105 protein-coding genes and 1 tRNA gene (1 of these 106 running past the window's edge) are annotated in these 115,343 nt (G+C 54.0%); 47 read left to right on the forward strand and 59 right to left on the reverse strand.

The genetic code is table 11. The features are described from left to right. Positions 1–126 precede the first annotated feature (126 nt). The 8 genes from TH19_RS15720 to TH19_RS15755 form a co-directional block, all read right to left on the reverse strand. Positions 127–399 carry an HU family DNA-binding protein gene (locus tag TH19_RS15720; RefSeq protein WP_114097348.1) on the reverse strand — a complete coding sequence of 91 codons (273 nt, stop codon included), beginning with the start codon at positions 397–399 and terminating at the stop codon, positions 127–129. A gap of 263 nt (positions 400–662) precedes the next feature. Then, positions 663–3,074, reverse strand: coding sequence for an endopeptidase La (gene lon / locus TH19_RS15725; RefSeq protein ID WP_114103319.1), 2,412 nt, complete (start codon positions 3,072–3,074; stop codon positions 663–665). A gap of 129 nt (positions 3,075–3,203) precedes the next feature. Then, entirely contained in the window at positions 3,204–4,469 is a 1,266-nt protein-coding gene (gene clpX, locus TH19_RS15730; protein WP_114103320.1) for an ATP-dependent Clp protease ATP-binding subunit ClpX, read from the reverse strand. Between the two features lie 300 nt (positions 4,470–4,769). Continuing rightward, complete coding sequence (gene clpP / locus TH19_RS15735) at positions 4,770–5,399, reverse strand: ATP-dependent Clp endopeptidase proteolytic subunit ClpP (protein WP_114097345.1); 630 nt, start codon at positions 5,397–5,399, stop codon at positions 4,770–4,772. Between the two features lie 57 nt (positions 5,400–5,456). After that, positions 5,457–6,902: a trigger factor gene (gene tig, locus TH19_RS15740; protein ID WP_114103321.1), complete on the reverse strand. Its 1,446-nt coding sequence runs from the start codon at positions 6,900–6,902 to the stop codon at positions 5,457–5,459. Between the two features lie 114 nt (positions 6,903–7,016). Next, positions 7,017–7,101, reverse strand: a tRNA-Leu gene (locus TH19_RS15745). Positions 7,102–7,270: 169 nt separating this feature from the next. Then, the gene (locus TH19_RS15750) at positions 7,271–8,662 is read right to left on the reverse strand and encodes a malonyl-CoA decarboxylase domain-containing protein (protein ID WP_114103436.1); all 1,392 of its coding nucleotides are present in this window, start codon (positions 8,660–8,662) and stop codon (positions 7,271–7,273) included. 131 nt (positions 8,663–8,793) lie between these two features. Further along, positions 8,794–10,275, reverse strand: coding sequence for an NAD(P)H-hydrate dehydratase (locus tag TH19_RS15755; protein WP_258547988.1), 1,482 nt, complete (start codon positions 10,273–10,275; stop codon positions 8,794–8,796). Between the two features lie 210 nt (positions 10,276–10,485). Between TH19_RS15755 and TH19_RS15760 the strand changes: the two genes are divergently transcribed. Both TH19_RS15760 and TH19_RS15765 read left to right on the forward strand, forming a co-directional pair. Then, positions 10,486–11,751 (forward strand): D-amino acid dehydrogenase, encoded by a 1,266-nt coding sequence (locus TH19_RS15760; protein ID WP_114103322.1) that lies wholly within the window; start codon positions 10,486–10,488, stop codon positions 11,749–11,751. Between the two features lie 20 nt (positions 11,752–11,771). Further along, on the forward strand, positions 11,772–12,884 hold the full coding sequence (locus TH19_RS15765) for a sensor histidine kinase (RefSeq protein WP_114103438.1): 1,113 nt from the start codon (positions 11,772–11,774) through the stop codon (positions 12,882–12,884). A gap of 84 nt (positions 12,885–12,968) precedes the next feature. Here the strand turns inward: TH19_RS15765 and TH19_RS15770 are convergent, their stop codons facing one another. The 5 genes from TH19_RS15770 to bfr (TH19_RS15790) all read right to left on the reverse strand — a co-directional run bounded on the left by TH19_RS15770 (position 12,969) and on the right by bfr (TH19_RS15790) (position 17,564). Beyond that, the gene (locus TH19_RS15770; protein ID WP_258547989.1) at positions 12,969–13,451 is read right to left on the reverse strand and encodes a c-type cytochrome; all 483 of its coding nucleotides are present in this window, start codon (positions 13,449–13,451) and stop codon (positions 12,969–12,971) included. 36 nt (positions 13,452–13,487) lie between these two features. Further along, complete coding sequence (gene cueR / locus TH19_RS15775; RefSeq protein ID WP_114103324.1) at positions 13,488–13,871, reverse strand: Cu(I)-responsive transcriptional regulator; 384 nt, start codon at positions 13,869–13,871, stop codon at positions 13,488–13,490. A 24-nt stretch (positions 13,872–13,895) separates the two neighbouring features. After that, a complete protein-coding gene (locus TH19_RS15780; RefSeq protein ID WP_114103325.1) occupies positions 13,896–16,361 on the reverse strand; it encodes a heavy metal translocating P-type ATPase in 2,466 nt (821 codons plus the stop codon). A 213-nt stretch (positions 16,362–16,574) separates the two neighbouring features. Further along, a complete protein-coding gene (bfr, locus tag TH19_RS15785; RefSeq protein ID WP_114103326.1) occupies positions 16,575–17,066 on the reverse strand; it encodes a bacterioferritin in 492 nt (163 codons plus the stop codon). A gap of 21 nt (positions 17,067–17,087) precedes the next feature. Continuing rightward, positions 17,088–17,564 (reverse strand): bacterioferritin, encoded by a 477-nt coding sequence (gene bfr / locus TH19_RS15790; RefSeq protein WP_114103439.1) that lies wholly within the window; start codon positions 17,562–17,564, stop codon positions 17,088–17,090. Between the two features lie 265 nt (positions 17,565–17,829). On the opposite strand from bfr (TH19_RS15790), the gene TH19_RS15795 reads away from it, so the two are divergent. Beyond that, the gene (locus TH19_RS15795; protein WP_114103327.1) at positions 17,830–19,404 is read left to right on the forward strand and encodes a cryptochrome/photolyase family protein; all 1,575 of its coding nucleotides are present in this window, start codon (positions 17,830–17,832) and stop codon (positions 19,402–19,404) included. An 89-nt stretch (positions 19,405–19,493) separates the two neighbouring features. Here TH19_RS15795 and TH19_RS15800 read toward each other — a convergent pair whose 3' ends face one another. Beyond that, complete coding sequence (locus tag TH19_RS15800; RefSeq protein WP_114097336.1) at positions 19,494–19,658, reverse strand: DUF1127 domain-containing protein; 165 nt, start codon at positions 19,656–19,658, stop codon at positions 19,494–19,496. 681 nt (positions 19,659–20,339) lie between these two features. Here TH19_RS15800 and TH19_RS15805 point away from each other — a divergent pair. The 5 genes from TH19_RS15805 to TH19_RS15825 all read left to right on the forward strand — a co-directional run bounded on the left by TH19_RS15805 (position 20,340) and on the right by TH19_RS15825 (position 27,696). After that, positions 20,340–21,602: an ABC transporter substrate-binding protein gene (locus tag TH19_RS15805; RefSeq protein WP_114103328.1), complete on the forward strand. Its 1,263-nt coding sequence runs from the start codon at positions 20,340–20,342 to the stop codon at positions 21,600–21,602. Positions 21,603–21,701: 99 nt separating this feature from the next. Beyond that, positions 21,702–22,610, forward strand: coding sequence for a carbohydrate ABC transporter permease (locus tag TH19_RS15810; RefSeq protein WP_114103329.1), 909 nt, complete (start codon positions 21,702–21,704; stop codon positions 22,608–22,610). After that, positions 22,603–23,490: a carbohydrate ABC transporter permease gene (locus tag TH19_RS15815; RefSeq protein WP_114103330.1), complete on the forward strand. Its 888-nt coding sequence runs from the start codon at positions 22,603–22,605 to the stop codon at positions 23,488–23,490. The genes TH19_RS15810 and TH19_RS15815 overlap by 8 nt, the downstream gene beginning before the upstream one ends. A 4-nt stretch (positions 23,491–23,494) precedes the next feature. Then, positions 23,495–24,607 (forward strand): ABC transporter ATP-binding protein, encoded by a 1,113-nt coding sequence (locus TH19_RS15820; RefSeq protein ID WP_114103331.1) that lies wholly within the window; start codon positions 23,495–23,497, stop codon positions 24,605–24,607. Between the two features lie 206 nt (positions 24,608–24,813). Beyond that, positions 24,814–27,696 (forward strand): methyl-accepting chemotaxis protein, encoded by a 2,883-nt coding sequence (locus tag TH19_RS15825; RefSeq protein ID WP_114103332.1) that lies wholly within the window; start codon positions 24,814–24,816, stop codon positions 27,694–27,696. Positions 27,697–27,743: 47 nt separating this feature from the next. On the opposite strand, the gene TH19_RS15830 is transcribed toward TH19_RS15825, so the two are convergent. From TH19_RS15830 to TH19_RS15840, 3 genes are all read right to left on the reverse strand, one after another. Next, positions 27,744–29,261, reverse strand: a complete 1,518-nt coding sequence (locus TH19_RS15830) for a sensor histidine kinase (protein WP_114103333.1) — start codon at positions 29,259–29,261, stop codon at positions 27,744–27,746. Positions 29,262–29,270: 9 nt separating this feature from the next. Continuing rightward, the gene (locus TH19_RS15835; protein WP_114103334.1) at positions 29,271–30,005 is read right to left on the reverse strand and encodes a response regulator; all 735 of its coding nucleotides are present in this window, start codon (positions 30,003–30,005) and stop codon (positions 29,271–29,273) included. A gap of 164 nt (positions 30,006–30,169) precedes the next feature. Further along, positions 30,170–31,765, reverse strand: a complete 1,596-nt coding sequence (locus TH19_RS15840; RefSeq protein ID WP_114103335.1) for a choice-of-anchor I family protein — start codon at positions 31,763–31,765, stop codon at positions 30,170–30,172. A 184-nt stretch (positions 31,766–31,949) separates the two neighbouring features. On the opposite strand from TH19_RS15840, the gene TH19_RS15845 reads away from it, so the two are divergent. The 3 genes from TH19_RS15845 to TH19_RS15855 are packed head-to-tail and all read left to right on the forward strand — an operon-like array spanning position 31,950 to position 33,454. Beyond that, on the forward strand, positions 31,950–32,957 hold the full coding sequence (locus TH19_RS15845) for an NAD(P)/FAD-dependent oxidoreductase (RefSeq protein WP_114103336.1): 1,008 nt from the start codon (positions 31,950–31,952) through the stop codon (positions 32,955–32,957). A gap of 21 nt (positions 32,958–32,978) precedes the next feature. Continuing rightward, positions 32,979–33,173 carry a DUF2256 domain-containing protein gene (locus tag TH19_RS15850; protein WP_114103337.1) on the forward strand — a complete coding sequence of 65 codons (195 nt, stop codon included), beginning with the start codon at positions 32,979–32,981 and terminating at the stop codon, positions 33,171–33,173. Then, the gene (locus tag TH19_RS15855; protein ID WP_181846440.1) at positions 33,170–33,454 is read left to right on the forward strand and encodes a DUF3253 domain-containing protein; all 285 of its coding nucleotides are present in this window, start codon (positions 33,170–33,172) and stop codon (positions 33,452–33,454) included. Before TH19_RS15850 ends, TH19_RS15855 begins: the two co-directional genes overlap by 4 nt. Positions 33,455–33,457: 3 nt before the next feature. Here TH19_RS15855 and pgi read toward each other — a convergent pair whose 3' ends face one another. The 7 genes from pgi to TH19_RS15890 form a co-directional block, all read right to left on the reverse strand. After that, on the reverse strand, positions 33,458–35,104 hold the full coding sequence (gene pgi / locus TH19_RS15860) for a glucose-6-phosphate isomerase (protein ID WP_114103339.1): 1,647 nt from the start codon (positions 35,102–35,104) through the stop codon (positions 33,458–33,460). 146 nt (positions 35,105–35,250) lie between these two features. Next, on the reverse strand, positions 35,251–36,210 hold the full coding sequence (locus tag TH19_RS15865) for a PfkB family carbohydrate kinase (protein WP_114103340.1): 960 nt from the start codon (positions 36,208–36,210) through the stop codon (positions 35,251–35,253). 140 nt (positions 36,211–36,350) lie between these two features. Next, positions 36,351–36,956, reverse strand: coding sequence for a tyrosine phosphatase family protein (locus tag TH19_RS15870; protein WP_114103440.1), 606 nt, complete (start codon positions 36,954–36,956; stop codon positions 36,351–36,353). A gap of 420 nt (positions 36,957–37,376) precedes the next feature. Then, the gene (speB, locus tag TH19_RS15875) at positions 37,377–38,348 is read right to left on the reverse strand and encodes an agmatinase (RefSeq protein WP_114103341.1); all 972 of its coding nucleotides are present in this window, start codon (positions 38,346–38,348) and stop codon (positions 37,377–37,379) included. Positions 38,349–38,417: 69 nt separating this feature from the next. Beyond that, positions 38,418–39,923, reverse strand: coding sequence for an aldehyde dehydrogenase (locus TH19_RS15880; RefSeq protein WP_114103342.1), 1,506 nt, complete (start codon positions 39,921–39,923; stop codon positions 38,418–38,420). An 85-nt stretch (positions 39,924–40,008) separates the two neighbouring features. Continuing rightward, positions 40,009–40,557, reverse strand: coding sequence for a cupin domain-containing protein (locus tag TH19_RS15885; RefSeq protein WP_114103343.1), 549 nt, complete (start codon positions 40,555–40,557; stop codon positions 40,009–40,011). A 38-nt stretch (positions 40,558–40,595) separates the two neighbouring features. Next, entirely contained in the window at positions 40,596–41,978 is a 1,383-nt protein-coding gene (locus TH19_RS15890; RefSeq protein ID WP_114103344.1) for a glutamine synthetase family protein, read from the reverse strand. 317 nt (positions 41,979–42,295) lie between these two features. On the opposite strand from TH19_RS15890, the gene TH19_RS15895 reads away from it, so the two are divergent. From TH19_RS15895 to TH19_RS15915, 5 genes are all read left to right on the forward strand, one after another. Then, complete coding sequence (locus tag TH19_RS15895; protein WP_114103345.1) at positions 42,296–43,666, forward strand: aspartate aminotransferase family protein; 1,371 nt, start codon at positions 42,296–42,298, stop codon at positions 43,664–43,666. Between the two features lie 151 nt (positions 43,667–43,817). Continuing rightward, on the forward strand, positions 43,818–45,167 hold the full coding sequence (locus TH19_RS15900; protein WP_114103346.1) for an NAD(P)/FAD-dependent oxidoreductase: 1,350 nt from the start codon (positions 43,818–43,820) through the stop codon (positions 45,165–45,167). Positions 45,168–45,257: 90 nt separating this feature from the next. Beyond that, complete coding sequence (locus TH19_RS15905; protein WP_114103347.1) at positions 45,258–45,740, forward strand: group III truncated hemoglobin; 483 nt, start codon at positions 45,258–45,260, stop codon at positions 45,738–45,740. Between the two features lie 190 nt (positions 45,741–45,930). Further along, positions 45,931–46,425, forward strand: a complete 495-nt coding sequence (locus TH19_RS15910) for a MarR family winged helix-turn-helix transcriptional regulator (protein WP_114103348.1) — start codon at positions 45,931–45,933, stop codon at positions 46,423–46,425. Positions 46,426–46,427: 2 nt separating this feature from the next. Next, positions 46,428–47,126 (forward strand): cysteine hydrolase family protein, encoded by a 699-nt coding sequence (locus tag TH19_RS15915; protein ID WP_114103349.1) that lies wholly within the window; start codon positions 46,428–46,430, stop codon positions 47,124–47,126. 13 nt (positions 47,127–47,139) lie between these two features. On the opposite strand, the gene TH19_RS15920 is transcribed toward TH19_RS15915, so the two are convergent. The 4 genes from TH19_RS15920 to TH19_RS15935 all read right to left on the reverse strand — a co-directional run bounded on the left by TH19_RS15920 (position 47,140) and on the right by TH19_RS15935 (position 51,839). Beyond that, on the reverse strand, positions 47,140–48,456 hold the full coding sequence (locus TH19_RS15920) for an NAD(P)/FAD-dependent oxidoreductase (RefSeq protein WP_114103350.1): 1,317 nt from the start codon (positions 48,454–48,456) through the stop codon (positions 47,140–47,142). Between the two features lie 228 nt (positions 48,457–48,684). Continuing rightward, the gene (locus TH19_RS15925; protein WP_114103351.1) at positions 48,685–50,277 is read right to left on the reverse strand and encodes an L-serine ammonia-lyase, iron-sulfur-dependent, subunit alpha; all 1,593 of its coding nucleotides are present in this window, start codon (positions 50,275–50,277) and stop codon (positions 48,685–48,687) included. Between the two features lie 220 nt (positions 50,278–50,497). Then, positions 50,498–50,749, reverse strand: coding sequence for a molybdopterin converting factor subunit 1 (gene moaD / locus TH19_RS15930; RefSeq protein WP_114103352.1), 252 nt, complete (start codon positions 50,747–50,749; stop codon positions 50,498–50,500). Between the two features lie 91 nt (positions 50,750–50,840). Next, a complete protein-coding gene (locus tag TH19_RS15935) occupies positions 50,841–51,839 on the reverse strand; it encodes a LysR family transcriptional regulator (protein WP_258547990.1) in 999 nt (332 codons plus the stop codon). Positions 51,840–51,953: 114 nt separating this feature from the next. On the opposite strand from TH19_RS15935, the gene TH19_RS15940 reads away from it, so the two are divergent. The 10 genes from TH19_RS15940 to TH19_RS15985 all read left to right on the forward strand — a co-directional run bounded on the left by TH19_RS15940 (position 51,954) and on the right by TH19_RS15985 (position 62,473). Then, positions 51,954–52,826 (forward strand): ABC transporter permease, encoded by an 873-nt coding sequence (locus TH19_RS15940; RefSeq protein ID WP_114103353.1) that lies wholly within the window; start codon positions 51,954–51,956, stop codon positions 52,824–52,826. A gap of 15 nt (positions 52,827–52,841) precedes the next feature. Then, positions 52,842–53,657: an ABC transporter permease gene (locus TH19_RS15945; protein WP_114103354.1), complete on the forward strand. Its 816-nt coding sequence runs from the start codon at positions 52,842–52,844 to the stop codon at positions 53,655–53,657. Positions 53,658–53,779: 122 nt separating this feature from the next. Further along, on the forward strand, positions 53,780–54,934 hold the full coding sequence (locus tag TH19_RS15950) for an ABC transporter substrate-binding protein (protein WP_114103355.1): 1,155 nt from the start codon (positions 53,780–53,782) through the stop codon (positions 54,932–54,934). Positions 54,935–55,041: 107 nt separating this feature from the next. After that, positions 55,042–56,139: an ABC transporter ATP-binding protein gene (locus tag TH19_RS15955; protein ID WP_114103356.1), complete on the forward strand. Its 1,098-nt coding sequence runs from the start codon at positions 55,042–55,044 to the stop codon at positions 56,137–56,139. A gap of 35 nt (positions 56,140–56,174) precedes the next feature. Then, on the forward strand, positions 56,175–57,548 hold the full coding sequence (locus TH19_RS15960) for an aminotransferase family protein (RefSeq protein ID WP_114103357.1): 1,374 nt from the start codon (positions 56,175–56,177) through the stop codon (positions 57,546–57,548). Beyond that, entirely contained in the window at positions 57,548–58,477 is a 930-nt protein-coding gene (gene kce, locus TH19_RS15965; protein ID WP_114103358.1) for a 3,5-dioxohexanoate:acetyl-CoA acetone transferase, read from the forward strand. The genes TH19_RS15960 and kce overlap by 1 nt, the downstream gene beginning before the upstream one ends. Positions 58,478–58,544: 67 nt before the next feature. Next, positions 58,545–59,603 (forward strand): histone deacetylase family protein, encoded by a 1,059-nt coding sequence (locus TH19_RS15970; protein WP_114103359.1) that lies wholly within the window; start codon positions 58,545–58,547, stop codon positions 59,601–59,603. Next, on the forward strand, positions 59,600–60,745 hold the full coding sequence (locus TH19_RS15975; protein ID WP_114103360.1) for an NAD(P)/FAD-dependent oxidoreductase: 1,146 nt from the start codon (positions 59,600–59,602) through the stop codon (positions 60,743–60,745). The genes TH19_RS15970 and TH19_RS15975 overlap by 4 nt, the downstream gene beginning before the upstream one ends. A 51-nt stretch (positions 60,746–60,796) precedes the next feature. Then, positions 60,797–62,083 (forward strand): M20 family metallopeptidase, encoded by a 1,287-nt coding sequence (locus tag TH19_RS15980; RefSeq protein ID WP_114103361.1) that lies wholly within the window; start codon positions 60,797–60,799, stop codon positions 62,081–62,083. Positions 62,084–62,125: 42 nt separating this feature from the next. Continuing rightward, positions 62,126–62,473 carry a RidA family protein gene (locus TH19_RS15985; protein ID WP_114103362.1) on the forward strand — a complete coding sequence of 116 codons (348 nt, stop codon included), beginning with the start codon at positions 62,126–62,128 and terminating at the stop codon, positions 62,471–62,473. 64 nt (positions 62,474–62,537) lie between these two features. Here TH19_RS15985 and TH19_RS15990 read toward each other — a convergent pair whose 3' ends face one another. Continuing rightward, a complete protein-coding gene (locus TH19_RS15990; RefSeq protein WP_114103442.1) occupies positions 62,538–63,770 on the reverse strand; it encodes a bifunctional alpha/beta hydrolase/OsmC family protein in 1,233 nt (410 codons plus the stop codon). Between the two features lie 100 nt (positions 63,771–63,870). Between TH19_RS15990 and TH19_RS15995 the strand changes: the two genes are divergently transcribed. After that, entirely contained in the window at positions 63,871–64,383 is a 513-nt protein-coding gene (locus tag TH19_RS15995) for a GNAT family N-acetyltransferase (protein WP_114103363.1), read from the forward strand. A 58-nt stretch (positions 64,384–64,441) separates the two neighbouring features. On the opposite strand, the gene TH19_RS16000 is transcribed toward TH19_RS15995, so the two are convergent. The 3 genes from TH19_RS16000 to TH19_RS16010 form a co-directional block, all read right to left on the reverse strand. Continuing rightward, positions 64,442–64,939 (reverse strand): thioesterase family protein, encoded by a 498-nt coding sequence (locus TH19_RS16000; protein ID WP_114103364.1) that lies wholly within the window; start codon positions 64,937–64,939, stop codon positions 64,442–64,444. After that, positions 64,936–65,877, reverse strand: a complete 942-nt coding sequence (lhpI, locus tag TH19_RS16005; RefSeq protein ID WP_114103365.1) for a bifunctional Delta(1)-pyrroline-2-carboxylate/Delta(1)-piperideine-2-carboxylate reductase — start codon at positions 65,875–65,877, stop codon at positions 64,936–64,938. Before lhpI ends, TH19_RS16000 begins: the two co-directional genes overlap by 4 nt. Positions 65,878–66,005: 128 nt before the next feature. Then, entirely contained in the window at positions 66,006–66,857 is an 852-nt protein-coding gene (locus TH19_RS16010; RefSeq protein ID WP_114103443.1) for an alpha/beta hydrolase, read from the reverse strand. 197 nt (positions 66,858–67,054) lie between these two features. Between TH19_RS16010 and TH19_RS16015 the strand changes: the two genes are divergently transcribed. Continuing rightward, positions 67,055–67,546, forward strand: a complete 492-nt coding sequence (locus TH19_RS16015) for a hypothetical protein (protein WP_114103366.1) — start codon at positions 67,055–67,057, stop codon at positions 67,544–67,546. 33 nt (positions 67,547–67,579) lie between these two features. On the opposite strand, the gene TH19_RS16020 is transcribed toward TH19_RS16015, so the two are convergent. The 5 genes from TH19_RS16020 to TH19_RS16040 all read right to left on the reverse strand — a co-directional run bounded on the left by TH19_RS16020 (position 67,580) and on the right by TH19_RS16040 (position 73,216). Beyond that, positions 67,580–68,650 carry a D-TA family PLP-dependent enzyme gene (locus TH19_RS16020; protein WP_114103367.1) on the reverse strand — a complete coding sequence of 357 codons (1,071 nt, stop codon included), beginning with the start codon at positions 68,648–68,650 and terminating at the stop codon, positions 67,580–67,582. A 57-nt stretch (positions 68,651–68,707) separates the two neighbouring features. Continuing rightward, positions 68,708–70,177, reverse strand: coding sequence for a M81 family metallopeptidase (locus tag TH19_RS16025; protein WP_114103368.1), 1,470 nt, complete (start codon positions 70,175–70,177; stop codon positions 68,708–68,710). Positions 70,178–70,263: 86 nt separating this feature from the next. Then, complete coding sequence (locus TH19_RS16030; protein ID WP_114103369.1) at positions 70,264–71,319, reverse strand: TRAP transporter substrate-binding protein; 1,056 nt, start codon at positions 71,317–71,319, stop codon at positions 70,264–70,266. Positions 71,320–71,417: 98 nt separating this feature from the next. Further along, positions 71,418–72,698, reverse strand: coding sequence for a TRAP transporter large permease (locus TH19_RS16035; protein ID WP_114103370.1), 1,281 nt, complete (start codon positions 72,696–72,698; stop codon positions 71,418–71,420). Then, entirely contained in the window at positions 72,695–73,216 is a 522-nt protein-coding gene (locus TH19_RS16040; RefSeq protein WP_114103371.1) for a TRAP transporter small permease, read from the reverse strand. The genes TH19_RS16035 and TH19_RS16040 overlap by 4 nt, the downstream gene beginning before the upstream one ends. Positions 73,217–73,421: 205 nt before the next feature. On the opposite strand from TH19_RS16040, the gene TH19_RS16045 reads away from it, so the two are divergent. The 3 genes from TH19_RS16045 to TH19_RS16055 all read left to right on the forward strand — a co-directional run bounded on the left by TH19_RS16045 (position 73,422) and on the right by TH19_RS16055 (position 75,775). Continuing rightward, complete coding sequence (locus TH19_RS16045) at positions 73,422–73,811, forward strand: RidA family protein (protein WP_114103372.1); 390 nt, start codon at positions 73,422–73,424, stop codon at positions 73,809–73,811. An 80-nt stretch (positions 73,812–73,891) separates the two neighbouring features. Beyond that, positions 73,892–74,776, forward strand: coding sequence for a MurR/RpiR family transcriptional regulator (locus tag TH19_RS16050; protein ID WP_114103373.1), 885 nt, complete (start codon positions 73,892–73,894; stop codon positions 74,774–74,776). A gap of 48 nt (positions 74,777–74,824) precedes the next feature. Next, on the forward strand, positions 74,825–75,775 hold the full coding sequence (locus tag TH19_RS16055; protein ID WP_114103374.1) for a sugar kinase: 951 nt from the start codon (positions 74,825–74,827) through the stop codon (positions 75,773–75,775). Positions 75,776–75,782: 7 nt separating this feature from the next. On the opposite strand, the gene TH19_RS16060 is transcribed toward TH19_RS16055, so the two are convergent. Next, positions 75,783–80,177 (reverse strand): translocation/assembly module TamB domain-containing protein, encoded by a 4,395-nt coding sequence (locus TH19_RS16060; RefSeq protein WP_258547991.1) that lies wholly within the window; start codon positions 80,175–80,177, stop codon positions 75,783–75,785. Between the two features lie 38 nt (positions 80,178–80,215). Beyond that, positions 80,216–82,228 (reverse strand): autotransporter assembly complex protein TamA, encoded by a 2,013-nt coding sequence (locus tag TH19_RS16065; RefSeq protein WP_258547992.1) that lies wholly within the window; start codon positions 82,226–82,228, stop codon positions 80,216–80,218. A 303-nt stretch (positions 82,229–82,531) separates the two neighbouring features. Here TH19_RS16065 and TH19_RS16070 point away from each other — a divergent pair, with 303 nt between their 5' ends. Continuing rightward, entirely contained in the window at positions 82,532–84,502 is a 1,971-nt protein-coding gene (locus TH19_RS16070; RefSeq protein ID WP_258547993.1) for a GNAT family N-acetyltransferase, read from the forward strand. A 32-nt stretch (positions 84,503–84,534) separates the two neighbouring features. Here the strand turns inward: TH19_RS16070 and TH19_RS16075 are convergent, their stop codons facing one another. The 3 genes from TH19_RS16075 to TH19_RS16085 form a co-directional block, all read right to left on the reverse strand. Beyond that, the gene (locus TH19_RS16075; protein ID WP_181846441.1) at positions 84,535–85,668 is read right to left on the reverse strand and encodes a peptidase C39 family protein; all 1,134 of its coding nucleotides are present in this window, start codon (positions 85,666–85,668) and stop codon (positions 84,535–84,537) included. Positions 85,669–85,826: 158 nt separating this feature from the next. Beyond that, a complete protein-coding gene (locus TH19_RS16080) occupies positions 85,827–86,240 on the reverse strand; it encodes a protein tyrosine phosphatase family protein (RefSeq protein ID WP_114103445.1) in 414 nt (137 codons plus the stop codon). Positions 86,241–86,395: 155 nt separating this feature from the next. Then, positions 86,396–86,617 carry a YgaP family membrane protein gene (locus TH19_RS16085; RefSeq protein WP_114103378.1) on the reverse strand — a complete coding sequence of 74 codons (222 nt, stop codon included), beginning with the start codon at positions 86,615–86,617 and terminating at the stop codon, positions 86,396–86,398. Positions 86,618–86,800: 183 nt separating this feature from the next. Between TH19_RS16085 and TH19_RS16090 the strand changes: the two genes are divergently transcribed. Together TH19_RS16090 and TH19_RS16095 are read left to right on the forward strand one after the other, a co-directional pair. Then, a complete protein-coding gene (locus TH19_RS16090; protein WP_114103379.1) occupies positions 86,801–87,526 on the forward strand; it encodes a TenA family protein in 726 nt (241 codons plus the stop codon). Continuing rightward, the gene (locus tag TH19_RS16095; protein WP_114103380.1) at positions 87,523–88,005 is read left to right on the forward strand and encodes a GNAT family N-acetyltransferase; all 483 of its coding nucleotides are present in this window, start codon (positions 87,523–87,525) and stop codon (positions 88,003–88,005) included. Before TH19_RS16090 ends, TH19_RS16095 begins: the two co-directional genes overlap by 4 nt. Positions 88,006–88,049: 44 nt before the next feature. On the opposite strand, the gene TH19_RS16100 is transcribed toward TH19_RS16095, so the two are convergent. From TH19_RS16100 to pcaD, 8 genes are all read right to left on the reverse strand, one after another. Next, positions 88,050–89,387 carry a 3-carboxy-cis,cis-muconate cycloisomerase gene (locus TH19_RS16100; RefSeq protein WP_114103381.1) on the reverse strand — a complete coding sequence of 446 codons (1,338 nt, stop codon included), beginning with the start codon at positions 89,385–89,387 and terminating at the stop codon, positions 88,050–88,052. 148 nt (positions 89,388–89,535) lie between these two features. Further along, complete coding sequence (gene pcaF, locus TH19_RS16105) at positions 89,536–90,741, reverse strand: 3-oxoadipyl-CoA thiolase (protein WP_114103382.1); 1,206 nt, start codon at positions 90,739–90,741, stop codon at positions 89,536–89,538. Positions 90,742–90,764: 23 nt separating this feature from the next. Next, positions 90,765–91,538, reverse strand: a complete 774-nt coding sequence (locus tag TH19_RS16110) for a CoA-transferase subunit beta (protein WP_114103383.1) — start codon at positions 91,536–91,538, stop codon at positions 90,765–90,767. A gap of 14 nt (positions 91,539–91,552) precedes the next feature. Beyond that, complete coding sequence (locus TH19_RS16115) at positions 91,553–92,407, reverse strand: CoA transferase subunit A (protein ID WP_114103384.1); 855 nt, start codon at positions 92,405–92,407, stop codon at positions 91,553–91,555. A gap of 135 nt (positions 92,408–92,542) precedes the next feature. Then, positions 92,543–93,130, reverse strand: coding sequence for a protocatechuate 3,4-dioxygenase subunit alpha (gene pcaG, locus TH19_RS16120; protein WP_114103385.1), 588 nt, complete (start codon positions 93,128–93,130; stop codon positions 92,543–92,545). A 3-nt stretch (positions 93,131–93,133) separates the two neighbouring features. Beyond that, positions 93,134–93,835 (reverse strand): protocatechuate 3,4-dioxygenase subunit beta, encoded by a 702-nt coding sequence (gene pcaH / locus TH19_RS16125; RefSeq protein ID WP_114103386.1) that lies wholly within the window; start codon positions 93,833–93,835, stop codon positions 93,134–93,136. Positions 93,836–93,840: 5 nt separating this feature from the next. Continuing rightward, a complete protein-coding gene (gene pcaC / locus TH19_RS16130) occupies positions 93,841–94,233 on the reverse strand; it encodes a 4-carboxymuconolactone decarboxylase (RefSeq protein WP_114103387.1) in 393 nt (130 codons plus the stop codon). Continuing rightward, entirely contained in the window at positions 94,226–95,026 is an 801-nt protein-coding gene (gene pcaD, locus TH19_RS16135) for a 3-oxoadipate enol-lactonase (protein ID WP_114103446.1), read from the reverse strand. Before pcaD ends, pcaC begins: the two co-directional genes overlap by 8 nt. A gap of 141 nt (positions 95,027–95,167) precedes the next feature. Here pcaD and pcaQ point away from each other — a divergent pair, with 141 nt between their 5' ends. The 6 genes from pcaQ (at position 95,168) to TH19_RS16165 (ending at position 101,192) form a co-directional block, all read left to right on the forward strand. Then, on the forward strand, positions 95,168–96,109 hold the full coding sequence (gene pcaQ / locus TH19_RS16140) for a pca operon transcription factor PcaQ (RefSeq protein ID WP_114103388.1): 942 nt from the start codon (positions 95,168–95,170) through the stop codon (positions 96,107–96,109). 228 nt (positions 96,110–96,337) lie between these two features. Continuing rightward, positions 96,338–97,372: a TRAP transporter substrate-binding protein gene (locus TH19_RS16145; protein ID WP_114103447.1), complete on the forward strand. Its 1,035-nt coding sequence runs from the start codon at positions 96,338–96,340 to the stop codon at positions 97,370–97,372. Positions 97,373–97,455: 83 nt separating this feature from the next. Further along, positions 97,456–97,953 (forward strand): TRAP transporter small permease, encoded by a 498-nt coding sequence (locus tag TH19_RS16150; RefSeq protein WP_114103389.1) that lies wholly within the window; start codon positions 97,456–97,458, stop codon positions 97,951–97,953. Further along, positions 97,946–99,337: a TRAP transporter large permease gene (locus TH19_RS16155; RefSeq protein ID WP_114103390.1), complete on the forward strand. Its 1,392-nt coding sequence runs from the start codon at positions 97,946–97,948 to the stop codon at positions 99,335–99,337. Before TH19_RS16150 ends, TH19_RS16155 begins: the two co-directional genes overlap by 8 nt. Before the next feature lie 135 nt (positions 99,338–99,472). Then, on the forward strand, positions 99,473–100,138 hold the full coding sequence (locus TH19_RS16160) for a hypothetical protein (RefSeq protein WP_114103391.1): 666 nt from the start codon (positions 99,473–99,475) through the stop codon (positions 100,136–100,138). A gap of 97 nt (positions 100,139–100,235) precedes the next feature. Continuing rightward, positions 100,236–101,192: a helix-turn-helix domain-containing protein gene (locus TH19_RS16165; RefSeq protein ID WP_114103392.1), complete on the forward strand. Its 957-nt coding sequence runs from the start codon at positions 100,236–100,238 to the stop codon at positions 101,190–101,192. Positions 101,193–101,238: 46 nt separating this feature from the next. Here the strand turns inward: TH19_RS16165 and TH19_RS16170 are convergent, their stop codons facing one another. From TH19_RS16170 to TH19_RS22775, 4 genes are all read right to left on the reverse strand, one after another. Next, positions 101,239–102,057 carry an ABC transporter permease gene (locus TH19_RS16170; protein ID WP_114103393.1) on the reverse strand — a complete coding sequence of 273 codons (819 nt, stop codon included), beginning with the start codon at positions 102,055–102,057 and terminating at the stop codon, positions 101,239–101,241. After that, on the reverse strand, positions 102,047–102,820 hold the full coding sequence (locus TH19_RS16175; protein WP_114103448.1) for an ABC transporter ATP-binding protein: 774 nt from the start codon (positions 102,818–102,820) through the stop codon (positions 102,047–102,049). The genes TH19_RS16170 and TH19_RS16175 overlap by 11 nt, the downstream gene beginning before the upstream one ends. Positions 102,821–102,934: 114 nt before the next feature. Next, positions 102,935–104,011, reverse strand: a complete 1,077-nt coding sequence (locus TH19_RS16180; RefSeq protein WP_114103394.1) for an ABC transporter substrate-binding protein — start codon at positions 104,009–104,011, stop codon at positions 102,935–102,937. A 112-nt stretch (positions 104,012–104,123) separates the two neighbouring features. Beyond that, on the reverse strand, positions 104,124–104,300 hold the full coding sequence (locus TH19_RS22775; protein WP_181846442.1) for a hypothetical protein: 177 nt from the start codon (positions 104,298–104,300) through the stop codon (positions 104,124–104,126). Between the two features lie 11 nt (positions 104,301–104,311). Here TH19_RS22775 and TH19_RS16190 point away from each other — a divergent pair, with 11 nt between their 5' ends. From TH19_RS16190 to TH19_RS16200, 3 genes are all read left to right on the forward strand, one after another. Further along, on the forward strand, positions 104,312–105,526 hold the full coding sequence (locus TH19_RS16190; protein ID WP_114103396.1) for a TIGR03862 family flavoprotein: 1,215 nt from the start codon (positions 104,312–104,314) through the stop codon (positions 105,524–105,526). Positions 105,527–105,711: 185 nt separating this feature from the next. Continuing rightward, positions 105,712–107,274 (forward strand): MORN repeat-containing protein, encoded by a 1,563-nt coding sequence (locus TH19_RS16195; protein ID WP_114103397.1) that lies wholly within the window; start codon positions 105,712–105,714, stop codon positions 107,272–107,274. Between the two features lie 97 nt (positions 107,275–107,371). After that, positions 107,372–108,034 (forward strand): hypothetical protein, encoded by a 663-nt coding sequence (locus TH19_RS16200; protein WP_147250779.1) that lies wholly within the window; start codon positions 107,372–107,374, stop codon positions 108,032–108,034. A 144-nt stretch (positions 108,035–108,178) separates the two neighbouring features. On the opposite strand, the gene TH19_RS16205 is transcribed toward TH19_RS16200, so the two are convergent. Continuing rightward, positions 108,179–108,370 carry a hypothetical protein gene (locus TH19_RS16205; RefSeq protein ID WP_114103399.1) on the reverse strand — a complete coding sequence of 64 codons (192 nt, stop codon included), beginning with the start codon at positions 108,368–108,370 and terminating at the stop codon, positions 108,179–108,181. Between the two features lie 283 nt (positions 108,371–108,653). Between TH19_RS16205 and TH19_RS16210 the strand changes: the two genes are divergently transcribed. Genes TH19_RS16210 through TH19_RS16220 form a run of 3 tightly spaced genes read left to right on the forward strand, consistent with a single transcriptional unit; the run spans position 108,654 to position 111,327 of the window. Next, complete coding sequence (locus TH19_RS16210; protein WP_114103400.1) at positions 108,654–110,051, forward strand: MFS transporter; 1,398 nt, start codon at positions 108,654–108,656, stop codon at positions 110,049–110,051. Positions 110,052–110,075: 24 nt separating this feature from the next. Then, on the forward strand, positions 110,076–110,525 hold the full coding sequence (locus tag TH19_RS16215) for a MarR family winged helix-turn-helix transcriptional regulator (protein WP_114103401.1): 450 nt from the start codon (positions 110,076–110,078) through the stop codon (positions 110,523–110,525). Positions 110,526–110,541: 16 nt separating this feature from the next. Further along, positions 110,542–111,327: a siderophore-interacting protein gene (locus tag TH19_RS16220; RefSeq protein ID WP_114103402.1), complete on the forward strand. Its 786-nt coding sequence runs from the start codon at positions 110,542–110,544 to the stop codon at positions 111,325–111,327. Between the two features lie 84 nt (positions 111,328–111,411). On the opposite strand, the gene TH19_RS16225 is transcribed toward TH19_RS16220, so the two are convergent. Continuing rightward, positions 111,412–111,630, reverse strand: coding sequence for a DUF3126 family protein (locus TH19_RS16225; protein ID WP_114103403.1), 219 nt, complete (start codon positions 111,628–111,630; stop codon positions 111,412–111,414). Between the two features lie 272 nt (positions 111,631–111,902). Here TH19_RS16225 and TH19_RS16230 point away from each other — a divergent pair, with 272 nt between their 5' ends. After that, entirely contained in the window at positions 111,903–112,643 is a 741-nt protein-coding gene (locus TH19_RS16230; RefSeq protein ID WP_258547994.1) for a glutathione S-transferase, read from the forward strand. A gap of 30 nt (positions 112,644–112,673) precedes the next feature. Here TH19_RS16230 and TH19_RS16235 read toward each other — a convergent pair whose 3' ends face one another. The 3 genes in view from TH19_RS16235 to TH19_RS16245 are tightly spaced (at most 2 nt apart) and all read right to left on the reverse strand, a layout consistent with a single transcriptional unit that may run on beyond the window. Further along, positions 112,674–112,988 carry an AtuA-related protein gene (locus TH19_RS16235; RefSeq protein ID WP_114103404.1) on the reverse strand — a complete coding sequence of 105 codons (315 nt, stop codon included), beginning with the start codon at positions 112,986–112,988 and terminating at the stop codon, positions 112,674–112,676. 2 nt (positions 112,989–112,990) lie between these two features. Continuing rightward, positions 112,991–114,328, reverse strand: a complete 1,338-nt coding sequence (locus TH19_RS16240; RefSeq protein WP_114103405.1) for an acyclic terpene utilization AtuA family protein — start codon at positions 114,326–114,328, stop codon at positions 112,991–112,993. Then, a protein-coding gene (locus TH19_RS16245) for a TRAP transporter permease (RefSeq protein WP_114103406.1) crosses the window boundary here: on the reverse strand, positions 114,325–115,343 show its 3' portion. The gene runs 850 nt beyond the window's last position; only the last 1,019 of its 1,869 coding nucleotides appear in the window; the start codon falls outside the window, past its right edge; it ends in the stop codon at positions 114,325–114,327. The genes TH19_RS16240 and TH19_RS16245 overlap by 4 nt, the downstream gene beginning before the upstream one ends.

The raw sequence follows: 115,343 nt of genomic DNA on the forward strand, positions 1-115,343 counted from the left end.
AGCTAATCACCCGTTGCTTGTCCGCGCTGTTCTCTGCGGAAGCGGGGCGGAACATAACACGGTTTTTGCAAAAAGCAATGCCGGTGACGTGTGTCACCGGCATTTTTTCGCAGAACTTCGTCAAACTTAGTTGACGGCGTCCTTAAGGCCTTTGCCAGCCTTGAATTTCGGCTGTTTCGATGCCGGAATGTCGATTTCTTCACCGGTGCGCGGGTTGCGACCTTTTGAAGCAGCGCGAGCAGCGACAGCGAAGGTACCGAAACCAACCAGACGAACTTCGTCGCCGGATTTCAAAGATTCGGTGATGGAATCGAAAACAGCGTCAACCGCTTTAGCAGCGTCAGCTTTGGACAGATCAGCTTTAGCAGCTACACTTCCAACGAGATCGTTTTTATTCACTTCCTGGCCCCCTTGTTTGGACGTTCGGAGTTATGAGGAAATTTGGTTTGCCCCAAACCTGTTGCATGGGCAGTGTAAGCAGGTAGCAAACATCTCGTCAATGCGAGAGACGCAGTTTTCTGCGGTTTTTGACGTTTTTTTCCGTTTTTAGCGCTTTACACCAATCCCGACATGTTTCTGCGCCGATTCTTGGCCAAAGTTATCCACAGAAAAAGGGGAGCAACATGGTTGCTCCCCTTGATTTCTGCCGGTTCCAACGCCGTTTAGTGCGTTGTCACACCGCCGATTTCCGATTCTTCGCCGTCCTTGGATTTGACGGCGACATCATCTTCGGGCTCTTCCCACTCGATCGGAACGAGCGGATTGACCAAAGCGTGGCTCAGAACTTCGTCAACATGGGACACCGGAATGATTTCCATGCCGCGTTTGACGTTGTCCGGAATCTCTTCTAGATCCTTTTCGTTCTCCTGCGGGATCAGAACGGTTTTCACCCCTCCCCGCAAAGCAGCCAAAAGCTTTTCTTTCAAACCACCAATCGCAAGTACACGGCCACGCAGCGTCACTTCGCCGGTCATTGCCACATCTTTGCGAACCGGGTTGCCCGTCAGAACCGAAACAACCGAGGTCACCATACCAACACCGGCCGACGGACCGTCTTTTGGCGTTGCGCCTTCGGGAACGTGAACGTGAATATCGCGTTTCTGGAACAGGGTCGGCTTGATACCAAACTCTGTGGCCCGCGATCGCACGAACGACGTTGCAGCCTGGATCGATTCCGTCATGACCTCACCGAGTTTACCGGTGGTTTTCATGTTGCCCTTGCCCGGAACAGTCACAGATTCGATCTGCAACAGATCGCCACCGAACTCGGTATAGGCAAGACCGGTAACAACACCGACCTGATCTTCACCCTCGGTTTCGCCATAGCGGAACTTGCGGATGCCGGCATATTTGCCAAGCGTGCGCGGCGTCACACGTACATTCTTAATATTTTCAAGCATGATACGCTTGGTTGCCTTACGCGCCAGACGGGCCAGTTCGCGTTCAAGGTTACGGACACCGGCTTCACGGGTATAGAACCGGATCAGATCACGAAGCGCTTCGTCAGAAATGCTCCATTCACCGCGACGCAGACCATTATCCTTGATCTGTTTCGGGATCAGGTGACGCTTGGCGATTTCGACCTTTTCGTCTTCGGTGTAACCGGAAATACGAATGATCTCCATACGGTCAAGCAGCGGCTGCTGCATACGAAGCGAGTTGGCCGTCGTCACGAACATCACATCCGAAAGATCGTAATCGACTTCAAGATAGTGGTCGTTAAAGGTCGAGTTCTGTTCCGGATCAAGCACCTCGAGCAATGCCGACGCCGGATCACCACGGAAATCCGAACCCATTTTTTCAATCTCGTCGAGAAGGAACAACGGGTTGGAATATTTCGCCTTTTTCATGCCTTGGACAATCTTGCCCGGCATGGAACCGATATAGGTCCGGCGATGACCGCGGATTTCGGATTCGTCACGAACCCCGCCAAGCGACATACGCACAAAGCTCCGCCCGGTCGCATTGGCCATCGATTTGCCAAGCGAGGTTTTACCAACACCGGGAGGACCAACAAGGCAAAGGATCGGGCCTTTGACTTTTTTGGTACGTGCCTGAACGGCTAAATATTCAAGGATGCGTTCCTTGACCTTCTCAAGACCGTAATGTTCCTTGTCGAGAACCTTCTTGGCCTTTTTCAGGTCATGGGAAACACGGGAACGCTTGTTCCACGGAATCGACACCATCCAGTCAAGATAGTTGCGCACCACGGTGGCTTCTGCCGACATCGGGCTCATATTGCGCAGTTTCTTGAGTTCTGCCTGGGCCTTTTCCTTTGCCTCTTTGGGCATTTTGGCCTTGTTCAGCTTCTCTTCGATTTCAGAAGCTTCGTCCTTGCCGTCTTCACCCTCGCCCAGCTCTTTCTGAATGGCTTTAAGCTGCTCATTCAAATAATACTCGCGCTGGGTTTTCTCCATCTGGCGTTTGACGCGGTTGCGAATCTTCTTCTCAACCTGCAAGACGCCGATTTCAGATTCCATAAAGCCGAAAATACGTTCAAGGCGGTCACCAACAAGTTTGGTTTCCAGCAATTCCTGCTTTTCGGAAATCTTGAGCGACAGATGGGATGCCACCGTATCGGCAAGCTTGGCCGGTTCTTCGATCTGATTGACCGAGACCAGAACTTCGGGCGGAATCTTTTTGTTGAGTTTGATGTACTGTTCGAACTGCGTCACGACCGAACGAGCCAGCGCTTCAAGCTCGCTGTCATCTTCGTCCTTGTCTTCACGCACAGCACCATAAGCCTGGAAGAATTCCGGGTTATCAACATAGCCGGTAATTTCGGCACGTTTCCCGCCTTCAACCAATACCTTGACGGTTCCGTCCGGCAGTTTCAGAAGCTGCAAGACAGTTGCGACAGTACCAACTTCATAGAGATCTTCGACAGCCGGATCATCAAGACCGGCGTCTTTCTGCGTAACCAGCAGAATCTGCTTGTCTTCGCGCATCACATCTTCGAGCGCCCGCACCGATTTCTCACGTCCGACAAACAGCGGAACAATCATGTGCGGGAACACGACAATGTCGCGCAACGGCAGCACCGGGTATATTTCGCCACGCGCCAATTCGACCATTATGTTCTATTCCCTACTCTGAGCCAAAACGTTGCTGGGGTCCTGCCATAGGCCCCGCCAGCAACGCGAACACTTCTTAGATAAGCTGAAATTCCCGCACCGCAATGGATGCCGGTGCGGGATTTGATATCAGGCGCTGTTTTCGACACCTTCACGACGCTCCGAATGGATCAGCAACGGTTTTGCCTTTCCTTCGACAACATCATTATTGATGACGATTTCCTCGACGCTTTCCATGGTCGGAAGATCGAACATGGTATCAAGCAGGATGCCTTCCATGATCGAGCGCAGACCACGCGCACCGGTTTTGCGTTCAATCGCCTTGTCCGCAATTCCCTTAAGGGCATCCGGCTGGAAGGTGAGTTTCACATCTTCCATGTCAAACAGGCGCTGATACTGCTTGATCAGTGCGTTTTTCGGCTCGGTCAGGATCTTGACCAGAGCTTCGTTATCAAGGTCTTCAAGCGTTGCCAGAACCGGCAGACGACCGATGAATTCCGGGATAAGACCGAATTTCAGAAGGTCTTCCGGCTCGACTTCCCGCAGGACTTCGCCGGTGCGGCGATCATCGGGGCTACGCACGTCAGCACCAAAGCCGATTGCACTGCCCTTGCCGCGCTGTGAAATCACGCGATCAAGGCCCGCGAACGCGCCACCAACGATGAACAGGATGTTGGTGGTGTCGACCTGCAGGAATTCCTGTTGCGGGTGCTTACGACCGCCCTGCGGCGGTACAGAGGCAACAGTGCCTTCCATGATCTTGAGCAATGCCTGCTGGACGCCCTCGCCCGAGACATCGCGCGTGATCGACGGATTGTCGGATTTACGCGAAATCTTGTCGACCTCGTCAATGTAGACGATGCCGCGCTGGGCGCGCTCGACATTGTAATCAGCTGCCTGCAACAGCTTGAGAATAATGTTCTCGACGTCTTCACCCACGTAACCGGCTTCGGTCAGGGTGGTGGCATCCGCCATGGTGAAGGGAACATCAAGAATGCGGGCCAAGGTCTGGGCCAGAAGCGTTTTACCGCAACCGGTCGGACCAACCAGCATGATGTTGGATTTCGCCAGTTCGATGTCTTCATTCTTGCTGGCGTGATGCAGGCGCTTGTAATGGTTGTGAACCGCGACCGAGAGAACTTTTTTCGCATGGCCCTGACCGATGACATAGTCATCAAGGACCTTGCAAATCTCTTGCGGAGAAGGCACCCCGTCTGCCGATTTGACGAGATGGGTTTTATGCTCTTCGCGGATGATGTCCATGCAAAGCTCTACGCATTCATCACAGATGAATACGGTTGGACCGGCGATGAGCTTGCGAACCTCGTGCTGGCTCTTTCCACAGAAAGAGCAGTACAGAGTATTCTTGGAGTCCCCGCTATTCGATTTGCTCATACAAACCCCAATTACGTTTGACGTTATCTTTTATCGCCATGTTAGCCGGTAAACGATACCGATCTCAACGTTTAATCTGCGCTTTTCGACGTTATGGCGTCTTGTTTGATATGGGTTCGCCATCGTGGTTGCGAAACCCCTTGCATTAATCACCCAAACGTTCGGGCGACCGGCAAGTTCCAGACAATATGCCAAAGCCAGCACATATACCTGTCTATGACTTAAAACTGCCATGAGGCAAGACATAAAAAAACGCCCCGGTCATTGTCCGGGGCGTTTTCGCAGATCGTATTGGAACGATCAGTCTTTCTTGCCATCGCTTTCCGGCTTCGGACGCGATGTTACCACCTCGTCAATCAAACCAAATTCCTTGGCCTGATCCGGGGTAAGGAAGTTGTCACGCTCCATCGCATCTTCAATGGTCTTGAGATCGCGGCCGGTATGTTCGACATAGATCTCGTTAAGACGCTGACGCAGTGCCAGGATTTCACGGGCATGGATTTCGATATCCGATGCCTGGCCCTGGAAACCGCCGGACGGCTGGTGGATCATGACACGTGCATTCGGCAGGCAGTAACGCTTGCCCTTCGCACCGGCCATCAACAGAAGTGATCCCATGGAAGCCGCCTGCCCCATGCACACCGTCGAGACATCACAACGGATGTACTGCATGGTGTCATAGATGGCGAGACCAGAGGTCACAACACCGCCCGGAGAATTGATGTAAAGCGAAATGTCCTTGTCCGGATTTTCCGATTCGAGATGCAGGAGCTGCGCACAGATCAATGACGACATTCCGTCATGGACCTGACCGTTGATGAAAACGATACGCTCCTTGAGCAAACGCGAAAAGATGTCATAGGCACGCTCGCCCCGGCTGGTCTGTTCGACCACCATCGGTACAAGCGAATTCATCTGTTCTCTAATCATCAACTGCAACTCCCTGCATTATTCAAAACCGTGTCCGGCAGGATTACATCCGTCAGATTAGTCTTCTGCTTTTTTCTTAGCAGCCGGCTTCTTGGCAGCAGCTTTCTTGGCCGGAGCCTTTTTCTCTGCGTCCTTTTTCGCCGGTGCTTTCTTAGCAGCCGATTTCTTCTTCGGAGCTTCGTCTTCCTCTTCCGGCTTCAGAAGGTCTTCGACCGAAACGGTCTTTTCTTCTACCTTGGCGAGTTCGACGATGTAATCCACGACCTTGTCTTCATATACAGGGCCCTGAAGCGCCTGCAAGGCCTGCGGGTTATTTTTATAGAATTCAATAACCTGCTGTTCCTGACCCGGGTACTTCTGAGCTTCGGCTACGAGAACCTTGTTCACGTCTTCCTGGGTAACCTGGATTTCGTTTTTACGACCAACTTCGGCCAGCAGAAGACCAAGAAGAACGCGGCGTTCTGCGATTTCGCGGAACTCTTCGGTCAGCTCTTCTTCGGACTTGCCTTTGGTTTCGTCGTCTTCCTGACCAGCTTCACGAGCCTGCTTGATCTGGGCGATGATGCCCTGCAGTTCGTTTTCGACCAGCGATGCCGGCAGTTCGAAGCTGTGGTTTTCAGCAAGCGCGTCAAGCAGTGCACGTTTCAGTTTCTGACGGGAAACCGATTCGTATTCACGGCCGTAATCCTTGCGGATGGCTTCTTTAAGAGCTTCGAACGATTCCTGACCGAGTTTCTTGGCCAGTTCGTCATCGAGAGCAGCCGGTTTCTTTTCTTTGATTTCTTTGACGGTAACGTCGAACTCGGCATCTTTGCCAGCGAGTTCAGCAGCACCGTAAGCTTCCGGGAATTTCACTTTGACGACAACTTCGTCACCAGCATTAACACCGGTCAGCTGATCTTCGAAACCATCGATGAAGGAGCCCGAACCGAGTTCGAGTTCGTAATCTTCGGCTTTACCACCGTCGAATGCGACACCGTCGATTTTGCCCAGGAAGTCGATAACGACAACGTCACCGGCTTTCGACTTGCGCTTGCGTGCGAGCGGCTCGGTCGTGCCCTGTGCGCTTGCGATGCGCTCGAGGGTTTCGGTGATTTTGGCTTCGTCAACTTCGACAACTTCGCGGGTCAGCGAAAGTTTTTTGAAGTCCATAGCTTCGATTGCCGGGATGACTTCAACAGCAATGTCGAACTCAAGGTCGCCGCCTTCATCGAATTTGGTGACTTCGATTTTCGGCTGAACTGCCGGACGAAGATCGTTGTCGGAAAGAACTTTGCCGGTGTTTTCGTTCACAGCAGCTTCAAGAACTTCACCCATGACGGCCTGGCCATAACGCTGACGCAGGAGTTTCGCCGGGATTTTGCCCGGACGGAAGCCCGGCAGGCGAACCTGGTCTTTGATCTCGTCAAGCTTGGCGACGACTTTTTCTTCGATTTGTGCGGCGGGCACGACGACTTTGAACTCGCGCGCCAGGCCTTCGTTTTTGGTTTCAGTAACCTGCATAGATAACTCTTTTGCTTGGTTCGAATAATGTCCGTTACGCGACGCAGTCCGGACGTCAGAAAGTCAATATGACTAAACGAATATATAACCTGATCTATTTTTAAAGCCTGCAAGTGGTACGGGCGAAGGGACTCGAACCCCCACGAATTGCTTCACTGGAACCTAAATCCAGCGCGTCTACCAGTTCCGCCACGCCCGCACACAAGCACGCAAATCACGCCGGTAAGACCGGAATGAGTGCGCCTTAATACAAACTTCGATCACCTCATGCAAGCATCGCCTTTTCGACAAATGCAATCTTGTCGAAAATAACTGGCCCACAAGCCTGTTATCCACCGGGTTTCAAGGGTTTCAGGCGATTTGATAAACTAGCGCAAAAGACGCTTTACCACACTTGATGCAGCGATTTTGCCCTGCCCGACATAGTTTTCGTGATTTTTTTCGATCATCGACAGGTCATAAAGATAGTTCACCATCACCCCGAATGACTGCATCCAGCCATTGCTGTTTCCGTTGCCATTCCAGTTCAGGCGCTCGATGCGTGAACCATTGGTCAAATGGAAATGGGCAACCGGATCAAATGCCGATCCGGTTTCGATGCGCTTGGCATTCAACAGATACCAAGCAGCAAGATATTCGATATTGGCACGCGTTCGTTCGCTGACCTCGTTCGGTTGACGTGCCACGGGCTTTGGACCCATCAAATCATCGCAGTCATGCAAGGCCGCTTCGATTGCCTTTGGCAGACCTGTTTCGTGCTTTTGGGTCATTGCATCAAGTTGCTTGTCCATCCAGCCCCGCAATGCCGGAATGGGCGACAATGTGCTGAATTGTTTAAGTTCAGGCAGGTCACGTTGCAGTTCCCCCACCACCCGCTTGATCAGGAAATCACCAAAGCTGATCCCGGCAAGCCCAGCCTGTGCATTCGATATCGAATAGAAAATGGCTGTGTCGGCAACCACCGCTTCGTCGTCGTCCTGATCGGATTCATCGCTTTGGATCAGGGCGTCAACACTTCCTGCGATCCCGCTGACCAAGGCGACCTCGACGAAAATAAGGGGTTCATCGGGCATTCCGGGGTGGAAAAACGCAAAACATCGCCGGTCCGGTGCAAGACGCCGTTTCAAATCGTCCCAGCTTTGAATGGCGTGAACGGCTTCATAGGCAATCAGTTTTTCCAAAAGGGCCGCCGGTGAATTCCAGGTGATGCGTTGCAGTTCAAGAAATCCGATATCAAACCAGCTTGCCAAAAGCTCTTTCAGATCGCGTTCCAGAATCGCAAGGCCGGGCGCCTCCTTGCGCCAGCGCAAAAGATCGGCACGAAGATCAACAAGAAACTTCACGCCTTGCGGTAATGAATTGAATTCTTTCAGTATTGTGCGAAATGGTGGCACCAGTTCGGATCTAAGTTCTGTTTCAAGCAGGGCTTGCTCGGCCAGATCATCGGCCATGTTCCAGTCCGCCATGATCGCGCCAACACGGTCCCGATCAACGCCAAATTCGTTGACCAGAAGATGCAGAAATTCCCGTTTGCCGCCATCATCAAGACGCAAGAAGTCATGACCAAGCGCCGCCGCACGCGACCGCGCCGAAACTGCCCCACCCCGCCGTGCCAGACAATCTGCAATCTGGCGTCGCCACCGATCCTGGCGATTCTGGCTTTCATCCAGACCAAGGCTGCGCACAACCGAACTGTCGCGAAGTTCGCGCCAAGCGAATCTCAGATTATCGATGGTTCGGTCAAGAAAGGTCTGGGACATCCCGGTCTCCTTGCATCCAGCGATTTGCTGTTCGGCCTTGAAGACATTTATATCGGGTGACAGTTCGCAAACATCCAGCACCCGCCAGTCTTTGTCACAAAACTGGCGCGATAAACGGCAATCATTCCCACCTACCCGTGTGATTTTTTGCGCGATGCCAGCCACAGTTCCCGCAAGATAGCGGGAAGGTGATCGGGAATATCTTCGGCAATCAATCCGGGACCAATATCAACACCGCTGCGTGCATGAAGCCAGACAGCCATGCAGCTGGCATCAAACATTTCCATACCCTGCGCCATCAGCCCGCCAATAATCCCGGCCAGAACATCCCCCGACCCGGCCGTCGCAAGCCACGGCGCCTCAAACCCGCTTATCGCAGCTCGTCCGTCGGGGGCGGCAATAACGGTATCGGCCCCTTTAATCAGAACTGTTGCCCCGCTTCGTTTGGCCGCAGCACGGGCACGCGTCAGTTTATCGCCGGTGATATCGGGAAACAGTCGGGAAAATTCCCCTTCATGCGGGGTCAGGACCGTCGGGCCCTGCACCGCAAAACACAGGGTGGATGGATCATCGCTGAAGCTGGTCAGGGCATCGGCATCCAGAACCGTCGAACGACAGAGATGCAGCAATTTCAACACCAGACTTCTTGTATCATCCCCAACCCCGAAGCCGGGTCCGATGACAAAGGCGTTGTGACGACAATCGTTTAAAAGCGGTTCAAGCTGCGTAATCGGGGCCGTCATATTGCCTGGCATATCGGCGGCATAAACCGGCAAAGCCGCCGGATCGGCAACAATGGTCAAAAGCCCGACACCGGACCGCCGTGCCGCGCGTGCGACCAAACGCGTCGCCCCGGTCATCAAAGTCCCGCCAAAGGCCAGTAAATGCCCGCGATGATATTTGTGCCCGTCAATCCCTGGCCAATGAATGCCTGCGCGCCATAGTACCGGGTCATTGCGCCAGCATCCCGGGCGAATTTCAAAGATCGTCTGATCGGAAATGCCGATATCACGGATCGCAAGTTCGCCGCACATCAAACGGCCGGGCAAAAGATAATGGCCGGGCTTGGCCCGTGCAAAGGTCACCGTCAGATCGGCCTTGACCCCGCATCCCCAAATCGCCCCGCTATTGCCATCCACGCCCGATGGCACATCAACCGACACAACCGAGGCCGTGCTTGAATTGATTGTCGTGATCAGATCGGCAAGCTCGCCGGTAATGTCGCGGGCAAGCCCCGCACCAAAGATACAATCAACCAGCAAATCGGTGCCAACCACAAGGGCCGGTGATAACCGTTCCACCGCCCCTTCCCATCTTTTTGCATGAAGGGCAGCATCGCCCTTAAGCAACGCGACATCCCCCATAAGGCCCAACCGCACCGACCAACCGGCATCGCGCAGCAATCTGGCAATCACAAAACCGTCGCCACCGTTATTGCCCGGACCACACAGAACCGAAACCGATCTTGGCGACCAATGGCGAATGATTTCCTCAAACACGGCACGACCGGCATTTTCCATCAGCTGATCGCCGGAAATGCCGCCTTCGATGGTGCGGCGGTCTGCCTCATACATCTGGTCGGTTGTCAGGATTTCAAACATTTTACCCCGCATGTATCGCCCGGCATCAGGTCCGGGTCATTCTTTGCATTTTGTCGGTGCATTCTGTCGGCGTTTATCAGCAAAACCCGACAAGTCGTCGGTAGCTACTTGTTTTATCGCCCAGTATATTGCAAACAAACGCGCACGTAAGTCTGTTGGCACATCGGGCCATCAGGTTTACCAGCCACAATAACGCACTTTCTGCAACAAGGCTTTGCCCACATGCATGTTGTCGTAATGGGTGCTGGCGTCATCGGGACGACAGCGGCCTGGTATCTTTTGCAAAATGGTCATCAGGTTACGGTTATTGACCGTCAACATGCCAGTGCACAGGAAACCAGCTTTGCCAATGGCGGACAAATTTCCACCTGCCATGCGACACCCTGGGCCAATGCAGGCACACCCAAACAAATTCTGAAATGGCTTGGTCGCGAAGAAGCACCACTTCTGGTCCGGATGCGCTTTGACCCGCAGCTTTTTGGCTGGGGATTACGCTTTCTGGCCAATTGCAGCGATGAACGTGCGCGGATCAATATGGAAAAAGCCCTGCGGGTTGCGATCTATAGCCGCGATTGCCTGCGCGCCCTGCGCACCGAGCTTAGCCTGCATTATGATCACAGCGAACGCGGCATCCTTCATGTCTGTCGTGATGACGGCGAAATGGCCGCAGTTGCCCGCGCAACAAAACAGATGCGTGAACTGGGGCTTTCGCGCAGAACGGTAACGCCCGAAGAATGCTACGAGATCGAACCGGCATTGCGGCAAAGCACTGCCCCGATTGTCGGTGGCAGCTATACCCCCGATGATGAAAGTGGCGATGCCCGCAAATTCACCGAAAGCCTGACCGAACATTGCATCGCCAAGGGTGCGCATTTTCTATTTAACACCCGGATCGAACGCCTGATCCATGATCAGGGGCGCGTCACTGCCGTTCAAACCGATCAGGGTAATATTACCGCCGATGCGTTTCTGGTCTGTCTTGGCAGTTACAGCCCGTTTCTGGTCAAGCCGCTTGGCATCAATCTGCCGATTTATCCCTGCAAGGGATATTCGATCAGCGTCGATACGACCGGCTATGACGGTGCGCCGCAAACTGCCCTGATCGATGACAGCGTCAAGATGGTGTATTCGCGCCTTGGAAACCAACTCAGAGTAGCAGGAACCGCCGAACTTGACGGTTATAATCTGCGAATGTCGCGCCGCAGAAATCAACTTATTGTCGATAAGGCATTAGAATTATTTCCAAATTGCGGAAACCCGGAAACCATCACCCATTGGTCGGGATTGCGCCCGGTAACGCCGGATTCTGCCCCTATTCTTGGCGGTACAAAATATGGTAATCTGTTCCTTAATACGGGGCATGGGACGCTGGGTTGGACAATGAGTTGTGGATCAGCAAAGGCAATCGCCGACGTGATAAGCAACCGCGCACCTGACATCCCACTTAGAGGGCTGGGTATCGAGCGTTTTAAACGAGCGTTACTTTAACCATGGGACCTGGGGCAGATATGACCAGCAATACACCGATTGGCGCAACGACTGTGCCATTGGCAGATCAGGTTGTTCTCAACGCCCTTCCATATGCGGCTGTTATTTGTGATCGCAATGGACTGGTGTTGCAATGTAACGAGGCAATTGCAAAGCTGATCGGGGTTTCCCGCGATCGCATGATGGGGCGCAAGGCAGGTTTCCTGTCCAGGGGTCTGATCAACGATATCGAGAATGTCTTTGCATCGGGCCGCACATGGCGCGGCGATATCGTTCTGGTCGGCGCATCCAAGGAAAGCCACGTTTGCGATCTGTCCATCGCACCGCTTGAATATTTCCAGAACAACGAAACGCGCACCGCCGTCTTGATGACACTTCTGGAAAATGATCGCCAGAAGCAGGCCGAACGTTCCCTGATGGAACAAAACCGCCATCAGGCCGATGCCAATGCGTCAAAATCCGACTTTATTGCCAATATGGGCCATGAACTTCGCACGCCGCTTAACGCGATTATCGGCAACTCAGAACTGATTGCCGAGGCGGTTCTGGGCGATATTCCCGACACCTATCGCGAATGCGGGCGCGACGTTCACGAAGCCGGCAAACACCTTTTGGAACTGGTAAATAACGTCCTTGATGTTTCCAAGCTTTCCGCCGGGTCGATGACGCTTCAGTCCGAGAACGCCGATCTTGGCACCCTGATCAACGAAGCCGCCAAGCTTGTTCACGATGATATTTCACGCCGCAAACACAGTCTTGAGATCAATTTGCCGCGCACGCCGGTTACGCTGCGGTGTGACAAACTCAAACTCAAACAGATTTTGATCAATATCCTGAGCAACGCGGCAAAGTTCACCCCGGATGGCGGTAAAATTCAGGTCGGGCTGTCGATGACGCTTGATGATGTCACGATTTCGATTGCCGATAACGGCGTCGGTATGAGCCCCAATGACATTCCGCGTGCCCTTGCCCGGTTCTCGCAGCTTCACCCTTCCGGGGTCAAGGAAAGTGCGGGCACCGGTCTTGGCCTGCCATTGGCGAAGCTTCTGGTCGAACTGCATGACGGCCGCATGAGCATCGAAAGCGACCTTGGCAAAGGCACCACTGTTCGCATCTCGATACCGCGCAGCTAAGACAGAAAGTCATTGCCCGTAAACAAAGCCCGCATCGGCATACCAATGCGGGCTTTTGTCTTTCCAGTCGATATCGATCTTGTCTTATTGCTGTTGTGCGGCTGACTGGTTGATCTGATCGTGGCGTTGCCTGATTTCATCTGGCCAGCGGCTTTTGATATAGGACAGGCTGGCAAGGATTTCCTCGTCACTGAGGACACCCTCAAATCCCGGCATTGCCGATTTATATCCGTCCCCGGCCATGACAGCAGGTCCGTATTTGGTCAATGCAAACAACACGGCATCGGGATGATGCCATGTATGGCCGCTTTCATCATGTGGCGGCGCAGGTAACAGACCGTCTTCGCCGCGTTCACGCCAGTTGGCCTCGCCCTCAAAGCGGGCACCGTGACAGGACGCACAATTTGCGTCATAGACCTTCTTGCCAAGTGCCACGAGTTTAAGATCATCCGGCCGCAGTTCGACATTTTGCATTTGCCCGCCACCCGGCCCGAAAAAGGTGACAATTCCATACATGATGGCGGCACCAACAGCCGCCCCCAACACCATTACACCTTTATTTTGCACAGTTTATTCTCTCTCTGATGTTTTGGAGTTGCTGTTTTATCGCGCCAGATCATTGATGATCGGACAATGTGGCCGATCATCACCGTGGCAGGCATGAACCAGTTCCGACAGGGTCTTTTGCAGGCTTTGCAGTTCGGCAATCTTGCGTTCAATTTCTGTCAGATGGGTTTTGGCGATTTCCTTGACATCGGCCGAGGCCCGATTGCGATCTTCGTACAAAGACAACAAAACACGGCAATCCTCGACCGAGAATCCCAAACCACGGGCACGCTGCAAGAACCGCAATTTATGCAGATCGTCGTCGCTGTAATCACGGTATCCATTGCCCAGACGACCGGGCGTCACAAGACCGATATCCTCATAATACCGGATGGTCTTTGGTGGCAAACCGCACTGGGTTGCAGCATCGGAAATATTCATGTTCGTTCTCCTTCCCCATTCGACCTAGCGGCGCACTTTCCAGCGCCGCAAGGTCAGCGAGTTGCCAACAACCGAAACGGAACTCAGCGCCATCGCCGCACCGGCAATTGCCGGGCTGAGTACACCCAAAGCTGCAAGCGGCAGACCAACCACGTTATAGGCAAAGGCCCAAAACAGGTTTTGCGCAATTTTGCGGCGGGTCGCGATGGAAATATCAATCGCGGCCGACACCAATGCCGGATCAGAGCGCATCAGGGTAATGCCCGCCGTTTCCATGGCAACATCCGTACCACCGCCCATCGCAATACCAACATCCGCAGCGGCCAAAGCCGGTGCGTCATTGATCCCGTCACCAACCATCGCAACACGACGCCTCTGCTTGCGCAGTTTTTCAACTTCAAGCGCCTTGTCCTGCGGACGAATACGACCCTCGCCGCGTTCAAGCCCCAATTCACGGGCCACATGGGTTGCGACATCTTGACTGTCACCAGACAGCATGATCGAAGAAATGCCACGTGCCTTCAGATCGGCAATCGCCTGCTTGGCACTTTCACGAATGCGGTCTTCAAGGGTGATGTAGCCCGCGAATGCACCATCAATCGCCACCAGCACAACCGTGCGGCCCTCGCCTTCATGCTTTTTGATCTCGGTCGCGATTGCATCATCAAAGGATGCAATCCCCTGATCGGTCAACAGGGCCTCTGTCCCGATGGCAACCGCATGACCGTCTACCTTGGCAAAAACACCGGCACCGGTTTTACTTTTAAAGTCGGTGATTTCAGGAATAATCAGTTCCTCGTCACGGGCGAGTGACACCATCGCACGCGCCAATGGATGTTCACTTGCCGCCTGCACACCCGCCACCAGACGCAACATGTCATTGCGATCCGTTCCATCCGTCGGACGAACATCACGGACCGTTGGCGTACCTTCGGTCAGCGTCCCGGTTTTATCGAAAATGACGGTATCAACGTTATGGGCCTGCTCAAGCGCCTCGAAATTGCGGATAAGGATACCATTACGTGCTGCACTGCCGGTTCCGGCAACAAGGGCCGTCGGTGTCGCCAGACCAAGCGCGCAAGGACACGCTATCACCAGCACCGACACAGCTGCAACAATCGATGCTTCGGCCCCAAAGCCCATCAACAGCCAAACCGCCAGGGTCACAATGGCAATCGCAACAACGACCGGCACAAAGACCGATGACACCCGATCCACCAGTTTCTGAACCGGGGCCTTGCCCGTTTGGGCCTTTTCGACCAGACGGATGATCCGCGACAGTGTGGTGTCATCGCCAACCGCACGGACCTCGATATCCAGTCGGCCAGTACCGTTAACCGCGCCACCAACAACCGCATCACCGGGCACACGGGCCACCGGACGGGTTTCGCCGGTAATCAGGCTTTCATCGAGTTCACTTTCCCCGGCAACAACGGCACCATCTACCGGAAGACGTTCGCCCGGAAGGACACGCACGATATCCCCAACCGTCAGATCCTCGATGGCGACTTCCTGTTCGCCTTTACCTTCGACCAGTTTGCGCGCACGGCGCGGACGCAGAGCCATCAATTCACGAATGGCGGCTGATGCACCGCGCTTTGCGCGGTCTTCCATAATCTTGCCCGCAAGGATCAGGGTGATGATCGCCGCTGATGCCTCGAAATACAGGTGGATATTACCGGCCTGCCCGAACGCCATATTATAGATACTCAGGAAATAGGCCGACGATGTTCCGAGTGCGACAAGAACATCCATATTCGCACTGCGATGACGCAGGGCCGCCCATGCGCCTTTATAAAAACGCTGCCCGATGATGAACTGAACCGGGGTTGCCAGAACAAGTTCAAGCCAGGCTGGCAGGTGATAGGCCACACCAAGGTTCATCCAGACCATCTGCAAAACAAGCGGTGCGGTCAGCAACGCCGAAATGCCAAGCATCACCAGCGACTTGTCGACCTTGCCCGCGGTATTTGCCTTCCCGGCGCTTTCGGCGTCATCACCTTCGGCAGATTTGTTGCGTGATGTTGCATGATATCCGGCATCTTCGATTGCCTTGATGACGGCCGCGTCATTTACCTTGTCGGAAAATGTTTCGATATCGGCACGCTCAAGCGCGAAATTGACGGTGGCCGATGAAACGCCCGGCATTGCAGACAAGGCCTTTTCGACCCGCAGTGCGCAATTGGCGCACGTCATGCCATCAATATCATAGGACAGTTGCTGTTGCGGGACGCTGTAACCGGCATCCTTAATCTTGTCCGCGATATTGGCCGCATTAAGTTTATCGGCGTCAAAGCGGACATGGGCAAAATTAAGGGCAAGGTTCACGTCAACCTCGGCAACACCGTCAAGCCCGGCAATCGCCTTTTCAACGCGCCCGGCACAATTGGCACAGGTCATGCCTTCGACCGGCAAACTGATTTCGGCTTGATGCGATGGTGCGGCCTTGCTGGCGGCATCACTTTCGCGGGTTTCGATCCGGCTATCCATATCACGTCACCTTGTTCCGGGTTGACGGGGCAGCTCCGCAATCTGAAATCAAAATGCGCAAGCCCCATTTCTGATATGGAGGAAGATAGACCTTCCAGCAACTGGAAGGTCAAGCCGAAAAATTCCTGCCCTGAAAAGTCGGAGTAATTTACTGATAAACAACAAAACCCCGGAACTTGTCCGGGGTTTTGCAGATGTTCACTGAACTGAAAATCAGCCGTGCGGGGTCGGTTCACCAGCAGCACGGAACTGAATATAGTTCTGAAGACCCATCATATCGATCAGGCGGATCTGCTGTTCGATCCAGTATGCGTGATCTTCTTCGCTGTCATCAAGCAGACCAACCAGCATCTGGCGGGTCTGGAAATCCTCCTCTGCCTCGGCAACCTTGATCGCCTTTTTCAGAAGATTGATGACGTGATATTCGTGTTCGAGATCATTTTTCATCATCTCGGGCACGGTTTTACCGATCTTGATCGGTTCACGCGATGCGGTATCGGGCACACCTTCAAGGAACAGAATACGCTCGATCAAACGCTTTGCGTGTTCAAGCTCCTCGTCCTTTTCATGGTGCATCCGCTCATAAAGCGAATGCAGGCCCCAATCGGCATACATTTCTGCATGCGTGTTGTACTGGTCAGCCGCAGACAGCTCGGCAGTCAGCTGCTTGTTCAATGCGGCAATAACCTTTTTACTACCCTTCATGGCGTTACGCTCCTGATCTGGTTAGTCGCCGTCGCCTGAACGGCTTTGGATGTAATTTGCGATACCGACATTTTCGAGTTGCCATTCCTCGGTCTCGAGCCAGTCGACATGTTCTTCCTGTTCTTCAAGGAACGTCACCAGCAGATCGCGGGTGACAAAATCCTCGGCTTTTTCGCAGGCAGTGATTGCTTCGCGCAGCAAAGGCAAGGAGGCCAGTTCGAACTTCATGTCGCAACTGACGATTTCCGGAACATTCTCGCCGATCATAAGTTTATTGAGGTTCTGAAGATTGGGCAGACCTTCAAGGAACAGAATGCGTTCGATGGTATCATCGGCACGTTTCATTTCCTTGATGGAAAGCTTGTATTCATACTCGCCCATCTCTTCGACGCCCCAGTCGCGCAGCATCCTTGCATGCAGGAAATACTGGTTAATCGCAGTCAACTGATTGGTCAGAACGCGATTAAGGTATGTGATGATCTGTGGATCACCTTTCATCATGGCTCTCCTGATGGTTGGGCTACCAAGATATTGGGAACAGCCCCCTCCCGTTTCAAGAGAAAAGCGCGCCTTTGATTACCATTATCAATAATTTAGGCAGTTTTTTTGGAATCGGTCTTTAATCCCGGTTGAGTAAAAATCATTCGCAGATTTTTGGCTGCGAATGACACGCGCTTCGCGAAAAACACAGCCGTCAGCGATCCTTTTTAAAGCCTGTTACGTACGACTCGTAGTCATCGGTAAAACAGGTTTTCGTAATTAAATGACGGCTTTCAGCACCATCCGTTTTGTTCTGGGTGACCAACTATCCCCAAATCTATCAAGCCTTCAGGATGCCAATCCAAAAACGGATTTGATCGTCATGGCCGAACCCTTTGCCGAGGCCACCTATGTCCCTCATCACCGCCAAAAAATTGTTCTGATCCTGTCGGCGATGCGCCATTTCGCTGACGAGCTGCGCAGCAAGGGTTTCAAGATCGACTACTTTGATTACCAAACCCGGCCGACCAAAAGTTTCACGGATGCACTTCATACCGCAATCGACCGACACAAAGTACCAAAGCTGGTGATCACCGAGCCCGGTGAATGGCGGGTTCTTGATGAAATCAACACATGGGCGTCCGAGTTTGGCCTTGATCTGGAAATCCGGCCCGATGATCGCTTTTTTGCCCCCTTGTCGGCCTTTGATAACTTTGCCAAGGATCGCAAGGAACTGCGCATGGAATATTTCTATCGCGGTTTGCGTCGTCAAACCGGGATCCTGATGGAACCGGATGGTAAACCGGTTGGCGGTCAGTGGAATTTTGATCACGACAACCGCAAACGCCTGCCGGATGGCACAAACCCGCCCGCACCAAAAACGTTTCCCCCTGATGCCATCACCCGGACATTGCTTGAACGGGTAACCGATGATTTTCCAGATGCCCTTGGCGCGGTCGCATCATTTGGTTGGGCGGCTACCCGCCAGGACGCGCTTGCCGCGCTGGATCACTTCATCACAACGCGTTTGCCCCACTTTGGGGATTATCAGGACGCGATGACCACCAAAAGCGCCACGGTCTATCATTCCCTGATCAGTCCTTATATCAATATCGGCCTTCTATTGCCTGACGAAGTCTGCCGCGCAGCAGAACGGGCATATTATAACGGCAAAGCCCCCCTGAACGCGGTCGAGGGTTTTATCCGTCAAATCCTGGGCTGGCGGGAATATGTGCGCGGGTTGTACTGGTTCATGGGTCGCGATTACACATCACGCAATCATTTCGATGCCCAACGCCCCCTGCCCGCATTTTTCTGGGATGGCGATGTGTCGCTGAATTGCCTGAAACACGCGATCGGCGAGACACTTGAACATGCCTATGCCCATCATATTCAACGATTGATGGTAATCGGCAACTTCGCACTGCTGACCGGATTGTCGGTCAAGGAAGTTTGCGACTGGTATCTGGCCGTTTACATTGATGCCTTTGAATGGGTTGAACTGCCCAACACACTTGGCATGGCGCTTTATGCCGATGGCGGTATCATGGCATCCAAACCCTATGCCGGAAGCGGCAAATATATTGATCGCATGTCTGATTATTGCGCGGACTGCCAATATAATCCGCGCAAGAACACCGGATCGGACGCCTGCCCGTTCAATGCCCTGTACTGGCATTTTCTGGATCGTAATTTTGACAAGCTTGGCAACAATCCCCGACTGGGCATGCCATATCGCAACTGGGCACGCATGAAAGACAATGACAAGCGTGCCTTGATCGCACAGGCAGAAACATTCCTGTCCAAACTTGATCGCGATGATACTGGCTTTAAAGACCGACAGGGTCAGTTGTTCTGAATTTCTCGGGCCAAAACACAAAAAGCCGGACTGATGTCCGGCTTCCGCATTGGCAATCCCGATGAACGGGTGCCTAAAGTGCGCTGGCGTTATGCAATCGCGTCACGAGCAGCTTTACGAGCAACGTCTTTGATCTGCCAGTGAGAAATACCGACATCGTCAAGATCGCGCTTATCAAGACCGTAAAGTTCATTCGCAACCGAGCGTGCATAGGCCCAACGGCGAACAGCAACAAGAATACTGGACAGGAACATGTTGAACCTCCTTGGGTTACAAATCTCGAATGCTGCCTTGAATGTTACATTCAACTGTCTGGCGCATTCGTCTCAGTGGTTTCGCAATGCAATATGTCGAGTTTCAACCAAAAGCTCAATTATCAAAGTTTGCATATCATCTATTCCATTTTATCACATATAAACACCCTGACAGTGCCCATCGATCACAAAACCCGGACGTTATGCAGGATTTTCATGGCTTTGGGACATCTAAGGCACGCCCCTGTTAACATTGCATCGCAGCGATAATCTGTATTTCATCCCTGTTTTTCACCCTGAATTGGATGAAAACCGGCCTCAAAAGCCGGTTGTTACAAAACATCGGTTTCAAATGACATAAATACGGATCGCACATCAGCGCATCCATTCGCGGCATGCGGGTATCAAACAACCATATTTGTGCCTGAATTCGATGTAAAACGTATCAATGCGCAGACAATGTCCGATATTTGTGACCAACTGTCACAGCTATCATGCAGATAAACGCTCTAATTGCTTTTGCTGCCCTGCAATATAGTTATTTTCCAGCCAATTATTTTTGTAACAGATTGTTTCAGTTCGCATTTTGGAAACGCCCTGTTACAGTTTTATGGATGCATTAAGCCCCCTCTCACAGCATGGTGTCGCTGCAAATGGTTCAACGCCAGGGAGGAAACCTAAATGTATCTGCGCAAAACCATTCTCGCCACCGGTGTGGCGATCTCCGCACTCGCAACAGCAAGCTTTGCCCATGCAGAGCCGACCGCTGAAGTCCTGCACTGGTGGACTTCTGGCGGCGAAGCAAAAGCTGTCGCAGCCCTTAAAGAAGATTTCGAAGCACATGGCGGCAAATGGGTTGATAGCCCGGTTGCTGGTGGCGGCGGTGACGCAGCCATGACCGTTCTGCGTTCGCGCGTTCTGTCGGGTGACGCACCGGCAGCTGTTCAGCTTAAAGGTCCGGCAATTCAGGATTGGGCCGAACAGGGTGCACTTGCAGATCTTAATGACGTAGCCGAAGCAGAAGGTTGGGACAAAGTTATCCCGCCGGCAATTCAGGCCGTTATGAAATACGAAGGCGACTATGTTGCCGTTCCGGTGAACATTCACCGTATTGACTGGATCTGGGCCAACCCGACCCTCCTGGCAAAAGTCGGTGCAACCGACGCGCCGAAATCCTGGGACGAGTTCAATGCCCTTGCTGACAAACTCAAAGCAGCCGGCATTACCCCGCTTGCACATGGCGGTCAGCCTTGGCAGGACGCAACCGTCTTTGAAACCGTCGTTCTTGGCCTTGGCGGTCCGGAATTCTTCCAGAAAGCTCTGGTTGACCTCGACGAAGACGCTCTGAAATCCGACACCATGAAAGCGGTGTTTGACCAGATGCGCAAAATCCGCGGTTATGTCGATGCCGACTTCCCGGGTCGTGACTGGAACCTGGCAACCGCAATGGTCATGAATGGCGAAGCCGCCATGCAGATCATGGGTGACTGGGCAAAAGGCGAATTCCTTGCTGCTGGTAAAGTACCGGGCAAAGACTTCCTCTGCTCGGCAGCACCGTCCGATCACGGTTACCTGTTCAACGTTGACAGCTTTGCAATGTTCAACGTTTCGGGCGACGACAAGGTCGAAGGTCAGAAGCTTCTGGCAGAACTGATCGTTGGCGAGAAGTTCCAGGAAACCTTCAACCTTCTCAAAGGTTCGATCCCGGCACGTCTTGGCGTTCCGCTCGACAAGTTCGACGATTGCGCGAAGAAATCCGAAGCTGACCTTCTGGCAGCCCAGGAAGCTGGTGGCTTCCTGCCGTCCATGGCGCACGGCATGGCCCTTCGTGGTCACCTTTCCGGTGCCATCGTTGACGTTGTCACCGCCCACTTCAACTCCGACATGTCGTCTGACGAAGCCGTCTCGCGTCTGGTCGAAGCAGTTGAACTGGCAAAAGACTAATCTCATCTGATCAGTACAGATTATCTGACTGAATAGTTTGCAGGCCCCGGAGTTTCCGGGGCCTGCGTCCCGCTACATCTAACTTTTGAGGCAAAGGGTATGGGGGCTTCTCAAAGCACCGAAAGCAACCTGACGGCCCGCATCCAGCGTCATCTTTCCAAGATCGTTGTTGCACCGTCCTTTGCTGCGTCCCTGTTTTTCGTTTACGGGTTCATCCTGTGGACGGGCTATATGGCGTTTTCCAAGTCGCGCATGCTTCCTGTATGGGATTGGGCAGGCCTGCGACAGTATGAACGTCTATGGCAGATGGAACGCTGGCATGTTGCCATTGAAAACCTTTTGGTATTTGGCGGTCTGTTTATTGTGACCTGCCTGATCATCGGGTGCCTTCTGGCAGTTCTTCTTGATCAGCGCATTCGCGCCGAAGGCGTACTTCGCACGATCTTTCTTTATCCGATGGCCCTGTCCTTCATCGTGACCGGGACTGTCTGGAAATGGCTTCTTAATCCGGGTCTTGGCCTGGAAAGCATGATGCATGACCTTGGCTGGACGAGCTTCAAATTCGACTGGCTGGTCAATTCGGACATGGCGATCTACACGGTTGTTATCGCTGCTGTCTGGCAGGCATCGGGTTTTGTTATGGCAATGTTCCTTGCGGCATTGCGCGGCGTCGATCAGGACATCATTCGCGCAGCCTATATGGATGGTGCCAGCCTGCCTCGCATCTATTTCGGTATTATCATCCCGTCGATCCGCCCGGTATTCCTGAGTGCGATTGTCGTTCTGGCCCACTTGGCCGTCAAAAGCTTTGACCTGGTCATCGCCCTTACGGGTGGCGGTCCGGGTTATTCATCGGATCTTCCGGCAACCTTCATGTACACGATGGCATTCCAGCGCAACCAGCTTGGTGTTGGCGCAGCCAGTGCAATGATGATGCTGGCAACCGTTATGGCAATCATCGTGCCGTATCTGTATTCCGAACTGCGCGGAGGCAAGAAAAATGGCTGATCTTCAGACCTATAGCCACGACGCGGGCTGGAAAAACACGATCCTGCGCGGCTTGCTCTATCTCGTTTTGATCCTGTTTGCGGCCTATTATCTTTTCCCGCTGATCGTCATGGTTTCGACCTCGCTGAAGTCGCTTGACGAGATCCGTGAAGGGTCGCTGATTTCGCTGCCGCGCGTTGTGACGTTTGATGCATGGAACTATGCATGGAACGAAGCCTGCGTTGGCGTCGAATGCACAGGTATCAAAGTATATTTCTGGAACTCGGTCAAAATGGCGATCCCCGCCGTTCTGATTTCGACCTTCCTTGGTGCGATCAACGGATATGCACTGACCAAATGGCGTTTCAAAGGGGCCAACATCGTTTTTGCCCTGCTGCTGTTCGGTTGCTTCATTCCGTTCCAGGTCGTTCTGTTGCCGATGTCGCAGGTTCTTGGCAAGCTTGGCCTTGCCAGCTCGACCCCGGGCCTTGTCATGGTCCACGTGGTTTACGGCCTGTGCTTCACCACCCTGTTCTTCCGCAACTATTATGTTTCGATCCCGGATGAACTGGTCAAGGCAGCCACCATTGATGGTGCGGGTTTCTTCACCATTTTCTGGCGCATCATTCTGCCGATCTCGACCCCGATCATCGTGGTTTCGGTCATCTGGCAGTTCACCCAGATCTGGAATGACTTCCTCTTCGGTGCTTCGTTTGCCTCTGGTGAAAATGCTCCGATGACAGTCGCACTCAACAATATCGTCAACACCACTACCGGCGTGAAACAGTACAATGTCGACATGGCAGCGGCCCTGCTGACCGGTCTTCCGACATTGCTGGTTTATGTCCTGGCAGGCAAATACTTCGTCCGCGGCCTGACCGCCGGTTCGGTGAAGGGATAAGCAAATGGCATCACTCACCCTCGATAAAGTTCGCAAGGCCTTTGGCCCTGTCGAAGTTCTCAAGGAAATCAATCTGGCGATTGAAGATGGCGAGTTCCTCGTCCTTGTCGGTCCGTCAGGTTGCGGCAAATCGACCCTTCTGAACCTGATTGCAGGTCTGGAAAGCTCGACCGATGGCGAAATCCGCATCGGGGACCGCGTCATCAACGACGTACATCCAAAAGACCGTAACATCGCCATGGTGTTCCAGTCCTATGCGCTGTATCCGAACATGACGGTTCGCAAGAACATCACCTTTGGTCTGGAAATTCGCGGTGTATCGGCACAGGAACGCGACAAGGCGGTTGCCGATGTTGCCAAACTGCTTCAGATCGAGCCACTTCTGGATCGTAAACCGTCGCAGCTTTCGGGTGGTCAGCGCCAGCGTGTTGCCATGGGCCGCGCACTTGTGCGTGATCCGGATATCTTCCTGTTTGACGAACCGCTTTCAAACCTTGATGCCAAGCTGCGCGTTGATATGCGTACTGAAATCAAGAAACTGCATCAGCGTCTTGGGTCAACCATCGTTTACGTGACCCACGACCAGATCGAAGCCATGACTTTGGCATCGCGTATCGCAGTCATGAAAGACGGTATCCTGCAACAGTTCGATACCCCGCAGAACATCTATGAACGCCCCAACAACATGTTTGTTGCAGGCTTCATCGGTTCGCCGTCGATGAACTTCATCAATGCGACCCTGATCGACAATAACGGCAAGCTTGCGGTTTCCATCGAACGTGACGGCAGCCCGATTACCCTGCCCCTGTTCGAAGCACCGGAAAGCTACAAGGCCTATGTCGGCAAGAAAGTCGTCTTTGGCATCCGTCCGGAAGGCCTGACACACAAGCGCACCGGTTCGGACGAACCGGGCAGCCAGTATGTCAACTTTGACAGCAAGGTCGAAGTTATCGAACCGACTGGCGCCGACACCATGACGGTGATTGAAATTGCCGGCAAGGAAATCGTCGCACGTGTCCGTCCGGACCGCGCACCGACACCGGGCGAGAGCATGACCTTCTCGGCCGACATGTCTCAGATCAGTCTGTTTGACCCGGATACCGAGTTGCGGATCTGATCTGATTGGCGGGTGGTTCTGGGGGCCACCCGCCATTCTTCTTTTTGGGACAAGTCCTGCATTGTCCTTGCCCCTACGACTTTCCCTCTCACGCGCTTTTTCAAACCGTTCATAAGCCAAGTTGATCGCACCGGACAAAAGAAGCCGGTCGATGATACGTCCACGTGAAAACAACAAGAAAATCACGTAATTAGGGAGAAAGGTCCATGACGACCAAAACAAAAGCGACCGAAAAACAGGTCACAGAGACCAAGGGGTTCGGCATCCGTTTCAAACTCGGTGCTTCCTTTGGCGCGATTGCCGCAATGACCGCAATCGCCGCCATCGTTGGCATCGTCTCGATCGAACGGATCAGCTCGGCACTTGATACCGTTACCAAAACATCATCTGTCGCACAGGCATTGCGCGCCGCCGAGGAAAGCAGTGCCATCGCGGTTCTTGCATCGGAAATGGCGACCAATCCCAATGCCGACATCAATAACCTGTCGGCAACTGCCAGAAACCGGATGATCAGCCTGAACACGGCGACCCAGAACACACCATTTGCAGACGTCGCGCAAAAACTTGGTCCCGATCTGAATGCATTGATTGATGCATCAACCAGCCGCAAGGAGCTGGATGGTAAAGTCAACACCGCCATCTCCGAACTGCGCGACACCCATGACGGGTTCCTGAAAACCATTGCCGGCAAGGTCACCACGGCCAATCGCGAACTGGTTGATGGCAGCAACGATGTTATCAATGCAGCGGCAGATAACCTTAATACCCTGATTACCGATCAGGTCGGCACATTGCGCACCGCACTGACCTTGCAGGCCGAGGGAAATCTTCTGGTCAGTATCCTGATCGAAGCCGCCAACGCCAATGACGCGGCAACGATTGAGGCCCTTAAGGCACGCTTTGACACCACAAGCGCCACTTTATCCGAACTGGGTACTGCATCCGGCTCGGACGAGCTTGCACAAATCACCGAACGTCTTCTGGGCTTTGGCATCGGTGACAACAACATCTTTTCAATCCGCAGCAACGAATTGACCGCCACCACGCAATCAAGCGAGGTTTTTCGCAAGGCACGTCTTGGACTTGAAGGCCGTCTTCATGATGCGTTTGGCGAACTGATCACACTGATCGATGCCAGCACCCTACCCCAAACCGACATTTTTCAGATGAAATCCATCATCTCGCAATCCTATGCGATGATGGTGTCGGGTATTGCCGCCAATGACATTGAAACAGTCAATCGCATCAAGGATCAGTTCAAGGAGTTCTATAAGAACAACCGCAAAATCCCAGAAACCATCAGTGCGGATTTCAAAAAACCCGCCGGTGACTTTTTCCGTCTGGGCATTACCCGTGGTGCGCTGTTTGATCTGCGCAAACAGGAACTCGAAGCCATCGAACGTGCAACCGAAACATGGTCGCGTCTTGCATCCGAACGCAAGGAACAACTGTTTGCCGCCCATCAGGCATTCCGTGATGCAATCGCCCCCGTGGTCGAAGCCGCAGACAGTGGTTTGCGCGACCGCGCCATTGCCATTCAGGATCAAAGCCGGTCCGCAATCAGCGGCCTGATGGAAAAGGAACTGGCGGCTTTGATTACAATGGTCCGGCTAGAAGCCGCAGGCAACCTTGCCATCGGCTATCAGAACCAGGCAGCCGCGGCAAATGACATTGAAACATTGGGCACGCTTGAAAACCGCCTTGCCGAAGTCAGTAAATCAAGTCGCGAAATTGCCGCCAACGCGCCGGATGCCAACGACATCGCAAAAACGGCCCAGACCCTGACCGGTGTTGCGGTGCTTGGGCCAAAGCGCGAAGCCATCGCTGCCCGTCAATCAGCAACCGATGCCCTTGGTGATGTCCGGGTCGCGGTTGAAGAAATGGGTGTCCAGGGTGTTGCGGGCGCTGCAAGCAAACAGTCCGCCGCCGTCACCGTTGAATCAGCCGAGGCGATCACACAAGGCCGTATCATCCTGATTGCACTTGGGATCGGATCACTGGTTCTGGCAGGTCTTCTGGCCTGGATCTATGTTGGTCGCGGACTTATCAATCGTCTTGAACGTATCCGCTATGCCATGGGCGAAATTGCTGCGGGCAATACGAATGTCGTGATTGACGATAATGGCCGCGACGAATTGACTGAAATGAGCAAGACACTCGAAGTATTCCGGGCCAATGCCGCGGAAATCGTCGAAGCCCAGCAGCGTGAAATTCAACAACGCGAAACCGCTGCACAAGAACGGCAAGATGCCCTTAATGCACTTGCCAGTGATTTCGAAAGCCGGATCAAATCACTGGCCGAGGACATCGCACATGCATCCGAAGACATGCATATGTCGGCACAAACTCTTTCGGAACGCAGCATAACCAGCGCTGACCGTTCCGAAAGTGCGGCCGATGCGACCCAAGCCACGGCACACAGCGTTGAAACAGTTGCCGCCGCCGCAGAACAGCTTGCCGCATCGATTAGCGAAATCCGCCGTCAGATGGAAGATTCCACACGGATATCGCGAACCACATCGGAACGCGCCAGCCAAAGTGCGCAAAGCGTTCAGGCACTTAACAAGCTTGCCGATGAAATTGGCGATGTAGTTACCCTGATTTCCGACATTGCCGAACAAACCAACATGCTTGCCCTAAATGCCACCATCGAAGCAGCCCGTGCCGGGGATGCGGGCAAAGGATTTGCCGTGGTCGCCAACGAGGTCAAACATCTTGCCGATCAAACCGCAAAGGCCACGGCCGATATCGGCGCACGTATCAAGGCCGTTCAAAATGCGACACAGAGTGCCAGTGATGAAATTGGCGCGATCACCTCGTCGATTAACGAGCTTGATGACATCACCACCGCCCTTTCGAGTGCTGTGGAACAACAGGCATCGGCAACGCATGAAATCACCCAGAACGCCCAAGCAGCCAATGACACGACCCGTCGTGCGGCCGATGATGTGTTGGCCGCAAAATCGGTCGTCAATGAAACAGGTGTGATTTCAAACAAGGTGCTTATTTCGGCCCAGGATTTGAGCCATCAGGCCACCAACATCCAGCGAGAAGTCGACAATTTCCTGAGCGACATCCGCAAGGGATAAGTTCCGCAGATTAACGCAAAACGGCCCGCAATTCCGGGCCGTTTTTTTTATTGTCCGTTCCCGCCATTAATGCGCCGCGGAAGCGATATAATCACTTCAAGTCCCTTGTCCGGAAGATTGCGCAGGCTGATCCGACCGTCATGGGCATCAATCACGGTTTTGACAATAGAAAGTCCAAGTCCGCTGCCCCCCGTGCTGCGCGCGCGGGATCCTTCAACACGGTAAAACGGCAGGAATACCTTATCCTGATGCTCGACCGGAATGCCCGGCCCCTCATCGCGGACGGTCACCAGAATATTATCAGCCGTGGCTTCCAGACTGACCTTGGCCCGATACCCGTATTTCAGGGCATTTTCGATCAGATTGGTAAAGGCGCGCTTTAACGTGCCGGGTCGGCAGGTCAGGCGAATGCTGCGTTTGCCATCAAACGAATGGGGTTCGTCGCCACCACCAAACACGGTATGCACGGAACTGAACTGCAAGGGTTGCGGACCATCGAAACTGACGGGGCGGCCAAGATCGGCATAGTCGTCACAGATCGCTTCAAGCACGGAAACGAAATCAACAGTGCGTTCTTCTTCCTTCTGAATCCAGTCGCCAAGAAAATCGAGCGCGTCATTCAAAAGACTGTCCATCTCATCAAGATCGCGCAGCACGGTTTCGCGTAATTCATCATTATCAATGAATTCGGCCCGCAGTCGCAGGCGTGTACTGGGTGTGCGCAAATCGTGCGAAATTGCCGCCAGCATCCGGGTGCGATCCCCCAACATCCGCGATATCCGTTCACGCAGATCGTTATAGGCCGCGGCCATTGATCGGGCCTCGGTCGGGCCGCGTTCCTCGACCGGGGGGCCGTCAACTTCGTCCCCATGGGCGATGATCGCCGCCGTCAGTTTTTTAAACGGTCCGGCCAGCAAATCGGCGAGGGCTGCAAAGACTGCCAGCACCGCAAACACGCCAATCAGGAACATCAAAAACACAAGCGAAGGCGAAGAATAGTTTGCCCATAATTCACCATGACTGACCAGAATACGCTTTCCGGACGGCATCATGATTTCGACTTCAGCTTCGAGCCCCAAACGGGCAAGTTCACGCGACAGTTCGGCAAAAAACAGGCTGGGATTCTCGGCGGCCTCAATAGTGGCGCGCTGTTCGGAACTCAGCCGCCCACGCTGGAAATGCACCTTTACCGATGTCGGCCAGCCGGTATTGGCCAGACGTACTGGCATGGCAATATGTTGGGCCGGTCTGGAAAACAGCAAAAGTGTTCCAAGATCATCGGGCGGCAGGACCCGCCAGATCATGCCGTCGCGTGCGGCAATATCAACGATATTGGCTTCAAATTCCGGGTTGTCGGCAATGCGTGCCAATTCGCGAATGGTAAAGCCCAGAGTATAGGCCCGGCTGATACGTTCATTGCGTTCAATAACGTAATAGGACGCCATCGCACTTAAAACCGCAATGATCACGCCGCCCAACATCATCAACAAAAAGATACGCCCGCCCAAAGTACGGGGTTTGTATCGTCTGAAGTAATCGCTGAACCTTGCGAACATGTCCGCCATTGTGCCGACCTAAAGCATCTGGGTATCAGCGCAGAACTGATAGCCGATGCCCCGAACCGTTTTGATCAGTTTGGGGTTCTTGGCGTCTTTTTCGATTTTGCGACGCAGGCGGCTGATCTGGATATCGATGCTGCGATCAAATGGTAGCGAACTTTGTCCACGCACGATATCAACAAGCTGTTCACGCGACAGCGCGCGCTTGTTGTTTTTCACCAACGCCAAAAGCAATGAAAATTCGCCGGTCGAAAGATGCACGGCCACACTATCGGCATCGCGCAATTCACGTGATCCGATATCAAGCGTCCATTCCCCGAATGTGATCTTTTTTGTCGGTGCGACTTCGTTGTCCGTCGGACCAACCGTACCCGTTTCAAACCGGCGGAATACCGCACGGATACGCGCAAGCAATTCACGCGGGTTAAACGGCTTGGTCAAATAGTCATCAGCACCAAGTTCAAGGCCCAAAATACGGTCTGTGTCCTCGCCAACCGCGGTCAGCATAACAATCGGCACCTTGGATGTGCGCCGAACATCACGGCACAGGGCAAATCCATCTTCACCCGGCAACATGATATCAAGGATCACAAGATCGATCTTCCAGTCGCGCAAGGCCCGATGCATTTCATTACCGTCCGAAACGGTCGTAATACGAAAGCCATGCTGAAGCAGGAATTTCTTTAAAAGCTTCTGGATTTCCTGATCATCGTCAACAACCAGGATATGTGGTTCACGTCGCGTCGTCAGAGCCCCGAACTCCCCTATTTATCAGTCGGTCATGTTCCTGACCGTGGGCGGAGTTTAGTCGATATTGCCTGCGGATTGAACCATTTTACCACTTGTTCTTCATAAAAGGAAAAGCCGGGCAAAACCCGGCTTTTCCATGATCTTTGATACAGCTCGAACCCGATTTATTTCAGGTCGTAAACCTTGGTGCTGCCCGAAACTTCGGACGCAACAACCAGCATCGCATTGCCCGTCGGGCTGTCCTTGGCGTCAACGAACTGCATGCCTTCCGGGGCCAGTTCGCCGGCAGTATCGGCTTCGGGGTTGCCCGAGAAACGGCGATCACTATGATAGGTGACAAATTGCGGGTTGGTCGGATTGGTCAGGTCATAGACCATAAAGCCACCCTGACGTTCCAGGCCGATAAACGCATATGGCGTGCCGTTGACATAACCTGCGGCAATGCCTTCCGGTTCCGGTCCTTTGTCGTCGGAACGGTTATCGCGGCTGTAGTTTTCGGTATCGGACGAATTGAAAACATTGGCATATTTCGATGCCAGAAGCTGCTCGAACGCATCACCGCTGTCAAAGACCATCTCGCCACTTGCATCGAGGACCGAGAATGAACGTGCGCCATAGCTATAGATGACATCAACATCACCATCGCCATCGGTGTCACCCTGTGCGGTCGTGGTTTTCAGACGGCCAAGATTTTCGTCTTTTTGCAGGGTGCCAGCATTCGGGAAGGCAACCGGATCAAGGGTCAGTTTGCCGACCCGGGTTTCTTCGCTGTAACCGTCATAGTCACGGGAATCACCCTCGTTGGCGATCAGGATCCATTCCTTGCCACCGATTTCAATCGCATCGATGGTATCGGGCATATACATACCCATCACCGGCCAAGTGCGGATGTTGATCTTGCCGTCCTTGTCGCTGGCATCAAATGCGTGAACCGAATGATCCTTGAAACCAAGACCGGCAACACGTTTGACCGTTGCGGTTTCGATATCGATGATGGCAACCGCATTGTTTTCCTGCAACGAGACATAGGCCGTCTTGCTGTCACTTGATACGGCGATATATTCGGGCTCGACATCCTGTGCGACGCTCGACGTTCCCGGATTGGCGGTACGCATACCATATGGCAGTTCCGCATCATTCAGGAATTTGAAATCAACCGTGCGCACGTTGGCGGCACTCAGGTTCTGTACGCCACTGGCAATCGAAATGATCGAAACGCTGCCTTCCGGGTCATTGGTAAAGGCGTCATTCGGTTCACCCTCGTTGGCAACAAGAACGTATTTGCCATCGGGCGAGAATTTGATCATGTCGGGCAATGCACCAACCGTCACCGCCGAGATAAAGGTGCCGTCGGTATCAAAGAACACTGCCTGACCGGGTGCCTGCTTGTCGGAGTTTTCAACCGCGACTGCGACCACACCGTTTTTCACTGCAACACTGTTGGCACCCTTGCCCCAGGTCGAAAGTTCCATCGCGCCAAGCTTTGAAAGCTTGTCCGGGTTCGACATATCAAGGATATCAATCGCTTTGTCGGCACCGTTCACAACAAAGATACGCTTGGAAACCGGATCGAATGCCGGGATTTCTGCGGCACCTTCGTCAAGCATACCAGTGCGATATTCACCCATCGGGACGATGGTGATCGGATGCGCGCCCATATTGGCAACGCCGGTTGCCATCATTGATTGATTGTCAGCAGTACCTGCACAGGCACTCAGAAGAACAGAAACAGCGGCAGTTGCCAGCAGTGAAGAACGCATAATTCCCCCTTGGTAAATGGTTCGTCAGTGCAGACAACCTGATCATTTGTTGTAACCGTTTGATGACCCGTGCGTGACAGTTTCATAAATATCTTGTGGCAATGACTGCTCCAATCAGGCGGGCAATCCGTATCAAGTGACAAGCCGTTGAATTGTCGCAAAACAAGATATTCGGGAACGCCACATGACTTCGATCAGAATTGCCATCATTGGCGCAGGCATGGCCGGGCTCAAAGCTGCCAGCACGCTACATAATGCCGGAATGAATGTCTGCGTGTTCGAGAAAAGCCGTGGGCTGGGCGGTCGTCTGGCGTCCCGACGCACCGAATTCGGGCACTTCAATCATGGCGCGCAATATGTCACGGCCCGTCACCCCGGTTTTGCGGCCTATCTTGAACAGGCAACGGCCTTTAATGCCGCACAAAGCTGGAAGCCCAATCTGCATCATGGCGGCACGGAAATCGCGCAAAGCCATGGAAACCTTGCCCTTGATCAATGGTATCAGGGTGCTCCGCAGATGAACAAGCTGATCCGCCCGCTGGTCGAACCGTTCTCTGTCTTGAAGCAGCACCGTATCACCCGCATCGAACAGCTTGATCGGCGAAGCTTCGCCCTGCATGACGATCTGGAAGGGGTATTTGGTCCGTTTGACGGTGTAATCGTAACCGCCCCTGCCCCGCAGACTGCCGAACTTCTGCGCCCGATGTCACCGCGTTTTGATCCGATTGGTGATGTTGTGATGGCACCATGCTGGGCGGTGATGGCGGCGTTTGAACAGCCACTGCCAACCGCGTTTGATGCCATAATCCATCAATCCCCTGCCATAAGCTGGGCCGCACGCAGTTCGCAATCCAGTGACCTGTTTCATCGCCGATGTCCCGACCCGTGGGTTTTACACGCAACACCCCGATGGTCACGCGATCACCTTGAAGAAGACAAGGACCGCATCATTGAAAAGATGCTGGCCGCCCTTCGCGATATCAGCGGTGTAAAACTGCCTGAATTGCACAGCGTCGATGCCCATCGCTGGCGCTTTGCCAGAACCGAAACGCCACTTGGCGCAAGCCATCTGAACGGTATGAACGGACGGGTGATTGCGGCGGGTGACTGGTGCCTGGGTGCCCGGGTCGAAGCCGCATGGCGCAGCGGTCAATCCGCCGCCCATGCCATGATCGAAACCCTGTTTGGATAATCTTTTCACAGGCAATACATCATGCCGCGCAATGCAAACGGCCCGACCAAAAACAAAGCCGACCTGCCGGAAAAGGTCTGTGTAACCTGTAACAGGCCATTCTTGTGGCGGCGGAAATGGAAATCCTGCTGGGACACGGTTCGATATTGTTCCGAACGGTGTCGAAATGCGCGGACCCGACCAACATCAGACGGGATGCAAGGCAAATCACCATGATGCTTGATCAATCCGATGAAGACCTTCCGACTTTTGCCATTCTGCGCCAACGGGCCATCAGTCTTGCCCAACAACGCGGATCGGAAAACACCTTTTGCCCGTCCGAAGTGGCCCGATCATTTGGCAGTTACTGGCGCGATTTAATGCCGCGTGTTCATCAGGTTGCCCAACAGCTTTGTTGCGAAGGACAGCTTGAATACAACAAGGGCGGTATCAGCCATGGCCAAAACCGCCCTTCTGGTGCCTATCGGCTGCGTCTTGTCCCCGGTAACGGGAACTAGAATTTATCCGCGCAATGCGTGCAAACGTTTGATCAGTCCCACGGTCGAGGAATCGCGCGAACCGGCATCCTGCTTGCCCTCGACCATCGGAAGCAATTCCTTGGCAAGCTGCTTGCCAAGTTCAACCCCCCACTGGTCATAGGAATTGACGTTCCAGATGATGCCCTGAACAAAGATTTTATGTTCATACATCGCCACCAGTCGACCAAGGGTAAAGGCATCAAGCTGTTTATAAAGGATCATGGTGCTGGGCTTGTTCCCGGCAAACACCTTTTGCGGGGCAAGCACATCAATCTCGGCCGGGGAAAGGTCACTGCCTTCCAGTTCGGCACGTACTTCTTCCTCGGTCTTGCCGCGCATCAATGCTTCGGCCTGTGCCAGACAGTTTGACACCAGCTTGTCGTGATGATTGCCAAGCGGATGAAGCGCATTGGCCGCAACAATGAAATCAACCGGGATCAGTTCGGTTCCCTGATGGATCAACTGATAAAACGCATGCTGCCCGTTGGTGCCCGGCTCGCCCCAGATGATTGGCCCGGTTTCATAGGCAATTGCCTTGCCATCGCGGGTGACGGACTTGCCGTTACTTTCCATATCGGCCTGCTGCAAATAGGCCGGCAGTCGCGACAAATGCTGATCATAAGGCAGGATTGCCTGACTGGATGCGCCCAGAACATTGCGATACCAAACTCCGATCAGGGCAAGGATCATCGGAATGTTGGTTTCAATCGGGGCGGTTTTGAAATGGTTATCCATCGATTGTGCGCCGCGCAGAAGCTCTTCGAACTTCTCGTATCCGACGGCCAGAATGATCGGCAGACCAATTGCCGACCACAGGCTGTATCGTCCGCCGACCCAGTCCCAGAACCCAAATGCATTATCGGTATCAATGCCAAATGCCGCGACCTTATCAAGGGCGGTTGAAACCGCGACGAAATGCTTGGCAACCGCACTTTCATCGCCCAGCGCCTTTACCAGCCAGTCACGGGCCGAATAGGCATTGGTCAGGGTTTCATCGGTCGTGAAAGTCTTGGACGCAATGATGAAAAGGGTCGTTTCCGCATCAAGGTTCTTGAGCGTATCGACAATATGCGCGCCATCAACGTTTGAAACAAAGCGGCAGCGAATACCGTCAATATGGAACGGGCGAAGGGCCTCGTTGACCATCACCGGGCCAAGGTCGGAACCGCCAATACCGATATTGACTACATCGGTAATTTTCTTGCCGGTATGGCCCTTCCATTCACCGGAATGAACACGCGTTGCAAATGCCTTAAGCCTTGCCAGCACTTCCTTGACGGCGGGCATGACGTCTTCGCCGTCAAGCTCGACCGCGCCACCATCAAGATTACGAAGGGCCGTGTGCAGAACAGCGCGGTTTTCGGTGACATTGATCTTGTCACCGGCAAACATCCGGTCACGCCATTCTTCGACATTGGCGGCCTTTGCCAGCTTGCCAAGCGCCGCCATAACATCATCGGTGATCAGGTTTTTGGAATAATCGACAAACAGGTCATTCAGGGCCGCGCTATAGCGTTCAAACCGTGCCGGATCATCGGAAAATGCACGGCGCAGGTTCAGTTTCCCGGAAACCTCCGCGCCAAGTTGATCCAGTTCTTCCCAGTTCGCAGTAAGTTTATCAGCGGACATTTCGACCCTCGGCCCAATTCAATTTTCACACACCAAAACATGCCATCGTACATACGCTAGCACGCAACTCAAACCATGTGTGGGACAGTTTGCAGAATGTCGCGGCGTGATGGTCCTGTCACCGCGACATTCTTATTCCTAGCGCCTTAGCGCGCCGAAAGAAAGTCTTCGACTTCCTTTTCGGTCGGAAGCGCATTGATCGCACCGCGCTTGGTGGCGGTAATTGCCCCAACCGCATTGGCAAAACGGCACGCCGCAGCAAGCTTTTCCTCGGAACCCAAAAGTTCCCGGTCCTTAAGCAACCGCGACAGGAAGCCCGCGGTGCAGCCATCCCCTGCCCCTGTCGCATCGACAGCCGTGATTTCAAAGGACGGCACAAAGCCATCAAATTTCGGCGTGATAAAGCGCGAACCCTTGGGACCATAGGTCACAACAAGCGCCTGCCAACGATCACACCAAAGGTCCTTGATACCGTCTTCAAGGTCTTCCTTGCCCGAAACAAAGATGATCTCCTCGTCCGACATCTTGACGACATCGGCCTGACTGATGGCAAGCCGCAGAATTTCACGCGCCTTTTCCGCACTTGGCCAAAGCGGCAGGCGAAGGTTCGGGTCACACGAAATGATTGCGCCATTTTCACGCGCAATACGGATGGCCTCAAGGGTTGCCGCACGCGGGTCATCATCGATCATGCAAAGGGTTCCGTAATGGAACAGATCGGTTGATTTCAGCATGTCCTGATCAAGATCAGCCGGACACAGCAACATGTCGGCCGACGGGCTGCGATAGAATGAAAATTCCCGTTCGCCATCGGCACGCAAAGAGACAAAGGCAAGCCCGGTCAGTGCTTCCTTGGTCAGGACGATGCCCGATGTATCAACATCATCGGCCTTAAGCGTATCGACAAGAAAATGGCCAAAGGCATCATCGCCAAGTTTGCCGATAAAGCCCGTTTCAATACCAAGGCGCTTCAATCCCACAGCCGCATTGCCCGGTGCGCCCCCTGCTGCCTTGGCAAAGGCAGGCGCATCGGCAAGGCCGGTACCGGTCACAGTCGGAACAAAATCAATCAGCAATTCCCCAAGACAAACAGCTTTGGCTGTCATGACGTTTCTCCGTTCGGAATGCCTGCAAATTCATGCAGGCCCGTTATCAAATTCGATATTGCGATCTGTGGGACCGAAGGCTTTTTAAATCGATTCAATTTGACGTGCAAATCAAAATCTGACCGGGCAACAGCGTATCGTCAGACAGATGCCTTCTGGGGCGAAAGCGCACGGCCAAATTCGATTTCACGCACACGTTCAAGTTCGGTCATCCAGCGTTCAAACATATCGTCCCGTTCAAGCTGAATGGCATAGTGACGATGCAGGGCCGCCGTCAGTCGGCCTTCACGGCCCAGCATTTCATCGGCAATCGCAATCATGACCGAGTTCGGCCAGGCAATCGGGCGCATTTCGCGGATGGTGGTAAAAATGCTGTCTTCGTCGCGATCCGGTTCAACCTGTGCCATCAAGGTGATCATGGCAGCCGTCGAACGCGACACACCCATATGGCAATGCACCAGCAAATGGCCATCACGGCGGTCTTCATGGCTGGCTTTCAATTCTTCGCCAAATGCCAGAATGGCTTCAACATCCTGACGGGTCGGTGCCGGACGTCCTTCCTTGTCATCAATCACGTCATGGAAACGCAGGATGGTGCGTTCATGCGGTGCGTAATCGCCAAAGATGGTTGGATCTTCACGGTCGGGATCAAGCACGGACAGGATATGGGAAACCCCATGATTACGGTGGGTTGGCAATTCATCAATGCCACAAATGGTCAAACGGGTAATCGCAATCGGTTTCATTTTTCGTTTCCTGGCATATTTCATTTCTTATTCGGCCCTATCAGAGCACAAGAAAATGAAAAAACAAGGGCCGACACCCGTTAGAGTCTAGTTCCTCTATTTTGAAGCGATTTTGTTTGTGTTTGGCGTACTGTTTGGCAAGGCACAGCGCGCGGGACGATGCGGCGCATCGTTCAAGCGATGTAACGCCGCGAAACATCGCCAAACGCAAACCCTTCGGGCCTGAATATTCTTCTGCCCCGCCGCGTCAAGGAACTTGACCGTAGCGCCGCTACGCTCTGCGTCCCTTTCCTAACCAGACAGAAGAATATTTCCGGCAAAACGGTTCAAAATAGAGGAACTAGACTCTAAGATGTCAGCCCCCGAATTTTTCCAATGTGACACGCAACTTGCGTCACTTTGTACAGATGATCAGAACCGTTATTTCGCGCGGTTTACCGCATGAATGTTCAGCATTTCCCACGCCATGGTTGCCCCGGCAAGGGAGGTAATGTCAGACACATCGAACGGCGGGGAAACTTCAACCACGTCACTGCCGATCAGGTTCACATGACCAGCCAGACCGCGCAGGATCGAAACCGCCTGATGGCTGGTCAAACCGCCCAGAACCGGCGTGCCAGTCCCCGGCGCATAGCACGGATCAAGACCATCAATGTCAAAGGTGATATAGGCCGGATTGTTACCAACCGTGGCTTTGATCTGTTCGACAATGGCGTCAATCGACATGGACTGAACTTCCGGCCCATAGATGATGTTGTAGCCGTGCGTCGATTCATTGTGGGTACGGATACCGACCTGAATGGATTTCGACGGATTGACGATGCCCTTCTTCGCGGCATGCCAGAACATGGTGCCGTGATCGATACGGTCGCCATCATCTTCCCAGGTATCGGAATGGGCATCAAACTGGATCAGGGAAATGCCATCGCCGTATTTCTCGGCATGTGCCTTAAGGATCGGATAGGTGATGAAGTGATCCCCACCAATCGTCAGCATCTTGGCGCCGGACTGCACGATATCGCGCGCATGGTCTTCGATCATGTCGGGCAGTTTTTCAGGATGGCCCGGATCAATCACCATATCGCCGTAATCAATCACCGCCATCTCGGCAAAGATGTCGCGACCGGACGGGAAATGCGGTGCCCATGCAAGGTTGGTCGAGGCACGACGCACCCCCTGCGGGCCAAGGCGCGTGCCCGGACGGCTGGACGTCGCAAGGTCATAGGGAATACCCGTGACCGCAACATCAATACCGTTCAGATCACGCGAATAGCGGCGACGCATGAATGACAGCGCACCGGAATACATCGGCTCGCTGGTGTTCTGATGCACGGATTTTGCAGTAAAGGCGTTATCGCCGCCCTTGGTGTCAATGACCCCGGTGCTGCTCATGTATCTTGTCCTTCTCACTTCCCGGTATAGTGCCCCGGACCGCCTGCCCTTCAGGGGTCGACGGGGAACTTACGCGTCGCCCAGTGCAATCCAGGTCGACTTGATTTCACAATATTTATCCAGCGCATGCAGAGAACGGTCGCGACCGGTGCCGGACTGTTTGTAACCACCAAACGGCATGGTGATTGATCCACCGTCCCAGCAATTGACCCAGACAAGACCGGAACGCAGTTTCTTTGCGGTCATGTGGGCCTTGTTGATGTCGCGCGTCCAGACTGCTGCTGCCAGACCATATGGCGTATCATTTGCGGTCTGAACAGCCTCTTTCCAATCCTTGACCGAAATAACCGACAGAACCGGGCCAAAGATTTCTTCCTTGGCAATTGTCATGTCGTTTTTGATGCCGTCAAACACGGTCGGTTCGACATAATACCCACCAGACTCGGTACGCGCACGTTTGCCACCAGTACGCAAAACGCCGCCTTCGGCAGAACCTTTTTCGATATAGCCCAGAACGCGGTTCATCTGGCTTTCATCAACAATCGCGCCCATCTGGCTTTTCGGATCAAGCGGATCGCCCGGCTGCATTTTGGCACCTGCGGCAATGACCTTTTCGATGAATTCGTCCTTGATGCTTTCTTCAACAATCAGGCGCGAACCGGCTGTGCAAACCTCGCCCTGATTATAGAAAATGCCGCCGGCTGCGGCCGATGCCGCCGCATCCATATCCGGGCAATCGGCCAGAACGATGTTCGGGCTTTTGCCACCACATTCAAGCCAGACGCGCTTCATGTTCGACTGACCGGAATATTGCAAGAACAGCTTGCCGACTTCACCCGACCCGGTGAAGGTCACGCAATCGACATCTTCATGAAGGCCAAGCGCCTTGCCCGCCGTCGGACCAAATCCCGGAACAACGTTCAGAACACCTTCGGGAATGCCGGCCTCAACCGCGATTTCCGCCACACGAAGGGCAGTCAGCGGCGATTGTTCAGCCGGTTTCAGAATGATGGAGTTGCCCATTGCCAAGGCCGGGCCAAGCTTCCAGACCGCCATCATCAGCGGGAAGTTCCAGGGCACCACGGCGGCAATCACACCAAGCGGTTCACGCGTGATCATGCCAATTTCATTGGTGCCGGACGGCGAGATTTCGTCATAAATCTTGTCAATCGCCTCGGCATACCAGCGGATGCATTTGTAGGACAACGGAATGTCATCGCGCGCGGCAAGCGTGATCGGCTTGCCCATATCAAGGCTTTCAAGCAAGGCAAGCTCGGCCGCGTTCTTTTCCAGAAGGTCGGCGAAATGAAGCAGGATCGCCTTGCGCTTGGCAGGTGCGGCTTCGGACCAGCTACCTTTTTCAAAGACTGCACGCGCCGATGCCACCGCACGATTGACGTCCTCGACATCGCATTCGGCAACCTTGGTCAGAACCGAACCGTCACGCGGGCTGATGCAATCAAACGTCTTGCCCGATGCCGCATCGACATAGGCACCGTTGATGAACGCCTTGTTGCGGATATCAAGGGCGGCGGCCTGTGCAGTCAGTTGTTCAAAATTCAACGGATTGGTCATCGGAAATCTCCTGACGGATGGCGCTTATGGGGCCTTGTTCAATTTTGGTAATCTGGTCGGGCATTTTGCCCGCATGATCATGTGATCAATATGACGGCGGTGTGGCCGCACTGACAATTTCGCATTCCCCGTCCCCGACATTGCGGAAACGATGCGGAATTTCGGCATTGAAGTAATAGGCATCACCGGGGCCAAGAACCTTGACCCGTTCGCCCACCGTCACTTCAAGTTTGCCACGGACAACGACACCGGCTTCCTCGCCCTTCTGGACAATCAGGTTGTCGCCGGTATCCCCGCCCGCAGGATAAGTTTCATGCAGCACGCGCAATTTGCGATCCTTGCGCGATGCACCGACAAGACGCATGGACATTGTCCCGTCGGAAAGTTCGACAAGGTCTTCTTTTTTAAAGAAAATTTCTTCACCATTGTCGAGATCAATGGTGAAGAAATCAATCAGGCTCATCGGGATGCCTGCCAGCACTTTGGCAAGACTGTCGACAGACGGGCTGACCCGGTTTTGTTCGATGGTTGAAATCGTGCTGTTGGTGACACCGGCGCGACGCGCCAGTTCACGTTGCGACAGCCCATACATGCTGCGCACGGCCTTCAACCGATCCCCTACCTTTTGTGACATTCCCGTCGTTTCCCTATCGATCGTTTTTTTATGTATGGTCAGACCGCGTCAAGGTACCAGCGATATTCAAGCTGGGTCACTTCGGCAAAGAATTCATCATATTCTGCACGGCGGCAGATATCGAAAACCTCGACAAAACGTTCGCCGAGATACTCTTTGACGATATTGCCATCAACAAAGCGGTCGAGTGCCGAAATCATGCTGCGCGGAACAATTCGTCCGCCATGCTGTTCATAGCCGTTGCCAACTGTCGGCTCGCCCGGATCAAGTTTGTTTTTGAGACCGTGATGCATCCCGGCCAGAACACATGCCAGAACCAGATACGGGTTGGCATCGGCACCGGATACACGATGTTCAACACGCGCGGCCTTTGGGCTGCCTGCGGGGATACGAAGGGCCACAGTACGGTTGTTCAAACCCCAGTTCGGCGACATCGGCGCATAGGCCTTGTTCTGGAACCGGCGGAAAGAGTTCGGGTTCGGCGCAAAGATCGCCATGCTTTCAAACATAGCTTCCTGAAGACCGCCAATCGCAAAGCGCAGATTATCCGATACCTCTTCGTCCCCGACCGGTGACAGGACGTTGTTGTCATCCTTGTCGCGCAGCGACACATGAACATGAAGCCCGTTGCCTGCCTGATCGGAATAGGGTTTCGCCATAAAGGTCGCAGTAACCCCGTGATCCCAGGCAATCCCCTTGACCACGCGTTTAAGCTGCATGGCGTGATCTGCGGCCAGCATCGGGTCGGTCACATGACCAAGGTTGATTTCAAACTGACCTGGGCCAGCTTCGGCAACGATGGTATCGGCCGGAATGCCCTGACGGTTCAGTTCGGCAACCGCATCATGGAGAACTTTTTCAAAGTCCTCGATCTGCTGAAGGCCGTAAACTTGCACCCCGTCCGAGGCAATCCCGCCACCAAGCGGCTGCGGCGGAAGCGGTTCGGCGGTCTTTTCATTCTGATCGGCAAGATAGAATTCAAGTTCAAGCGCAACGGTCGGATAAAGACCATCTGCCGCCATGCGATCAACAACGCCCTGCAACACATTGCGCGGATCAGCAAAGAATTTTGTACCGTCAAGGTTATGCAGGCTCATCATCACCTGCGCGAGGGGCAGTTCCCCATACGGGACAAGGCAAAGGGTTCCCGGGATCGGTTTTGCCAGATTGTCCTGGTCACCGCTCGACCAAAGAAGGCCCGTACCTTCGGGGGTATCCCCCGTGATATCCACCAGGCACATGGACCCCGGCAGTGTCACACCTTCGGTAAAACTTTTAAGAAACTTTTGTTTGCTGATTCGCTTGCCGCGAAACACACCATTGACATCGGGAATGAGCAACTCAACAAGTTCAACTTCCGGATTTTCTTCAAAGAATCGTTGGGCTTCCGCCCTACTGTCTTCGACGAACGACTTGTTCATCGTCTTATACTCCCAGAAAAGGCCTTTTATTAAAGCGATTTTGCCTGTTCCCCATGGTGCCGCGCCGAAATGCCCCGGTCAAGCCCCTTCGTTCGATATATCGTGCAAATCATGCAGTGCAAAATAAAACGCCTGCCGGGAACATGCATTTGCCTGTCTTGCCATCACATTGACCGCATTTAGCCAAAACTGACCTTGGATGGCGCAAAAAATTTGTCGAAAAATCCTCTTGCAAAGGTGTTCAAAAAAACGAACACTCAATTCAGATGTTCAACATATCGCACAAAATCGGAACAGCATCGCTGTCAGGAGACGTTATGAATAATTTCGACAAAACCGCCTATTGGCAGGACATTGACCAGGCACACCACATTCATCCGTTCACCGATACGGCGGATCTGAATAATCGTGGCACCCGGGTTATTACCCGCGCCGAAGGTGTCTTTATCGAAGATTCCAACGGCAAACGATATCTTGATGGTATGGCCGGCCTGTGGTGCGTCAATGTCGGCTATGGCCGCAAGGAACTGGCCGAAGTCGCCTATAAGCAGATGCTTGAACTGCCCTATTACAACAACTTTTTCCAGTGTGCGAACACCCCGGCGATCGAGCTTTCCAAAGTTCTTGCCGAAATCACGCCCGATGGTCTGAACCACGTGTTTTATGCCAATTCCGGCTCGGAAGCGAATGACACGGTCGTTCGCATGGTGCGCCAGTACTGGAAACTCAAAGGTCAGCCGGAACGCAGCTATATCATCAGCCGCAAGAACGCCTATCACGGCTCCACCGTTGCAGGTGCATCGCTTGGCGGAATGTCGGGCATGCACGCACAGGGCGGCCCGATGCTGCCCGATATTGCCCATATCGATCAGCCATACTGGTATGGCGAAGGCGGCGATCACACCCCCGAGGAATTCGGTCTGATTGCGGCCCGCAAGCTCGAAGAAAAGATCGAGGAACTGGGTGCTGATCGGGTTGGTGCGTTCATCGGCGAACCGATCCAGGGTGCGGGTGGCGTGATCATTCCGCCGTCGACCTATTGGCCGGAAATTCAGCGTATCTGTGATAAATACGACATCCTTCTGATTGCCGATGAAGTTATTTGCGGCTTTGGCCGTACCGGCGCATGGTTCGGTTCTGACACCTTTGGCATCAAGCCGGACCTTATGCCGATGGCAAAGGGCATGTCGTCGGGTTACCTTCCGATTTCGGCCGTCATGGTTGGTGAACGGGTTGCTGATGTTCTGATCAATGAATGCGGCGAATTCACCCATGGCTTCACCTATTCCGGTCATCCGGCATGTGCAGCCGTGGCACTTGAAAACATCCGCATCCTGCGCGAAGAAAAAATGGTTGAGCGCGTCAAGAACGATATCGGCCCCTATTTCGCAAATGCCCTTAAGGCCCTTGCAGACCATCCGCTGGTCGGTGCGGTTGAAACCGTTGGTCTGATTGCCGGTATGCCGCTGGTCGATGACAAGAAAACCCGCAAAGGCTTTGACAAGCCCGGTACTGTCGGCACGATCTGCCGTGATGCCTGTGTGGCCAATGGTGTGATCATGCGCGCTTGTGGCGACCGTATGGTTCTTTCGCCGCCGCTTTGCATCACCAAGGAAGAAATTGACGAGCTGGTCAAACGCGCTCTTGCCGCCTTTGACGAGACGGCAAAGAAAATCGGCAAAATGTAAAAACCGGTTTGATCTGAATTGAGTAAATGACACAAACACCCGGCGGTATCATGATCGCCGGGTGTTTTTTTTGTTTATGCCCGCTTGCCTTGCCCAAACCTCTACCCCGTTCCAAGCCCTATTCCGCCCCTATTCCCTAGCAGAGTACGACATGCTCAAACGTCTTTATCAACCGCTTGCCTATCAGACCCAAACCATGCCCGACAGCTATTGGGCGGCAAGTGCCGGCCCTTTGCCCGAATGCGAAATGCTTTCTGCCGAAGGCACATTTAAGACCGGTGTCGCGATTATTGGCGGTGGCTATACCGGGCTTTCGACCGCGCTGGAGCTTGCCGAAAACGGGGTCGAGGTTGCGGTTTTCGATGCTGGCCGCAGCGGCTGGGGCGCATCGGGCCGTAATGGCGGTTTTTGCTGCATCGGGGGCAGCCCGCTGAGTTATGCCGAATTGGGCCTGCGCTTTGGCGAGGATGAAACGCGCCACTATGCCCGCCTTCAACGTCAATCCATCGATCTGGTTGCATCGCGTCTTGATAACTGGGGCATTGATGCCGATCGCCATTCCGATGGCGAAGTTGTTCTGGCGCACAAGCCAAACCGGATCGCCGAACTTCATGAAGAAGATGCACAGCACGCCCATTTTTCCGATATTGACTGCCAATTCCTGACCCGCGAACAATTACATGAACGCGGCCTTGTCGCGGCCGACACCTATGGCGGTTTACATGTTAAGATCGGCTTCGGATTGCATCCGCTTAAATATCTTGCCGGTCTGCATCAGCAATGCCTTGCCAAGGGTGTTCGGATATTTGAACAGGCCATGATCGAAGACCTGAAAGACACCGGCAAAGGTTATGAACTTCGATCCGCGAATACCCGGATTTCGGCACAAAAGGTTGTCATCGCGACCAACGGCTACAGCGCGGAAAACCTCCCGGACTGGATTGGCGGCCGATTGATGCCGGTCTTTTCCGGCATTCTGGTCACCCGCCCGCTTTCAGATGATGAATTGGCCGAACAGGGCTGGACCAGTGATCTGATGGCCTATGACAGCCGCATCCTTTTGCACTATTTCCGCAAGCTGCCCGATAACCGTTTCATGTTTGGTGGCCGTGGCGGCATCACCGCGACACAATCGGCCTTTGATGCTGGCAAAAGGGATCTGTTGCATCATTTCAACCGCATATTCCCTGCATGGAGAGATGTTGAAATCACCCATCACTGGAACGGGCTTGCCTGCCTGTCACAATCCTTCCGACCCTATATCGGCCGTGTCCCCGGTCATCGTGACGTCTGGACCGGGCTTGGCTGGCATGGCAATGGCGTTGCCCTTGGCAGTCTGGCCGGGCAGATGCTGGGCAAACAAATCCTTGGCACCGGGAAACCGTCCGATATCGGGACCATTCTTGGTACTCCGCCCGACCGCTTCCCGCTGTCGCGGTTCCGCCGAATTGGGCGCAGCCTTGCCTATCGCTATTACGGATTGCGCGACAGATTTGCGTAATGGATCAAACTGACCTATGTCATGTCGCGGTGATATGCTTTCGGGCTATTGCCGTGATCACATCGCAACCCGGAACGAGCCCGCATTCAGATGTCAGACCAACCGACCCTTGCCGAAATCAAGGAACGCCGTGAAATCGCCACCCGCCGTATCAAGGAAGATACCGGGATTGACGAAGACATGATCAAAAACATCGTTCACGGCTTTTATGCCAAGGTGCGTGATGATGCCATGCTGGGTCCGGTCTTTGATGAAAAGGTCGAAAACTGGGATCATCATCTGGGTCGTATGGTGATGTTCTGGTCATCGGTCGCACTTGCGACTGGCAATTACGATGGCCGCCCGATGCAAAAGCACCTGCCGCTTAAAATCACCCGTCATCACTTTGATCGCTGGCTGCAACTGTTTGCCCAGACGCTTTCGGAATATTGCCAGGAACCAGCCGCCCGGCATTTCATGGAACGGGCGCTGCGCATTGCGTCAAGTTTCGAGATCGGCATCGCCGCCCATAACGGCGTGATCCTTGGCAAGGGTGAACGCTATGATCCGGTTTCAAGCTGGGATCCGAAGTAACGCCTTGCGGCTTTCCGGCAAAAGGCGTGCAAGTGCGCTTGATAACCAAACCACATCTTTTTGATCTGAAACACTTTCTGACAACAGCAAACTAACCCCATCACTGCGCATTTGAACGCGGTGACATCTTTCACAAATCCACAATGTCAACTGAGTTGACAAATATCATCGAATATTGTTTGCTTCGGGCATGAAAACACATGAACCCTCATCAACCGAAAAACTTTATCGCGCCATTCAGCTGACCCGTCCGCTGTTGCGCAATATTGCCGCCTATGTGGAACAGGAACTCGGCAACAGCGGGGTGACTGTTGGCCAGCGCGCTGTTCTGGAAGTTCTACATGATGGCGGGGCCATGACTGCCCCGCAATTAACCGATCGCCTTGAACTCAAACGTCAGTTCGTCGCCCGGATGCTGGCGGAAACGACCGAGCTTGGCCTGACGACACAGCAAATCAATCCCGATCATGTACGTGCGCATTTCCATGTTCTGACCGATAATGGACGGGCGGAAATCCGTGCCATTCGCGATCATGAAATGGATATGCTTCGGGAACTTGAAGGCCTGTTTACCGTTGAAGAGATAGACACACATTTTCGGCTTCAACAAAGCATGAACCGCTGGTTTGCAGACCGGGCGTCTGCACCAAAGAACGCGAACCCCAAAGAAACACGGAGAAAGTGACGATGTGGTCTGCGCTCCTGATTATTCCGATCGTGATTGTTGCCCTGATTGCCTACACAATTTACGGGCATCATCGCCACCTGGCTGCCAGCACCGGCGCGCCAATTGAAACCGCGCTGCGCCCGAACACCGCCCTTTTGATCGTTGATCTGCAAGAAGATTTCACGTCCGACACCGCAAAGAACGCCTATCCGGCAGACAGGCTGCAAAATGCGTTTGTCGCGATCAATGATCTTGTTGAAACCGCGAATGCCACCGACATCCCGGTGATTTCCATTCGTCAGAAATTTGACGGATTTTATATCAACCTTCTGGTCAAATTGCTTAATGAAGGTCGCGGTGGCGCATCATCGGACGGGCTTGCGCTTGATGACAGGATTGATGGCGATGTTGACCACGATATTGTCAAATCACGCGCCGATGCCTTTCACGAACCGGAACTGGACCGGGTTCTGGCGCGCCATAATATCGGCAAGCTGATCATTGTCGGGCTTGATGGCGATTATTGTGTCAACGCAACCATTCAGGGGGCGCTTAATCGTGGATATGACGTTTCGATAAGCGACGCGACCACCTTGGCCCTTAATCCCGAAAGCTGGCTTAAAACAAAATCCCGCCTGATCGCCGCGGGCGTTCATGACGGGATTGCAAAGCACAGCGCACCAAAAGCAGATCAGGCCAAAATTCTTGATCCGGCCTGATCATGCGTGATGATTACAGCTTGTCGCGGATCGAATACCACAACATCGCCGCGACAAGCATCGGGAACCGGAATGCTTTTCCGCCCGGGAAAACCGGGATTTTGATGTTTGACATCACATCAAACCGCTCCATGGTCCCCGCAACCGCTTCTGCCATGATCTGCCCGGCAAGTGTCGCCATCGCAACGCCATGCCCGGAATAACCCGATGCAGTAAAGGTGTTGTCGTCAATCTTGCGGAAGAACGGCATGCGGTTCATCGTAATTGCCAATGTCCCGCCCCAGCCATAATCGATTTTGACGTCTTTAAGCTGCGGATAGACTTCCAGCATGTGGGGCGACACAAACGATTTGATGTCATTGGGGAAGGTATAGCCATAGGTCTCACCGCCCCCAAACAACATGCGTTTATCGGCACTTAGTCGGTAATAGTTAATCACGAACTTTGAATCCGCCACCGCAACATCATCGCGGATCAATTCGCGCGCAAGATCATCGCCCAGCGGCTCGGTCGCGATGATGAAATTGTTGATCGGCATGACGCGCCTTGCCACCCGATCATCAAGCGCATCAAGATAACCATTACAGCCAAGGATCAATTTGTTGGCGCGCACAACTGCGCCATCGCGGGTTTTGACCATGACCTTGCCCGCCTGATTTTCATAGGACGTCACAACCGCCCCTTCGAAAATGCGTGCCCCTGCATCGCGTGCCGCATCAGCAATCCCCAATGCGAAATTCAGTGGATGGATATGTCCCGCCCCCATATCAAGCGATCCGCCGTGATAAAATTCGGACCCAAGCATTTCGTGCATCTCATCGCGATCCACGGTCCGGATCTGGTCATAGCCATATTCGGATTGAAGCTTGTGGGCATATTCATGGGTTTCCGGAACAAAGCGCGCCCGATGATCGGCATGCAAGATACCCGGTTTCCAGTCACATTTGATATCGTGTTTGGTGATCAGGGATTTGACGATATCCTTGGACTGTTCGGCGATATCCCAAAGCTTTCGGGCATCTTCGCGCCCAACCATCTTTTCAAGATCGTCCTGTTCGCGCCGCTGGCCCGAACCGACCTGCCCGCCATTGCGGCCCGAAGCGCCCCAGCCAACCCGATGGGCTTCAAGCAGGATGACATCAAATCCGCGCTCGGCCAGATGCAGGGCCGATGACAATCCGGTAAAGCCCCCGCCGATCACAACAATGTCGCAGGTTTGATCCCCTTCAAGCTTGGCAAATGGTGCCGTCGCATTGGCAGTCGCCGCATAATAGGATGCGGGATATGCGCCGGCCTTGTCATTGGCGGTCAGCAAATTCGGGGTAAACACGAGGAAGCCTCATTTTCGTTGTTTCTTGTCATTCTATCCTGACCAAACAGGAACAGCTATCAAGGGAAAACTGCCCGCTTCAGGATGCTTTGCCTGCATTTCGCGGATTATGCCAAAACCGGCAAGTCTGAGGATAAAGGATTGCGCAAACCCTCGTCCGCAGGACGATAAATGCGCGACATTTTTCCAGATGCGTCGCCATTTCCGACCACGATGGCGGGTGGATTCCTAGCCGCCCTGAGTCACGGCTTCGACCATGCGCAAGGCGGTCTTGGTCGCGGCACAGCCACCACGCGCCGTACAACGCAAATCAGGATGCATCATCGCCCCGATCTTGACGGTCTGATCAACCAGTTCATCATATCCAAGAACCGCATCAAACCCGGCCAGAACCGCCATCGCCGACGAATATGCGTGGGAGACACCGGCCACATTGCGCGCATGGCACGGGATTTCGACATCCCCGCCAACAGGATCGCAGACCAAACCAAGGGTATTCATCAAACACATACTTGCGGCGTCAAAGCACTGCTTGGCCGATCCGCCATAGGCCTGCGTCACACCGGCCGCGGCCATTGCCGCCGATGCGCCGGTTTCAACCGAACAGCCGCCGCATTCCGCGGCAAAGGTTCCGCGTGCGGCAAACACCGCCCCGATCAGCGCCATGACCTGAAGGGCGTCGGTCGCACCTTCGATATCAATGCCATGACGGATCAAACCATACAGCGTTCCGGGCACGACACCGGCACTGCCAGCGGTCGGTGCTGCACAAACCAGCCCCCGATTGCTGTCACGTTCCATCGCCGACAGCGCACCCGCAATCGCATCCTGCAACACCGGCCCGCCAAGACCGCCGGGCAGATTGGCATCACGGACCTTGCGCGCACGCAGTGTCAGGAACCGCATCACGTTATCTTCGGGTTTGGCATCAAATCCCTCGGCGACAACGCGCAACATCAATTCACAGCGTTCGCGAAACAGTTCACGGGTGGCTTCACGCGAAAGACCAAGACGCTTGGCTTCAAGGGCAAGGGCCGCATCGGCAATGGATCCGCCTTCTTCCTGATCAGCAACCGCAATCACCGCATCACTGGTCGAAAACAGGTCATCCATCGCGCAGACCGGATATTGCGAAGCATCGGCAAAGCGCAGATCAGATATCCCTTCGCGGTTAGACACCTGCCCCAGAATGTCCGCTGTCGGCACCGATTGAAGGGAAATTTCAACGCGGTTGTGCTTCTGATCAACCGCCACGCCAAGCAACATATTCCCGCCAGCAGACAGCATTTCGGCAATCGTATCGGCATCCCTGACAGCCGCTTCACCCCAGACGAACACGGTTGCGGTTTTGCCGGTCAGAAACAGGGCCTCGCCATTCATGCTATCGATGTAATACATCCCGCCGCCAACCGACGCCCCGGTATAAAGATCGGTGCGCGATACCCCGTCCGGGGATTGCAGGGTCAGTTCAAGATCAACCCGGTTGGGATGGTTGTTGTTATCAAGTTCTGTGATCTCTATTGCGAAATGAAACCCTTCGCCGCGTTCCACACGCCCCAGAATGTCGCGATAATCCGCATCGGTCAGCTTGGCGCCATAAAGACCGGCTGCAAAGTTTTCATCGGAACTTTGTGATTTGTAACAGGGCGCGAATGATCCCCTTGGATCAAACCGCACCACCGCCTTTTGCAAGGTTTCACCGTTCGAACATGACAGTTCACGCACAAGCTTTGCCATCATATAGGGCGCTGCACAGTGCGAACTCGACGGGCCGCGCATAACCGGGCCGATCACGGAATTAAGCAGACTGATTTCTTGCATGGCGGTTCATCTTGATTGGCGTTGTATGTCGGGTTTTGCGGGATGATTGCATACAATATGCCATGATCATCACCCGCCTTTGATGCGAATGCAATCATCCAAAACAAAATCCCGGACAGTGATCACCACCATCCGGGATGCGAAATCTGATATCGTCAAATGGTCTGATGATTTCCCGCTTCATCACATGCGGCAATTCCATTCATCAGACGATTGGTTCCTAGCCCCCGGTCACCGGCGGGAACAAGGCAATTTCACTGGCCTTGGTGACGTCGGCATCCGGTGTTGAATATTCCTGATCGACCGCGACCCGGATAATTGCCGGATCGGCAAGTGCATCGGCAAAGTTCGCACCGCGTCCCGGAAGCCAGGCAAGAAGGTCAGCGACCGTATTCACATGCCCAGGAAGATCAATATCTTCCTCGCCAAAGCCGATGCGGTCTTTAACCCACGAAAAATAGACCAGTTTCATATGCAATCCTGATGGCTGATTTGAATTTGGCCCATGCTTGCGCAATCACCGCCAAGACGCAAGTCCCGAAGACGTGAACAGTCCCATCCACCTAGGGATAAACAAAATAGCCATCCGGTGCATGGGACAGCCGCGCAGTCAGGTTATCGATGAAAAATCGTTCAGCGCGGCTTAGTGACATGCGCGGGTTGGTGACAAGGTAGATGTCAATCGCGGGTGGTGCGTCATAGGGCGGCAAACGCCAGAGCTGCCCGCGCTCGGTAGCGTTTTGCACCACGTGGATCGGCAGTGGCCCGATGCCCAAACCCGCGTTGATCAAACGACGGACTTCTTCAAGATGCGGGCTGACCGCAACCACCTTGCCGCGCATCCCTTCCTGCGCGCGCAAGATGGCAACCGGGGCCAGCGCATCGGAAAGCTGGTCGGTGGAGAAAGATACAAACGCCTCGCTGCGCAAATCGGCAAGGGTCAGGTTTTCCTTGCCAAACAGATGATGACTGGGTCCACAGAAAAAGCCGAAATGTTCGCGGTAAAGTTTGCGATATTCAAGACGCGGATGCTGTTCCTTGACCAGACAAATGCCAAAACTTGCCTGTTGTGAAAGAACCTGATCAATCACGTGTTTGGATGTCGCAACATTGATTTCATAGGTCACTTCGGGATGGGAATGGTTGAAATCAAACAGTGCGTCATCAAGGGGCGGAAACACCACGTGACTGGCCAGCCACAAGTGCAAATGCCCGGTCAACTGACTGCCACTGTCTGACATCACATCGGACAATCGCCCGATAGCCCCGCAGATTTCCCGACATTCGTGATAAAGCGCCAAACCCTGTTCGGTGACTTCAAACCGGCCACGTTCACGGTCAATCAGGCGCGATCCGATCTGGTCTTCAAGCCGTTTCAATGCGTTACTAACACTTGGCTGGCGCAGTAACAGCCGGTTGGCGGCCCCGGTAATGGAACGTTCTTCGACGATCACGGTAAAGGTATGCAAAAGGTTCCAGTCAAACTGGCGCCGCATCAGGTCTTTCATGTTTTCCACCCCCGCATATTGACCATGCCCATAGCCATTGGCTATGTGATCCATTATACTTATCTATTTGCGCTATGCGCAAGTCTGAGGTGGAATAGCCACACAAAACATTTCAACGGCCAAATAACCGCGCACGGCATCGCCGGAGCAAAATAACGGGAGGCATAAATGGCCGCAGATATCACCGGGACGCGTCGCGCGCCTTGGATGCTGTTATCGCCATCATTGGCAACAGTCGGGCTGCTTTTGATCATCCCGATGCTGTTTATCGTCGTCTATTCATTCTGGTTGCGCACAGCAACCGGCGCGGATCAGGTCGGCTTTTATCTTGATAACTGGATCGAGGTCCTTGGCGACCGGTTCTATCGCGATATTCTGTTTCAAACCTTTGCCATTGCCTTTTACACCACGGTGATCTGTGCGCTGGTCGGTTATATCCCGGCTTATTTCGTCGCCAATACACCGGTGAAATCCAAGGCGTTTCTTCTTTTGATGCTGATGCTGCCCTTTTGGATCAGCTATATCATCCGTACAATGTCTTGGATCAACATTCTGGGCACATCGGGCGCACTTAATACGGTGATGCTGTCGCTTGGCATCATCGATGGACCGATCCAGATGTTATATAACCAGACCACGGTTGTTCTGGGTCTGGTGCATTATCTGCTGCCCTTCATGATCCTGAACGTTTATGTCAGCCTTGATGGTATCGACAAGAACCTGACCGAAGCGGCCCAAAGCCTTGGCTGCACAGGTTTTCAGGCCTTCCGCGAAGTTACCTTGCCGCTTTCCCTGCCCGGTCTGGCCGCGGGTTCGTTGCTATGCTTTGTGCTGGCGGCGGGCACCTATATCACCCCGATTGTTCTGGGCGGTCCGCGTGATGCGATGTTTGCCAACCTGGTATTTGAAGCCATCGTAACCCAGTTGAACTGGCCGCTTGGATCGGCACTTTCACTCGTCCTGCTGGCCCTTCTGGGCGCGCTGGTCGTCATTTACACCCGCTATCTCGGCATCGACCAGATCGCCAAGAGCTTCGAGTAAGGGAGGTATATGACAATGTCCGGCTGGTCGATGATCCGAATTGCCACGATCCTTGTTTATCTGTTCCTGTTTGCGCCCGTTGCCGTGGTGATCCTTCTGGCATTCAACGCCAATCAGTTTGGCGGATTTCCCATCGAAGGGTTTTCACTGCGCTGGTTCGAAGCACTTTGGCACAATGATGCCATTGTCAGGGCGTTCAAAACGTCCCTGTTGCTGGGCTTTCTGACCAGCATGGTATCAACAACGCTTGGCACTATGGCGGCCCTTGCCATGGTGCGCTATGACTTCCCCGGAAAACGGACGATTTCGACCCTTCTGGTCGCGCCGATCCTGATCCCCGAAGTCGTTCTTGCCGTCGCGTTGCTTTTGTTCCTTCAGGCACTTTCAATGCCCAAAAGCTTTGGCCTGCTTCTGATGGGGCATGTTGTCTTTACCCTGCCCTTTGTGGTGCTTGTGGTTCAGGCGCGCCTGGTATCGATCCGCCGCGACGTTGAAGAAGCCGCCATGAGCCTCGGCGCAACCCCGGTTCAGACTTTCTTTGAAATCACTCTGCCGCTGATGCTGCCGGCCGTGATGGCAGGGATGCTGTTCTCCTTCACGATTTCCTTTGATGACATCACCGGCACCCTGTTCTGGAAACCGGGTGGTGTGGAAACAGTCCCGACCCAGATTTTTGCCATGCTGCGCAATTCCATCAGCCCGGAAATCAATGCGCTTGGCGCGGTCATGGTGATCTTTACCATCGCCCTTCCGCTGATTGCGGCATCGATTGCACGCGTGATGGCGATGCGAAAACTGCGCGCATCAAACCGCAAGACCCAGGCGGCCTAAACCCCGCCTGGACCAAGTTTTGAATATCGCGGGCAACCGCCAAAACCAACAACAAGACCAAAAGACCAACGACCAAGAATAAAACCGAAAACAAAATAACTTGTTTTATCAGGAGGCCTTAAATGGACGATACGAAACGCTATGAACGCCTGCTTAATCGTTACCGTGATGGCGATATCAGCCGCCGCACATTCCTGACCGCCCTTGGCGCGGCCGGCGTTGTTGCCGGTGTCACCGGCGGCCCGATGGGCATGCTTGCCAAAACGGCGCGTGCAGCAACCCCGGAACAGGTCCGCTTTGACGGTTGGGGCGGCGTGGTTTCCGAGGCATTTGAAAAATATGCCTTCGCGCCCTATACCAAGAAAACCGGCATCAAGGTCATTTCCGGCACCTTTGGCGGCGCTGATGAATATATCGCACGCGTCAAGGCAGGCCAGCCGGGCGAGTTCAACCTTGCCCACCTTTCGGGTGTGTTTGACTATGCCCGTTACCACGGCCTTGAACTGACTTCGGAATTGAACGAAGCCAATATCCCGAACCTGCAAAACGTGATTCCAAGCCTGATTGAACCGCTGCGTAAAATCAGCGGCGGCACGCTTTCAGCTGTTCCATATGATTACGGCACCACGGGCATTGCCTATAACCGCAAATATATCAGCGACGATGAAGCCAAGGCCAAAGGTGCCAAGCTGATGATCGACGAGGCCTATAAAGGCAAGATCGGCGGTTGGGGCGAATGGAAAACCCGTGTCTGGTACGGCGCCCTTCAGTCCGATCAGGACCCGAACAATATCAAGGATATCGATGCAGTTTGGGACATGATCCGTTCGCACCGTGATCTGGCCCTTAAATACTGGAGTTCGGGCGCGGAATTGATGAGCCTTCTGGCCGAAGAAGAAATCTATGTCACCGAAGGCTGGTCCGGCCGCATCAAGGCGCTTCAGGATCAGGGGCATGACATCGGTTATCTTGATCCGGCTGGTGGTCTTGGCTGGCAGGAATGTCTGTTTGTTCTGCGCGGCAGCCCGATGGCCGCCTGTGAAGAACTTCTGAACTTCATGCTTGAACCCGAAGTCGCGATTGCAGTTGCCGAAGGTCAGAGCTACCCGCCAGCCCTTGACCCGAACAAGGTTGAGCTTGGCAAAATCATCCCGACCCTGCCGGCGTTTGATCCGAAAGGCACGCTTGCATCGCTTAGCTTCTTTGATCCAGCATACTGGAACGAAAACGAAGCTGACTGGTCGAAGACCTTCTCTCGTGTGCAGCGCGGCTATTAAGGCCTGATTGCACACCTGATCCTGTGTCCTGGCCCTTGCACAACCGGCCAGGACACATCTGCCCCCGCAAAGGCGCAGGCACATTTATTCTGACAGGGTATCTAACAATGGCAGACACAACCAACGCTGTTGAACTGCAAAATGTCGTGAAACGTTACGGGGAATTCACCGCGGTCAAACGCATGGATTTGACCGTACCTGATAACAGCTTTGTCACCTTCCTTGGCCCGTCGGGCTGTGGCAAGACGACAACCTTGCGCATGATTGCAGGTCTGACCGACGTTACCGAGGGTGATTTGTTGATCCGGGGCAAACGGGTCAATAATCTTCCAATCCACAAGCGCAATCTTGGCCTTGTGTTTCAGAACTACGCCCTGTTCCCGCACAAGACCATTTTCGATAATATCGCCTTTGGCCTGAAATACCGCAAAGTTGCCAAGGCCGACATTGCCAAAAAAGTTACCGACGCGCTTGAACTGGTTCAGCTTCCCCATGTGGCAGATCGTTATCCCAACCAGCTTTCCGGTGGCCAGCAACAGCGTATTGCCCTGGCGCGTGCGATTGTGATCGAGCCCGATGTTTTGTTGCTAGATGAACCACTTTCTGCCCTTGATGCAAACTTGCGCGAAGAAATGCGGGTCGAGCTTAAACGCATTCAGCGCGAACTGGGCATTGCAACTGTCTTTGTCACCCATGACCAGTCCGAGGCCCTTGCCATGTCAGACAAGCTGGTGGTGATGAATAACGGCATCGTCGAACAGGAAGGCGCACCGGAGGATGTTTATAACAATCCGGCATCTGCATTCGTTGCCGACTTCCTTGGCCATTCCAACATTATTGCGGCAAACCTTGGCAGCCCGAATGCGGCCTTTACCAGCGTTAATCTGCAAAGTGGTGAAACACTTTTGACCACGGATGAGCAGACAGCCAAGACCAAGGGGTCCACGGATGTGCGCGCCGTAGTGCGTGCAGAAAAAATTCAACTGTCTGATCAAAGCGATACGGGCGAAGGCGTGATTGCCATTCCCGGCAAGATCAAAACAGTCGATTATCTTGGCCAGCAGGCCCGATATTTCGTTACGGCCAATGGCCGCGACTGGCAGGTGATCAATCCGATTGATGCCCGCCCCCATAAGGAAGGTGCCGATATCTTTATGCATATCGCGGCACGTAATTGTGTGTTGTTGCCCGGTCATCAGGACTAAGGATCGCTGATACCGGTTCAGGAGAGCCACCATAAATGACGCATGATATGAAAAATCCGGTCGGTCATAACCGGGAATCCCGCCTGTTTTATCAAAGCCGGTCGCGCCGCCCGCTGATTGACCGCGCCGAAGGCGTTTACATGTGGGACGTCGATGGCAAACGCTATATCGATGCTTCCAGCGGTGCGATGGTCAGCAATATCGGCCATAGTGACCCGCGCGTGATTGCCGCGATGAATGCACAGCTTGAAAAGGCAAGTTTCGCCTATCGCCTGCATTTTGAAAATGACGCGGCCGAAAACCTTGCCTGGCGGCTGGCCGAACGCGCACCGGGCGATCTTGAACGGGTGTTCTTTGTGTCCGGTGGCTCCGAAGCAGTTGAAAGCTGCATCAAGCTTGCCCGCCAATATGCCCTGGCCAAGGGTGAACCCCAGCGCACCAAAGTCATTTCACGGTTCCCAAGCTATCATGGCTCCACACTCGGCGCGCTTGCCCTGACCGGCTATACGCCAATGCACGCGCCCTTTGCCCCGATGATGGTCGATCAGCCGAAAATCTCTGCCCCGACCTGTTATCTGGATCGTGATGATCTGTCCGATCATGATCGCGGCATCAAATATGCCAATATGCTGGAAGCCGAGATTATCAAACAGGGCCCGGAAACCGTTCTTGGTTTCATCATGGAACCTGTGGGTGGTGCGGCTACCGGGGCACTGGTTGCCCCTGATAGTTACTATGGCCGCATCCGCGAGATTTGCGACCAATACGGCATTCTTCTGATCTATGACGAGGTCATGACGGGTGCGGGTCGTACCGGCAAATATTTTGCCTGCGAACATTGGGGCATCACGCCCGATATCCTTGCCGTTTCCAAGGGACTGGCCGCGGGATATGCGCCACTTGGTGCAATGATTGCGCCAGATCGTATCGTCGGCCCGGTTCTTGATCATGGCGGATTTATCCATGGCTATACCTATGCTGGCAATCCGCTTGCCTGTGCGGCAGGGAATGCGGTTCTTGATGTGATTGATGAAGATGGCCTTCTTGAAAATACGGCAACAAGTGGTGCTGCCCTTAAGGCCGAACTTTCCAAACTGTCAGATGAATTCGACATGATCGGTGACGTTCGCGGCAAGGGATTGTTGCTTGCGGTCGAACTGGTCAAGGATCGCACGTCAATGGAACCGATTGACCCCAAACATATGGCGGCCGCCCGTCTGGTCGATATCGCCTATGACAAGGGGTTGATCATTTACTGGCGCCGGACACGCGGCGGATATCGCGGTGATCACGTAATGGTCTGCCCGCCCATGACAATCAAACCCGAACAGTTCGACGATATTCTGGTGCCGTTGCGCGCCGCCCTTGCCGAACTTCACGACGAACTTCAAACTGCCGGAGCGTTCTGATGAGCCGGAAAGTTATCATTACCTGTGCGGTTACCGGATCGGTTCATACCCCGTCCATGAGCCCGCATTTGCCGATCACCCCGGACGAAATCGCCAAGCAGGCCATTGATGCGGCCAATGCCGGTGCATCGATCCTGCATCTGCATGCCCGTGATCCCAAGACAGGCTTTCCAAGCCCTGAACCCGATCTGTTCATGGACTTCCTGCCCAAGATCAAGGCGGAAACCGATGCGGTAATCAATATTTCGACCGGCGGCGGCATGACCATGACGGTCAAGGACCGTATCCGTGCCGCAAGCCACGCGTCACCGGAAATGGCGTCGCTGAATATGGGCACGATGAATTTCGGTCTGTTCCCTGCCCTTGCGGGACGGAGCGAATGGAAACATGACTGGGAACCGGAATTTCTTGAAAGCAGCCGCGACTTTGTTTTCAAAAATACGTTTTCCGATATCGAAACCATTCTGGCAGACCTTGGCGAAGCCAACGGCACGCGGTTTGAATTCGAATGCTATGACGTCGGCCATCTTTATACCCTTGCCCATTTCGTTGACCGCGGCCTGATCAAGGGCCCGATCTTTATCCAGTTTGTACTGGGCGTTCTGGGCGGCATCGGGGCCGATCCCGACAACCTAGCCCATCTGAAACGCACCGCCGACAAGCTGTTTGGCGATCAATACCAGTTCTCGGTTCTGGGGGCTGGTCGTCATCAGATGCCACTTGCCAGTATGGCGGCCGCGATGGGCGGTAATGTCCGGGTCGGGCTTGAAGACAATCTTTATCTGCGCAAGGGCGAACTTGCGCCTGACAACGCATCACAGGTTCGCAAAATCCGCGAAATCCTGGACGGGTTGTCACTTGAAATCGCAACACCGGACGAGGCGCGTGCGATTTTGGGGCTTAAAGGGGCTGACAAGGTCGCCTTCTAGCCCAGCCGAAAATTGAACCAACAGAAACGACCACCGTTTATCCACGTAATAGTGAAAGGCGGCAGCGATGATGCGTGCCTATTTCTCAGACGATCAGTTACGCCACCACGGCAAGACATTCATTGTCGCGGGCGAAAAAAAGCCGATCCCCGAAGTCCCCGAACGCGCCGAAATCCTGCGCACGGCGATTGCGCGACTGGGTCTTGAGGTTTGCACCCCGTCTGATGCGGGCATCGCCCCGATTGCCGCCATTCATGACACCCGATATCTGGATTTCCTGCAAACCATTTACCCGGAATGGATTGCCGCAGGCGGATCGGAACTGGTGATCCCGAACATTCATCCTTTTGATCGTAATGGCCCCTACCCGCGCCACCATGTAGGCAAGGCCGGTTTTCATCTGGGCGACACGTCCTGTCCGATATCGGAAACCACATGGCAGTCGGCCTATGCCAGTGCGCAAACTGCCATTTCAGCCGCCCGCCATGTGCGCGATGGTGGTGCGCAATCGGCCTATGCGCTGTGTCGTCCACCCGGACATCACGCCAGTTCCAACCTTGCCGGTGGTTTTTGTTATCTGAATAACAGTGCGATTGCCGCACAGGAATTGCGCGAAAAATATGACCGGGTGGCGATCCTTGATGTCGATCTGCATCATGGCAACGGCACCCAGCATATTTTCTATGAACGGCCCGATGTGCTGACCCTGTCGATCCATGCCGATCCGATGGATTTTTATCCGTTCTTCTGGGGCAATGCCGAAGAAATCGGGGCAAAGGACGGGATTGGTTTTAATAAAAACTATCCCCTGGCATTGGGCAGCGGAGATGCGGAATTTCTGGCTGCCCTTGATCGGGCGATGACCGCGATTGAGGATTTCGGAGCGGATGCAGTGGTCGTTGCATTGGGTCTTGATGCATCACGCGATGATCCGTTTGGCGGCCTTACTGTCAGCCCGGATGGTTTTTCCAAAATCGGTGAAAAAATTGGCACCCTTAGCTGCCCAACCGTGATAGTGCAGGAAGGTGGTTATGTCAGCGTCACACTGGCAGAAAACCTGTATCAGTTTCTAAGCGCCTTTGGCGTCACCAACAAAAACACCACGTTATCAGAAGGCCCCAAATGACCCATTCAGACATCCTTATTATTGGCGGCGGCATTGCCGGTATGTCGGCTGCATATTTTCTGGCCAAGGCGGGAAAATCCGTCACGGTTCTCGAACGCGAAGATCAGCCGGGCTATCACAGCACCGGACGGTCCGCCGCCCTGTATAGCGAGACCTATGGCCCGAAAATCATCCGCAAGATGTCGACGGCAAGCCGCAATTTCTTTTTGAACCCGCCAGCCGGTTTCACCGAAAACCCGATCCTGACCCCGCGCGGGATCATCATGTATGCCGCACCGGGTCATGAGGCCGAACTCGATGCCCTGATATCCGAGGGGCGCGCAAATGGCGCGAACTTTACCGAGCTGACCCCGGACGCGCTTAAGGAAATCGTACCGATCCTTAATACAGATCTGATCGCCAAGGGCGCCCATGAACCCGATGCGATGGACATTGATGTTCACGCCCTTCACTGGGGCTTTATCCGTCAGTTCAAGGCCGTTGGTGGCAACCTTGTCGTCAAGGCCGATGTCAGCGCAATTGCCAAAACCGACGGCAACTGGCAGGTCACTCTTGCCAATGGCGACGTTCATAGTGGCGCAATCCTTGTTAATGCCGCCGGTGCATGGGCCGATGACATCGCCAGCAAGGCCGGTGTCAAGCCGCTTGGCATTGTACCGAAACGCAGAACCGCTGTGATGGTTGATGCCCCGGCCGGAATGGATATTCACGGCCTGCCGATGGTCGCAGCCCTTGATGAAACCCTTTACTTCAAGGAAGACGCAGGCAGGTTGCTGGTATCCCCCGCAGACAAAACCCCGACCGAGGCCCATGACGTTCAGCCCGAAGAACTTGATATCGCCATTGCAATTGATCGATTGATGACCGCAACAAGCGTTGAAGTCCGTCGCCCCGGTGAATCCTGGGCGGGACTACGCAGCTTCTTTGCCGATGGCGATCCGGTTTCAAGCTTTGATCCGCAAGACAACAGCTTCTATTGGCTGGCAGGCCAGGGTGGCTATGGCATTCAGACAGCACCTGCGATGGGTGAATATGCCGCAAGCCTGATCTGTGGCAACGGCATTCCGGCCCATATGGAAAAGCTTGGCGTGACCGAAGATGCCCTGTCGGCAAGCCGCCCGACACTTGCATCCGGCAAATGATCAAATACCGGCAGGGATGCCAAAGCGTCCCTGCCCGATGGAGAAAACAGCATGACCGGTTTTGATCGCGCAGCCCTTCGCAAGGCGGTTGCCAATCGCACATCACAGGCGATTGACGATCTTTGCGCACTGGTGCGTCATGACAGTCTTTTGGGCAACGAAGCATCGGCGCAAAACTGGATCGCCGAACAGTTTGCCAAAATGGGACTGGATGTTGAACGTGTGACGATTGACATCGACGCATTACGCGATCAGCCGGGCTTTTCCCCGCCGGTTATTGACAGTTATGACGGACGCGAAAATGTTGTCGGCTTGCACCGTCCGACAAACCCGACCGGGCGCAGCCTGATCCTGAATGGCCATATGGATGTTGTGCCGACCGGCCCGGTTGAACAATGGCGTCGCGGTCCGTTTGATGCCTATGTCGACGGGGATTGGCTTTATGGACGCGGTGCCGGTGATATGAAGGCCGGAATCATTGCCTATTGCCATGCCCTTCAGGCCCTGCACGATATCGGGCTTGAACCCGCCGCCCCGGTTACCCTGCAATCCGTGATCGAGGAAGAATGCACCGGAAATGGTGCACTTGCCTGTCTTCATGCAGGGTACCGTGCCGATTGCGCGATCATCCCCGAACCGTTTAACCAGACCCTTATGACCGCTCAGCTTGGCGTGATGTGGTTCCAGATCCATGTTTCGGGAAGCCCGGCGCACGTTCTTGATACCTCGGCTGGAAGCAACGCGATTGAAGCGGCCTTTGGTTTCTTTGAAGTCCTGAAAGAAGTCGAAGATATCTGGAACCATCCGACGGATCGGCATTGTGCATACGGGGCGCATGTTCACCCTGTGAACTTCAACCTTGGCAAGATCGAAGGGGGCGAATGGGCATCGACCGTCCCGCCGGTTTGCAGTGCCGATATCCGTGTCGGTTTCTATCCGGGGATGGAGCTTGAAAAAGTGCGCGAAACAATCGAGATGGTCAGGCAAAGCGCGCTTGATAATCATCCTGCATGCAAGGGCGCAAAGATCGAGATCACCTATCACGGTTTTCAGGCCGAAGGATGCGAGATGGATATCAATCATCCGATGATGGCAATGATTGGCGACATCCATCAGGAAGTTACAGGAAACGCGATCAAAAACTATGCCTCGACCGCGACGACGGATGCCCGTTTCTTCCAGATTTACGGCAAGATCCCGGCCACCTGTTATGGCCCCAAAGCCGAACGAATTCACGGCATTGATGAACGGGTTTCCATCGCATCCATGATGGAAGTCACCGAAGTCCTTGCCCTGTTCATTGCAGACTGGTGCGGCGTCCAAAAGCGTGGTAGCTAAACCCGAATAAATTATTCAATTTTGTCACCAAAGGAGAGCTTCATGAGCGTTCAACGTTTCCACACCGGCCCGCGTATGAGCCAAGCCGTTGTTCATGGCAACACCATCTATCTTGCAGGCCAGGTTGGCGAACCGGGTAGCGACGTTACCAACCAGACCAAAGAATGCCTGGCAAAAGTTGACGCGCTTCTGGCCGAATGCGGTGCAAGCAAGGAAAACATCCTGTCGACCACTATCTGGCTGGCTGACATGAAAGATTTCGGCGCAATGAACGAAATCTGGGATGCATGGGTTCCGCAGGGCCACACCCCGGCACGTGCATGCGGCGAAGCAAAGCTTGCGACCCCGGACTTCCTTGTCGAGTTCATCGTGGTTGCGGCAAAACCGTAATCTGATCGATCCCAACACAAAAGCCCGGCATATCACCATATGCCGGGCTTTTTGTTTGCCCTGCTTATGCCGGTTGTTCCTGTGTCACGATGACGGAACTGGCTTCAAGCGTACGATGGACCGGGCATTTATCGGCAATTTCAAGAAGTCTTGCGCGGACGTCATCGGTGAAATCGCCATGCAGGGTAATCAGGCGTTCAAACCGATCAATTTTGCCGGATTTCGGCACGGGTTTTCCGGCACATTCGGCGCAATCGTTGGCATGGACTTTGGCATGCCGGACTTCAACCCGGATGGCATCGAGCGGAATCTGTTTCTGATCGGCATAAAGGCGCAATGTCATCACCGTACAGGCGCCAAGCGCCGATGACAGGAAGTCATAGGGCGACGGGCCGCTATCAAAGCCACCGACATTTTCCGGTTCATCGGCAATCATGCGATGCTGTCCGGCAACCACCATCGACTGAAACTTGCCCAAACCCGTTTCGCGCACCACCACGCCTTCGGCCGGTTCGGGGACACTTTCGTCGTTTTGCGGAATATACCGTGTCGCCCATGCCGCAATTACGGTTGCCACATATTCGGCGTCATCGGGATTGCGCAGCAAATGATCGGCATCATCAAGGGACACAAAGCTTTTGGGATGTTTGGCCGCGTCATAAATCCGCCCGGCATTTTCGATCCCGACGGTCTGATCCATCGGCGCATGTAGAACAAGCAACGCCTTGTGCAGTTTGGCCAGCGATTTTTCGATACTGTGATTGCGCAGGTCATCGACAAATTGCCGTTTGATCACAAAGGGACGCCCGCCAAGCGATACTTCCGCCTGCCCGTCGCGGTCGATATCGGCAAGATAATCCGCAAAATTATGTGTGACATGTTCAACATCGGCCGGTGCGCCGATGGTGGCAATTGCGGTTGCCTCGGGCACGCTATCAGCCACGGCCAGAACCGCTGCCCCGCCAAGAGAATGACCGATCAAAAGTTTGGGCGCGGCAAATTCATGACGCAAAAAATCGGCTGCACGACGCAGGTCTTCAAGGTTCGATGTAAAGTTGGTCGACGAGAAATCCCCGCCCGATCCGCCAAGCCCGGTAAAATCAAATCGTAAAACGCCGATACCTTGCAGGGTCAGCGACTGGGCGATTTTGCGCGCCGCCGTCAAATCCTTGCTGCATGTAAAGCAATGGGCAAAAAGCGCATAGGCGCGCACCGGCCCGACCGGCAAATCCAGCCTTGCGGCCAGTTCCGCCCCGTGGGCACCTTCGAATGTCAGTTTGATGGGCTTGACCGGCATTGATGTCTCCGTGTCTGCAAACCGAAAAACGGCTTTGATTACATGGAATTCACGGTAAAGTTTCGAACGTCTTTTTCCACCATAACAAGCGCCCCACATCATGACCATTCTTGAAACACCGCGCACGATCCTGCGCGAAGCCACTCATGACGACGCCCCGTTCATCCTGCAACTTCTGAATGAACCGGGATGGATCCGGTTTATCGGCGATCGCAACATCCACGATCTTCAGGCTGCGCGGGATTATATCGATCTGCGCTTTCGCGAGAATTACGAAAAGCTTGGCTTCGGGATGTGTGTTGCCGTCCAAAAGGATACGCAAAGCCCGATTGGACTGATCGGTTTTGTCAAACGCGATACACTTGATGCACCTGATATCGGCTATGCCGTGACCGAGGCCCATCAGGGCAAGGGATATGCCTATGAAGTTTGTTCCGCTCTGCTTGATCACGGCTGGAACGTCTATGGCTTTGACAAGGTTTATGGGTATTGCCTGCCTGATAATGGCCCGTCTGTTCACATGCTTGAAAAACTTGGCCTGACATTTCTGCGCGAACAGGATGTTAATCTGTCGGGCGAGATGTGCCGACTTTATATGGCTCCCCGTCCCTAGGCCAAGATACCCTGCGCAAAACAAAACCCCGCATTCGATGGATGCGGGGTTTGTCATTTTATTTCCGGCGAATGCCGATCTTCCGTCCGACGCCTGATGGAATCGGAAGATCAGCATGGGCTTCCCTGATTTTGGTAAGTGTCTCCATGATATCGTCGGGGAACGGTGCTGAACGGCGTTCCGTCATGTTGATATGCATGGTGATGATTTCGTTGGTTGATGCCAGCCAACCCTCGGTGCCGTGGCGCATTTCGTGATACATGTGAATGCGTTTCTGATCACAATCCAGCACCCTTGTATGGATGACAAACGGGTCATCCTGATGAATTTCCCGATCATAGGTCACATGCATTTCAAGTCCGAACGTCGATCCGTTGCGCGTTTCGGGATAAGTCAGTCCCATCCCCACCGCATTCAGAAACGCCATCGATCCCAGATCAAACGCGACCACGTAATAACCGACATTCATATGCCCGTTAAAATCAATCCATTCCGGTTTGATTGTTCCCCGAAAGGCTTCCAGCGGTTCCTTGGCAAACAGATCGGTGCTGATCATTTTTCAACCGCCTTCACGACGGCCACAGCGGCAAAGAAATCTTCAAGCGAATGACCGACCGATTTGAAGACCGTGCATTCACCATCGCTTTGACGCCCTGAAACGTCACCCCGGGTCAGGCCAAACAGATCGCCCAGAATATCGGTTTTGGCAATCGCGCCGCTGGCAATGGCCTGCACCACGTCGCCACCCTCGGCACTTGCACCTTCGAAACTGTCAACAAAGATGCGGCATTTCGCCATCACGGCATCATCGGTTTCGCGCATTGTCGGTTTGAAGGCACCAACCAGATCAACGTGGGTCCCTTCGCGCAGCCAGTCGCCGCGTACAAGCGGTTCAGTCGAAAGCGTCGCACACGAAATCAGGTCCGCCGACTTGCAGGCAGTTTCAAGATCATCGGTGCCCGACGCATTGAAACCAAGTTCGGCAACTTCGGCGGCAAGCTTGGTCGCCTTGTCCGCATTGCGGTTCCAGATGGTGACATTTTTGATCGGACGTACCGATGCATGGGCCTTGATCAATTGCGGGGCCATCGCGCCCGATCCGACCATGACCATATCGGTCGCATCCTTGCGCGCCAGATAATCTGCCGCCAGGGCAGATGCCGCCGCAGTGCGGCGTGTGGTCAGTTTGGTGCCATCAATCACGGCGGACGGCTGTCCGGTCACCGCATCAAGAAGAACATAAGTCCCCGAAACCGCCGGAAGATTACGCGCCGAGTTCCCCGGCACAACAGCAGCGATTTTAACACCCGCTGCCCCGTCTTTTTGCCAGGCCGGCATGATCAGGAAAGTCGCATCATCCTCGTTACTACGTTCCATGTTGAAATGGCTGCGCAACGGGGCTTCGCACCCTTGCGCAAACCCGTCACGAAGGGCTTCAACCAGATCACGGGGCGATACAAATTTGTCGATATCTTCGGCAGTAACGAAACGCATGGACCTTCCTGTAGATTTATTTTGGGTTTCAGTGTGGTAGCGGTGTTTTCTTATACCACGACACGACCATCCCGTCACAGGAAGACCAACAGTTTTTTATGCTGTTTTTCGCCGGATTTTACGCAGAATTATGGCTGCAAAAACCGTTTGAGATGCCCGAACAGTGAACCCGTTCCCAAGAACACTTCTTCAAGAACGGTAAAGTGGTTCGCACCCCACGCCTTATAGACCGGAACCTTGTGCCCGGCACTGCCGCAATAGGCGGCATAGGCATCGCTTTGGCGCACGAATTCCGGGCTTTCATTGCCGCCAACGATAACCATCATCCGCACATCCATCGGCACGACATCAAGCATCGGGGAATTGTCCGCCGCCGATGCCGCATCAAGGCGGATGTCTTCGTTCAGCGTCGTATGACGGATCGGTTCAAGATCAAACACACCGGAAATCGGTATCACGGCAGCGAACGGTGTCGCATCGCCAAGGGATTCTTCCCAGTCATGGGTGGCAAGACGCGCAACAATCTGCCCGCCGGCCGAATGACCGGAAATCGAGATATTGTCACGATCGCCGTTAAATTCTTCGACATTGCGATAAACATATTCGATGCACCGGACGGCTTGATCGGTGATATCGGCAACCGTGACATCCGGGCAAAGATCGTAATTCGGGCAGATCACGGTAAATCCGGCTGCCACCAGATCGCGGGCAACAAAGGCATAATCCTTTTTGTCCTGACTGCGCCAATAGCCGCCATGGAAAAACACATGAACCGGCGCGCCGGGATCAGATGCCATAAAGACATCCATGGTTTCCTTTGGCCCGTCACCAAACCGGACATCAATTTTGCCGCCCAGTTGTGCACGGGTTTCATCGGACAGTTTCACAAACCGTTCGAAATGCGTCATGAAGTCCGGCACGGTTTCGCGCGGATTATATTGCCATTCAAGTTCAGCAGATGTGAAACCACCCCAAGCCATCGGCACCTCGGATTTGCGGGTCTGATCTTTGTACGATCTGGTATGTCTTTCCGATCTTTCTTCAATTTTTCCCTGTTTGCAATCACTTCGCATGGTCCTTGCGTATTTTTACGCGTTTTTCCCTTCTGTGATTGAACCCGATTGTCGGGAATGCGAAAATGGGTGAAATCAATTTTATATCAAATGGATAGATAGACATGCACCGCTGCGATCAAAGCCCGTTCCCGCCATCTGATACAGATCGCAATCAAATCTGGGAAATGCTGGTTCCGCGCGATATTGCGGCCTTTGTTGCTGCCGACTGGTCGATGGTCGAGGGTGATTTCAAGGCCGATGGCTTTTACGCGATTGATGCCTGCAAATCCGATAATCCCGACGACTGGAAAATGATGTTTCCCGATCTTGGTGCCTATCGCGATGAATGGCTGCGACAGGCAATCGACGCCCAAAAGATCGAATTCGCCGAAGACCTTTATGCCGGTGTGTTCCGGTCAACCCGCCTTGAAAAGATCGACATCACCGGCAATCGCGCATTGGTCCGCAAACACTTTAACGGGCGCATAAAAAAAGCAGACGGCACCGAAGACCGTCTGCTTTGGAAAACCCATTATTACTGCGAAAAGCAGGCCGATGGAAAATGGCTGATCACCGGATTTACCGGCTATTTGCCAAATCACGACCCGGCATGAATGCCGGGTCTTTCCCGTATATTTAGCCTGTAATTACAGAACCTTACCGCGCGCAGCGACATCAACAGTTTTGATGTCGTTCCCGCGCACCAGATGCACCTGATCAAGCATATTGCTGACCACGCAGACATGGTTGGGGATGATTTCGATGCGTTCACCGATTTCAAACGGGCTTAGCGCAGCATCGAAATGCAAAATGCCGTGTTCTTCGGAAAGCCCGACAACCGCGACTTCGGGATGGCCGACAACACAACCATATCCATCAAGCCCCAAAAGATCCGATGTCAGAACCTTGGACCCGGCATCAATGATCGCGCGTCCCGGTGCAGGCAATGACACGACTTCGGCCAGAACCCGAAGGGCACAATCAACTTCGCCACACACCCCGCGCGCCATCAGCGACCGGTCGTTATAGACATAAGTACCAATACGGTGTTCGGTCACATTGGCAACTTCGTGTGCCTTCCACATATCGGGTGTACCGCCCGAACTTCTGATCGGGCAGGCAATGCCAACGCCATCAAGTGCCGCCATCGCATCACCAAAGAACGTGGCAACCTTGTCACCGCCGCCTGCCGCCGGATAGGTCATCAAACCGGCAAAGGTAATCCCCGGAAGCGACTGGATTTTCTGTGCAAGTTCGAGAGCTGCCTGCGGACTTTGGACACCGCAGCGCCCGCCACCCGTGTCGCATTCAATCAGGATTTCAAGCGGCTTGGCACTATCAGCAAAGGCACGCGACAGACCTTTGACCACCGGCAGGTTATCGGCCACAACGCGAAGGGTTTTGACCCGGTCAAACAGGGCACGCAAACGGGCAAGCTTGCGATCACCAAGCACGTTATAGGTCAGAAGAATGTCATCGATCCCGGCATCGGCCATGACTTCGGCCTCGCCAATTTTCTGACAGGTAATCCCCTTGGCCCCGGCATCAAGTTGCTGTTGGGCGAATGCCGGAATTTTATGCGTTTTGATATGGGGGCGAAGCGCAATCCCGTGCTTGTCGCAATACGCCTGATAGGCATCAATATTGCGATCAACAGTATCAAGATTGATCACCGCGCAAGGTGTATCAAGTTCGGGATATTGCGGTGAGCGTGTCATGGAACAAACGTCCTTTGCTTTTCGGTGGTGACGCAAAGCGTGCAGTGGCAATTCAGATCAGCTTGCCTGTTTGGCAAACGGATCATCAACAATCGGCCAAAGCGGACGTTTGACGTGACGATATCCATTGGTTTTCGGATCCGACGGATAAGGACCATGCACATCAACATAAATGATCTCGCCCGCGATTTTGGCGAACGCATCGTAGAAGTGATTGGTCGATTTGATAAACAGATATTTTTTTGATTTCGGATCAATGCCCATATTCGCAAACAGGCTTGGATCGAAACTTTGTGAACGATTGGTATTAAGGATCACTTCCCCGCCGTCCGGCAGCACAATTACCGCACAATCGCCAAGCGGCACAATGCTTTGCCCGAAATACTGCCAGGAGTTGCGTTCAAGCTTCTTGACCGTCACCTGTGCATCAATCGGGGCACCGGCATGGGCACCGGTTTTCCCGCCAAAGCGCAGTGGCAATGTCGCCCCCTCGCCGGCCGAGAAACAGGTCCGAACCGCCATTGGATCCCAAAGCGTGCCAAAGGCATAATTGGCAAGTCCGCGTTCCATCACCGCACGCAGCAAAATCGTGCTGTCGCCCGGAACCCCACCGCCCGGGTTGTCCCAGACATCGGTCAGAACAATCGGCTGTGCATCGGATGCTAATGCCTGATCAAGGGCGGCTTCGGGTTTAAGGAATGTCGGGCGGGTGGCCCCACGGAAACCAAACAACTCAACCCCCAGGTCTCGTGCAATCTGCTTGGCTTCCGCAGGGTTATTGTTGGTGGTGACAACGACCTTGGCACCAAGATCGGGCACGTCACCAGCCATAAAGCCATGAATGAACGACACCGAAAGGATATCGCCCGTTCCTTCCATATCCTTTGCCCGGTCAATAAAGGACCGCATCGGTTCGCGTGATGTCGGCAGAACCTCGATCATGTGGCAGTCAAACACCGCCTTGGTCGGTTTGATTTCAGCACGCAACGTGCGCAGGACAAGATCAACAACTGCCCGGCCGGTTTCGACAAAATCGGTATGCGGGAATTCCTTGAAGGCAACAATGATGTCGGCATTATCGACCCGAAGGGCCGTCAAATGGCTATGCGGATCAAAGCTTGTGCCAATCACCACATCTGGCCCGACAAGCGCACGGATACGCGAAATAAGATCACCTTCGCAATCAAGATAGTCCTGCGCAACCATCGCGCCGTGCAGACCAAGGATCACGCCATCAACCGGCATGGCTGCACGCAGTTGGCCCAGAACTTCGTCGCGCAATTGTTCATATGTCTCGCGGCTGACCAACCCGCCCGGCTCGGCCCAGGTTGCGGTTCCTTCGATCAGGTCCCAGCCTTCCTTGGCGGCGCGAAGGCGGCCTTCGGTAAAGACGGCACTGCACAGGGTCGGCGTAACCGGATGCTGTCCCGGTGGTGCATAAAAGCTTTCCTGAAAATCGGAAAAATCAGTTCTTAAAGGGGAAAAAGTATTGGTCTCGGTTGCAATCGAGGCGCAAAAAATCCGCATGACCCGTGCCTTTGTTATTGGTCTTATGAAATTGAATAATGGGATCCGAAGGGGCAGAACCCCGCCCCTTCGGCAAGTGGAATGGCTTATTCCATGTAACGGCTGGCGTTGGCTTTCTCGACTTCTTCCTTGAACAGGTTCAGAAGTTTTACGCCTTCATCGCCAAGGCTTTCCTGAACGTGTTTGACCACGACCGGCTGGGTTGCCTCTTTGAACTTTTCACGGTCTTCAGCCGACAGAGCGGTGATTTCCATTTTGTCTTTCAGACCGGCAAGACCACGATCAGATGCCTCGATCACACGCGAAACGCCACGGCTTGCGACAACGCAAGACTGTGCTGCGTAACGGATGATTTTCTGCTGATCCGGGGTCAGGTCATCCCAGAATGCCTTGGACAGCATCATGGTGTAAGGCGAGAACAGGTGGTTGGTCAGGGTCAGGTAGCCCTGAACTTCGTTGAACTTGGCAAAGGTCACGGTCGGAACCGGGTTCATCTGACCATCGATCACGCCCGTCTGAAGACCGGCATACACTTCACCCCAGGCCATCGGATATGCTTCGGCGCCAAGTGCCTGCATGATTTTCTGATGGGACGGCAGCGACATGGTACGAACACGAATGCCTTTGAAATCTTCAAGGGTGGCAATTGCGTGCTTGGAGTTGGTCACAGCAAAGAACCCGCCGGTATCCGGGAAGCCGAGAACCTTAACATCACCCAGCGTACCTTCGATGTCGGATGCAAGGGCGGTGCCGAACGGGCCGTCAAACACGTCATAGGTCGACGCGTTGCTGTCGAATGCGAATGCAAGGTTCAGAACGTCGATACGCGGATAGTAGGATGCCAGCGCACCGGTCGAGGTCAGGGTGCCCTGGATCAGACCATCACGCACCATCTGGACATGCTCGGCAGCCGAGCCAAGCTGGTTGGACGGATAAACCTCAACCTTGATTTCACCATTGGTGTCGGCTTCGACAATGTTGGCGAAAACCGCGGTGCAGGCATGTGCCGGGTTTTCGAACGGGTCCATTTTGTTATCGTGTGCGAATTTCAGGACTTTGGCCTCGGCAAACGCCATTGACGTGCTGCCCATCAGCATCGCAGTTGCCAGGGCGGCGGCGCCCAAACGCTTAACGGTTTTCATGATTACCTCTCCTTGATGAAACGACTTTATGGTGTCCGGCATTTATTTTGATGCGTGCCCCGGCCCGGACTGACCGGGGCTGTCTTAAACCCGCTGGCCTAGCGGAAACCAAGCAATCTCGGTATCGCCAGCGCAAGATCGGACCAGAAGGCAAACAGGAACAGCACGCCCAGTTCGGCCAACAGGAACGGCCAAAGTTGTGCTGCAATTTTTTCAAGTTTCTCGCCTGTCACCGATGACAGCACGAACAGACAAGCCCCGACAGGCGGCGTCATCAGCGAGATATTGAGTGCAAGAACAAAGATGATCCCCGCATGGATAGGGTCCATCCCGATCTGAACGGTCAGCGGCACCAGAACCGGGGCCAGAATGATCAGGATGGCGTTGATATCCATCACCATACCGATCATCAAAAGCAGACCGACGATCATGAAAATCACGATATAGGGGTTCTCGGACACGCCCAGAACAAGGCTTGCGACTTCTTGCGGGATACGGTTGAAACTCAGCCACCAGCCAAGGATCGACGCAAAGGCAATGATCACAAAGATCACGCCGGTCACACGTGCCGTCCGCACCAGCATTTTAAAGAAATCGGCAAAGCTGAGTGCGCGATAGATGAACACACCGATAAACAGCGCATAGCCAACGGCAACCGATGCTGCCTCGGTCGGGGTGACAATCCCGCCCAGGATGCCGCCCAGAATGATCAGGGGCATGATAAGGGCCGTGATCGATGATTTGAAAATCTGCCAGATTTCCAGAAGCGACGCCCGGCGTTCATTTTTCGGCAGGTTCTTGGACCGCGCGGTAACCGCAATCACCGTCATGCAGATCAGACAGATCATAAGGCCAGGCAAGATGCCCGCGGCAAACAGACCGCCAATCGAAACCCCCATCAGCGATCCATAAACCACCATCAAACCCGACGGCGGAATGGTCGGGCCGATGATCGATCCGGCCGCCGTCACCGCACAGGCATAGTCACGGCGATATCCGCGCTCGACCATCGCAGGAACAAGGGTTTTGCCGAATGCGGCCGCATCAGCCGTCGCCGCCCCGGTCAATCCGGCAAAGAACACCGATGCCAGCATATTGGTGTGCGCAAGACCGCCGCGCATATGGCCAACAAGGGCCTGGGCGAATTTGACCAGTCGGCTGGTAATGCCGATATGGTTCATGATTTCGCCCGCCAGAATAAAGAACGGCATGGCAAGGAACGGGAAAACGTTCAGGCCGTTAAACACCTTGCTTGGGCCCTGGGACAGGAACATCCCCCCACCCATGTCAAACAGTCCAACGACACCTGCCACGCCAAGGGCGAAGCCGATCGGCATCCCCAAAACCATCAGAACAACAAAGATAATGGCGACGATCATTCTGCGCCCTCCGCAAGATCAACCGGGATGAAACGGCCCTGATCACGCAAGGCAACAAGAAGAAGCTGGATGGCGGCCAAAAGTGCCGAAACCGGCACCGCGGCATAGGGAAGTGCGAGTGACATGCCAAAAATCATGGCCTGTCGGCGCATCCCGCCTTCGGCAAAGTCAAATCCGTAAATCGCCAGATACAGGAACGCGGCAAGGGCGATCAGATCGACCAGAAACAGAATGGTGCGCTGGATCGGCATCGGCAGACTCAGAACAAACATGCCAATCCCGATATGTTCACGCCGCGCAATCCCGGCCGAAATCGCAAGCAACGCCGACCAGATCATCAGATAGCGGGCAAGTTCTTCGGGCCAGGGCAATTGCCAATGGAAAATGTATCGATCAACAACCCCAAGCCACACGTCCAGAACCAGAACAAGCATCAGAACCGCAATAACGCGTTCGACACCCCAGTTCAGGCCAAAGCTTAATTTCGCTGCAATGGTTTCAATACGGCGTAGTGCCATCGTCGCCAAATTCTCCGCTGATGAATCTTTTGTGTAATTTTTCTACATCCTGAGTTCTATTTTGTAGCTTGTCTACATATTTTTCACATGGTTTTGACATTTTTTCGGCTATTGACCTAATAATGAAACTCATTTAGGTAGTTAAACTACATTTTCAAATGGATGTATTTTGATCTGAACTACAAACCAAAACAGGGAGTTTTCCATGTCGATCAAACATTTTGGCAACGAACGCAGCGGTGCTGGCGGACAGAAATTGCCGTTTTCTCCGGCCGTTCGCGCAGGCGACTACGTCTATATTTCCGGTCAGGTTGCCATGAAGGAAAATGGTGAAATCGCCTATGGCGGCATCGAAGACCAGACCCGTCTGACCATGGAAAATGTCAAAGCGGCCCTGGCCCTTGCCGACTGCACGCTTGACGATGTTTTCAAAATCAATGTCTGGCTGGCCGACACCCGCGACTTCTGGACCTTTAACCGTGTCTATGCCGAATTCTTCCCGAACGAGCGCCCTGCACGTTCCACGGTACAGTCCCAGATGATGGTTGACGCCAAGATTGAAATTGAAGCTATCGCCTACAAGCCGGAAAAGTGATACTTCCCAAAGGGGTGCCATTTGCGGCGAACGTATGTGGCCCCCCTGCCCGTCCTTGAAAACAGAACCGGACCAGTGTGATGCAACCGACCGCCGACATCATCAGCCTGCTGCGCAGCCAGTCGGGAAGCTTTCCCAACCGGGAACAGCTGGTGGCCGATTATGTCAGCGAAAATCTGGAAGCGGTCACCACCATTGCCCTTTCCGATCTGGCCAACAATGTCGGGGTCAGTGAACCAACCGTCATCCGGTTTTGCCGGACACTGGGATGTGACGGGTTTCGTGATTTCAAAATGCGTCTGGCGCAAAACCTTGCGGTCAGTATGCAGTATCTGACATCCGAGGATATCTCGGATGACACGACTGCCGCGGACGTACTTTCAAGTCACGTTCTTGGTGTGATCATTGAGAACCTGCGCCTGCTGCGTGATCAGATTTCATCGCAACAGATTGATCAGGCCGCGGATATTCTGGTCAAGGCCCGACAAATTGCGTTTTTTGGCGTCGGGGGTGGATCAACCACTGTGGCCTTTGATGCCGCCAACCGTTTCTTCCGGCTTGGCATTCCCGCACAATCGCAAAGTGACGGCTATTTGCAGCGTATGCTGTCATCAACCCTTGGCCCGGAAGACGTGGTTTTCGCCATTTCAACCAGCGGCCGCCCGGTTGAGCTGATCCATTCCGCCGCCATTGCGCGCCAATATGGCGCCAAGGTCATATCATTGACCAACCCCGACAGCCCGCTTGCTGCGGAAAGTGATCTGGTGATCGGAATTGAAATGCCCGAAAACCCGGACATCTACAAACCGACGGCCACCCGCCATGCATTTCTGGCCACCATTGACGTCATTGCAACCGCTGTTGCACGACGGATGCCCCATCAGGCCAAAGAAAAGCTGCGCCGGATCAGATCTTCGCTTATGACTGTCAATTCGCCGACCGGTCGTCAGCCGATTGGCGATTAAGACCCATAACGCCACCCTTCTGATTTCTTCCCCATAAAGGTTACCCCGATGCCCCAGATCGCATTTATCGGCGAATGTATGCTTGAACTTTCCGGTGCCCTGCCCGGACATGTATTTGGTGCTGCAAAGCTTGGCTTTGCCGGGGATACGCTGAATGCGGCGACCTATATGGCCCGAACCACCCGTCTGATTGATCCCGATGCCGGACAAAGCGCATCCTACATCACCGCCCTTGGTACGGATGCCTATAGCAACGCGATGCTGACGGCCTGGCAGGAAGACGGGATCAATACCGTTCTGGTGCGCCAGATCAATGGCGCCTTGCCCGGCCTTTACACCATTCAGACCGATGCCGACGGTGAACGAAGCTTTTCCTATTGGCGCGATCAGGCCGCAGCCAAACAGGTTCTGGGCGGTGATCACGCGGCAAAGATCCGCGCCGCATTCGCGCAGTTTGACGGGTTTTACCTGTCGGGTATCAGTCTTGCAATCCTATCCCCCGAAGACCGTCAGAACATGATCAAACTTGCTGCCGAATATGCAGATCAGGGCGGCAAGGTTTACTTTGATACCAACCATCGTCCGCGCCTGTGGTCCGATGATCAAACCGCCATCGACATCTATCAGGCAATTGCCCCTTATTGCGATACGGTGCTGCCGACCTTTGACGATGACGCGGCCCTGTTTGGCGACAAGACCGCACAGGAAACCGGCCAGCGCTGGCTTGATGCAGGCGTGCGCGAAGTCATCGTCAAATCAGGGGGCGAGCCGACCTATTGGTGCGACAAGGATGGTCAGTCGGGTTTTGTCACCCCGCCCGTAATTACCGACATCGTCGACACCACATCGGCCGGTGATTCGTTTAACGGTGCGTTTCTGGCCGCACGGTCGCATGGCAAACGCGTCGAAGACGCCATTGCCGTTGCCCAGAAAGTCGCAGGCCGGGTCATTTGCCGTCATGGCGCACTTGTCGATATCAGTGACCTAAAACTCGGCTGATACCCGCCTAATAATCCAGTCGGTACTGAACCCCGGCCTTGCTGTCGATTTCGGTGGTTTCACTGGTCACGCTGATATTCGGCGTGACTTCGATTTCAACCTCGACCCCGCTGGACCCGGGGCTTGATCCGGCTTTGGTACCGACATAAACCCCGTCGGCAAGGTATTTGCCAACCTTGACCTCTGGCCCGTTTTCACCGCCGCCGACCTGAAGCACATCTGCACCGATAAAGCGGCGAACACTGCCCACGATATCGAGTCCCCCACCGCCGCCTGACAATTCGTTTACGGCACTGGCAAGCTGCACGGCCTCAACCGCGCTTAGGCTGCCTTGGGATTTGCCAAACAGCACCTGCGACAGGATTTCGTCATCGGGCAAGGACGGGTTTGACGTCAAAACCAGTTCCGGATCACTTGCCGGCCCTTCGAACCCTGCGGTCACTTCAAGATCGGTCGTCGAATACACCCCTTTGATATCAAGCATCGGATCGGGTGGCGACCCACCGGCAAAGGTGATCTTGGAATCCTTGATCACAAAGGTTTTACCAATGATATCAAGCTGTCCGCGCAATGCAGCAAGCTGACCGACAATGATCGGCTCATCCGTGGTGCCGGTAATTTCCAGCGCCCCGCCCCATTCGGAATCAAGCCCGCGACCACGCACGAACAGGCGTCTGGGAATATCGACTTTGACATCAAGGTTACCCGCAAATCCCCTGTCATTTTCGGCTTCCTTGCGGGCCTGTTCTTTCTCGGCTTCGCCGGGAAGATTGGCAACATCGATTGTCGGAACCGATTCAGGCAAGGCCAGCGTCAGGTCAACTTCCCCGCGCTGCACGGTGACAGCGCTTTTGATGTCGGCGCCGTTCTGATTGCCGGTTACGTTGGTGTCGACATCAGCCCAGAACTGCAATTCATCAATCCGCGACAAGGCAAAATTGCGAAGCTTGGTGCTGACATCATAGGCGGCCTCGCCGCCATCCTTCATCTTCAGATCAATCGACGCATCAAGCGTACCATTACCCCCATCGGTCGCAGTGATCGACGGGATCGAAAGCCCGTTTTGGTCAAAGTCACCACGAAGGGTCAGATCATCCAAAATCGTGCCGTAGGACAGGTTTTCATAATGACCATCCGACAGATCGACATTGCCATTCCAGGCAATATCATCAAGGGTCCCGGCCACATCCAGTTCAAGTTTGATCAAACCGGAAACCAGATGATCCGGTGCCGGAACATAGGGCCAGAATTCGGCTATTTCGCCATTCATGCGCACCGATGCCGATACTGGTGCCGAAAGATCGGGACTGAAATTCTGCTGCAACACAGAAATCGCAAGCGGCACTGTTCCCTCAGCCGACAGAACCTTGATACCGGCATTCCCAAGCTTGGCCGTTCCGTTCAGTGTACCCTTGGCAAGGCCCAAATCCAGAACCATCTCGAACGGTTCAAGATTTTTGACCGTCTTGGCCGTAATACCGGTAATGCGGCCTTTGACCTCTGCCGCTGGCAAAGCACCCTTGGTTTCGCGCAAACTTGCTGTCAGGTTGGCCACACCGGTAAGCCCGTCAAAACCGGCAATCCGTCCCCACGGGCCAAGATCAACCCCGTCAAGGGACACATCGCCGGCAATTGATTTTTGGCCCGCCTGTTGGGACATGGTGGCAACAAGTTTCCCTGTTCCCACTGCCAAATCTGCATCAAGGCTTTGCGAACCGTTGGCCGCCATCACGAATTGTAACGGACGATGCAGCGAAATGGCCTGATCACTTAGGGCCAGATCAAGCTTGCTTGCCGTTACAGTGATATCATCACCAAGCCCGATATCGGCCACAAGATCGGCCAACACCGGAACATTTCCTTCATACAGGCCCGAACTGCCAAGCACGACATGAAGGGCATCAAGGCCACCCTGGATATCGAGCGCAATATCATCAAGCGCGATCGGGGCATAAACGATATCGCGCCCTTTGACATTCGCAGAGATATCCGGGGCATTAAAGGCGTCGCGAACTGTTGCCGACAGCTCGATATTCTCGATCATTTCCGGATTGCCATCGGCCTCTCCGATAAGGCGCAGGCCATTGGCAAGGGCTGCCAGGGTTACCGTCTGACGGTCTCCATCGGGAACAAAGGCAACATCGGCACTAAGCGCGCCATTGGAAAAGGGCGCACCGAAATCGCCCAACATCTCGGCATCAAGATTGGAAAGCGCAATTCTGCCTTTGATTGGTGTTGCATAATCAGGAAGAACAATATCGCCGGAAAGTTTCAGGAAATCACCGCGCAGTGAAATACCAGCCACATGCAAGCCATCATCAGGCAAACGCACATTCGCCGCCAGGTTATAGGCGTGCTTGCCAAGGGTAAAACGCCCGTTATTGGCCAAGGACAAAACGGCTTGATCAGACCAAGCCATCCGGGTTGAAAGCGCAACCTTGTCAAAGCGTTGACCACCGGCTTCGACGGTTGGGATGCTCAGATCAAACGTCCCGGCCGGGGCTGCGATATCGCCATCCAGATTGATCAGAAGTTTTGCCGGTGCAATTGAAACGCCGATATCTGGCGGCACAGTTCCCGGCGCGACATCAAGATCACCCTTCACCGCCAAATTCCCGAACTCATCCGTAATATTGACCGTGACAGGCCCCGTGATCATCGCCGTTTGTAAAGCATCCAGATCGACGGTTAAATCAAGATCAGGCAACAAGGACACCTGCCCGGTGATCACCGGTGATGCACCGACAATGCGATCAAGATCGGCTATCCCGAAACCGGTTTCAGTCGTTGCAATCTTTACATCGGTTTTCAGGCCATCCGTTGTCGACCATGTCAGGTTATCAAGCGCAACCGATCCCTGCCCGCCAAGATCAAGACCGGATATCGGCGCAAAGATCGCAAGATCGGCAATTACGGCATTCAATCCAGCACGGTTGATCGCAAACTCTTCATTGATATCTGCATCGCCCAGCACCTTCATCATGGGAGCAGACAGAGCCAGATCGCGCACCGCAATATTCGAAAAATCTTTTGATATCAGCGCATTAAGTGACAATTCCTGAACATCACCCAGAAAGGCCGCCAAATCGCCATCCTGCCATTCCGTGCCGGTTGTTGATGCCGCCAATTTGGCATCAAGCACATCACTGCCAGTCGCCTCCGGAATGCTGGCATCCAGCTTCACCTCGCCAATCGTCGAAACCGGGGTTTTCAGATTTTGCCCGCGAATGGCAAGCTCCACCCCGGGCATCGCAAGATCACCTGCGGCCGTGATCGAAAGCCCGACCTGCCCCCACGTCACCGCATCGTCCATAAGGGCGGACATCGCAGGATCAATGGTACCATCAAGCTTTGCAACAATCTGATTTTCGGCAAGATCAAGATCGCCGGTCGCATTCAGGGACACGGCATCGGCCATGGCGAGTGTGACACGATCAAATGACAGCCGTTGCGTATCGGCATCAAAGGCACCACCAACGCCAAGATCAATTTTCTTGCGCAATGCGTCGGGCAATTCCCCGTTGATCCGTTCAAAGGTTTCAAGCCCGCCATCAAGTGCAAAGCCCAAAACATCTAACGACAGTTGAATACCGATATCACTGGCAAGTGCGGCATAACCGTCGGCGGAAAGATCAAGTCGGCCCTTCCAGTTATCGGCAGGACCATCACCGGCAAGCCTGATCCGGACGTCGGTCGCGACATCGGGTTCCAGTCCGGCAAGGGTCATGACAATCCCTTCACGGTCCAGTTCGCCGTCGATATCGGCTTTCAGGCGTTGTTCCGGCCCATCAAAATCGAGATCGACGACAAGCCGGTCAATTCCGCCATCCAGCGGATGAAGATCAATGGCCGCAACTGCCGACAAATTCGTACCGATTGCGGCCTTGGCATTTAACCCATACAAAAAACTTTTGCCTGATACCGGTTCGACCACGGCAATCTCGGAAAGTTCGACCGCATCAATTGCCACGGCAAGCGGCAAGGCAAAACCACCCCCTGCTTCTTCGGGGGTTTCTTCGACTTCATCTTTGGATGTACCGTCAGGCAAAATGATTTTTGCCGATTGCAGGCCAACGCGATTGATGTGCAACTGACCGCCCAGCAACGCCAATGGCGACCAGTCAAACTCAGCCTTGCCAAGCTCAAGATGCAACCCGTCAACGGGCTGATCCATCAAAAGGCTTTCAACCGCAAGACCGGTCCAAAGGCTTCCTTCAATCCGGCCAAGTGTAAACGTGCCATCAATGGCCTCTGAAACCGTGTCATTGATCAGCGGGGTGACTGCGCGCAACACCGGACCGGTTCCGGCAAGCGCAACAATCCCGGCCGCCACCAAGGCCACACCACCAACGCCATATGCCCCGTACCGGGCCCATCGCCATGCGGAACGGGGGTGTTTCAATTTGCCCTGCCTGTTGGTGGAAGGTTGTTCAGACGCGGTCAAAATGCCTGCCCCAAACTGATGTAAAACTGGAAATCATCATCAATGTTTTCGCGCTTATCAAGCGGCACCGCGACATCAAAGCGCAGCGGTCCGACCCCGGTGTAATACCGGAACCCAAGTCCCGCTGCCCAAAGCAACGAAATATCTTCCGGTTCGCTTCGCGCATAGACATTGCCGCCTTCGACAAACGGAACGATGCCGAAACTTTCGGTCACACGGGCGCGGAATTCAAAGCCAAGCTCAAGCACCGAACGCCCGCCAAGCGGATCATGTTCATCATCAAGCGGCCCGACTTTTTGATATTCATACCCGCGGATGGAACCACCGCCCCCCGAATAATACCGTTTGTTTGATGGCAGGTTACCACGATCCTCACCAATGATTGTGCCGGTGCGCGCACGGGCGGCAAACACGTAATCGCCTTCGTCATCAATCGAAAGATACTGCGACCCCGCTAGTGAGACCGAGGTAAAGCCGGTATCCTTATCGGTCAGCGACATATAAGGTGACACATTGATTTCAAAACGCGTTCCCCTGGTCGGATCAAGCGGGTTGTCGGTATTGTCATGCCGCAAAATGCCGCGCAAACCGGCCAGATAGAATTCTTCATTCGGGGAATCTGATCCTGTCAGGTCTGAATATTCGGTCGTCACGCCGAATGTCGTTGACCAGTTCTCGCCAAGCGGGCGTTCAATCCCGACAAAGCTGTCAATCGTCGATCCCTTATAGGCATCCGTGTTGTTGTTTTTGGCATTTGCCTCGGCCAGAAGAGATTGCCTGCGCTCAAGGAATTGTGGTTTTTTAAACTCGGCACTCACCCCCTGTTCAAGGCTGGAAGCATCTGCCCCAAAGCGCAGTTTTTCGCCGCGCCCAAACAGATTGCGATGTTCCCAGAACGCATTGGCCCCCGGACCGTCAGCCGTCGAGAAATTAACCCCGCCACCGATCGACCGCATCTTGCGTTCAACCACATTGATCTCGACCGGAATTTCACCATTTTCCTTTACCGGCCCCGCAACCTTGACGATGACACTGTCAAACAGGTTGGTCTGGGCCAGATCGCGGCGCGTTGCCCTGACCTGATCGGGGCTGTATTGCTCGCCCGGTTCCCAACTGCGGTAGCCGGCGATGAAATCCGGATCAACATCACTGGCACCGTTTACCGTCACATCACCAAATTCTGCCAGCGGACCAGTTTCAAATCCATATTTGATCGAGATGGTCTTTTCCGCGGTATCGGCCATGACAGTACGCTTGGTTGCCTTGACCAGCGGATAGCCCTGCGCCCGAAAGATATCGACGCCATATTGCTCGCCCAGAATGATTGGCTGCGCCGTCGCCCGCTGACCGATCTGCAAACGGGTTTTTTCGAGCTCCTCGTCCGACGCCGGGCGTTCAATCACCTTGTCCGGACGGGTGATTACAAGATCCACTGAAGAGATCAGATAAGGTGCGCCGGTATCAATCTGATATTTAAGAACAAGTGGTGTCGGCCCATCAGCCTGTGCCACAATATCATCCCCGGCAGTACCGGCAGTCTCATCTTCACCCTGCTGATCTGATGCATCATCGGCCGACGCCGGGTCGCTTCTACCCTCGTCCGTTTCCGGTGTGGATTCTTCCTGAATATCAAAGGTGATCTGACCGTCATAAAACCCGCCGGAACGCAGAACGGCCTGAAAACGTTCAATGTCATCCTCGGCCCGGCGTTGCAATCCGGCACGCGACGCCGTCGGACGCGATTGTAACCGGCGTGCTGTGCTTACCGCTTCAAGGGCCGCAATCAGATCGCCTTCCTGTTCGTCAATGCCGGCAATTTCGACGCTATAAGGAATGGTTTCACGCAGGCCGTCCTGAATTTCGGTTTCATTTCCGCCAAAACCCAAGCCAAGTCCAGCAAGCCCCTCGTCAGATGAACACGCACCAAGAATCGTTCCTGCCAACAAAAGCGGACCGATTGCCCCATATCGCCGATATGATCCAAGATTGCGAAGGATGTGGCTTTTCAAAAACGTCTTTTTCCTTGTACTTCGTGCCCTGTCCAACGGCTGAGAAACCTTTATGTTCCGCCATCAGTTTTGCCCGTGTTTTAATCATAGCTTCGCACAGGCAGAATTGTTGTTATTTTCAAAACAGCTATCTGATACAGCATATTTTTATTCGCCCCGCAGGTCGAGTGTCAGCTATGTCACATCCCATGAAAAAATGGCATGGCTGTGAACAATAATCGCACTTGTGAGCTTTTTGGTTTGAGCGTACCGGAAGTTGAGCGCAACATGTGCGCCACATCCCATCGCAGGAGGTCAATACTCGTGGCATCGACCCAGCCCAACACCGTCATTATTCGCAGTGCAGTTCGTTCCGACCTTGACGGGCTCTGCGCCCTTGAAACGGCCAATTTCCAAAGTGACCTGATTTCGCGCGCCTCTTTTTCCCGTTTCTTGCGACAGGCCTCTGCGCGTCTTCTGGTGGCCGATGCCGGTGATGCCGACAAACCGGCTGTGGTCGGATACGGATTGCTGTTGCTGTGCGCCAATGCGGATGTGGCCCGTATTTATTCGCTGGCAATTGCCCAGGAATGGCGCGGCAAAGGTTTGGGAACGCAACTTCTGGCCGGTCTTGAAACCCTTGCCATGGATGCCGGGTGCACGCGCATGCGTCTTGAAGTGCGCGTTCAAAACGATACCGCACGCAATCTTTATGAACGGCACGGCTATCAAAAGGTCGCGGACCTTCCGGGCTATTACCAGGATGGCGAAGACGGCATTCGCCTTGAACATGCCCTTTATAACGGTCAAAGCGATGTAACGCCTGCGGTTGCCACCGGTGCACCATTGATCCTGGTCGACCGCCTGTCCGATCAGCGTTTTGCCGTATCGGGCGCACGCGTCATGCGGGTGCGTGATTATCTGGCACTTGATCACGGGGTGCGTAACCGCCGTGTGATCAACCTGTGCCAGTCCTATGAATATCTGTCACGCGGTTATTATTGCAGTCTTCTGGCCGCCGCCCGTGCCGAGCGCGTCATTCCCGAGGCCGATGTTCTTCTCGACCTTAACTGGAAGCGTCTTCAGAAAACCGCACGTTCGGAACTAAGCCCGCAGATCATTGATGCCCTTGCCAAATCCGGTCATGGCCCGGATCAGGCCCCGGATCATATTGATGTCTATTTCGGTCGCACCGCGGACAAACGTTTCCGCCAGATCGCCGAACGGGCCTTTGATCAGTTCCGCTGCCCGATCCTGCGCCTGCACCTGAACAAGCAGGACCGCAAGATTTTACGCGAAATCGAAGCCCCGTCCCTGGGCCAGCTTGATGACAGCAACCTTGCCGAATTTGAAGCAGCCCTTCGGGCCTATTTGCGCGGTCGTGTCCGTAAACAGGGCAACGTTACCCCGCCCACCGCACTGGTTGCTATCCTGCATGACCCGGACGAGGTTTTGCCGCCTTCGGACAAGGAAGCATTGGCAAACTTTGTCCAGGCCGCATCCGATCTTGGTGCCAAGGCCGAACTGATTACCGCCAAGGATTTCCATCACCTTTCGGAATTTGACGCGCTTCTGATCCGCGAAACCACCGCCCTTGATCATCACACCTATCGCTTTGCCAAGCGTGCGGTAAAGGAAGGCATTCCGGTGATTGATGACCCGGACTCGATGCTGCGCTGTACCAACAAGGTCTATCTGGCAGAACTTCTGCGCACCCATCGTATCCCGGCACCGAAAAGCGCGATATTCGACAAGCGCCGCATTGCCGAAATCGGCCAGCAATTCAGCTTCCCGTCGGTTCTAAAGGTGCCGGATGGCTGTTTTTCGCGCGGGGTGCGCAAGGTAAAATCGCCTGAACACCTTAACGAAGTTGCGACCGAGATGTTCAAGAACTCGGAACTTCTGGTCATTCAGGAATATGTCGAAACGACCTTTGACTGGCGTATCGGGGTTCTGGGCGGCGAAGCCATCTTTGCCAGCCGCTATTTCATGGCACCGGGCCACTGGCAGATCGTCAAACATGAAGATGACGGCAAAAGCTTTGAGGAAGGCGGGTTTGAAACCCTGCCGGTCGAAGATGCCCCCGCCGATATCGTATCAACCGCCCTTGCGGCTGCGCGCCTGATGGGTGATGGCCTTTATGGTGTGGATGTCAAGGAAACGCCGCACGGCCCGATGGTGATCGAGGTGAATGACAACCCGAATGTCGATGCCGGGGTCGAGGACGTGGTTCTGGGCATGGATCTTTATCGTCGGATCATCGCCCATCTTCTCAGCAAGATAGCGCGCCCGTAGAAATTTCAACACGCAAACGAAAAGGCCGGGCTTCACCCGGCCTTTTTATCTATGAAAACAGCAGCTTGCAGTTTGTCGCGCCCATAGCGCGCCATCAGATCAAACTCGTTGCGCAGGATCGGCACCGACAGGCAGTCACTGCCCGTAAACGGTTCATGATCTTCGCCGATGTCAGGGTCGCTGACATAAACGAACCTGTCATCAAAGCCCGATACCACAACCCAATGCGGGATTTTGTCACCGTAAATGCGGTACTGGCTGATTAGAACCAGTGCCATTTTCCCCTGCTTGGCACGCTGTTCAATTTCTGCCACGCCAAACGGCCCGGATGTGACCGGAATACCGGCCTTTTGGGCCTGTGCGGCAAAATCATAATGCACCAGTTCGACCACTTCGCGGTTTTTGGGTTTGCGCACCGTATCGACAAAAAGCGGACCGTCACGGCTGCTCAGCACTTCGGCGTCAAAACCGCGCCGATTGGCGGCAAGCGCCAAGCCAAGCGGCCCGCACCCGCCATGCCCCGATGTCATGAAAACGGTGGTTGCTTCACGCCACAGGGCAATTTCAAGGCTGCGATCCAGTTCAAGTGATGCATCAAGTGCATTCATCGCCATCATCAGGGCCGCCGGGCCACAGGTGAATGGCAAGGTCTGGTGATAGAAATGGATCGGTGATGGCAGGGAAAGCGCATTGGGCACCAATACCTTTTCCATGCGCAAGGCATTGGAATGATCCGGATAATAATCGGGATAAAGCGCAAATTCCCGATATCCGAGTTCACCAAACAGCGCAATCGCCCGACCATTTTTCTGACTGACTTCAAGACGCAGGATCGGCGCGCCAAAATCAAGGCTGGCTTCCTCGGCCCGCGTTACCAATTGGCAGCCAATTCCCTGCCCGCGCATGTCGGGCAATACAGCAAGTGAATATAGGCGCGCCAAAGCAACGTTGCGCCGAAAGATTACCAGCGCATAGCCAATCACAGTGCCATCATGGCATGCAACATTCAGGCGGGCGGTTTCACTGCCGACGAAACGTTTAAACGCACGACGGTTCAGGCGATCGATTTCAAAGGACTGATTTTCAATTTCGCACAGCGCATCAATGTCGCCGGGCACAGCCAATCGAAAGGTAATATTGGCAGTTTCGAACGTCTTCGCAGTCACAGTCACACTCGCACCAAAACCAGGAAACAGACATATGGTCTTGAACCATCATGTCATATCGCCACGATTTGTTAAAAATCGATAGTGCAATTTTGGCAGGCGTGCCGCGCGATTATACGATGGGGCAAATTCACCCCATCGCACAAACACATTCGGGATCAGGCACGTGCAGCAATACGCGGCATCAAGGGTGACATGTCATAACCGGCATCGGATGCCGATTTGATAATGTCCTGTACCGGCATATTTCCCGCATTTGCCAGCGACCAAAGGATCGTGCATCGGGTGCCGGTCCGGCAATAGGCATAGATCGGCTTGGCGGCTTCGGCCAGATTGGCAGCAAATGCGTCGGCATCTGCATCGGTCACATTGCCGCTGACCACCGGCTGGAAGATTGCCTTGATGCCTGCGGCTTCGGCCTTGGCGGAAATCTCGGCAAAGGAAGGCTGCCCCGGGTCTTCATCGTCCGGGCGGTTACAGATAATGGTTTTGTAACCGGCCTTGGCAATCTCGTCGATGGCATCAAGGGGCAATTGCGGGGATACCGTCAGGTCGTCGCTCAGGCGTTTCATTTTTTCTGTTCCGTTATTCATTGCCGATGGTGTCATTACATGCTCCCCGCCAAAGCGGGCACGTCGCGGACACCGTAAAAGATATCGATGACACTATAACGTGCCGACGGCAACAGCTCGAACAGAAATTGCTGCGCAGGACTACGGACAATGATCTATTTCGAGATCGGACAGGTCCGCAATCCCAGCAACATATAAAGCGGGCAAAACCGCATGGCCGCCGTCACCAGCATCACCACACCAGCCGCAATCATCACCCAGCCATAAGCCCCAAATGCCATGCCGCCTTCCGGGGATGCCATAACAAATGGCAGCGCCAGCAAGACAACACCGGCACAGGCACGCAAGATCCGATCAATCATTCCGACATTGGCCATAACAACCTCCTTGGGAACCAATAAGCAATAATAAACCAATATATTAATATGCATTAATTTACATTGATAAGCATCAATCGCCCTGCCCGGTTTGCGCGATATCATTATCGCCCATCACCGCACTTGCCCCTGTTTCGCCGTCATGCCACAAGAAGGAAAATCAAAGCCTTAAGGAAATGTCCCATGTCTGATCAAATTGCCAGTATCACCATCGATTTCCCCGAATGGAAACAAGCCAATCCGGATGGCGTCTTTTCAGACTGGCTGAAGGCATCTGTTGCCGATGACTGGCACCGCGTTACCCATCATCCCTTCACCGATGCCTGGGGTCAGGCCGCTGTACCTGCGCGTAATCTTGCTGACTACCTTATTCAGGATCACCGTTTCCTTGACCGTTTTGTCGCCCTTTTGGCAGCAGCCGTTTCGCGCGCCCCGAACCTGAAGGACCGTATTCCCGGCTGTCAGTTTCTGGCCTTGGTTACCGGCGAAGAAAACACCTATTTCGAACGGTCCTTTGTCGCCCTTGGCGTTACCGAGGCAGAACGCAATGATCAGCCCGACTGGCCCGCAACTGTATCCTTCAAACAATTGATGGCAGATGCCGCCAACGGCAACAGTTATGCCGAGATGCTGGCGGTCCTGGCCGTTGCCGAGGGGACGTATCTTGGCTGGGCGGATCGGGTAAATCGCGCGGTTGCTGTTCGCCCCAAAGATTTCTGGTATTATGAATGGCTTGATCTGCATATCGGCGACTATTTTGAAAGTGTGGTCGCCTATTTGAATGGTCAGCTTGATCTGGTCGGCCCCACCCTGTCAGACAGCGAACGTCAAAGCTGTTTGTCATTCTTCCGCCGTGCAACAGAACTTGAAATTCAGTTCTTTGACGCCGCTTGGGATTTACCTGCATGATCACCATTCGTCCATTTCGTGATGAAGATGCCCAAACTCTGTCGGCCATTTATCGCCGCGCGGTTCAGGAACTGGGCCCGAAAAAATACGGTTCCGAACAGGTCGCGGTGTGGGCAGGTCTGGAACCAAGCCCGGCCCGTTTTACAGAAATCATGAATGACGGACGCTGCGGACTGGTCGCGGTTGATGACAGCGATCAGGTTGTTGCATTTGGCGATTTTGAACGTGATGGCCATATCGGGTTTCTCTATGCATCACCCGATGTTGCCGGGACCGGCGTGGTCGCAACCCTATACGCCGCCCTTGAAGCCAAGGCGAAATCGCAAGATGTCGGCAAGCTCTATTCAGAGGCCAGCGAACTTGCAAAGTCCTTCCTGCTTAAACAGGGGTTTACCGTGGTTGAACGGCGCGACTTTGAAGTCAATGGTGTTCCAATCCATAACTTCGCCGTCGAAAAACGATTGCGCGCACCACGTTGACCGCCGCACAAAAAAGGCTGCCTTTCGGCAGCCTTTTTTGTGTCTTACTCCCGGAAACCCCGCTTTGCAGCGCCCAGAACCCGATCGATAAACAAATCGGATTGCCCGACATAGTTGGCAGGATTGCGCACATGTGCCCAATCAACCGGCGCATCGGTCAGGCTTGGTAATTCGTCAAACAGGTTCGATCCGTTTGCCGCTGATTTGGCAATCGCTTCCTTGACCAGCTTATCGGCAGCATCGCGCCCCAGATGATCGGCAAGGGCAAATGTCGCCGCCTCGGCCAGCATAGCACCACGTGACAATTCAAGGTTTTCGGCCATGCGGTTGGTATTGATCTTAAGGTCGGGGACCATATCAACCGCCTGCGCCAATGCGGTTCCCGCGGCAATGATGATCTGCGGCAAGGTCAGCCATTCCAGAAGCCAGCTTGACCCGCATCGTTCATGATCATGAAGTTGCGATTGGCTGAAAACGCCAAGCTGTCCGGCGTTAAACCGCGCCAGTGTGACAAGCATTTCCGCCTGAACCGGGTTGGATTTGTGCGGCATGGTCGATGACCCGCCGCCCTTGCCCGGCTGCACTTCGGCGATTTCCGATTGCGCAAGCAACACAAGATCCTGCCCCATTTTGCCAAGCGCGCCGGTTAACGCTGTTAACTGACTTGCAAAATCGACAAGTACATCACGCTGGGCATGCCAAGGCATGTCAGAAACCGGAAGATCAAGTTCCTCGGCCAGATTGCTTTCAACCTCGGCGGCCTTCGCCCCGATGGAGGCCAGCGTCCCTGCCGCTCCGCCAAAGGACAGGCGCAGTAAATCAGCCGACAGGCTTTCAATCCGGCGATCAATCCGAACCAAGGGGGCCAGCCATCCGGCGGCCTTAAGGCCAAAGGTCGTCGGAACCGCCTGTTGCGAGCGGGTCCGTCCGATCATCACCGTATTGCGATGATGATCGGCATGAAGCGCCAGTGCCTTGGCCAGTTTGCGGATGCGACGGCGGATAACCCCGATGGCATCGCGCAGACGCAGGACAAGACCGGTATCGACCACATCCTGACTGGTCGCGCCAAAATGCGCAAAACGTGCGTCATCGCCGCCAATTTCGGCCTTCAATGCCTTGACCACCGCCGGAACCGGCACACCGGCACTTGCCGTTCCCGCAGCAAGCGATGCCGGATCAGGATTGAATTCGCGGCAAACGTCGGCGATGCGTGTGGCACTTTCGCCCGGAATCACACCTGCGCGGGCCTCGGCCGCGGCAAGGGCGGATTCAAACAACAGCATCGAGGCAATCTGTGCCTTGTCATCAAACAGGGCGGCAATTTCCGGATCGGAAAACAGATTGCCCAGCAGGGCGGAATCAAAGGGCGAAATCGTCATTATGGGTAATCCACCGCGTAAACAGGTGCAAAATCAAGTTGGTAGTGTCGCGCCGGGGACCAGATTGGTCAATAACGCAAAAAGAAGCCCCTGCCCGTCATCACGGCACAGGGGCATCTTTGATCAGATCGGCAAAGGCCAAGCCGTCCTAGACAGCTTCAAGCGCAATCGCAATACCCTGACCGACACCAATGCACATGGTTGCCAGGGCATATTTGCCGCCAGTACGTTTAAGCTGAAGCGCTGCCGTACCGGCAATACGCGCACCCGACATGCCAAGCGGATGGCCAAGGGCAATCGCACCACCATTCGGGTTCACCCGCGCATCATCATCGGCAATCCCAAGATCACGCAGGGTCGCAAGACCCTGTGATGCGAATGCTTCGTTCAGTTCGATCACATCAAGCTGTTCGGTGGTCCAGCCAAGACGTGCAAGAAGCTTCTTCGATGCCGGTGCCGGGCCAAAGCCCATGATGCGCGGAGCAACACCCGCGGTCGCACCGCCAACAACCTTGGAAATTGGGTTCAAACCATATTTTTTGACTGCGGCCTCGGATGCGATGATCAGGGCAGCCGCCCCGTCATTGACACCCGACGCGTTACCCGCCGTTACCGAACCGCCTTCGCGGAACGGGGTCGGCAATTTGGCAAGGGTTTCAACCGTGGTCCCCGAACGCGGATGTTCGTCGGCATCAACGACAATCGCATCCCCCTTACGCTGGGGAATGGTCACCGGGGTTATTTCCTGACCAAGGGTTCCATTCTGCTGGGCAGCAACGGCCTTTTCCTGTGAACGCACAGCAAAGGCATCCTGATCCGCACGCGAGATATTGAAATCCTCGGCAACGTTTTCACCGGTTTCGGGCATGGAATCCACGCCGTACTGTTTTTTCATCACCGGGTTGACGAAACGCCAGCCAATGGTGGTGTCATAGATTTCTGCATTGCGCGAGAATGCCGAAGATGCCTTGGGCATCACGAACGGCGCACGCGACATGCTTTCAACACCACCGGCAATCATCAGATCGGCTTCGCCGGCCTTGATCGCACGGGCAGCAATGATAATCGCATCCATACCCGAACCGCACAGACGGTTGACCGTCGTGCCGGTCACGGTTTCCGGCAAACCGGCCAAAAGGGTCGACATCCGCGCGACGTTGCGGTTGTCTTCGCCGGCCTGGTTGGCGCAACCAAACACAACATCTTCGACCGCTGCAAAATCCAGACCCGGATTGCGTTCGACAAGCGCCTTAAGCGGCACAGCACCAAGATCGTCGGCACGTACCTGCGACAGGCTGCCACCAAAGCGGCCAATCGGGGTACGGATATAATCGCAAATATATGCGTCAGCCATTTCTAAGATCCTTGTTATTACTCTTACTGCTGACCCGCATGGGCCTTGGCGGTACGAGCATGCAGTTCACGCAGAACCTGCAATTCTTTCTCGGACGGGATCGCAGTTTCGGCGACTTCGTCGGCAAACTCAACAGTCCAGCCGGTATTTTCGATGATTTCTTCGCGGGTTACGCCCGGATGGATCGACGTCACAATGAACTGTTTGCCAACCGGGTGCGGTTCCATGATGCAAAGATCCGTGATCAGACGCGACGGACCCTTGGTATCAACGCCATAGGATGCGCGATCATCACCACCCTTGCCATGACCAAGCGAGGTCACGAAATCGATCTTTTCGACAAAACCGCGTTTGCTTTGCTTCATCACAAGGAAGACTTCGCCACAGCTCGTTGCGATTTCCGGCGCACCGCCACCGCCCGGAAGACGGACTTTGGGGTTATCATAATCACCAATCACGGTGGTGTTGATGTTGCCAAACTTGTCCAGCTGGGCCGCACCAAGGAAACCAACCGAGATTTTACCGCCCTGAAGCCAGTAGCGGAACATTTCCGGGACCGGAACGGTGTTCACAGCGGTTTCGCACAGCTCGCCATCGCCAATCGACAGCGGCAGAACGTCCGGCTTGGTGCCAATCGTACCGCTTTCATAAATCAGGGTGATGTCAGGTGCATGGGTCAGACGGGCCAGGTTACAGGCCGCAGACGGCATACCGATACCAACAAAGCACACATCGTCGTTTTTAAGCGCGCGTGCGGCGGATACCGTCATCATTTCAGTCGGGGTATATTCAACCATGATCTTTTCTCCGCCTAGCCTTTGTTTGCTTCACGCTTGGCCGCGAAATCTTCGGGACCGCCATTCATGACATGTTCTTCGATCCAGGCCTGGAAGGCCTCGCGATCACGGGCAATCGGATCCCATGCCTTGTAAAACGCGTTGTCGCGCTTGTAATACCCCTGCGCATAGGACGGATGTGCCCCACCCGGGATTTCAACAATCGCGGTAACAGCCCAGTTCGGCAGCATCACAGCGTTCGAGGAAATATCGCCGAAATCATCAACGATCTCTTCTACCGTCACGATGGATTTTTTGGCTGCCAGAACGGCTTCTTTCTGAACACCGACAATGCCTTCAAACAGGACATCGCCCTTTTTGTTGGCTTTCTGGGCGTGAACAACCGTCACATCCGGGCGGATCGACGGAACCGCAGCCAGGCTTTCGCCGGTGAACGGGCATTTGATGAACTTGATGTTCGGGTTAACACGGGGCAATTCTGCACCACGATACCCTTTGAACACCGCACATGGCAGACCGGCTGCACCGGCGTCATAGGCATTGGCCATTGCCGCGTGGGAATGTTCCTCGATCTCAAGTTTGTGCGGCCAGTTTTCCTGAACGGCTTCGCGCAGACGATGCAGCGAACCAACGCCCGGGTTACCGCCCCAGGAGAAGATCAGTTTTTTGGCACAACCGGCACCGATCAACTGATCATAGATCATATCGGGCGTCATGCGGATCAGGGTCAGATCCTTGATGCCCTGACGGATGATCTCGTGCCCGGCGGCATGTGGAATAAGATGGGTGAAGCCTTCCATCGAGATGGTATCGCCATCCTTAACGCAGGACGCGACAGCCTCTTTAAGCGACATGAAACGTGCAACCACGGCTAACTCCTGTGGTATCAAACCAAAACATTACTTGTGCGGGACATATGCCCCGGCAGCGCAGGAAATAAGGTCGATGGCTGCGATCGCCGGCTTTCCCCAAAGCAGCGGACGCAGCCATCGCGCCAGATCAACTTACACGTCGAAGAACACGGTTTCCGCGTCCCCCTGCATGTGGATATCGATCTGGTATTCGGTCCCGGTCGGGGTTTCGACACGCTTGGCAATCAGGGTGCCGCGACGATCCGCAGGCACAGATTGCAAGACAGCGTCTTTTGCATTCAACTCTGCCTCATCATCGAAATAGAACCGGGTAAAGGCATGCACCAGCATGCCACGCATGAAGACGATCACATTGACAAACGGGGCTTCGGCATCGGCAACGACGCCCGGCTTGACCGTATCGAACCAGAAGCGGTTTTTCGCATCCGTACCAGTGCCACAACGGCCAAGACCACGGAAACCGGTATCAGCAACATCAACCGGCTTTTCGCTATAAACGCCATCGGCGTCAGCCTGCCAGATTTCGATCATCGCGTCATTGACCGGCGCGCCATTGGCATCAAACACCGTGCCGGTGATGCGGATATGCTCACCCTTGGCGTCCTGCCCGGCAACAACCGGATCGGCAATATCGGTAAAGTCGTAACCGTACTGGCCTGCGGTCAAGCCATAGGCGAAATACGGGCCAACCGTCTGTGAGGGGGTTTCACCATAAGCCATGACTTAATTCTCCATCGGGGTGCCGTTGCGTCCACGCAGGACAATGTCGAACTGATAACCAAGGGCAAAGCCCTCCTCGGTCTTGTCGATCGAGAATTTGGCAATCAGACGTTCGCGGGCAGCCGCGTCCTCGGTACCAAGGAAAATCGGATCAAGTTCAAGCAGCGGATCACCCGGGAAATACATCTGGGTAACCAGACGGGTGGCAAAGCCCGGACCGAACAGCGACAGGTGAATATGGTTCGGACGCCAGGCATTGAAATGGTTGCCCCACGGATAGGCTCCCGGCTTGATGGTATAGAATTTGTAGTTGCCGTTCGCATCGGTAAAGCAACGGCCCGAACCACGGAAATTCGGATCAAGCGGCGCTTCGTGCTGGTCAACCTTGTGGACATAACGACCTGCCGCATTCGCCTGCCAGATTTCGACAAGAATATCGGGCTGCGGGCGACCATCGGTATCCATGACACGGCCATGAACAACAATGCGCTCGCCCTGCGGTTCGCCATTCACAACGCCGTTCTTGGTCAGGTCGAAATCAAGTTCGCGAACGGCCGCCGGGGCAAAACGCGGGCCGGTGCCCTCGGTCAGGCCCGATTTGATGGCAAGCGGAGCACGGGACGGACCACGCAGGATGGTCGATTTGTAACCCGGTGCGATGAACGGGGCGTGGGATCCCCAGTCACGCGGTTTAAAGGTAGACATGTGGCTTATTCTCCCTTGGATGCCGCGTCGATCTCGGCATAGGCTTGTTTGGCAATGCGGAATGCCGTATTGGCGGCGGGAACGCCGGCATAAACCGCAACATGCATCAGGGCTTCACGGATATCATCGCGCGTTGCCCCGGTATTCAGGGTCGCCCGGATATGCATCGCAAGTTCTTCTTCGTGACCAAGACCTGCAAGCAGGGCAATGGTGACAATCGAACGTTCGCGCTTGGTGAATTTGTCGCTTGTCCAGACACCGTTCCAGACATTTTCAGTGATATAGCGCTGAAAACCTTCGTCGATTTCCGTAATGTTTTTCGACGCACGATCCACATGTGCATCGCCCAGAACAGAACGGCGGGTTTTCATGCCAATGTCATACCGGCTCTCAGACAAGGTTCTTCTCCTTGGTAAATCGGTCGATCAACCGGGTCAGCAATTCCGGGGTTTCGATGCATGGCAAATGCCCGACCCCTTCGATCAATTCAAATTCCGCATCGGGGATCATGGCAGCCATTTCGCGCACCACATCTGGCGGTGTCGCCAGATCGTCCGATCCACAGATACATAATGTCGGGACGGCAATTTTGCCCGCCGCATCACGCAGATCACCATCGCGCAGCGCCACACAGGTGCCGATGTAACCGGCCTCGGTGGTCCGTACCAGCATGTCGCGATACATCGCGGTTTCAAGCGGACGGTCCTTGCGGAAAGTCGGCGACAGCCAGCGTTCCATGATGGCATCGCCGAGAACTTCGATCCCGTCGGCCTTGATCGCCTCGATCCGGGTGTTCCAGCCGGCATAATCGCCAAGTTTCGGCGCGGTATCGCACAGGATAAGGCCACGAACGCGTTCGGGCTGCAATTCGGTCACCTTCTGGGCGATCAGACCGCCGACAGACAGACCACAAATAATCACTTCACCCAGACCCAGATAATCAAGCAGTCCGATCAGGTCATTGGCATGCAGCGAAATATCAAATTCCGCATTCCCGATGCCCGAAAGACCGTGACCGCGCTTGTCATACGTCACGATGTTAAAACGCGCAGACAATGCCGCGACCACATCGTTCCAGATGCGAAAATCAGTACCGAGAGAGTTTGAAAACACCAGCACAGGCGCGTCTTTTGGTCCTGTCTGGCTGTAATGGATATGTGTCCCGTTGATCGGGGCGACTTGTAAACTCATGTCGTTTCCACCCTGTTTAATTGCGCCCACATTCGCAGATGGTTTTGGTTATGTAAAATGAGGAATTGCGTATTTTGCATAACTATATAATTATAATTGAAGCGCGATAACTTTGTTCGATAACCACGCGGTCTGGGCACCATGCTTGATCAACGCATTAAATTCCGCCACCTCACCTGTTTTCTGGAAGTTGCCCGTCAACGCAGTGTCGTCAAGGCCGCCGATACATTGGCGATCACCCAGCCCGCAGTTTCCAAAACCATTCGCGAGCTCGAAGAACATCTTGATGCGCGCTTGTTTGACAGATCCAAGCGTGGCGTGACCCTGACCGACTTTGGCAAGGTGTTCTTGCGCTATGCCGGGGCCAGCGTCACCGCCCTTCGTCAAGGGGTCGACAGCATCAGCCAGGTCCGTATGCAAGGCGGCCTGTCGATTAATCTTGGCGTATTGCCAACGGTTGCGGCAAGCGTGATGCCCAATGCCATTCGCCGGTTCAAATCACTCAGCCCCGATACGACGGTCAAGGTCGTTGCCGGTCCAAACATGATGTTGATGGGGCAATTGCGGGTTGGTGAACTTGATCTGGTGGTTGGACGACTGGCCGAACCCGATCAGATGTCGGGTCTTTCATTCATACATTTATATTCGGAACATATTTCACTGGTCGCCCGTCCCGGGCATCCATTATTGACCGATGAAAACCCCGACATCACCCGTATTCGCGAATTCACGGTTCTGGTGCCGCCAAAACATGCCATCATTCATCCCACGGTCGACAAGATGCTGATTGCACACGGGATCGGTGCCCTGCCCGACCGGATCGAAACGGTTTCAACATCATTCGGGCGTGCCTTTACCCGTGAAACAGATGCCATCTGGATTATCTCGAACGGGGCTGTTGCATCCGACATTGCCGAGGGCCATCTGGTGGAACTGCCCATCGACACCAGTGATACATTCGGGCCCGTCGGCCTGACCACCAGAATTGATTCGCCGATCTCGCCACCCGTGGAAATGCTGATCAATGCAGTCCGTGAAGAAGCCACCCGGCATCACGCGACCCATTCGGACATGAATACATAATCGTTTGGTTATGCATATGTGCGGACATATCATTATACATAACCATCTCGTCCCTATTAGATTGTTTCCAATTCGGCATGGCAGAATTGCGCCAGACGCAGTCCATGCCAAAAAAGAATAATAAAAACAATAATCAAGAATCTTGGAAAACTTCGTACGCTAGATGCGCATCGTGGCTGAAACGTTTGTCGAATGCATGAACGCGACAAGACGTTCAAAGGAGGAAGAATGAAACACATCACCAAATTGCTGGCGGGTGCAGCGGTCGCGACCATGGTGTCGTTCGGTGCCCACGCACAGGAAGTTACCCTGACCGTTCACCATTTCCTGGGTCCGAAAGCACCGGCCCAGTCGAAGATGATCGAACCTTGGGCAAAGAAAATCGAAGAAGAATCAAACGGCCGTATCAAGTTTGAAATCTTCCCGTCCATGTCGCTCGGCGGCAACCCGCCGGAACTGTATCGTCAGGTTCGTGACGGCGTTGCTGACATCGTCTGGACCCTTCCGGGTTACACCCCGGGCGTATTCCCGCGCATCGAAGTTTTCGAACTGCCAGGCGTTCACCTTGGTGATGCACGCGCAACCAACCTTGCGATGTGGGACCTGAAAGACGAATTCGCCGAAGACCTTAAAGACGTTCATACGCTGGCCGTACATGTTCATGCAGGTCAGGCGATCCATCTGACGAACAAAGAAGTCCGCACCGTTGACGATGTCAAAGGTCTGAAACTTCGTACCCCGACCCGTACCGGTTCCTGGGTGATTGAATCCTGGGGCGCAGAACCGGTCGGTATGCCGGTCCCGGCTTTGCCGCAGGCACTGTCGCTTGGCGTTGTTGACGGCGGTCTGGTTCCATTCGAAGTTGTTCCGCCGCTGAAACTGGCAGAACTGATTTCCTATTCTGTTGAAGGCGAAGGCGCAAATTCGCGCTTTGGCACCTCGACCTTCCTGTTCGCAATGAACAAGGAACGTTACGAAAGCCTTCCGGATGATCTCAAGGAAATCATCGACCGTAACTCGGGCCGTGATTTCGCAGCAGAAATTGGCGATGTCTTCAACAATGTTGAAGAAGTCGGCAAAAAGATGATCAACGAAGGCAAAGGCCAGGTTGTTCAGCTGACCGCTGCTGAAAAAGCAACCTTCGACGATGCGTCTGCATCGGTTGTTGATCGCTGGATCGAAGAATCCAAGTCCAACGGCATTGATGGCGCGAAACTCGTTGCGGACGCCAAAGCAGCCGTTCTGGCCCATACCGCCAAGTAACTTTTCGTAGTTACTGGAAAATCTTGTGGGGTCACGTATCATATTGACGCGTGACCCTCTTTTTCCCGCTAAAAGTTAGACATATGAAAAACGTGCTATACAAGGCTGCATCCTGGCTTGCCGTTGCTGGCGGCCTGCTTGCCCTGCTGATTGCCGTTGTAACGATTGTCAACGTTACCGCCTTTGGTCTGGACAAAATAGCCCGGCTGTTTGACGCCAACTTCCCCGCCATTATCGGCTATGAAGATTTTGTCAGCATGATCGTCAGCTCGGCTGCTCTGATGTTCTTCCCCTACTGCCAGGCACGTCGCGGTCATGTTGCCGTTGACGTGTTTATCAAAATGTTTCCGGCATGGTTTGCCCGCACGGTTGACGTGATTTCGGGTATTTGCATGACCGCACTGGCGCTGTTCCTTGGTTACATGATGGTCAATGGCCTGATCGAGGTTCGTGGCGACAATACCCTTTCTGCAATTCTCGGCTGGCCGATCTGGCCATTCTATGTTCCGGGCATCATTTCGATGTTCCTGTGGGCCGCGATTGCCGGGGGTCAGATTTTCGAAAGAGAGGCCGATGTCTGAGCGCGAATTAATCGGCCTTGGTGGCCTTGCTGTTCTCTTTTTCGTTCTGGCTTTGCGTGTTCCGGTTGGTCTGGCGATGGTTGGTGTCGGGATCGGCGGCAACTATGTGCTTAGCCTGTTCTTCCCGTTCCTGCGCTTTGACCCGTATCTTCAGCAGTTCAAATCCCTGCTATACGGGATTGTGTCGAACTATGAATTGTCCGTGGTGCCGCTGTTTGTCCTGATGGGCTATCTGGCAAGTCAGGCCAATCTTTCGCGCGATCTGTTCCAGGGCGTGAATGCCATACTCGGCCGGTTCCGTGGCGGTGTTGCCATGGCGGCCATCGGTGCCTGTGCCGGTTTTGGTGCGGTATGCGGATCGTCGCTTGCAACTGCATCAACCATGGGCAAGGTTGCCCTTCCGGAACTTGACCGCCTGAAATATTCGCCGCGTCTGGCAACCGGTACGCTGGCAGCGGGCGGAACACTTGGCATCCTGATCCCGCCATCGGTCGCACTGGTTATCTATGCGGTGACGGTCGAAGCATCGATCATTCAGATGTTCCAGGCTGCGATCATTCCCGGCCTGATTGCCGTTGTGTTCTTTATGGCTGTGATTGCCATTCAGGTCCGCCTGAACCCGTCACTGGCCCCGAAACCCGAACCGATGCCCGCGGCTGAACGCAAAGAAGCCCTTCTGCGTCTGATCCCGGTGATGGTGATTTTCGGATCGATCATTCTGGGTCTGGGTGCCGGCCTGTTTACGCCGACCCCGGCGGCCGGTGTGGGTGTGTTTGCGATCCTTGCCTATGGCGCTTACATGCGCTGGCGTGGCAAGGGTGGCCTGACATGGGCAGGTCTTCGTCAATCGCTTAAGGATACGGCGATCACGTCTTCGATGATTTTCTTCATCCTTTTGGGTGCGGAAATCCTCAAGGGCTTTTTCAGCCGTGCCAACCTCCCGGCCTATATGGCAGAAGCCGCCGCGACCAGCGGCCTTGATCCCTGGCTGATCATGGTTCTGATGTTGCTGGCCCTGATCCTTCTGGGCTGCTTCATGGAAAGCCTTTCCATGATCGTGGTTGTGATCCCGTTCTTCTGGCCTGCCCTTGTTGATATCAATGGCGGGGACTGGGCAACGGCGGCAACGGCAGCCTATGGCATGGGGACCGAGGACCTTAAAATCTGGTTCGGTATTCTCGCGCTCATTGTTGTGGAGCTGGGGCTTATAACCCCGCCGGTCGGATTGAACGTCTTTATCATCAACGCGCTGGCCAAGGGTGTCCCCATGAGCCAGACCTTCCGCGGGGTAATGCCGTTCTTTGCAGCCGAGATTGTCCGTATCCTGCTTTTGATCTTTGTCCCGATCCTGACATTATTCGTGCCCTCGATACTGGGCGGATAACCGCGACAAAGCCGATCTTCAAAGCCCGCCATTTCCGATGGCTGGCTTTTCTTTTTCTCTTGTTCTCTTTACAGCTTCAAACTTAGAATTTCCGAATACTAAAATATAGCAAACCAACACATCAAAGACAGAACAATGAACGTTAAAACTGAATTGAACCAACCAATAATTTTCCGAACAGTCTCGAAAGAAGTCTACTATTCAACTATGGAATGTGGTTCTGTATGGCTCAGGTCAAACCGTTTCTATCAAAAAATAGAAGACATTACTCGTAGAGATGACAAAGAAGGTATCAACACTACACAAACATCATTGGGGTTAAATATTTCTTCGCCAGATTCGCCTCCCGTCTCAATTATAGGAGATGGGCACATTGGATGTGAAATAGTCCCTCACTACATTATGTCAATGCACGGAACCGCTATCAAAAAACAAACACGTGATGAATTTGGAAAATATACCTTAGGAATAAAGAACCTATTCAAGTTATCCATAGAAGTTTGTCATCAAGTATCACAACAAATACCTGTCCACGCATACAGGTATGGGCAAGTTTCCTACCAACACACAGCATTGACAGTCTCTGACAACAGTCAAGGGGCCGCAATCTCTACCGGAGAACTGAGCATAAGATCAATTAATACCGATGCATTAAGAAAACCTCCTATTGAACCATTTACTCTACAAGATGAGTGGAGAATCGTAATTTTCACAGAAGGCTTTCTAGAAGACGACCCCGAAAAACCAATAAAAATCAATGTATCTCCAGAGCATTTCTACGATTATCACACACCAGAATAGAACCTCAAAAATCAATAAGAACTAACAACCTAAGAGGAGACACAGCATCATATTCCATAGTAGATCATTCACAATTTTCTAGAAATGAAGGTCGCTTGTGCGCAACAGTATCCCAATCTACAAACTATATGGCGAACGTGATACCGACTGTGCCGAGACGGTGCCGGACGGGTTCGACTGGGACATAGCCGAGAGACCGAAACTCAGTGATCAGCAACCGGTCACGGAACCGGAATTCTTTCACCTTGAAAGTATCCCGGAACGGTCCCGCCTGCATGACCTGCATATCAAGCCGCATCGTCACACCAACCTGTTTCAGCTTCTTTATATCACCGCCGGTCATGCCGAGATCAGCTTTGATGATCAGCACCTGACCATGCAGACCGGACAACTGATTACAGTCCCGCCGGGCACAGTGCATGGCTTTAAATTCAGTGATGATATTGATGGCTGGGTGATTTCACTGACCGATTATCATCTGCAGCAAATTCTGGCCCCTGCCCCCAAATTGCTGGCCCGCCTTGATCAGGCAATTTGTGTTGATACCAATCTCGCCGATGACCAACCGGCAACCGGACCGGCCGATTTTCTGATATCGCAACTGGCGCGTGAATATTACAGCCACAATACCGGACGCCTGTTTGCCCTGCGCCATATTCTTGGGCTGCTTTTGCTTGATATCGGGCGCACCGCCCCACAGGGCGACCCCGCCCACCTGTCACGGCAGGAACTGAAAACAGCAAAGTTTCGCAAATTCCAGATGCTGGTCGAACGGTTTTACAAGCAGCATAAATCGCTTGAATTCTATGCCCGTGAAATCGGCGTGACCACCACCCAGCTTAACCGCATCGCCAAGGATATCTATGGCATGACCGCAAGCGAAGTGGTGCAAAACCGCCTGATGCTGGAAGCCAAGCGCACCCTGATCTATACCGACATCGCCATCCAACAGATCGCCGATGAACTGGGTTTTCGCGATGCCGGATATTTTTCACGCTTCTTTGCCAAGAAGGCCGGAATACCCCCGGCTCAGTTCAGGAACAATCACCGATAAAAAAAGCCGGGCAAATGCCCGGCTTTTCCATGTTTCGTGCAATGGCCTAGCGCCAGCCAAGCAACCAGCGATCAAGCCTGCCAAGCAACCAGGATACACACAGCCCCAAAAGTGACAAAACCACCACACCGGCAATCAACTGATCGGTCTGGTAAAGCTGACCGGCGGCAAGGATCAATGCGCCAATGCCATATTGCGCCCCGATCATCTCGGCTGCGATCAAAAGGATAATCGCGATCGAGGATGAAATACGGAAACCCGAAAGGATGGTCGGCAACGCACCGGGCAGGATGATCTTTCGGATCACCGACCACATCGGCATGTCAAAGCTTTGCCCCATGCGGATCAGATTGCGCGCAACGTTATCGACCCCGCCAAACGTATTGATCACGGTCGGAAAAAACACGCCAAAGGCAATGGTCGCAAACTTTGACGGCTCGCCAATGCCAAACCAGATGATAAACAATGGCAAAAGCGCGATTTTCGGGATCGGGAACAGCGCCGATACAAGTGCCACACCGGGCGAGCGCGCCCAGGTAAACATCCCCACCATAAACCCGACAACAAGACCCGCAACCGTCCCCAATATCCAGCCAACGGCAAGACGTTGCAGGGACGCGCCCAGATGACGCCAAAGATCACCCGACACAATCAGCTTCCAAAGGGCTTCGGCCACGGCAACCGGGCTTGGCATCGCAAGGTCGGAAATAAACCCCGTCGATGATCCAAGTTGCCAAAGGACAATCACCACCACAAAACTTGCCCAAGCCGCAACCGGGTTGGCCTTGGGGTTAAAGCCGGTGGCGCGGAAACGGACCTTGTTATCCGCGTTTTCAGAACTGCTGTTTGCAACATCACGCGACATTTTCAAGCTCCTTATCCGCTGCAATCGCCTCGTCCCGGATCAGGTTCCAAAGTGCGCCTTCATGGGCAACAAGTTCGGGCAGACCTTCGCGGCGGTCCTGGATCGGGATATCAATGCTGTGGATTTCCTTGATCGTGCCCGGACGGCGGCGCAATGCCACTACCCGATGGGCCAAACGCACCGCTTCATTCAGGTTATGGGTAACATAAACTGCGGTCATGCCGGTGCGCGCAAACAGATCGGAAAACTCGTCAAGCAACAGAATGCGGGTCTGGGCATCAAGGGCCGATAAGGGTTCATCCATCAGCAACACTGCCGGGCGCACCGCAAGGGCGCGGGCAATGCCAACACGCTGCTTCATGCCGCCTGAAAGCTGCTTGGGAAAGGCATCGCGGAAATCGGACAGATTGGTTTGCGCCAGAACTTCTTCGATCCGGGCATCGCGTTCGGCCCTGGACAGTGGATGATCTTCCAGCACCAGACTGATATTGCCCGCAACCGTGCGCCAGGGCAGCAATGCGAAATCCTGAAACACATATGTCAGCGGGTTAAGGCACCCTTCGGGTTTTGCCTGATCATCAATCAGAACCTCGCCCGATGTCGGGGCAAGCATTCCGCCAATGATCGACAACAATGTCGATTTCCCGCAGCCCGAAGGCCCAATCAGGGCAACGACCTCGCCCGGTTCAATCGTCAGATCAATGTCGCGCAATGCTTCGACCTGATCGTAACGATGGCTGACATTTTTGATGGTAAGCCGCATGGCCAACTCTTTGGATAATGAAACAACAGGGATGACAGTTTTGGAAAACGGGTTTTCCAAAAGACAACCGGGCCGAACACGGATGTTTCGGCCCGGTTTGAAAATCACATCAGCTTACTGACCAAGGGGTGCGATGAAGCTGGTATCGATGAATTCATCAGGATTGGCACTTGCATCGACAAAGCCGCGATCCTGATACCATTTGACCTGTGCCTTGACGTCTTCGACATCAAGTTTGCCTTCCTCGGTAATAAACATCGCTCCATTACGGATTTTCGGATAGGCCTTCTCTGCCGGGTCTTCGGCATAGACATATTTGTGAACGATTTCGAGGATCTCGTTCGTGCTGTCGCTTTCAATCAGCTTGCCATCCGCATCGGTCGCCAAAAGGCCAGCACGGTAATCGGCAACGCCTTTCTGATAGGCACGCACGAATTTCTCGACCACGTCACGGCGTTCTTCAACATTTTTGGTCGAGGTAAACAGACCACCGACCTGATAGGGAACGTAGTCCTTGACCCAGCCAATGATATGCGCGGCACCGGCATTTGCCAGCGGTTTGGCGATATGCGGGACGATGATCATGCTGTCGACCTGACCGCTTTTAAGCGCGCCGATCATGTTCGGAACGGACTGAAGCGGCTTCAACTCCATGCTTTCGATATCAACACCGGCCTTTTCGGCAACGTTCCCGATCATGTAATGGAAGGATGAACCAACCTGCGACAGAGCAAAGCTGTGACCGCCAAGCTTATCGACCGAGGTCAGACCGGCATCAAACGCCGCGTTCGAGGCCAGAATGGCCGAACCGTCATAACCCGGTTCTTCATGAAGCTGTGCGCCAATAACCTTAAGCGCACCTTTGCCCGCAAGGTTAAAGAACCCGCCGGTAAATGCCGTGACACCAAAATCGGCATCACCCGATGCAATCGCGACCGAAACCGGCTGTGCCGCACGGAAGAAGGTCAGTTCGGCATCAAGGCCCTCGGCCTCGAAATAGCCCTTTTCCTTGGCGATAAACAGCGGCGAGCTTGATACGAATGCCAGCGTCGCAATATTGATTTTATCAGCGGCCTGCGCGGCACCCGGCCCGAATGAAACGGCACCAAATGCCATGGCGCCAAGGGCGGTTGCCAACAGGGAACGACGGGTGATCGCACCGATCCCCTTCACCAGATCGTAAGAACGCATGTTTCCTCCTTCAGATGGTCTTTTGGTTTGTTTGCCTCTTCTGATTTTTTGTTAGCCGAATTACCGATAAATTGCCAATGTTTGGCGCAAAGCACGCGAAAAAGGGTTGATTTCACCTCTTAGCACCACATTCATGAAATGATATTTCATCATAAACTGAAACAGGCGGCAAATCCCCGGCACCAAAGCCCCATATTTGGTTGAGACCGCTGGCAAATTGCCAAAAGCCCCGCAAATCGTTATTACCAACAAACGCTTTGTCCTGGCCCAACCAAACCATCAAAGACATCAACGGCATCCATGACCCAAACCAACGCCCTGCCCGCCAATCCAGCCAAGCCCGCCCCCAATGGCAAAACCGCCATGGTGATTGGTGCGGGCCCGGCCGGTTTGATGGCGGCTGAACGGCTGGCCGGGGATGGTTATGCGGTCACGATCTATGAAGGCATGCCAAGTGCCGGGCGCAAATTCCTGATGGCGGGGAAATCCGGGCTTAACATCACCCATGGCGAGGATCTGGAAACTTTCCTGACCCGTTATGGTGCATCGCGTGAACGTCTTGAACCGCATTTGCGCAAATTCGGCCCCGATCAAATCCGGCAATGGTGTGCGGGGCTTGGTGTTGAAACCTTTGTCGGGTCTTCGGGCCGGGTTTTCCCGACCGCAATGAAGGCAAGTCCGCTTTTGCGGGCATGGTTGCGACGCCTTGATGGTTTGGGCTGTGTGATCCATTACCGCCATTACTGGACCGGCTGGAACGATGCCGGTCAGGCGGTTTTCAAAACAACCGATGGCGATGTAACAGTACAGGCCGATATCACCATTTTGGCCCTTGGCGGCGGAAGCTGGAAACGGTTGGGCTCGGACGGCAAATGGATGGATATCCTTGTTGCCGCAGGCATCAAGTGCAACCCTTTCAAACCGGCCAATTGCGGCTTTGATATCGACTGGACGGATCATCTGATCGATAAATGTGCCGGACAACCGGTCAAGGCCGTGACGCTTGCCTGTGGCGACCAGACTGTACGCGGCGAATTCGTAATTTCCAAAACCGGGATCGAGGGCAGTGCGGTTTATGCCATATCCGCGACGCTCCGCGATCAATGGCTTGAAACCGGCGTCGGAACCCTCACACTTGACCTCTGCCCCGACCGCACGATTGAAGACGTCACCACACGTCTTGCCAAACCGCGCGGCAAAAACTCGCTTGGTAATCATCTGCGCAAAACGCTTGGCCTTGATGCCACCAAAACGGCCATGATCTTCGAAGTCACCCAGCGCGACATTCAAAACGATCCGGCCAAACTGGCAACAGCGATCAAAAACCTCGCCCTTAAAATCAAAAAGCCCCGCCCAATCGACGAAGCCATCAGCACCGCAGGCGGTGTGGCATGGGAAGAACTCGACGAGAATTTCCAGCTTATCAAACGCCCGGGCACCTATTGCCTTGGCGAGATGGTCGATTGGGAAGCCCCGACAGGTGGCTATTTGCTAAGCGCCTGCCTGTCGTCATAGCCGCCATTTCCGGCGCACCGCCCCTATGTGACTGTAGACACAGTTAAAACGTCGAAATTCATTTGACCATACATTCGGTTAGGTTTTACCTTTTCAACCATAATGCGCTGCACAAATCGGTTTTCACAACATTACCGGATTGAGCACAAACATTCTGGGCCAGACTGGTTGGGGGAACCACATTGATGCAGTCACTTTTGCGCGCGGCATTTGTCGTTGCGGCACTCGGATCGCTTTCTGCCTGTGTGACGGAAGAACGCGCTGAATACACACAAAACATGGCACTGTACGGCACCAATCCGTATATCGAAGCGCCCCATGTCAAAGACCTTGAACGACGGATCGACAAGATCGTTATGGCAAACCGGATGATCGGTCCGGAATACCAGACCCGGTTTGACCCGCGCAACAAGGCCATCCTTGATAACTTCAAGGATCTCTATGACCACAACGAACTTGTAGCCGATATGGCCTTGACCCGGGTCGATTTCGAAACCGCGGTGACAAGCCTTTATCCGGTTATCGGATCGGATAAAGGCTGTGAAATCACCGACAAGGAGGGCTATTTCTTCAATCAGGACGATGAACCAACCCGTTTTGACTGGCAGTTTGTCAATGGCAGTTGCCAAAACGGTTTGGCCCACGGCGTTGGCAGACTTCGCGCAGCACAGTCAGACGCCATATTTGTAGGCGAGTTTGATCAGGGTGTGATGACCAGTGGCATCTTCACCATGAAACGCAAAGACGGTCGTCGCACAACCCAGATTGGCGGCATCCCCGGTGAAAACCACAACGCCCGTATACTCACCACACAAACGCGACCGGATGGCTATCAATGGCATCTCTATGGCGATTTCAATGACCGCGGCCAATTTGACGGCTTTGGCATGAATGTCTGGGGATATGTCAACCTTCTGCATGTGCATCAAGTTGGTCAATACAAGGCCGACAAGCTCGAAGGTTTTGGCGCAAAGCAGCTTGAACGCGATTATGCCGACGGTTCCATCTGGCACGTCTGGATCGGCTTTTATCATGATGGCAGCCTGAATGGCTGGGGCGCCTGGTCAAACACCGCAAACGGCACAACCATCGGGCAATGGAAAGATGGCACACTTAACGGCGTTGGCTACACGACAGACATGGATGTCGCAAACTCGATGCATGAGTTTTACGCCGGCCCCTATGTCGATGGCGAACGACACGGTTCATTCCGGAAAACAACACATGGCATTTTCGGCGAGAACGAAGGCGTTGTAACTTACGACCGTGGCGTCTGGGTCGATGCTGTTGGCAGCGACTTCGATTTCGGCAAGGTCATTGCCTTGACCGCCGGTGCCGTTGCCATCGGCTCTGCCGATATTGATGCCACCTCCATGGCCGAAATCGGCGGCGCATTCGCAAGTGATATCCTCGGTGAAACCGGCGGCAGCAACATGCGAAACCTGCAAAGCGCCTATAACTCCCGGCTTAGCAACCTGTCCCTGCCCGCTTCAAACAATGTCGGTGGCACAGGTTCCTCAACGGGCACAAGCACCGTTGCAGGGGAAAAGCTTAAGGAATTTGATACCACAATCACCTGCCCGGATACGGGCGTGACAAGCGATATCACCATCCCCTACCGCACAGAGGCCTGCCGGGTCGCGGCACTTGATTTTGCAAAAACATTCTCGTGCAACAAAACAGATCAGGACCGCGTCGTCCAAAACTGCCAAAGCGCCTGCGGCCATCCGCAGTGTTTGGAGCAATGACTTTGCCCAAATTTAAACCTGTCTCTTTATGCTTGGCAGAGAGCATCAATTCGAAATAACGGGAGCTCCCAAAGTGCACCCAAAACGAAGAGCAGCCTTGCAAGACTTGCTTTGGCTTCGAGGCCGTAGCGCTCAGCTATCAAAAGGGTTGGCTACTTTTGATAGGAATTATGAGGACCCGAAAGTCATTCTTGAGGCTGTAATGCTTCAAACGTTACTCCTGCGCTTTATGAAAGGATACATCTCGGCTCAAGAGATCGCAGACTGGGCAAATCTGGTCGAATGTAGCGAAGACTTGGAGTATGAGGCTGCATACGCAGAGCAAATTGACACAATTGTTCAGGCTCTCGCGAATTCCGAAATCAACAATCCAATAGATAAGGACTTGTGTACCGAGTTTTTGACTTGGCTGGAGAACAAGTGCTTAAAAGCGAATGTCGATGAGATTGCGATCAAATCTGAAATCCTTCGCTTATGTATTCTGGTGAAATCCGAACAAATAGATTTGATAAATGCGTGTCGGACAATTGTATTTTTGGGTAATCAGTTGCAAAGCTCTAACTTGGAGTTATTACTGCCATTTAAAGGCGTAGCCTCTGAATGCGATGCCTACCCAACCTCCACTAGCAATCACTTGTTTTCCCGCGACTATGTCGAAAAATCTACTATTGAAATGAAAGTGTATGTTGGAGAAGTCCGTGCGTCGGTGCTAGAGGCCTGCGACATAGTTATTAATGAGTACAGTCGCTCTCAGCATTAGATCCCAGACATCTCATATGCAGGGCAAATTCTATCGAAAAAGCCCGTCGTCGGAAAATAGCTACTGATAGACATTCATCCGCATCAATGTGGCCGTCCAATGCAACCCACATCATGAAGTTGGAGTTTAGAACAGTATCTGTTCCTAATGACAATGCACCGTCCCCGCTTTGCGATCCATATGGCAACACTGCCCCGGCGGGGAGCTTTTGCGGCAGCCGCCGCCATGTTCGATCAGTTGATCGACGATTGCCGGTTCTGATCCGGCTTGCGCTGGCATGGGATGCGCCCCGAACGTAATCAGCGCGGCGATAGCAAGAATCACTGGGGTTTTCATATTCCATCCTCCCTGTTCATCTCCTTGATGTTACGCCCCTGCGGCACGTCTCGAAACTATCTGAAAGAGCAGGTTTGAGAATATAGTTGACACAATCAACCACTTTCATATAGTTGATATAGTCAACCAATTAAGTTTGCGGATGCAGAGGTCTTATCGCCCCATTCCCCCGCCTCTGTATTCGCCCCGCACCCCTCGCGTATCACCGAATTGCGCAACGTTTTGCCGTCCGCTTGGAATGTGTCGTGTTGCACCGTTATTAGTCTGAAAGTGAAATCGCCCCATGAAGATTTCGACCACCATTTACCCGGATGGATTGCCAAGCCCGCGGGCCGGGTTTGCCGCCATTGCGGTGTTGCTGACCATCATGATGGCCGTGCTGGATGGTACGATCATGAATGTCGCGCTGCCGATCATTGCGCAGGATCAGGGCGTTTCACCCGCCCATGCCATCTGGGTTGTCACCGCCTATCAGTTGGCCATCGTCGTTGCACTGTTGCCGCTTGCCGCCCTTGGCGAGGCCATCGGGTTTCGCAAGGTTTATCTGAGCGGGATTGCGATTTTCGGGATTGCATCGTTTCTGTGCGCCATGGCCCCGAATATCGAAATCCTGACCGCAGCCCGCGTGTTGCAGGGTCTTGGTGCCGCCGCACTGATGAGCATCAATGGTGCGGTCATGCGCCATATCTTCCCGCAGGCCAAGCTTGGCCGGGCAATCGGCTGGATCGCCATGACGGTTTCGGTATCGGCCGCAGGCGGACCGACCATCGCATCGGCCATTCTGGCGGTTGCAAGCTGGCACTGGCTGTTTTTGATCAATGTGCCGATTTCGGTACTGGCGATCATTGTCGGTTATTTCACCCTGCCCTTTAACGCGCCAAGCCGCACCCGGTTTGACTTCATCAGTGCGTTTTTGAATGTACTGACCTTTGGTGGTCTGATTTCGGCCCTTGGCAATGTCGGCACCGAAAGCAGCCCGGCCCTGATCACCGCGCAATTTGCCATTGCGATCATTGCCGGTGCGTTTCTGGTGCGTCGTCAATTGTCAAAGGATCGGCCGATGTTGCCGCTTGATCTGTTGAAGCTGCCGATTTTTGCATGCTCCATCGGGTCATCGATTTGCGGTTTTTGCGCCCAGATGATTGCGTTTGTCACCCTGCCTTTCTATTTCCATGACGTGCTGGGTTATAGCGCGACCGTCACCGGGCTTTTGATGACGCCATGGCCGCTTGCCACCGCGGTTGCCGCCCCCGTTGCCGGACGCCTGGCCGATCAATATTCGCCGATCCGTCTGACCGGGCTTGGCATGATGGTGTTTGCCATCGGGCTTTATGCCGTCACCTTTGTTCCGGCGGGTGGAAGCTATGTCGGGATCATCGCCGCCCTTGCGGTATGCGGCATCGGGTTTGGACTGTTTCAGGCCCCCAACAACCGCCTGATGCTGACCAGTTCGCCACGCGAACGTTCGGGCGGTGCCAGCGGGATGTTATCGACCGCACGCCTGACCGGGCAATCGGTTGGTGCGGCCCTTGCCGCGATCCTGATTGGCACCGGCGGCGGGTTTGAGCTTGATACCATCATGATGGTGGCAAGCGGTGCGGCCCTGGCATCGGCCCTTATTTGCGAAGGTCGTCGCCATGCCCTTCGTACCGGGCGCATTGCGGCCCCGGCTGGCCTGTAAGTTTGAGAAAGAGCGAGAGAGATCATGATCGAACAGGAACAGGATCAGGCACACGTCCCGGGTGAAACCCTGCATCGGCTTGTTCATGCCTATAAACGCAGCCTGATGAATGCGATGGTCGATGCCGATATGCCGATGCCGATTTCGCACAAGCGCGTGATGAAATGGCTTATCCGCATTCCCGGCATCACCGCCCAGCAAATGGCCGAAAAATCTGGTCAGGACAAAGGCCGCATCACGCGGCTTTTGCAGGAACTTGTAAATGATGGGCTGATTGAACGCCGCCCGCACCCCATTGATCGACGCAGCCAGACACTGCATTTGACGGCCGCAGGCGAAACCCGCATGGAAGCATTCCGTGCGGTTGAACAAGATGTCAGATCAAAAATGACACGCGGTCTTACCCCCCAACAAATCAGGGATTTTGTCGAAATCGCCAATCTGATGGCAGATAACCTCGATCCCTGTGGATAGGACTTAGGAGTTTTTAATGAACAGACCTGCCCCGCGCGATCTTGTTGTGATCGCAAAAACGCAAGTCACCCCCAATATGCTGCGCGTTACCCTTGGTGGTGAAGGCATGGCAGGCTTTCCTGAGGATCAGGAAAGCGCCTATGTCAAACTGATCTTCCCGATTGAAGGCGATGACAAGGACCGCGTATTGCGCCGGACCTATACCGTCCGTCACGACCGCATGACCGATAAGGGCCGCGAGATCGATCTTGATTTTGTCATGCATGGTGATGGCGATGATGATCACGATCATGGCGGCCCGGCATCAAACTGGGCGGTTAATTGCAAGCCCGGTGATGTGATTACGGTTGGCGGCCCCGGTCCGAAAAAGCTTGTGGATGCCACCGCCGACTGGTTCCTGATTGTGGGCGACATGACGGCCCTTCCCGCTGTTTCGGTCAATCTGGAAACACTGGGGGCCGATGCACGTGGATATGCCGTGATCGAAGTCCGCTCAGAGGCCGACATTCAGTCGATCAAAAAGCCTGACAACATCACCATCGAATGGGTGATCAATCCGCGTCCGGGCGAAGTCACCAATGCGCTTGTCGATGTCGTCAAAAAGCTTCCCTGGGCTGACGGACGCCCGTCGGTCTGGGCGGCATGTGAATTCAGTGCAATGAAGGAACTGCGCGGCTATTTCCGCGAGGAACGTGGCCTTGGCAAAGATGATCTTTATATTTCAAGCTATTGGAAACTTGGCATGAATGAAGACAACCATAAGGTCATCAAATCAGAAGACGCTGCCAAGGATGCGGCGTAACACGGCAAGAAGCCACTTGCAGACAAACAAAAACGCCCCGGCCAGCATGACCGGGGCGTTTTTTATTTCAGGCCCGAAAGCCGATCACGGTGCCGGCGGCAGGTCTTCTTCGAGGATGACGATATTCAGCGAATAGCTGACTTCGCCTTCGTCTTCATCACGATGCAAAACGCCAACGAACTCGTCACCAACGCGCATCTCGATCGGATGACCTTTTCTTTTCGGTGCATCAACAGCGATCTGGTTATTGTCAAAAGTGCGGCGCAGATAATCGGTAACGCGCGCGATTTCGGTCGGTGTCATAGGACTTGCCCCTCGTTCTTTCCAATCGGCTTTAATCTCTCAGATCACAGGATATCGCATCGACGCTTTGGCGTCTGCCCTCTTTCCCGTGTCTGTCGTAAAACTGGTGCACTGTCCTTTCACAATCTGCCCCCGAAAATCAAGCCCGCAACGTCAAAAAAGAGCCTATTTATTCGATTTTCACCATATCCCAACCCCGGATCATAACCATCACTGCGCCATCGCGCGCATAAGCGGTTGCAATCACCCCATGCACCGTTTAATCCGAATATATGTCCCAGATTGATCAAGCAACCGACCCAAAGCCAGTATCCGATGCCACGTCTGATATCATGTCCGATCCTGTGACGGACACGAACGGCACCGCACGCCCGATCCTGTACAGTTTCCGGCGCTGCCCCTATGCGATGCGGGCGCGTCTGTCGCTTTTGGCGGCTGATATTGATGTCGAGCTGCGCGAAGTCGTCCTGCGCGACAAGCCACAAAGCATGATCGATGCATCCCCCAAGGCAACGGTCCCGGTCCTGATCCTTCCTGATGGCACCGTGATTGATGAAAGCCTTGAAATCATGGTCTGGGCACTGGCGGAAAATGATCCGCATGACTGGCTGATGCCCGAAAGCGGTACGCTTGACGATATGTTGGCCCTTATTTCGCAGAATGACGGGCCGTTCAAATATCATCTCGACCGCTATAAATATTTCAACCGCTACGAGGATGCCGATCCCGCCGAACATCGCCGGGATGCGGAAAAGATTCTGAACCGTCTTGATGGTCGTTTGGCGGTTGGCAAATATCTGTTCGGGTCACGTCCGGCGCTGGCTGATTTCGCGATAGCGCCCTTTATCCGCCAGTTTGCCAATACCGACCTCGAAGCCTTCGATGCCATGCCATTTGTCCATCTGCAACGCTGGCTGAATGATTTTCTGCAATCGTCATTCTTTGAACGCGCCATGATGAAATATGATCAATGGCACGAAGGCGACAGCCCGATCATTTTCAAGGCGGCGTAATTCACATCGTCAGACAGCCCGATACAGTCCCTATGGGTTGGACTTGTCGATATCAAGCGTCAGGATCAGGGAACTGAGGCATTTCCCATGCGGATCAAGGGCCAGTGAACGGGTCACACCACCGGCCAGTGCATCATGCATCACGAAATTCAGTGCCGATATCTGCGGCAATTCAAACCGTTCCACCGGGCCGGTGATCATCGCGCCAAAATGCGCGCGCACCCGTTCGGCGGTCACTTGGCTTTGCAGGATATCCCAGTCCTTCGGGTCAAAGGCAATCACGGAAACATTGGAAATATTGCCCTTATCGCCGGTTCGAGAATGGGCAATGTCACGTAACAGCATTCCTATGCCTCCATCATTTCGAAATGTGTTTGCACTTGATGTTCGGGCAACAGGCCCGACACGATTGCAACAATCTCGCGTGCGTTTTTGGTAACGCCGCCGCCACCAGCAGGCCCGTTCAGATAAAGGCTTTCGACTTCCTCGCCGATCCGTGTTGCTGTCGCAAGATCATCTGTGCGCACGACAAAACGCAAGCGCACTTCATTGGGCTCGGCACTTGTCATATCGGCATTGCTGATGATCGAATTAACCCCGATCAGCTCGCCACGTTTTTCCTGACAGGTGATCCCGGCCAGATCCATGCGTTGATCAAGGATATCAAGTGCCAACTGCCCGCGGGCAACCGCGCCTGGCCCGGCATAGGAAATCTGGCCTTCGCCGATGCAGGAATCGATATAGCCAATCGACACCTTAAGACTTCCTGTTCTGGGCGCGCCATCACCACCGGATATCGCAACCCGGTCGGGGCCAATTTCTTCGATGCAGACATTGGAAAAATCGGCGACCACATCGGGCTGGATGTATTTTTTCGGATCATGCACTTCGTAAAGAAGCTGTTCCTTACAGGTTGCCGTAGTTACACAGCCACCCGTTCCTTCAAGTTTGGTGATCACGGCATTGCCATCGGCACTGACTTCGGCAATCGGGAAACCCAATCGCGCCAGATCAGGCACATCCTTGATCCCCGGATCGGCAAAATATCCGCCCGTGATCTGTCCACCACATTCCAGAAGATGACCAACCAAAGTCCCGCGCCCAAGCAGGGACCAGTCATCCATTTTCCAGCCAAATTCAAAAATTTGCGGTGCCAGAAACATCGCCGGATCGGCCGCCCGCCCAGTCAGGATCACATCCGCCCCGGCATTCAGGGCATCAACAATCCCGCCCGCCCCAAGATAGGCATTTGCCGATACAACCTGTTTGTTGAAATCGCGCAGGGAACTGGCCGTTTCGGTAATCCGGAAATCGTCGGGCGACAGAATATCAAGAACATCATCGCCAAGGACGGCCGCCACCTTTAACCCGGTCAAACCAAGTTCGCGGGCAATTGCCACAGTCTTTTTGGCAGCGGCAACCGGATTGGCCGCCCCCATATTTGAAATCACCCGGATGGATTTTTCATGACAAACCGGAAGCACCGCCCGCATACGCCGTTCAAGCAACGGATCAAATCCGGCATTCGGGTCGCGCATCTTTGCCTGCTGGGCAAGTGCAATGGTGCGTTCGGCCAGACATTCAAAAACCAGATAATCGATATCGCCATGCTTGGCCAGATCAAGTGCCGGTTCCACCCGGTCACCGGAAAATCCGGCACCGGTGCCAATGCGGATGGTTTTCATTGCTCAACCTCCTGCAAGGCACGGCGCGATTCACGTCCAAAGAACAGACAAGCGCCCAGCAACCCTGCCGCGATAAACGGGGTCAACATGGCCGGCCAAAGCGCAATCGCAATAACAATCAGCAACAGCCCCCGATCCATCCACAAACGCCCCCAAAGCGGCTGTCCGCCCAGCAATGCCGGAATAGCCACCACCAGAACAAGGCCCGAAAGAATGGCATTGATCACCGACAATGTACCGCCACTGCCAATCATGCCCGGATACAGCAGCAACATGAACGGCACAACATAGGTCAGCGCCCCAAGACGTACCGCCTCGAACGCCGCGGGCAGCCAGTTGGTCTGGGCAATGCCCGCACCCACAAATACCGCTACACAAACCGGCGGCGTGATCACAGAAATGGTCGCGAAATAGAACACAAACAGATGTGCCGTAAGCGGGTCGATCCCGACCGCCGTCATGGCCGGCGCCAGAACCGCCGCTACCAGAACATAGGCCGCCGTGGTCGGAAGCCCCATGCCCATAATCAGGCACACCAGGCCGACAATCACCGCGACCAGAACCGTTGAATCGCCTGCAATCGCAACAATCATCGAACTCAGCGTCACGCCGATGCCGGTCATGTTGATCATGGAAACAAGGATTTGCGCCCCGGCAAGCAATACACCGATAATCACCATGCCCTTGCCGGCATCGGTAACCCCGTCCAGAACGCGCACACACATTTCACGCACCGAAAGCCGCCCGACAGAGGTCGCAACAAATGCGACCAACAATCCGGCCATGCCGTAAAAGGCCGATGTCGCAACCGAACGCCCCATGAAAATACCGATGGCAAGACAGCCAAGGGCGGCAACAATCGGCAAAACCTTGCGCAGTGCAAGAATATCGGCCCATGCCGGAAGCTCGTCCTCTGGCACAAGGGCCAGATTCCGGCGGGTGGCAACGATGTGGACCGTCACAAAAACCGAAAGATAGAACAAAATTGCCGGAATAATGGCCGCCACCATGACAT

Source organism: Thalassospira profundimaris, from assembly GCF_003326675.1.
Lineage (GTDB): Bacteria > Pseudomonadota > Alphaproteobacteria > Rhodospirillales > Thalassospiraceae > Thalassospira > Thalassospira aquimaris.

What these genes read in the sequence shown, in the direction of transcription:
- TH19_RS16020 (WP_114103367.1), bottom strand. Translation starts at nt 68,650, where the DNA reads ATGACACGCTCACCGCAATATCCCGAACTTGATACACCTTGCGCGGTG.
- tig (WP_114103321.1), bottom strand. Translation starts at nt 6,902, where the DNA reads ATGCAGGTTACTGAAACCAAAAACGAAGGCCTGGCGCGCGAGTTCAAA.
- TH19_RS16150 (WP_114103389.1), top strand. Translation starts at nt 97,456, where the DNA reads ATGAAAAACGTGCTATACAAGGCTGCATCCTGGCTTGCCGTTGCTGGC.
- TH19_RS15870 (WP_114103440.1), bottom strand. Translation starts at nt 36,956, where the DNA reads ATGAAACCGATTGCGATTACCCGTTTGACCATTTGTGGCATTGATGAA.
- TH19_RS15890 (WP_114103344.1), bottom strand. Translation starts at nt 41,978, where the DNA reads ATGAACAAGTCGTTCGTCGAAGACAGTAGGGCGGAAGCCCAACGATTC.
- TH19_RS16210 (WP_114103400.1), top strand. Translation starts at nt 108,654, where the DNA reads ATGAAGATTTCGACCACCATTTACCCGGATGGATTGCCAAGCCCGCGG.
- TH19_RS16085 (WP_114103378.1), bottom strand. Translation starts at nt 86,617, where the DNA reads ATGGCCAATGTCGGAATGATTGATCGGATCTTGCGTGCCTGTGCCGGT.
- TH19_RS15955 (WP_114103356.1), top strand. Translation starts at nt 55,042, where the DNA reads ATGGCAGACACAACCAACGCTGTTGAACTGCAAAATGTCGTGAAACGT.
- TH19_RS15900 (WP_114103346.1), top strand. Translation starts at nt 43,818, where the DNA reads ATGCTCAAACGTCTTTATCAACCGCTTGCCTATCAGACCCAAACCATG.
- TH19_RS16080 (WP_114103445.1), bottom strand. Translation starts at nt 86,240, where the DNA reads ATGAAACGCCTGAGCGACGACCTGACGGTATCCCCGCAATTGCCCCTT.
- TH19_RS16240 (WP_114103405.1), bottom strand. Translation starts at nt 114,328, where the DNA reads ATGAAAACCATCCGCATTGGCACCGGTGCCGGATTTTCCGGTGACCGG.
- TH19_RS15935 (WP_258547990.1), bottom strand. Translation starts at nt 51,839, where the DNA reads ATGGATCACATAGCCAATGGCTATGGGCATGGTCAATATGCGGGGGTG.
- pcaD (WP_114103446.1), bottom strand. Translation starts at nt 95,026, where the DNA reads ATGAGTTTACAAGTCGCCCCGATCAACGGGACACATATCCATTACAGC.
- TH19_RS15980 (WP_114103361.1), top strand. Translation starts at nt 60,797, where the DNA reads ATGACCGGTTTTGATCGCGCAGCCCTTCGCAAGGCGGTTGCCAATCGC.
- clpP (WP_114097345.1), bottom strand. Translation starts at nt 5,399, where the DNA reads ATGATTAGAGAACAGATGAATTCGCTTGTACCGATGGTGGTCGAACAG.
- pcaF (WP_114103382.1), bottom strand. Translation starts at nt 90,741, where the DNA reads ATGGCTGACGCATATATTTGCGATTATATCCGTACCCCGATTGGCCGC.
- TH19_RS16110 (WP_114103383.1), bottom strand. Translation starts at nt 91,538, where the DNA reads ATGGTTGAATATACCCCGACTGAAATGATGACGGTATCCGCCGCACGC.
- pcaH (WP_114103386.1), bottom strand. Translation starts at nt 93,835, where the DNA reads ATGTCTACCTTTAAACCGCGTGACTGGGGATCCCACGCCCCGTTCATC.
- TH19_RS16055 (WP_114103374.1), top strand. Translation starts at nt 74,825, where the DNA reads ATGCCCCAGATCGCATTTATCGGCGAATGTATGCTTGAACTTTCCGGT.
- TH19_RS16155 (WP_114103390.1), top strand. Translation starts at nt 97,946, where the DNA reads ATGTCTGAGCGCGAATTAATCGGCCTTGGTGGCCTTGCTGTTCTCTTT.
- TH19_RS16090 (WP_114103379.1), top strand. Translation starts at nt 86,801, where the DNA reads ATGTCTGATCAAATTGCCAGTATCACCATCGATTTCCCCGAATGGAAA.
- TH19_RS16100 (WP_114103381.1), bottom strand. Translation starts at nt 89,387, where the DNA reads ATGACGATTTCGCCCTTTGATTCCGCCCTGCTGGGCAATCTGTTTTCC.
- TH19_RS16035 (WP_114103370.1), bottom strand. Translation starts at nt 72,698, where the DNA reads ATGATCGTCGCCATTATCTTTGTTGTTCTGATGGTTTTGGGGATGCCG.
- TH19_RS15990 (WP_114103442.1), bottom strand. Translation starts at nt 63,770, where the DNA reads ATGCCGGTCAAGCCCATCAAACTGACATTCGAAGGTGCCCACGGGGCG.
- TH19_RS15815 (WP_114103330.1), top strand. Translation starts at nt 22,603, where the DNA reads ATGGCTGATCTTCAGACCTATAGCCACGACGCGGGCTGGAAAAACACG.
- TH19_RS15760 (WP_114103322.1), top strand. Translation starts at nt 10,486, where the DNA reads ATGCATGTTGTCGTAATGGGTGCTGGCGTCATCGGGACGACAGCGGCC.
- TH19_RS22775 (WP_181846442.1), bottom strand. Translation starts at nt 104,300, where the DNA reads ATGTCTTTGATGGTTTGGTTGGGCCAGGACAAAGCGTTTGTTGGTAAT.
- TH19_RS16045 (WP_114103372.1), top strand. Translation starts at nt 73,422, where the DNA reads ATGTCGATCAAACATTTTGGCAACGAACGCAGCGGTGCTGGCGGACAG.
- TH19_RS15795 (WP_114103327.1), top strand. Translation starts at nt 17,830, where the DNA reads ATGACGGCTTTCAGCACCATCCGTTTTGTTCTGGGTGACCAACTATCC.
- TH19_RS16175 (WP_114103448.1), bottom strand. Translation starts at nt 102,820, where the DNA reads ATGCGGCTTACCATCAAAAATGTCAGCCATCGTTACGATCAGGTCGAA.
- TH19_RS16170 (WP_114103393.1), bottom strand. Translation starts at nt 102,057, where the DNA reads ATGTCGCGTGATGTTGCAAACAGCAGTTCTGAAAACGCGGATAACAAG.
- TH19_RS15925 (WP_114103351.1), bottom strand. Translation starts at nt 50,277, where the DNA reads ATGCAAGAAATCAGTCTGCTTAATTCCGTGATCGGCCCGGTTATGCGC.
- TH19_RS15995 (WP_114103363.1), top strand. Translation starts at nt 63,871, where the DNA reads ATGACCATTCTTGAAACACCGCGCACGATCCTGCGCGAAGCCACTCAT.
- TH19_RS16095 (WP_114103380.1), top strand. Translation starts at nt 87,523, where the DNA reads ATGATCACCATTCGTCCATTTCGTGATGAAGATGCCCAAACTCTGTCG.
- TH19_RS15750 (WP_114103436.1), bottom strand. Translation starts at nt 8,662, where the DNA reads ATGTCCCAGACCTTTCTTGACCGAACCATCGATAATCTGAGATTCGCT.
- TH19_RS15845 (WP_114103336.1), top strand. Translation starts at nt 31,950, where the DNA reads ATGACTTCGATCAGAATTGCCATCATTGGCGCAGGCATGGCCGGGCTC.
- TH19_RS15895 (WP_114103345.1), top strand. Translation starts at nt 42,296, where the DNA reads ATGAATAATTTCGACAAAACCGCCTATTGGCAGGACATTGACCAGGCA.
- speB (WP_114103341.1), bottom strand. Translation starts at nt 38,348, where the DNA reads ATGAGCAGCACCGGGGTCATTGACACCAAGGGCGGCGATAACGCCTTT.
- TH19_RS15915 (WP_114103349.1), top strand. Translation starts at nt 46,428, where the DNA reads ATGTGGTCTGCGCTCCTGATTATTCCGATCGTGATTGTTGCCCTGATT.
- pcaQ (WP_114103388.1), top strand. Translation starts at nt 95,168, where the DNA reads ATGCTTGATCAACGCATTAAATTCCGCCACCTCACCTGTTTTCTGGAA.
- TH19_RS16195 (WP_114103397.1), top strand. Translation starts at nt 105,712, where the DNA reads ATGCAGTCACTTTTGCGCGCGGCATTTGTCGTTGCGGCACTCGGATCG.
- TH19_RS16160 (WP_114103391.1), top strand. Translation starts at nt 99,473, where the DNA reads ATGAACGTTAAAACTGAATTGAACCAACCAATAATTTTCCGAACAGTC.
- TH19_RS16235 (WP_114103404.1), bottom strand. Translation starts at nt 112,988, where the DNA reads ATGCTGTTACGTGACATTGCCCATTCTCGAACCGGCGATAAGGGCAAT.
- TH19_RS16040 (WP_114103371.1), bottom strand. Translation starts at nt 73,216, where the DNA reads ATGGCACTACGCCGTATTGAAACCATTGCAGCGAAATTAAGCTTTGGC.
- pgi (WP_114103339.1), bottom strand. Translation starts at nt 35,104, where the DNA reads ATGTCCGCTGATAAACTTACTGCGAACTGGGAAGAACTGGATCAACTT.
- TH19_RS15755 (WP_258547988.1), bottom strand. Translation starts at nt 10,275, where the DNA reads ATGCGGGGTAAAATGTTTGAAATCCTGACAACCGACCAGATGTATGAG.
- TH19_RS16215 (WP_114103401.1), top strand. Translation starts at nt 110,076, where the DNA reads ATGATCGAACAGGAACAGGATCAGGCACACGTCCCGGGTGAAACCCTG.
- lon (WP_114103319.1), bottom strand. Translation starts at nt 3,074, where the DNA reads ATGGTCGAATTGGCGCGTGGCGAAATATACCCGGTGCTGCCGTTGCGC.
- TH19_RS16025 (WP_114103368.1), bottom strand. Translation starts at nt 70,177, where the DNA reads ATGCGGATTTTTTGCGCCTCGATTGCAACCGAGACCAATACTTTTTCC.
- TH19_RS15830 (WP_114103333.1), bottom strand. Translation starts at nt 29,261, where the DNA reads ATGGCGGACATGTTCGCAAGGTTCAGCGATTACTTCAGACGATACAAA.
- clpX (WP_114103320.1), bottom strand. Translation starts at nt 4,469, where the DNA reads ATGAGCAAATCGAATAGCGGGGACTCCAAGAATACTCTGTACTGCTCT.
- bfr (WP_114103439.1), bottom strand. Translation starts at nt 17,564, where the DNA reads ATGAAAGGTGATCCACAGATCATCACATACCTTAATCGCGTTCTGACC.
- TH19_RS16225 (WP_114103403.1), bottom strand. Translation starts at nt 111,630, where the DNA reads ATGACACCGACCGAAATCGCGCGCGTTACCGATTATCTGCGCCGCACT.
- TH19_RS16180 (WP_114103394.1), bottom strand. Translation starts at nt 104,011, where the DNA reads ATGCGTTCTTACGATCTGGTGAAGGGGATCGGTGCGATCACCCGTCGT.
- TH19_RS15945 (WP_114103354.1), top strand. Translation starts at nt 52,842, where the DNA reads ATGTCCGGCTGGTCGATGATCCGAATTGCCACGATCCTTGTTTATCTG.
- TH19_RS15975 (WP_114103360.1), top strand. Translation starts at nt 59,600, where the DNA reads ATGACCCATTCAGACATCCTTATTATTGGCGGCGGCATTGCCGGTATG.
- TH19_RS15800 (WP_114097336.1), bottom strand. Translation starts at nt 19,658, where the DNA reads ATGTTCCTGTCCAGTATTCTTGTTGCTGTTCGCCGTTGGGCCTATGCA.
- TH19_RS15765 (WP_114103438.1), top strand. Translation starts at nt 11,772, where the DNA reads ATGACCAGCAATACACCGATTGGCGCAACGACTGTGCCATTGGCAGAT.
- TH19_RS15885 (WP_114103343.1), bottom strand. Translation starts at nt 40,557, where the DNA reads ATGTCACAAAAGGTAGGGGATCGGTTGAAGGCCGTGCGCAGCATGTAT.
- TH19_RS15780 (WP_114103325.1), bottom strand. Translation starts at nt 16,361, where the DNA reads ATGGATAGCCGGATCGAAACCCGCGAAAGTGATGCCGCCAGCAAGGCC.
- TH19_RS15905 (WP_114103347.1), top strand. Translation starts at nt 45,258, where the DNA reads ATGTCAGACCAACCGACCCTTGCCGAAATCAAGGAACGCCGTGAAATC.
- TH19_RS15825 (WP_114103332.1), top strand. Translation starts at nt 24,814, where the DNA reads ATGACGACCAAAACAAAAGCGACCGAAAAACAGGTCACAGAGACCAAG.
- TH19_RS15910 (WP_114103348.1), top strand. Translation starts at nt 45,931, where the DNA reads ATGAAAACACATGAACCCTCATCAACCGAAAAACTTTATCGCGCCATT.
- TH19_RS16000 (WP_114103364.1), bottom strand. Translation starts at nt 64,939, where the DNA reads ATGATCAGCACCGATCTGTTTGCCAAGGAACCGCTGGAAGCCTTTCGG.
- moaD (WP_114103352.1), bottom strand. Translation starts at nt 50,749, where the DNA reads ATGAAACTGGTCTATTTTTCGTGGGTTAAAGACCGCATCGGCTTTGGC.
- TH19_RS15855 (WP_181846440.1), top strand. Translation starts at nt 33,170, where the DNA reads ATGATGCTTGATCAATCCGATGAAGACCTTCCGACTTTTGCCATTCTG.
- TH19_RS16145 (WP_114103447.1), top strand. Translation starts at nt 96,338, where the DNA reads ATGAAACACATCACCAAATTGCTGGCGGGTGCAGCGGTCGCGACCATG.
- TH19_RS15985 (WP_114103362.1), top strand. Translation starts at nt 62,126, where the DNA reads ATGAGCGTTCAACGTTTCCACACCGGCCCGCGTATGAGCCAAGCCGTT.
- TH19_RS15950 (WP_114103355.1), top strand. Translation starts at nt 53,780, where the DNA reads ATGGACGATACGAAACGCTATGAACGCCTGCTTAATCGTTACCGTGAT.
- TH19_RS16010 (WP_114103443.1), bottom strand. Translation starts at nt 66,857, where the DNA reads ATGGCTTGGGGTGGTTTCACATCTGCTGAACTTGAATGGCAATATAAT.
- TH19_RS15970 (WP_114103359.1), top strand. Translation starts at nt 58,545, where the DNA reads ATGATGCGTGCCTATTTCTCAGACGATCAGTTACGCCACCACGGCAAG.
- TH19_RS16030 (WP_114103369.1), bottom strand. Translation starts at nt 71,319, where the DNA reads ATGAAAACCGTTAAGCGTTTGGGCGCCGCCGCCCTGGCAACTGCGATG.
- TH19_RS15865 (WP_114103340.1), bottom strand. Translation starts at nt 36,210, where the DNA reads ATGACAGCCAAAGCTGTTTGTCTTGGGGAATTGCTGATTGATTTTGTT.
- TH19_RS15880 (WP_114103342.1), bottom strand. Translation starts at nt 39,923, where the DNA reads ATGACCAATCCGTTGAATTTTGAACAACTGACTGCACAGGCCGCCGCC.
- cueR (WP_114103324.1), bottom strand. Translation starts at nt 13,871, where the DNA reads ATGAATATTTCCGATGCTGCAACCCAGTGCGGTTTGCCACCAAAGACC.
- TH19_RS16015 (WP_114103366.1), top strand. Translation starts at nt 67,055, where the DNA reads ATGCACCGCTGCGATCAAAGCCCGTTCCCGCCATCTGATACAGATCGC.
- TH19_RS15940 (WP_114103353.1), top strand. Translation starts at nt 51,954, where the DNA reads ATGGCCGCAGATATCACCGGGACGCGTCGCGCGCCTTGGATGCTGTTA.
- TH19_RS15820 (WP_114103331.1), top strand. Translation starts at nt 23,495, where the DNA reads ATGGCATCACTCACCCTCGATAAAGTTCGCAAGGCCTTTGGCCCTGTC.
- TH19_RS15840 (WP_114103335.1), bottom strand. Translation starts at nt 31,765, where the DNA reads ATGCGTTCTTCACTGCTGGCAACTGCCGCTGTTTCTGTTCTTCTGAGT.
- pcaG (WP_114103385.1), bottom strand. Translation starts at nt 93,130, where the DNA reads ATGGCTTATGGTGAAACCCCCTCACAGACGGTTGGCCCGTATTTCGCC.
- lhpI (WP_114103365.1), bottom strand. Translation starts at nt 65,877, where the DNA reads ATGCGTTTCGTTACTGCCGAAGATATCGACAAATTTGTATCGCCCCGT.
- TH19_RS16190 (WP_114103396.1), top strand. Translation starts at nt 104,312, where the DNA reads ATGACCCAAACCAACGCCCTGCCCGCCAATCCAGCCAAGCCCGCCCCC.
- TH19_RS16050 (WP_114103373.1), top strand. Translation starts at nt 73,892, where the DNA reads ATGCAACCGACCGCCGACATCATCAGCCTGCTGCGCAGCCAGTCGGGA.
- TH19_RS15805 (WP_114103328.1), top strand. Translation starts at nt 20,340, where the DNA reads ATGTATCTGCGCAAAACCATTCTCGCCACCGGTGTGGCGATCTCCGCA.
- bfr (WP_114103326.1), bottom strand. Translation starts at nt 17,066, where the DNA reads ATGAAGGGTAGTAAAAAGGTTATTGCCGCATTGAACAAGCAGCTGACT.
- TH19_RS15810 (WP_114103329.1), top strand. Translation starts at nt 21,702, where the DNA reads ATGGGGGCTTCTCAAAGCACCGAAAGCAACCTGACGGCCCGCATCCAG.
- kce (WP_114103358.1), top strand. Translation starts at nt 57,548, where the DNA reads ATGAGCCGGAAAGTTATCATTACCTGTGCGGTTACCGGATCGGTTCAT.
- TH19_RS15850 (WP_114103337.1), top strand. Translation starts at nt 32,979, where the DNA reads ATGCCGCGCAATGCAAACGGCCCGACCAAAAACAAAGCCGACCTGCCG.
- TH19_RS16205 (WP_114103399.1), bottom strand. Translation starts at nt 108,370, where the DNA reads ATGAAAACCCCAGTGATTCTTGCTATCGCCGCGCTGATTACGTTCGGG.
- TH19_RS16230 (WP_258547994.1), top strand. Translation starts at nt 111,903, where the DNA reads ATGTCCCAGATTGATCAAGCAACCGACCCAAAGCCAGTATCCGATGCC.
- TH19_RS15960 (WP_114103357.1), top strand. Translation starts at nt 56,175, where the DNA reads ATGACGCATGATATGAAAAATCCGGTCGGTCATAACCGGGAATCCCGC.
- TH19_RS16220 (WP_114103402.1), top strand. Translation starts at nt 110,542, where the DNA reads ATGAACAGACCTGCCCCGCGCGATCTTGTTGTGATCGCAAAAACGCAA.